Below are 114,015 nucleotides of genomic sequence, written 5' to 3'. Positions count from 1 at the left end.
GTCCCGACGGCTTGGCCGCGTTCCTGCTGAACGGATCGGCGGCCGTCGAGGATCCTTATCAGTATCTGGCGGACCTGTTCGGCTGGGACGCCGACGAGCTGCGGTGGGCCAAGCGCAACGCCGCCCTGCTGATGGCCGGCCCGCCGGAGGAGGACCGCTTCGAGATCGAGTTCGTGCTCAAGCTGGTCGACGTGTTCGCGGTCGCCGGCCTGTTCGACGCGGGGCCGTCCACGATCTACACCGACGTCTGGTCCCGCGCCTTCGGCATGACTCCGGCCCCCGAGGCCGCCAACACCGCCCTGGCCGGCCTGCTCGAACGGACGTGCAGCCCAGCCGACTGGGTCACCCTGTCGGGCCAGATCCACGACGAGCTGAACCTGCTCAAGCGCGACGCCCTCGCCCCGTCGGCGATCATCCGGCTGGACGGCTTCAGGTCCACCCGCGACCTGTACGAGAAGTACCTGATCGACGTGGACATGGGCGGCACCGGCCGGACCTCCCGTGTCAGGGAGGCCATCGCGGCCACGCAGCTCTTCGTGCACCGCTACCTCCTCGACCTGGAGGAGGTCCCACTCCCGCCGGGCCGCGACGAGGACGAGGTGAGACGGCGGCTGAAGACCTGGTGGGGGTGGCTGAAGAACTACCGGCTCTGGGAGGCCAACCGGAAGGTCTTCCTCTATCCCGAGAACTACCTGCGCCCCGAGCTGCGCTCCGACAAGACACCCGCGTTCGAGGCGCTGGAGAGCGACCTGCTGCAGGGCGAGATCACACCGGAGACCGTACAACGGGTCTACAAGAGATATCTGGACGAGTACACGGAGGTCTCCAGGCTGGCGATCGCCGGCGGGTACGTCTACCCCGAGGACGGGGCCGACGAGGGCACCCGGCGTCTGGTCCTGTTCGGCCGGACGCGGACCGAGCCGCGCCGCTACTACTACCGGGGCGCGGAGTTCAGGGACGGCGTGCACCTCTCCGCCACCTGGGAGCCGTGGCTCAAGGTGGACGTCCAGATCGACGCCGACCGGGTCTATCCCGTGCACGCCTTCGGCCGCGTGTTCGTGTTCTGGACGGTCGTGGAGACGGTCCCGGTCGTGGTCACGTCCAACACGACCATCGATGCCACGAGGACCGGCGACACCCAGAACGTCAAGACCCCGCCGCCGCTGTACCGCGTCAAGATCTACTACTCCTTCCTCAACCTGAACGGGGAATGGGGGACCGCGCAGCTGCTGGCCGCCGACGACGCCCAGGAGAAGCAGATCACCGGCGTCCGGCTCTATGTGCAGGCGTCGCGGACCGTCCCCGGCGGGCCGGGCGGCCCGCACGACTCGATCATCGTCACCTGCTCCGACGCCGTCGGGGTCAGGTCGGCGTTCGCGCTCACCCCCGAGCTGTACGCGGTCAAGGCGGAAGGCGTGGCGGAACCCCCGCGCGCCGTGCGGCTGGACAAGATCTTCGCCGAGCCCGACTCCAGCCCCGTGGACGAGCCCGGCGCTGTCCGGTTCAACATGCCGGCCGGGACCCAGGACCGGCCGTGGCTGAGCGTCGACCACAAGGGCGGCAGCTTCCTGTGCCGGCCGGTGACCGCGCCGAGCGGGGCAGAGCCGCTGCTCCCGCTGGACGGCAACCCGGACGGGCTGCCGAGGTGGAAGCGGATCGACGCCGCGTTCGAGCTGCCCGATGGCAGGCGATGCTTCTTCGACAACGCGGGCAAGCGCTTCAAGCTCGGCACCGAGAAGCTGGCCCCCATCAAGGAGCGGTGGGGGATCATCGGCACCGGCCTGCTCAGGTCCGGCGTCGTCGACGCCGTCCTCGTCCGAGGCGGACACACCTACGTCTTCTCCGGCGCCGAGTATTACCGCTATTCGGGCCGGCCGTTCGGGCCGCCCGACACCGGGTACCCGAAGCAGCTCGACACCAACCCCGACGACCTGCCGCGATGGGCCAAGGTGAACGCCGCGTTCACGCTCGACGGCACCGAGTACTTCCTCTCCTTCGCGCGGAACGAGTACGTCGACTCCACGAACCTGCGCGATGTGAAGCGGATCAACACTCGCTGGGAGCTGCCCAAGGGCACTGTGGCGGACTCGGCCTTCGTCCACCGCGACCGCCTCTACGTCTTCGCGGGTGACACGTACATCCGCTTCAGCGGCGCGAACACCGCCGACGAACCGCGGCCGCTGCGCGAGAACACCGAGGGCCTGCCCCAGAGCGGCCCTGTCGGCGCGGCGTTCTCCTACGAGGAGCGCGGCTACTTCTTCGACAACACGGCGGGCACCTACCTCGCCCCGGACGGCCGGAGCCACCCGACCAGGGAGCTGGGCCGCCTACCCACGGCCATAGGCACGACCGAGTCCGTCGACGCCGCGTACGTGGACGGCGGCAGGCTCTACCTGACCAGCGGCCTGGAGCTGGTCCGCTACACGCTCCCCAAGGACGGAACCGTCCCCGACTACATCGACGACGGCTACCCCAAGAAGCTGAAGAGCCAGATCAAGGCCGTGATCGAGCGTAACCGGCAGCGCTATGTCCTCGGCACGAGCGAGTACGCGCTCCTGGAGGCCGGGCAGGAGCCGACGGGACAGCTGGCGTACCGGCCGGTTCCCGGCAACTGGGGCGGTCTGCCCGAAGGCTTCCAGACCGGGTTCACCGGCGTGCTCGACGGGGCCAAGCTCTACCTGTTCCTCGGCGCCGACTACGTCGTCTATCCGTCGGAGCCGACGGCCCAGCGGCCGTACGAGTTCGCCGGGCTGCCGCACGAGATCGTGCGGCTGACCTCCAGCACGGCCTACCGGCTGAACAAGGAGCTGCTGACCGGTGGCGTGGCGGCGCTGCTGGCCCCCGAGACGCAGGAGACGGACGAACTGCCCGCGTTCAGCGTCGAGAAGTCCGACGCGACCACGATCAAGGTCCAGCCGCAGGTGGCCGGGACACCGTCCAGCTCGCACCTCGACTTCCAGAGCGCCAACGGCATCTACTACTGGGAGATCTTCTTCCACGCCCCGCTGCTCATCGCGCAGGCGCTGAACAACGCCCAGCGCTTCGAGGACGCGCGGATCTGGTACGAGTACGTCTTCGACCCGACGGAGCGGGTGAGGTACTGGCGGTTCCTGCCGTTCCTGGCGGTCGACCTGCGGGCACTGGTCGGCAGTTGCCGCGCCGACCTGGCTGAGCTGGGCGACGACGGCTCGGCCGTCGCGGCCGCTCTCGAACCGATCCTCGCCCGGCTGGCGGCGCTGGCCCCGGCGTTCGAGCAGGCCGGCGAGCTCTCGCAGGAGGACAAGGACTTCCTGGCCGGCCTCGCGGACACCGAGCTTAAGGACACGGGGCTGAAGGACATCGAGACCACGCTGCAGGCCATGCGGGGGACCTCCGGCCTGCTGGAGCGGATCGCCATGATCGGCTGGCTCCGGCGGCAGTACGACCTCATGGGCGATCGCGGGAAGCTGATCACGGCGTACATGGACGATCCGTTCGACCCGCACGCGATCGCGGAGCTGCGCCCGTCCGCCTACCGCCGGGCCGTGGTGATGGCCTACATCGACAACCTGCTCGACTGGGGTGACCTGCTCTTCCGCCAGTACACGGCGGAGAGCGTCGACGAGGCCAGGATGCTCTACATCTTCGCCTACGACCTGCTGGGGGAGCGGCCGGACGTCCTCGGCCCGCGCCCGCTGTCGGCCGCCGTGACCTACGAGGACCTGCGCCGCCTCCCGCCGGCGGAGCTGGACGAGCTGGACGACGAGCTGAAGGCGCTGACCGCCGGGGGAGCGCTGCTGGAGGGGCCCGGGGAGGTGCACAAGAGCGTCGCGAGCCCGTACTTCTACGTGCCCGAGAACAGCGTCTTCTTCGAGTACTGGACCCGCGTCGAGGACCGGCTGCGGAAGATCCGGCAGTCGCTCGACATCATGGGCGTCAGCCTGCCGCTGCCGCTGTTCGAGCCGCCGGCCGACGTCATGGCGCTGGTCCGCGGTGCCGCCTCCGGAGCCTCGCTCGACCGGCTCACGCAGGGGATGGCGGCGCCGGTCCCGCACTACCGCTTCGCCTTCGTGTTCAGGAAGGCCCAGGACCTCGCCGACAAGGTACGGCAGTTCGGCAACGACCTGCTCAACGTGCTGGAGCGGCGCGACGTGGAGGAGCTCGCCCTGCTGCAGAACCGGCAGGAGGGCACGATCCTCGCCCTGACGCGCGGCATCAAGGAGGCGCAGATCAAGGTCGCCGAGGAGAACCTGGCCGAGCTGGAGGCGAGCAGGGACGGCGCGACGGCGCGGGTCAAGCACTACGAGAAGCTGATCGCCGACGGCCTCTCCCCGCTCCAGGTCGAGCAGCTGAGCCGGATGAAGAGCGGCTCCGACGCCCACTTCGTCGCGGGCGGCCTGAAGATCGCCGCCTCGATCGCCCTGGGCGTGCCGCAGGCACTGCTCGGGCCGTTCATCTTCGGTACGGGCTTCGGCGGCGAGCAGATCGGAAACGCCCTCGACAAGGTGGCCGACGTCTCCTCCACGCTTGCCGAGGGCTACAGCACGCTCGGCGAGCTGATCGGCGTACGGTCGGAGCAGGAGCGCACGGCGCAGGACTGGGATCTCCAGCTCAACATGGCCAAGAGCGACGTGACCCAGCTCGGCCACCAGCTGACCAGCGCCCAGCACCAGCTGACGATCGCCCAGCGGGAGCTCGCCGTCGTCACGCAGGACATCGCCAACCTGGAGGCGGTGGCCGCGTTCATGAAGGACAAGTTCGCGGGCGCCGAGCTCTACCACTGGATGGCCGGGCGGATGTCCGGGCTGTTCTTCCAGACCTACAACCTGGCGTACGAGATGGCGCGGTCCGCCGAGCGGGCCTACCAGTTCGAGCGGGGCGACACCAACGGCGAGGGTGGCTACATCCAGCCGATGTACTGGGAGAGCCGGCGCAACGGCCTGCTCGCCGGCGACAGCCTCGGCCTCGACCTGGAACGGCTGGGCAAGGCGTACGTCGACACCGACAGCCGCGGGATGGAGATCACCAAGAAGGTCTCGCTGCTGGGCCTGGACCCGCTCGCCCTGCTGGCCCTGCGCGGCGAGGGGCGCTGCGAGTTCGCGCTGACGGAGGCACTGTTCGACCGGGACTTCCCCGGGCACTTCCGGCGCCGGATCCGGACGCTGTCGGTCTCCTTCCTGGGCGCGGACGGGCCGCTCGGCGTCTACGCGACGCTGACGCAGCTCGACAGCAAGACCGTCCTGGCGGCCGACCCGAAGGCGGTCAAGTTCCTGCTCGACCCGAAGGGCGCGCCGCCCGGCACGCTGCGCCCGGACTGGCGCTCCGGCCAGCAGATCGCGCTGTCGGACATCGAGGAGTACAAGGAGAACAACGGGCTGTTCGAGCTGCGCCTGGACGACGACCGTTACCTGCCGTTCGAGGGCACGGGGGCGGTCTCGCGGTGGCGGCTGCAGCTCTCGGGCCCGGCTCCGGCCGGCCTGAGCGACGTGGTCGTCACCGTCAAGTACAGCGCGGACCAGGGCGGGGAGGTCTTCGCCAACGCGGTCAAGGGCATGCTCAAGCCGTACCCGTCGGCCCGCTACTTCGACGTGGCGGGCGAGTTCGCCGACGAGTGGGCCCAGTTCCAGGAGGGCGAGGACGACCAGCTCGTCCTGCCGTTCACGCCGGACCGGTTCCCCGCCATGAGCGGGCGGCAGATCACCGGCGTCTACCCCAGGTACGAGCTGGCCGGGCGCGGTTCGGTGCGCTTCCTGCTCAACGGCGACAAGAGGCTCGCGCTCAACGACGGCAACCTCCTGCGCACCCCCGGTCTCAGCGTCGGCGGGAACCCGTGGGTGCTGGTCCTGGAGGGTGACAAGGCGGCTCTGACCAACCTCGGCCTGGTGCTCACGTACCGGGCGAGCGTTCAGTAGGGGAGCCGGACATGTCGCTATGGAGCAGGCTCAAGAAGGCCACCACCAGGAAGAAGACGCGTAAGTCCCCGCCGGCCGACACCGCGAAGGGGCTGGCCGGCACGGTCGTGCTGACCAAGCCCAAGCGGTCGGACTCGCTGGTCGACCTGTCGGCCCCGGCCCCGCCGCCCAAGGCGCCGGTGAACCCGCCGTCGGACCGGGACTTCCTGGAGAACGCCTACAAGAGGTACTACGCCAACGGGGTCCGTACCCCGATGGCCGACCGGCGTAAGCGCCTGTACTCCTTCATGGGCAAGGGGGAGACCGGCTACCTGGCGCAGGCGGTCACGGACGACGAGTTCGACACGTTCACAGCCAACAATCCCGACTACAGGGTGTCCAGCCAGAACGGGAAGCCCCTGGGGGAGGCGCTGGCAGCAGGCGGCTATTTCCACGTCAGTAACCAGGCCTACATAACGAGACCGCTGGACAACCGGGCGCGGCGCATCATCGTCAACGTGAAGACGCAGGAAGCCGGGCTCAAGGTGGCCAAGGCCCTGACACCGCTCTTCAGGGACAACGACGTCTCGCCGTACTTCAGGAAGTTCAAGATCTACCTGTCGAGGACGGCGGCCGCGAAGAAGAGGGTGAAGTACGACAAGCTCGTCATCTATTACCTGACCTCCGACGCGGACGTGAACGGGTCGGACCTGGTCGGGGACCGCATCGCCGACACCATCACCCAGGTGGTGCGGCCGGACGAACTGGACGACGCGTTCGCCCCGTTCTACAAGACGCGCACTCCGGGGGTCGCCTGGGCGGAGGAGCCGAAGTACTTCCTGAAGCAGGCAGGCAGCTTCACCAGCAACCGCCGCGACATCATCGCGGAGGTCATAGCCGACCACGACAAGGTGGACAACGCAGAGGACTTCATCAACCTGGTGAACGCGGCCTTCACGGCCAAGGGCGTGAACCCGGCCGCGCCGCACACCCACCTCGTCAAGACGCCCTGACCCCCGGAGACCGTCGATGCCGAAGAACACGCTCAAGAAAAAGAAGAAGAAGAACAAACGTCGCACCACTCCGGGCGTTCCCGGTGCCTCGACAGGCGTCGTCAAGTCGGTGAGCAAGACCAAGCGCGCGGCGCTCTCGAATGTCGGCTCCCAGCCGGCGCGGTCGGCCTCGGCGCCGGCCCGCCGCCCGAGCGACGCCGTCATCAACCGGAACTTCCTCGCCAAGGCCTACCGGGAGTACTACAACAGCGCCGGCCGCAGACGCCCCCAGAACGTGGTCAAGCGCGTGTACTCCTTCATGGGTGAGGGCCCGCCCGGCTACCTGAACACGCCGATCGGCAGCCGGGACTTCCAAAGTCTGCTCGACGACCAGAGACAGGGCGGCTATGAGGTGGCGGCCCAGAACTCGGCGGACAACTGGAAGGAGCTGCGGGACGGCGACTACTTCCACCTGACCAACGAGGCCTTCCCGTTGCCGCGCGCGCAGAAGACGCAAACCCTGACAAATCGCGCTCGGCGCCTCATCGTCAACGTGAAGGACCAGGCGGCCGCGCTGAAGGCGGTCCGCGGTCTCGTCCCGTTGTTCAGGAACGCCGACGTCGGTCCGTTCTTCAGGTCGTTCAAGGTGTTCCTGTCCAGCAGGGCGGACACCAAGAAATCCGTCAAATACGACAAGCTGGTCGTCTATTACGCGCTCAAGGACCCGAATGGCGCCGACGACGTCGGTAACCAGCTCGTCTCGGCCATCGAGACGGCCGTCCCCGAAGGGGACCGGGACTCGGCGTTCGCCCCCTTCTACTCCTTCCTCACCCCCGGAGTCGCCTGGGCGGAGGAGCCGAAGTACTACGTCCAGAAATTAGACAACAGCTTCACCGAGACCCGGGCGAACGTCATCGATGACGTCATAAAGAACAACGACGCGGTGCCCAATGAGGCCGCGTTCGCCACACTGGTGGACAACGCGTTCCAGCGTGAGCACATAGATCCCGTGAAGCCGCACCGGCACGTCGTGGCCAAGGTGCCCTGAGGCCGCTGGTCGCCGCCCGCCGGGCGGCGACTTGAGGCTCTGTTGCCGACAGCTAATCTCCTCATAGACGACCATGAGGAAAAGTGATTAGATGACTTGATATGTCCGAGGTAACGCGGCCCAGCCTTTCCGACGCTCTGACCGAGCGCATGCTGGAGCTCATCCGTGCAGGTGGGCACCGGCCGGGCGACAGGCTGCCCTCGACGCGGGAGCTCTCCCAGCGCTTCGCCGTCACCACCCCGACGCTGCGTGAGGCGCTGCGCAGGCTCGAGGCCACCGGGGCCATCGAGATGCGGCACGGATCCGGCATCTACGTCGGAGCCGACATCGAGCGGCTCGTGCTCCCCAACCCCAACATGCGGGAGATGCACGGCGCCCAGCTGCTCGAGTTGCTCGGCGCGCGCATCGTCATCGAGCCGCCGCTGGCCGCGATGGCCGCCGCACGCGCGACCGGCGAGGAGCTGGTCGCGCTCCAGCGCGTGCTGGAGGCCGCCGCCAGGCACCTGCGCGGTCAGGACGCCGAGCTGCACGACACCAACATGACCTTCCACCGGGCGACGGCCCGGCTGGCGGGCAACAGCGTGCTGCACGAGGTGGTCGACTCGCTGCTGACCGTCCACGGTCCCGAGCAGCGGGAGATCCTGCAGATCTTCGACGACCGGCGCCGTGACTACGACGAGCACCTGGCGATCCTGGAGGCCATTGAGGCGCGTGACGCCGCAGCGGCCGAGGAGCGGATGCGGGCTCACCTGGTGGACGTCAAGACCGTAATAGAGCAGAGGCTGCAACACCCCCCCAAATGAAACAAGGAGGCCGGGGCATGATCCGGTCACGCGTTGTCACGCTCGGCGTGGCAGCTCTCTTTCTCGCCGCCTGTGGCGGCAATACCGAGGCGCCGCAGAAGAAGTCCGAACTGTCGCTCTACAACGACAAGGGCGCCTGGAGCAAATACTTCGACGAGATGGGCGCTCTGTCGAAGCAGCAGATCAGCTTAGGCATGAAGCCGGTCGGCTACACCGATTCGGCCCAGTACCAGGCGTTCATCAAGGCGTCGTTCCGTACGAACGTCAAACCCGATCTCTTCACCTGGCAGACCGGCGGGATGCTGGAGGAGATCGTCAAGCAGAAGCAGGTGGCCGACACCTCGGCCATCTGGCAGGAGGCCATCAAGGCCGGCGACCTGTCACAGGACCTGGCCCCCTATTACACGGTGGACGGCAAGCAGTACTGCGTGCCGATGAACGTCGCCTACTGGGGCATGTTCTACAACAAGAAGGTCTTCGACAAGTACGGCCTGCAGCCCCCCACCACCTGGGACGAGCTGGTCAAGGCGGCCGAGACCCTGAAGAAGAACAACGTCAAGGCCTTCTACCACACCAGCGTGCTGTTCTCCTTCGTCTGGTTCGAGCAGCTCATGGCCGGCATGGACCCCGACCTGTACGACCGGCTCTCCACGGGCAAGGCCAAGTACACGGACCCGGGCGTGGTCCAGGTGATGGAGAAGTGGAAGCAGCTCATCGACGCCGGATATTTCATCAATCCCGGCGATAAAACCGACCCGGGCGACGTGCTGAAGAACGGCAAGGCGGCGATGGTCTCCTTCGGCACCTGGTTCAACACCAGCATGACCCAGCGGGACCTCAAGGCCGGCACCGACTACGGCTTCTTCGCGATCCCGAACGTGAACGCCTCGCTCCCCAAGACCTCGATGATCTTCGAGAGCGGCCCGCTCTGCTCGCTGACCAAGGCGGCCGACCCCGAGGCCGGCCAGAAGTACCTCAAGTGGTGGACCACGCAGCCCGCCCAGGACAAGTGGGCCACGACCCGCGGCGACGTCAGCGCCAACCCCAAGGTGACGATCAAGGACGAGGCACTCGGCCAGGTCACCAAGGACGCGGGCGGCGGCAAGTACCGCCTGGTCAACCGCTACTTCGAAGCCACACCACCGCCGATCCTGACGGCCGCGCTCGACGGCTTCAGCAAGTTCGTGACCGAGCCCGGCACGTACAAGGAAGTGCTGGAGACCATCCAGAAGGCCGCTGACGAGTACTGGAGTACGCACCAGTGAGTCGGCGAGGGAGCGCCGTCGTCTGGAGGAGGAGCGCCGGGAGCGTAGCGACCAGAGCGACGGGGGAAGACGGCGGCATTTGGCGACCGAGCCCGCCGAACGGAGTGAGGCCATGAGCACGCGCGCGCCCATACTTGGCCGTTTTCGGTACGGCTATGTCGCTCCTGCCGCTCTGCTGGTCGCCGGGCTGCTCTACGTGCCTTTCCTGTGGACGGCGTACCTGAGCTTCACCAAATACGACGGCCTCGCGCCACCCGAGTGGGTCGGCCTGCGTAACTTCGGCAAGCTGCTCGACGACCCCGCCCTCCTCACCGCCTTAGGCAACACGCTCATCTGGGTGGTCGGCACGATGGCGCTGCCGGTCGGGCTCGGCCTGCTGGTGGCGGTGCTGTCGTACGACCTCAAGGGCGGCGTCTGGTACCGGGTGCCGTTCATGCTGCCCTACGCGCTCAGCGGCGCCGGGCTGGCCATGGTCTGGAGCCCGATCCTGTCGCACGACGGCATCGCGAACATCCTGCTCGGCGTCGACACCGCCTTCCTGCAGAAGGCGCCGCACAACACGATCGCCATGCTGCTGGTCTGGACCTGGCAGCAGCTCGGCGTCAACACGCTGCTGTTCGTGGTGGGGCTGCAGTCCATCCCCAAGGCGCCGATCGAGGCCGCGCGGATCGACGGGGCCTCGGGGTGGACGCTGTTCCGGCATGTCATCTGGCCGCTGATGGCGCCCCTCACCGCGGTCGTGGTGGGGCTGGCGCTGGTGGCGAGCCTGAAGACGTTCGACATCGTCTGGGTGCTGACGCAGGGTGGCCCTGGGCGCAACTCCGAGACGCTCGCGGTGACCATGTACAAGGACACGTTCGTGGCCAGCGACTACGGCTACGGCGCCTCGGTCGCGGTGATGCTCACCGTGGTCACGGGGCTGGCGTCTTTCCTCTACCTCAGGAGGCAGGTGCGATGATCCGGCGTGCCGTACTCATCGTGCTCGGCCTGATCTGGCTGGGCCCGACCTACCTGCTGCTCGTCAACGCCGCGCGGCCCGCGGCGTCGTACGACCCGTCGAAGGCGTGGCAGCCGTCCGGCAGCTTCGCGCTGTTCGACAACATCTCCCGGGCCCTCGACAGCGCGAACCTGTCGGACAGCCTGGCCAGCACCGCGCTCTACAGCGTCGTGTCACCCATGCTCGGCGTGCTCATCGGGGCGCTGGCCGGCTACACGATCGTGGTGCTCCGGCTGCGGCACGGCTTCTGGTGGTTCCTGCTCATCTTCGGCGGCACGATCTTCCCGTCGCAGATGCTGCTGGTGCCGCTGTTCGTGGGTTACAGCGACCTCGGCCTGTACGACACCAGGGGCGGCCTGCTCCTGGTCTACACGGCGGTCAACGTGCCGTTGGCCGCTTTCGTGCTGCGTAACTTCTACAGTGGAGTGGCGTTCTCGATCTTCGAGGCGGCCCGCATGGACGGCGCCACCACCTGGCGGATCTTCTGGCGCATCTACCTGCCGCTGTCGGTCAGCGCGCTGGCGGCCGTGTTCATCCTCGAGTTCACCTTCATCTGGAACGACCTCATCTTCGGCCTGACGCTCACGCAGACCGAGGACGTACGGCCGGTGATGACCGCGCTGGCCGGGCTGATGACCGACGTCTACGCGGGCACCCCGGTGCCCGTGGGCCTCGCGGCGGGGCTCATGGTCTCGCTGCCGACGGTCCTGCTGTTCCTCGCCACCCAGCGGCTGTTCGCCCGTGGCCTGTCTCTAGGGAGTGTTTGATGACCAGCCGGTTGCTGCAGCGGAGCCTCGGCTCGCCGGACTATGACGGGATCAGGCAGGCGCTGCGCAACGACACCTCGACCGCGGTGATCGGCGTGCGCGGCGTGGAGGTGCGCGTCGCGGTGCTGCCGCTGTTCACCCACGACGGCCGGCAGGCGGTCAGGGTGACGAGCACCGTGCCGTTGACGCACGTGCTGGTGGGCGAGGACAGCGCCTCCGGCACCGACGTCACGCTGCTCGTGCCCGAGGTGACCGCGCCCCGCGTGCTGACCCTGGAGTCGCGCGACGACGCCGGGCTCATCGGCTCCGCGGAGATCACGATCACCCCGCAGCGCAAGTGGAGCGTGTTCGTCGTCCACCACTCGCACCTCGACATCGGCTACACCGACCCGCAGGGCACGGTGCTCCGCCACCACCTCGACTACCTCGACGCGGCACTCCGGCTGGCCGAGGAGACCGCCTCCTGGCCGGACGACGCCCGGTTCAGGTGGTCGGTCGAGTCGTCGATGCCGGCGCTGAAGTGGCTCGACGCCCGGCCCGCCGACCAGGTCGCCAAGTTCGCCGCGCTGGCCCGCGCCGGCGTCATCGAGGTGACCGCGCTGCCCTTCCAGCTGCACACCGAAGCCTGCTCGACCGAGGAGCTCTACCGGCAGCTCCGCTTCACCACGCGGCTCCAGGAGAAGTACGGCTTCGCCACCAAGTCGGCCATGCACACCGACGTGCCGGGCGCGGTCGTCGGCGTGATCGACGCGCTGAACGCCGCCGGGGTGCGCTACCTCGCCGCGGCGCACAACTGGGCCGGGCGGTCCGTGCCGTACCTGCACGGGGGCGACAAGCTGACCCGGCCGTTCCGGTGGCGGGCGCCGAGCGGCAAGGAGGTGATCGTCTGGTTCACCGACACCCCCCACGGCATGGCGTACATGGAGGGCAACACGGTCGGGCTCACCGACTCCTACGAGCTGGCCGACGACCTGCTGCCGCGCTACCTGTCGGCGCTGGCCTCGCGCGGCTACCCCTATGGGCCCGGTACGTTCGGCTGGCAGGGGCCTGACGCGCCGCGCGAGCCGTACGAGCTGGATGTGCTGCACCTGCGGGTCCAGGGCGCGCACGCCGACAACGCGGGACCCTCGATCGTGCCCGCCTCCATCGCGCGCAGGTGGAACGAGCAGTGGGCCTTCCCCCGGCTGCGGTCCGCGGTCAACAGCGACTTCTTCGAGCACGTGGAAGAGCGCTACCACGACCGCCTGGCCGTGCACGAGGGCGACTGGACCGACTGGTGGGCCGACGGGCTCGGCTCCGGCGCGCGGCCCCTCGGATACGTACGGCGGGCGCAGTCCGCGCTGCGCATCGCCGAGACGCTGCACACGATCGCCGGCGCCGACGCGACCGAGCAGATCGACGAGGCCTACGACAAGGTGGCGCTGTTCAACGAGCACACCTGGGGCGCGGCCAACCCCTGGGAGGACGCCGAGGAGGCGGGCGACTCGGGTGGCCTGCAGTGGACCCGCAAGTCGTCGGGCGCCTACGACGCCCAGGACGACGCGGCCGACCTGCTGCACGCCGCCGTCCGCCGGTTCGGCGCGGCGCTCTCCGACGGCAGTGTGCTTTCGGGCGGCGGCGCGCTCTCCGACGGCGGTGCGGCCGATCCGTCAGCGCTCGCGTCCTTCGCCGTCTTCAACCCCGGGACGGCGAGCAGGACCGACGTCGTCCGCGCGTTCCTGCCCCGGGACGTGGTCCCGGCGGACGTGCCGATCGCGCTCGTGGACGCGCGCAGCGGCGAGACGATCCCGCACCACGAGGAGTTCGTGGACCCGGCCGACTGGCCGACCCGGCCGATCGGGCGGCACCTGCACGCCGTGGTGCCGGAGGTCCCCGGCTACGGCTACGCGCGGATCGACGTCGTCAGGGGTGAGGTCCGAGCGGCCGAGCCGGTCGAGCTCGACCTGGGCGGGGTGATCGAGAACGAGTTCTACCGGGTCGGCTACGACGTCCGCGAAGGCGTCATCCGCTCGATCTTCGACAAGGCGGCCGGGCGGGAGCTGGTCAACGACAGTGCCGCCGCCGGGTTCGGCCAGTACGTCTACGACCGCTACGCCACCGCCCCGCACTTCAACCACCTGTCCGGGCACGTCGGGGCGCACGACCGCACCCTGCTCGGCGACCGGGCGATCGGCAGGAACGCCACCATCGTCAAGGCGCAGCGGACCGCCGTGGGCGAGAAGCTGGTCGTCGAGCTGCAGGGCAAGGGCGTCGACTGGCTGCGCACCACGATCGAGCTGCACAACGGCGTGGCCCGGCTCGACCTGACCTACCAGCTGGCCAAGCAGGGCACGCCCGCCAAGGAGGCCGTCTTCCTGGCCTTCCCGTTCGCCTCGGGCCCCGCGACGGCCTGGGAGCTGACCGGCGGCGTCGGCGGGCCGGACGTGCCGCGGGTGCCGGGCTCGGCCGAGTACATGCTGCCGATCAGGCATTGGATCGCCTTCGAGGATCCCGAGCTGACCGTCGCCTGGGCCACGCTGGAGGCGCCGCTGGTGCAGCTGGGCACCATCCACATGCCGTACGCGCCGTTCCCGCCGACGCTGGACGAGGAGCCGGGCACGGTCTACTCCTGGGCGCTGAACAACATCTGGGACACCAACTTCCCCGCCCAGCAGCAGGGGGAGACCACGTTCCGCTACTCGATCATGTCGGCCCCGGGGGTCGAGGGCAGGCGGCTGGGCGCGCGGGCGGCGGCCGGGCTGACGGACCAGTTCGTCGGAGCGCTGCTCACCAGCTCGCCCGACGCGGTCAAGTCGTTCGTCTCGGTCGACCACCCCGACGTGCTGGTCACCTCGCTCGGGCAGAACGGCGACAACGAGATCGTGGTCCGGCTGCAGTCGCTGGCCGCCGAGCCGGTCGAGGCGACGGTCCGGCTGCCGGGGCTGCGCCGCGCTCTGGTGAGCGCCGGTCTGGAGCGGGAGCTGCGGCCCTTGGAGGTCTCGGCGGAGTCGGTCTCAACGGAATCGGTCTCATCGGAATCGGTCTCATCGGAATCGGTCTCATCGGAATCGGTCTCATCGGAATCGGTCTCATCGGAATCGGTCAAGGTACGGCTGCCCGCGTGCGGTGTGGCCGCTATTTGGGGGACGTGCGAGTGAAGATCGTTGACATCCGGGCCACCACGGTCGCCGTTCCGCTGGAGGCGCCCCTCCGGCACAGCAACGGCGCCCACTGGGGTCGGTTCGTCCGCACGATCGTCGAGGTCGAGGCCGACAACGGGCTGATCGGCCTGGGGGAGATGGGCGGGGGCGGGGAGAGCGCCGAGGCGGCGTTCCGGGCGCTCATGCCGTACCTGAAGGGCCACGATCCGTTCCAGCTGGAGGCGCTGCGGTTCAAGATCGCCAACCCGACCGCGTCGCTCTACAACAACCGCACCCAGCTCCTGGCGGCCATCGAGTTCGCCTGTATCGACCTGATCGGGCAGCATCTCGCAGTGCCCGCGAGCGACCTGCTCGGCGGGCGGCTGCGCGACTCCGTGCCGTTCGCCTCCTACCTGTTCTTCCGCTACGCGGCGGCGGGATACGCCGAGGTACGCACGCCGGACCAGCTCGTCGAGCACACCAGGCAGCTCAAGGCGGCCCACGGGTTCACCGTGCACAAGCTCAAGGGCGGGGTGTTCCCGCCCGACTTCGAGCTGGAGTGCTACCGGGCGCTGGCGGACGCCTTCCCCGACGACCGGCTCCGTTACGACCCGAACGCGGTCCTGTCGGTGGCCGAGGGGCTGCGGTTCGGGCGGGCCATCGAGGGACTGAACAACGAATACCTGGAGGACCCGGTCTGGGGACTCGAAGGGCTCAGGGCCATCCGCGAGCAGGTCCGGGTGCCGCTGGCGACGAACACCGTCGTCGTCAACTTCGAGCAGCTCGCCTCCAACGTGCTGCGCCGGGCCGCCGACGTGGTCCTGCTGGACACCACGTTCTGGGGCGGGATCCGGCCGTGCGTCAAGGCGGCCGGGGTGTGCGAGACCTTCCAGCTCGGGGTGGCCGTGCACTCCTCCGGCGAGCTGGGCATCCAGCTGGCGACCATGCTGCATCTCGGCGCGGTCCTGCCCAACCTCACGTACGCGGCCGACGCCCACTACCACCAGCTCCGCGACGACGTGATCGAGGGCGGCAAGCTGTCCTACGCCGACGGGGCCATAGCGGTGCCGACCGGGCCGGGGCTGGGCGTCCGGCTGGACAAGGACCGGGTCGCCCGCTATGCCGAGCTCTACCAGGAGCTGGGCGGATACCCCTACGACCGGGACCCGGGGCGGCCCGGCTGGTACGCCCAGGTGCCGAACGAACGCTTCGCCGACCCGACCGTATCCCTGGAAGTCAGTACATAGGAAAAGAATCGTCCTTGTTCGCGTGAGTCTGCTTCTCCTGCGCCGAGGCCCTGAATCAGGGTGGGGTTGCTCACGCGAACAAGGAGGCAACGTGCGGCTCAGCACCAGTGTCGTCGTGGCGGCCCTCTGCGCCGTGGTCGTCCCGGCCGTGAGCGCGTCCGCGACACCGAGCGGCACGTGCGCCGGTGGCCGGGTCTGCTTCTACGCGGGCACCGACTACAACCGGGGGACCGAGGACTACTGGCGCGACTTCGTCGCCGACGACTCCGACCTGAGCGACGACACCTGGCTCGACCGTGACCACGGCACCACCCGGCACAGCATGGCCGACGAGACGAGCTCGTTCCGGAACCAGATCGGCTGCGGCACCACGCTGTGGCAGCACCCCTACTTCACCGGGGCGCACAGCACGTTCATCGCGAACGAGACCGACGGCTACTTCGCCGACGACAGCGTCAGCTCCGTCGACATCTGGTGTCGCTGACCGTGGGCGGCGGAGCCGGGTTCCGGAGCGGGCGACCGGAGACCGGCCGCCGTGGAGCGCTGCCATCCCCACCCGCCGCCCTCTGGGCTGGCGCGTCGTTGCTGCTCGTCGTCACGGCCTGCGCGGCCGCGCCGCGCCCGGACGAGCCCTCCGTTCCCTCGGTGGCGTCGGTGGCCGATCTCGTGCTCCCGTTCGACGCCTACAAGCCCACCCCGGAGCAGCGCGTCCTGCTGGCCAACGCCCAGGCCCGGCTGGTCGCGCGGTGCATGCGCCGCCACGGCGTCTCGGCCGCCCCGCCCATGGTCGCGGTGGCCGCCGTCAGGGCCGGCGATCCGGGCAACACCCGCCGCTACGGCGTCGCCGACCCGGCACAGGCCGCGCTCACCGGCTACCACCTGTCCCGCTTGGACTCACACGCCAGACCACCTCAGTGGGAGGCCAACCTCTCTAAAACCGCCAGAACCCACTTGTACGGGGAGACCGCCGACTCCGGCTGCATGAGCCGCGCCGCGGCCGTCCTGACCCGAGGCGCGGAGCCGGCCGACTGGCCCTGGCTCGCCGTCCAGGACGCCGAGACCCTGGAGAAGGCCGCCACGGACCCGGCCGTCGTCCAGGCCGCCACCCGCTGGCGAGCCTGCATGGTCAAGGCCGGATACGCCTATCCCACCGCCGAGGCCGCGATCGCCGACGCCCGCTGGAACCTTGACCACCCCAGGGTCACCGCCGAGGAGAAGCGCACCGCCACGGCCGACACCAGGTGCAAGTGGGAGTCGGGGCTGGTGGCGGCCTGGTTCGCCGCCGACTCCGCCCTTCAGCGGAAGGTGGTCGCCGGCAACCCGGACCGCTTCGCCGCCCTCCGCGCCAACCTCGGCAGCCGCCTGGCGCGCGCGTCCAAGGTCTTCCAGGAGACCGACTGACCGCTGACGCCGTCAACCGGTCGCTAACCGAGGTCGGCGATGAGCTCGTCGAGCTGGCGCAGGGCGGCGTCCCGGCGTCCGGGGACGTCGAAGTAGGGGTCGTCGGGGGTGGGCAGCGACGACGCCAGCCCCCAGCCACGGCCGCGTGCCCAGGTGGCGTCGTCGACGTCGAGTGCCGCCCGGAACGCCCCCCGCGCCTCGGCGGACAGGAACGTCCACGCGGGCACCAGATCGCACGCCGGATCACCCACGGCCAGCGTCCCGAAGTCGATGACGGCGCTCAACCTGCCGTCGACGGCCAGCAGGTTGCCCGGCGCCAGGTCACCGTGGATCCACACCGGCGGACCGTCCCACGCGGGCGCCGACAGCGCGGCCTCCCACACGGCCGTCACCGCGCCGACGTCGATCAGGCCGCGCAACGCCTCGATCTTGGGACGTACGCGGGCCTCGACGGCTACGGAGTCCCGCTCGTCACCCATGGGCACCCCTCGGAACGCGTTGCTCCACTCGGGCCCCGGCCCGCCGGTGGCGTCGATCTTCTGCAGCGCCGCGACGAACCCGGCGAGCTCGCGCGCGGTCCGTACGGGATCGGCGAGCCGCTCGATGATCACGGTCTCACCCGGCAGCCACCGGTAGACCGACCAGGGAAAGGGGTAGCCCTCGCCGGGAGCGCCCTTGGCGAGCGGCTCGGAGATCGGCAGTGGCAGGTGCGGGGCGAGCCGGGGCAGCCACCGATGCTCGCGTTCGACCTGCCCGACCCAGCGGGGATAGCGCGGCAGCCGTACGGACATGTCCGCGCCCAGCCGGAACGTCGCGTTGTCCATCCCGGACACCTTGATCGGCGAGACGGGCAGCTCCGCCCATTGCGGGAACTGCGCCGCGAGCAACCGGCCGACCAGGGCCGCGTCAATGGATACGCCTGTGGACACGCACTCTCCCCGCCATGGACAACGAGGCCTCATCCCACCGGCCCAGAACCCCGCCTGTCCACCGAATTTCGGGTCATCTCGCCCGGTCAGCGCCTGGCGGTCGGGCCAGCCGTTGTACCGCGCGCACCACGCTGGCGCGACGCCGGGCGTGCTCTGTCGCATCGTCGTCGTCGGCACCGGTGAGCATGCGGGCGAGTTGGGGCGTCGAGACCCACCATGCGGACAGCCCGATGACCATGAACGCCAGATGATCAGGGTCGAGGTCGTCGTCGAGGATCCCGGCGCGCTGGGCGGCGGCGTAGGCCCGCGTCTTGTCCTGGTAGAAGGCGGAGCGCTGCGCCTCGTCGGCCACGGGGCCACCGGCCAGGCCCTCCCACAGCAGCAGGCGGACGAGATGGGGATGCGCCACGTGGTAGTCGAAGTTGCGCCCGACGAACTCGCCGATGTTCTCGAAGTCGCCCGGGGGTGGCCCCAGCGTCTCGGCGAGTTTCTTGAGCTCGTCGGTGAGCACCGTCTCGAACAGGGCCTGCTTGTCGCCGAAGTACTTGTACAGGCGTTCCTTGTTGATCCCGGCCCGCTCGGCGATGCGGGCCATGGTCGTGCCGTCCGGCCCGTGCTCGGCGAACTCGACCGTCGCCGCTTCCTTGAGCCGCCGCCGCGTCCCCTCGGTGTCCCACGCCATGGCGACATCCTAGCGCCACCCCATCTACAACGTTGCGGTTGGAATTCTCTGCCGCTAGCATCAAAAAGCAACCGCAACGTTGGAGATGCATTTCAGATGAAAGGTACGGACATGGCAGGCAGCCTTCCCGGTGGGACTCTCACGCTCGCGGACGACCTCACCATCACCCGCATGGGCTACGGCGCCATGCAGCTGGCCGGGCCCGGGGTCTTCGGCCCGCCCAAGGACCGCGACGCGGCCATCGCGGTGTTGCGCGAGGCCGTCGAGCAGGGCATCACCCACATCGACACCAGCGACTTCTACGGGCCCTTCGTCGTCAACGAGATCATCAAGGAGGCCCTGCACCCCTACCCGGCGGACCTGCACATCGTCACCAAGGTCGGCGCCCGCCGCGGCGCGGACGGCAGCTGGAATCACGCACTGGAGCCTGAGGACCTCAAGGCCCAGGTCCACGAGAACCTCCAGCGTCTCGGCCTGGACGCCCTCGACGTCGTCAACCTGCGCCTGGCCGCAGAAGGCACCGGAGAGGAGTCGCTCGCGGAGCCGTTCGGCGCCCTGGCCGAGCTGCAACGGGAAGGTCTGATCCGCCACCTCGGCATCAGTGACGCCTCCGCGGCCCAGCTCACCGAGGCGCAGGCCATCGCACCCGTCGTCACCGTGCAGAACCTCTACAACCTCGCCAACCGGCAGGACGACGCTCTCGTCGACCGATGCGCGGCCGAGAACATCGCCTACGCCGCTTTCTTCCCCCTGGGCGGCTTCACCCCGCTCCAGTCCGAAACGCTCACGAACGTGGCCGCCCGCCTGGACGCCTCGCCGCAGCAGGTCGCGCTGGCCTGGCTGCTGCGGCGCTCGCCCACGACCGTTCTCATCCCCGGGACCTCGTCCGTGGCCCACCTCCGCGAGAACATCGCCGCGGCGAGCCTGGTCCTCCCGGCCGACGCGATCGAGGAGCTCGACGCCATCGGCGGCTGAGGACTTGCCAGAATTACTCGCTTGAGTTAAAAATTACTCATGCAAGTAAGAAGGGAAGATTCCGTCACGACCTCCGCCCGTCGGGCGCAGATCGTGGCGGCCACGATCGAGACGATCGCCGACCTGGGCTACCACCAGGCGTCCTTCGCCCGCATCGCGGAGCGGGCCGGGCTCAGCAGTACGCGGCTGATCTCGTACCACTTCGACGGCAAAGACGACCTGATGGGCCAGGTGATTGTCACGATCTACGAGGGGATCGCCACGTTCATGACCGAGCGGGTCAGCGCCCAGACCAGCCCCGGCGCGGCGCTCGACACGTACATCCGCTCGCTGATCGGGTTCATCCGGGACCACCGCCGTGAGATGCGCGCGGCCACCGAGATCTTCCTGAACTTCCGGCCGGAGAAGGGGACCACCGCGCAGGAGGCGGCCATGGACCCGGCCTCGCTGGGGCACATCGAGCGGTTGCTGTTCTGGGGGCAGGAGTCGGGCGAGTTCCGCCGGTTCAACACCCGCGTGATGGCGATGGCCGTCCAGCGGGCCATGGACGGCCTGCCGTTCCTGCTGGAGGGCGACCCCGGCGCGGACCTCGACGTGTACGCGGACGAGCTGGTCGAGCTCTTCCGCCTGGCGACACGGGCCACCCCGTGAGCCCTCGCGCCAAGGCGTTGCTGCTCGTCCTCGTCGACATGGCCCTGCCCATCGGCCTCTATTACGTACTGCGCGCGATGGACGTGAGCTATCACTCCGCGCTGCTGATCAGCTCCCTGCTCCCCGGCCTGAGCGTGGTCGCCAGCCTGGTGCGCCGCCGCCGGCCCGACGGGCTCGGCCTGTTCATGACGGCCATGATGGTCGGCAGCGCGGCCGTCTCCCTGCTCGTCCACGACCCCCGCTTCCTGCTGGCCAAGGACGGCTGGATCACCGCCATCTCGGGCCTGTGGTTCCTGGCCAGCGTCCGAGGCCGGCAGCCGCTGGCGTTCGCCTTCACCCGCTTCGTCCTGGAAGGCCGCATCGGTCCCCTCAAGGACGGCGATGGCTCGGGCCGCGAGTCCTGGGACGTCCTGTGGGAGCGGCTGCCCGCCTTTCGCCGGATCTGGCGGGTGGCGACGGTCATCTGGGGCATCGGCCTGCTGACCGACGCCGCCGTCCGCGTGACCATGGCCTACACCCTGCCGCCCGACGTCGTCCCCGGCCTGGGCGGTCTGCAGTACGGCGTCTTCATGGTGCTGATGCAGGTCGTGATGGTCTGCTACCTCGTCCCCACCGGCCTGTACAACCGCTGGTCCCCGCTTTACTTACCGCTCAAGGAGACCCCCGCGTGACCACCCCCCGCAGCCTGGCCGTGCTCGAACGCGTCACCAAACGGCCGCGCGCGATCTGGACCTGGATCGCCGCCGTGTTCCTCGTCCTGTCCCTGGCCGGCCCGCTCACGATGGGCACCACCGGCGCGGCCAAGGCGTCACTGGCCGCGCTGCACGTGGTCACCGCGGCCGTCCTCATCGTCCTCCTACCGCGCCGACGCACGCGCTAGGCCTGCTCGGGCAGCGCCGCCGGGTTCCGGGCGAGCAGCCCGCCGTCCACCCGGTGCTCGGCCCCGGTGATGAACGACGAGCGCGGCCCGGCCAGGAACGCCACCAGCTCCGCCACCTCCTCCGGCCTGCCCACCCGGCCGAGGGGGTGCGCCCGGCCCCACTGCGCCACCTGCTCCTCCTGCGACAGTTCGCCGCGCCACAGGTCGGCGGCCCAGCGCAGCATCGGTGTGTCGACCGAGCCGGGGCAGACCACGTTCACCCGGATGCCGTCGGCCGCGTGGTCGAGCGCCATCGCCCTGGTCAGGCCGTTCAGCGCGGCCTTGCTGGCGGTGTAGGCGGCCACCTGCGCCTGCGAGGCGAACGCCTGCACCGACGACATCACCACGATCGAGCCGCCGCCGCGCGCCCGCATCCTGGGGATGGCGGCCTTGCAGGCCAGGTAGACGCCCTTGAGGTTGATGTCGAGCACCTCGTCCCAGACGTCCTCCGGCGTGTCCTCGACCGTGCCGTAACGCTGCACGCCCGCGCACGTCACCACGATGTCGAGCCCGCCGTACCTGGCCACGGCCAGGTCGACCAGGTCCCGCATGTCGCCCGCCCGCCGTACGTCCGCGACCCGCCCGGTCACGTGCTCGCTGTCGAGCTCCGCCTCCTTGTCGGCCCCGCAGAACACCACGGACGCCCCGCCGTCGGCCAGCCGGTCGACCACCGCCCGCCCGATGCCCATCGAACCGCCCGTCACCAGAGCGACCTTGCCGTCGAACTCACTCACGCCAATACCTCCGCGCGCAACCTCAGCACCTTCGTCTCGTGCGGGCCCAGGGTGAGGGCCGTGCCGTTCGCCACCGCCTCGGCCAGCCCGTTGGTGGGCATGCTGGAGAACGGTTCGAGCCCGACCGTGTAAGCCCGTCCCCACCAGGGATAGTCGGTGGTCGCACCGACCTCCTGCCACATCCACAGGTACGGCAGGAGTGTCGCATCCCACTCCACCCGCATACCTATATCCCCGGAAATCTCGTACCAGCCCTCGGTAAATCCGGTCAGGTAGACGATCTCGCTCGGCGACCCGGGCTCCGGCACCACGCTCAGATCCGTCTCGCCGCCGCCGTCGGCGGGCACCACGGGCCACTTCCACGGGCCGCCCGCCTTGACCCGGCGGCCGTGGGCGTCGATGGCGCTCTCGTGCGGGATGACCGTCACGCCCGCCGGCAGCCGTACGCGGGCGCCCGGCTTGAGGAACGGCCGGCCGTACACGATGTGCTGCCCCCACATGGCGTGCAGCTCGACGCCGGACTCGTTGGTCGCGCGCCCCTCGATCTCCAGCGCGGCCGTCCCCGCCGCCAGCCGGAACGTCTTCTCCATCCGGTACGGCAGGCGCCGGGTGCGCACGCTGAGCCGTACCGCGACCTCCTGTTCGGAGTCGGCCACGACCTCGGCCTGCCACGGGAGCCCGGCGACCTCCCCGTGCTGCGCCAGCCGGGCGCCGCGGTATTCGCTGGGCGCGCCGCCGCTGGGGAAGATCTCCTGCCAGCCGCCCTCGTAGTGGTCGATGAACTGGGCGACGTCGTCGGCGGCGCCCTGGAGGTGATCGTGCGGGTTGCGCAGCCCCTGCGGCGAGAGCCAGACGAAGTCAGTGTCGGTTGGCTTGTGCAGAAATTCGACGACATCGCCGCCCTTGTCGGGCACGACGGTCACGCGGAGCCGTTCGTTCTCCAGCACGACCGCCCGCAGCCCGTCGATCACGACGTGCCGCAGGCGGGCCGCCCAGTTCCGTTTGATCACCCGAAACTCACGTCGATGAAGCGCGGCCGGTAGATCGAGGAGTCCCGGTAGTGGTCGGTGTTGACGAAGCTGTTGACGTTGTAGGAGACGACCAGCCCCTTGCCCGCCACGTCGGGGTGCGCGTGGGCGTTGTAGGTGAAGATGTTCCCGTTGGTCTCGGGGGTGGTGTAGACGGCCTGCTTGCCGGTGAACGGGCCGGTCGGCGAGCACGAGGTGTAGGCCACGATGTGCGAGCTCAGGACCTCAGTCGTGTCATGGGTGATCAGTACGTATCCGTTGCCCACCTTGGTGACGCTGTACTCGTTGGCCACGCCGCTCATGATCCGGGCCGAGTCGGCCTCGTTCGGCGACCAGGTGCCGTCGGCTTTGAGGTACTCCCACTGTCCGAGCAGGCTCTGGCCGAGCACCCTGGCGATGTGCATGTACTTGGGCGAGCCGAGATCCTCCACCCCGTAAACGTAGGTGTAGCCGCCGTCCTTGAGAATTCCGGAGGCCCAGGACACGCCGGCCGACGACGGCAGGTCGGTCACGCTGATCGGCTGGTCGAGCCGGCTCTGCGCGAACCTGGCCACCACGTTCCGGTGCCAGCGCCAGTCCCACGCGCCGGTGCCGTAGCGCTCGTACTCCTGGTAGGTCACCTCCACGATGCCGCCCGCCAGGGTGGCGTCGCCGGCCCAGTACCAGTGGTTCTGGTCGCGCGGCGGCATCACCGCGGTCGGCTTCTGGGTGGTGCCGGCGTGGATCGTGGAGAGCCTGCCGTCGCGCTCCACGGCGAAGGAGTTGTTCAGGAAGACGGTCGTGCCGCCCTCTTCGACCACCGGCGGGCGGCTGCCGTCGGGGTTGATCTTGCCCAGGAAGGTGTCGGAGAAGACCCACACCTCTTTTCCGCTGGGCAGCTTCAGCGAGTACGTGCCGTCGGCGCCGGTCCAGTCGTCCAGGCGGCTGTTGTCGTTGCCGTACGCGGTGAACAGGCTGGTCAGCCTCGCGTCCACGGACGCGCCCCGCACCGTCGGCCCGCACGTCGCGCGGGTGGTGGCTTGCTGCGTGGTGGCGGCGGAGACGGACGGCACCGGCTTGGGCGGTGCGGCCAGCGCCTGCTGGGGCACGGCCGCGAGGCTCAGCAATCCGATGGCGAGGGGGATGAGGGCGGACCGGAATCGCGTCATCACACGTCCTAAGGGAGGGGGGTTCCCTACAGTTCTAGTCATTTGATCACTTCATGTCCAGAGGCTCACCGGGGGCTGATCCAAATGTTGTGGAAGCCGTGGTTTCCGGGGTTTGCGGGGTTTCGTGGCCTTCTTGTGGCCTTCTCATTGCATGACGCGAGGATGATCGGGTAACCCGCTCCCATGTCCTACGCGCGCTACGAGGGATGGCTGCTGGCCGGGCGCTACCGGTTGCTGTCCGAGCTGGGCCAGGGCGGCATGGGCAGGGTCTGGCGGGCTCATGACGAGCTCCTGGACCGCCAGGTCGCGGTCAAAGAGGTCACGATCGTCGGACCGCAGCACGAGGAGCTGCTCGCCCGGACGATGCGGGAGGCCCGCATCGCCGCCCGGCTGAGCCATCCGCACATAGCGGCCATGTACGACGTGGTGCTGGCAGACGAGCGCCCGTGGATCGTCATGCAGCTCATCCCCGCCCGCAGCCTCGCCCAGGTGATCGCCGAGCAGGGCCCCCTCCCCGTGCCCACCGTCACCCGCATCGGCCTGGAACTCCTGGACGCCCTGCGCGCCGCGCACGCCGCCGGGGTCCTGCATCGTGACATCAAGCCCGGCAACATCCTGCTCACCGACGACGAACACGCGGTCCTGACCGACTTCGGCCTGGCCACCACCGTGGACGACGAGTCCCAGGTCAGCCGGACGAGCATGGTCGTCGGCACACCCGCCTACATCGCCCCCGAACGGGCCGGCGGCGCCCCGTCCACACCGCAGGCCGACCTGTGGTCCCTGGGCGCCACCTTGTACACGGCCGTCGAGGGCCACTCACCCTTCGGCCGCAGCACCGAGACGGCCACGCTGACCGCGATACTGACCAGCAGTGCCTATCCGTTCAGCCTGGCCGGACCGCTCGCTCCGGCCATCGCCGGTCTGCTGGACAAGGATCCCGCCCAGCGCAGCGACCTGGCCCGCGCCCACGAACAACTCCTGCGAGTGGCCGCCCAGCCGGAGCCTGCGGCCCCCTCTCACTTTGCGGGCCGCGATGCGTACATGCCAGATGAGCCCCACCACCCGCACCCGGCCGCGAACCCGCACCCGGACGCGGACCCAGACTCGGACGCGGACCCGGACCCGGACCGGCGCTCGCACCTGGACCCGCACCGGGATCGGTGCTCCCACCCCCACCCGCGCCTCCGCTTGGGCGCGCGCTCACACAGGCGCTCGCTGAAGACGGCGCGAGGGCTGGTGCGATGGTCGGCGGCGACGCCACGGTCAGCGACGATGCCCCGGTTAGGGACGGTGTCACTGTCAGGATCGATGCCGGGATGGGCGGCGATGCCGCAGTCGGGCGTGGTGTGGCGGTCCGGCATGGTACGGCGGTCCAGCGTGGTGCGGCGGTCAGGTGTGGTCCGGCAGTCGGAAGCAGCGCGGCGCGCGGCGGCGATGCGGCGGTCGGAGGCGGTGCGGCGGCTGTTAACCGAGCGCTGGCGCGAGACGGCCCTGATCGCCGCCTTGATCGCCAGCGTGATCGCCACCGGCTCCTGGTGGAACACCGTTCCCAGTAGCCCCGCGCAAAGCACCCCCGCTCAAAGCACCCCCGCCGACATCGCAACCGCCCTGGCCCTCGACCTGACCAGCATCCCGCAGCAGGTCCACGCCGTGTCCCGCAAACGACTCACGGAGACGTCCGACGGCCGCGAACGAGCCGATATCCGCCCCAACCCAGCCCCGGAGACCTCCTCCGGCAAGTCCGCCACCGCGCTGAAGAAGGCCAAGAAAGCAGCTCAGCAGGCGGCGAAGAAGGCGGCGAAGAAGGCAGCCAAGCAGGCGGCCAAGCTCGGCAAAACCCACGGCAACAAGCATTAGCCGCCCCGTCGGCTGACTCCACGATGATGACCTCGACGTCTTGGGGCGGGTGGTCCCGGCTGGTTCGCGTGTCGAGCGGCCCACGAGCCGTAGATGTACGCCTCGTCGATACCGGAGATGGGCCGTATGTGGTCGATACAGCTCATGCCGTCACCTCCGAAGAGCCCAGACGTCCCGTGCGAAGCGTCGCCAAGCCGGGAGAGGAAAAGGAGGTGCTGTTCGGAGCTCTCGGTAGGTACCCTGCGCGGGGGAATTGCGAAGGGAATCGCCGTGGCGCACGTCGAAGTAGGACATCTGACATACGTACTGCCCGACGGGCGGCCGTTGCTCAACGACGTGTCCTTCCGGATCGGCGAAGGCGTCAAGGCCGCCCTGGTCGGGCCCAACGGGGCCGGCAAGACCACGTTGATGCGGCTCGTCGCCGGGGACCTGCAGCCGGTGGCGGGCAGTGTGGCCAGCTCCGGTGGGCTGGGGGTGATGCGGCAGTTCATCGGCAGCGTGCGTGACGGGAGTACGGTGCACGACCTGCTGCTCAGCGTCGCTCCGCCGGCCGTGCGGGAGGCGGCCGAGCGGCTGGAGCGGGCTGAGCTCGTGATGATGGAGCGCGACGACGAGAAGGCGCAGATGCGCTACGCGCAGGCCATCACCGACTACACCGACGCCGGTGGCTACGACATCGAGGTGCTCTGGGACACGTGTACAGTGGCCGCGCTCGGCGTGCCGTACGACAACGTGAAATATCGGGATGTGGCGACGTTGTCCGGCGGCGAGCAGAAGCGGCTGGTGCTCGAAGCGCTGCTCCGCGGGCCGGACCAGACGCTGCTGCTCGACGAGCCCGACAACTACCTCGACGTGCCGGGCAAGGAATGGCTGGAGCAGGCACTCAGGGAGACCCCCAAGACGGTCCTGCTGGTCAGCCACGACCGGCAGTTGCTGGCCAACGCGGCCGACCGGATCGTCACCGTCGAGTCCGGAAATATCTGGATCCATGGTGGTGGGTTCGCTACGTACGCGGAGGCCCGCAAGGCCCGCAACGAGCGCCTCGACGAGCTGCGCAGGCGCTGGGACGAGGAGCACGCCAAGCTCAAGGCCCTGGTCAACATGCTGAAGAACAAGGCCAGATACAACGACGGCATGGCCGCTCCCTATCACGCGGCCCAGACGCGGCTCCGCAGGTTCGAGGAGGCGGGCCCGCCCGAAGAGACGCCCAGCGACCAGAACATCAGCATGCGCCTCAAAGGCGGCCGCACCGGCAAGCGCGCGGTCATCTGCGAGGGGCTGGAGCTGACCGGCCTGATGCGGCCGTTCGACCTGGAGGTCTGGTACGCCGAGCGCATCGCGGTGCTCGGCTCCAACGGCTCGGGCAAGTCCCACTTCCTGCGGCTGCTCGCGGGCGAGCAGATCGGCCACTCCGGTGTCGCCAGGCTCGGCGCCCGCGTGGTCCCCGGCCACTTCGCCCAGACGCACGCCCGGCCCGACCTGCTGGGTCGCTCGCCGGTGGAGATCGTCATGTCCGAGCACGCCCGGCTGAAGAACGAGGCCATGAAGGCCCTGGCCCGCTACGAGCTGGCCGGACAGATCGCCGAGCAGCGGTTCGACACGCTCTCGGGCGGTCAGCAGGCGCGGCTGCAGATCCTGCTGCTGGAGCTGTCCGGCGCGACGCTGCTGCTGCTCGACGAGCCGACCGACAACCTCGACCTGGCCAGCGCCGAAGCGCTCCAAGCGGGTCTGGACGCGTTCGCGGGCACGGTGGTGGCGGTCACGCACGACCGCTGGTTCGCGGCGGATTTCGATCGCTTCCTGGTGTTCGGCGCGGACGGGACGGTTTACGAGTCTTCCGAACCGGTCTGGGATGAGGCCAGGGTCGTCCGCCCCCGCTGATCGCGGTCAAGAGTGCGTTAAAGAGTTGGTACGGCAGGCGCGTGTCCCGTCCCTGCCGCGCCCATAGACCGGCTATCACGGCAAAGTGATCCCGCGTAGCCGAACCGTCAGCCTCCTCGCACTCGGGGCGATCTGCCTAGCCGGGTGCTCCAGCGAGGAACCGTCCCAACAGCAGCTCAAGCCCCTCGTCCTCAAGGAGCAGGTGTCGAACGTCGTCAAGTCGTCCGACGGCTACGCCGTGAACTGGGCAGGAATCCTCACCAACGCCAACCCGTGGCACTTCGGCGAGCACGTGGTGGCGACGGTCGTCGGGCGTGACGCCGCCGGCACCGAGGTGGTCCGGATGGACCAGTCGCTCGACGCCGTGCCGCCGGGCGGGTCGCTGGCCTTCACCGGCCAGGTCAACGCGCCGCAGAAACCGGCCAAGGTGACCATCGACTATCGCCCCGCCCAGTGGCGGCCCGCCGCCCGCATCGCGTCGGCGTTCAAGGAGTTTCCCGTTTCGCGGGTGCAGACGCTCCGACAAAAGGACCGTTCTTATCTTATTACCGGCTATGTCGACAATCCCTATCAGCTTCCCGCCAGCAGCCTGGTGGTGAACGTGTTGCTGCGCGACAAGGCGGGCAAACTGCTCGGCGGCGGCAGTACGTTCATCGATGATGTGAAGGCGGGCAGTCCACCGCGTTTCATCCTGACCGTGAGCGGCCTTCCCACGGGCAGCGTGGTGGCCAAGACCGATGTGACCGCCCGGACCTGGGGCTCGACCGGCCGGCCCTTCGAGGACCTGGCGCTGGGCGGCGCGGTGCCGCTGCACACGATCAAGCCGACCACCGAGCCGTTCACGGTGGACCGCGGCAGCCAGGCCGTGTCCGAGCACCAGCAGTGAATTGCTCATCAAATATCAATCAAATAAGCCGATAAATCGGGCGGAGCGGCCATTCACCACCTGGCGGCCGAGCGCAACGGTTTTCTTCATCGGAGTGTTGCCGGCAAGGGCTTCATTCCCACAGAAGCAGTGGAACTACTAGTTACTAATCCATTACCTTCTGTCATATGAATGACCGCGCCCTGGTCGAGTCACTCCGCGCCCGTGACCCGGGTGCCCTCGCCGCGCTCTACGACGCCTACGCCGAGGGCATCCACAGATACTGCTGGTCCCTTCTCCTCAGCTCCGACGGCGCCCAGGTGGCGCTCCGCGACACGATGATCGCGGCGGAGGCGCACGCCGGCTCCCTGGCGGATCCCGGCCGCCTGCGTCCATGGCTGTACGCCCTGGCCCGCGCCGAATGCCTGCGACGGCGGATGGCCGAGCCACCCAACGCCGACGAAGCACTGGCGCAGGCTCCACCCCCGGACAATCCGGCCGACGCCGACCTGCGCGTCGTGGCCTGGAACGCGATCCAGAGCCTGTCCCACGACGACCGTGAGGTCCTGGAGCTGTCGGCCAGGCACGAACTGCCCACCCCGGAGCTCGCGGTGGTGCTGGGGGTCGCGGCGCGCCATGTCGAGGCGGCCCAGGAGGAGGCCCGCGAACGACTGCGCGACGCGATCACGGCGGAGCTCCTGGCCAGGAAGAGCACCTACGACTGCGCGGCACGGGCCGGCATCCTCACGGGCTTCTCCGGCAGGCTGACGCCCGAGATGCGCGCGCGGCTGGTCGGGCACCTCTCGGGCTGTCTGACCTGCTCCCCCCACCGCACGCGCCAGGTGTCGGCGGCCAAGGTCTTCGAGTTGCTGCCCCGGATCCCGCTGCCGGAGTCGCTCGCGGTCAGGGTGATGAGCTGCTTCGCCGACCCCGAACTCCAGCCCTACCGCCGCTACGTGGCCCGGCGCTCGGGGGCGCTCGACGCCGCCGGGTTTCCCGTTGCCCCGCGGAAGAACGCTCGAAGGTGGCCTCAGGCGCTGGCTGGCGCGATGGCGGCGGTCGCGACCGTGGTGGCGATAGTGCTGATCTTCCAGCAGTTCGACCAGGTAGAGGGCGGGCTGCCGGGCATCGCGTCCGCCGCCTTCCCCGCACCGGGTGAGCCGCCAGGCATCAGGCTGCCCTGGCAGCCCGAGCCCCAGGACCCGCGGATCAGCGTCGAACCCATCCTGGACAGCACGGCCACCGTCCCGCTGGGCGCCCTGCCCCCGACGACGACGCCGTCAACGACCCCCGTGCCGACCGTCGGCTCCCCGGCGAGCCGCGACCCGTCCAAGGACCCCGAGACGCCCGAGCCCCAGCCCGACCAGCTCACCCCCACCCCCGACCACCAGTCCGCCGAGCCCGCGCCGGACCCGGACGAGCACCCGGGCAGGGGGCCGGACAAGCAGCCCGGCAGACACCCGCACAAGCACCCCCGCACACCCCGCCCCACCGACGTCCCGACGCCCGCCGCGACACCGACCCAGACACCCGTCGCCCCGCCGACCGTCACGCCGGGACAGACACCGGCGCAGACGCCCGCCCAGACACCGGCCCAGACGCCGACCGCGACGCCGCCCACCACCGTCCCGGCCGGCTGAGGCCACTGCATGGAGGCGTACCAGCTGCGCGAGGACCCTCAACTGGGCTGTCGGGTCTGCCCCCTGCCGGTCAGCGAGGAGCGGGCCGAGCTGATGGCCAGGAGCCATCACGTCGCCTGGCCCACCTGGCTCGACCAGGGCCCCCGCATGCTCCGCGACGTCCTCGAACTCTGCCGCCTGCGCACCGCACGCGGCCTGGCCGTTCTGTCCTGGCTCTCCGGTGGCGAGCCGCCCGGCGGCCCGCCCGCCGAGCTCGGCTGGCTCTGGTCCTCGCGCCGCCTGACCGGTCAGCGCCAGGAGCGCCTGTACGCGGCTGCGGCCGCGGTGCCGGAGCCCGTACTCGGCCTCGTGCTCGCCAACTGGACCTGGGCCCTCGGCACCTGCCACGGCGGCCGGGTCGCCGCCCCCTACCTGGCGGGCACCGCCTACCCCGGCGACGGCTCGGTGGCCGCCGCCGCCACGATGACCCTTTACCAGACCTTCGACCGCCATCCGGAGTCCCGTCCGGCCATCGCGGCGGCCTGGGCCGCGGCTCGGGCGGGCGCCGACTGGTGCCGGGCGGCCGAGCTGCACGCCGCCTACGGGACGCAGACGCCGGTCTTCACCTATCCCCGGGGCACGAGCCCGGTCCCGGCGGGCGTCCGGCCGTGGATAGAACGCCTGTTCCGCCTGCGTTGACGATGTTACGAAAGTGACCAGGATTACACAGAGTGACGGGCGGGAACTGTGTGCACTATGCATGCCATCAGAGCCGGCCTCATGGCAGTCTGCCTGGTCGTCACCCTGTGCCCGCCGGCCGACGCGGCTCCCGGGCCGTCCCGCCGGAAGGTGATGCAGGCCCGTCACGCCGTACAGGATCGGACGCGGCGACTCGGCACCGCGAGCGCGCGGCTCGCCGAGGCCCAGTCACGGCTCGACAACCTGGCGGCGGGCGCGGAGCAGCTGGTGGAGGCGTACAACGGGGAGCTGGTCCACCTCGAACGCGCCCGGCGCGCCCGCGACCAGGCGCAGGCCCGGCTGGCGCTGGCCGACGCCGAGGTGGAGAAGGCCCGCGCGCCCGTCGCGCTGCTCGCGGCGCAGAGCTACAGCGGGATCGACATGATCTCGCCGATGATCGGCATGATGACCGACACCGGCGACATCGACGGCTTCCTGCACCGGGCGAGCGTCCTGGAGCAGCTCAGCGGCGAGCAGAGCGCGGTGCTCGACCGGATGCGCGACGCCCAGGAGGTCTCCGCCATCCTGCGGAGCGCGGCCGCCGAGGCGTACGCCGAGCACGAGGCCGTGTCCGAGCGCGCCAGGCAGGCGAAGGTCGCCGCGGAGGCGGCCGTCGCCGCGCAGAAGCGTGAGACCAGAGGGCTGGAGGCCGAGCGCGTCACGTGGCAGCGGCGGGTCGACGCCGCCCGCACCCACGCGCACCTGCTGGCCAGGCGGCGGGAGGCGGCGCTGGCGCAGGCCCGCCTCAGCCATGGGCTGCTCGCGTCCGGGTCGCTCATGGGCGACGTCGCGGCCAACTGGGCGCTGACCCAGCTCGGCAAGCCGTACGTGTGGGCGGCCGACGGCCCGGACAGCTTCGACTGCTCGGGCCTGACCATGCGCGCCTGGGAGCAGGCGGGCGTCGGCATCGACCACTGGACCGGCACGCAGTGGACCTCGGGCCCGCACGTGCCGCTCGACCAGTTGCGCCGCGGCGACCTGCTGTTCTTCGGCTACGTCACCAGCGACCCGAGCACGATCCACCACGTCGGCATGTACGTGGGCGACGGGCTGATGGTGCACGCGCCACAGACCGGCGACGTCGTGCGAGTCGCCTCAATGTGGCGAGGAGACCTGGTGGGTGCTACCAGGCCTCAGTGACCGCGACTGAGCCGCGATCCGAAGGATCGCCATCTACACAGCTCAGCTGTGGCCCTCGTCCTTGGCGCGCTGGAAGGAGCGCTTGATCTCGACCTCGGCCTCCATCCGGCCCACCCAGTTGGCACCCTCGACGGACTTGCCGGGCTCCAGGTCCTTGTAGACCTCGAAGAAGTGCTGGATCTCCAGCCGGTCGAACTCCGGCACGTGATGAATGTCGCGAATGTGCTCCATCCGCGGGTCGGTGGCGGGCACGCACAGGACCTTGTCGTCGCCACCCTTCTCGTCCGTCATCCGGAACATCCCCACCGCGCGGCAGCTGATGTAGCAGCCCGGGAAGGTCGGCTCCTGAAGCAGCACCAACGCGTCGAGCGGGTCGCCGTCCTCGCCGAGGGTGTGCTCGATGAAGCCGTAGTCGGCGGGGTACTGCGTAGAGGTGAACAGCAGCCGGTCAAGCCTGATGCGACCGGTTTCATGGTCCACTTCATACTTGTTCCGTTGTCCCTTGGGAATCTCAACGACAACGTCGAACTCCACCGCGGTTCCTCCGCTCACGCCGAGTGGGCGTTAATGTCTCGTAGGCGAACACCAGGAGAGAGGTCAGGCGACGTGGCGCGGCACGAGCGGTGGGTGATGCTGACCACTCTCGCCATGCTCCAGGTGCTGACCATCGTCATCGGCATCTATGCGATGACCAACGACTTCAGCCTGGGCGCGCTGACGAGGGGATCGTCACCGACCGAGCCGACACCGTCTCCTGAAGGGTCTCCCCCCGTCTCCGTGGTCACCGCAGGGCCGGTGCTGGCCCAACTCCAGGTGAGGGCCGGAGACGGACCTCTCACTACTAAGCGTACTTTGACCCGGCAGCTCACCAGCGCCCTGGGTGACGAAGCGCTGGGCGATCGGGTGGGCGCCGTGGTCATCGACGCCGCCACCGGCGAGCAGGTATTCGCCGCCAACCCCGACGTCGGCATCACTCCCGCCTCCACCACAAAGTTGGTCACCTGCACGGCCGCGCTGGCCGCTCTCGGCCCCGACACCCGCCTGTCCACCCGGGTGACGCAGGGACCGGCGGCCAACTCGATCGTGCTGGTGGGCGGAGGGGATCCGACGCTCGCCGGGCCGTCGGCCAAGTCGCTGGCCTACCCCAAGCAGGCGTCGCTCGCCACGCTCGCCTCGCGTACCGCCGCCGCGCTGAAGGCCAAGGGCGTCACCAAGGTCACGCTCTCCTATGACGCCTCCCTGTTCACCGGTTCCCCGCTGGCGCCCGGATGGAAGCCGGGCTACGTGCCCGACGGCGAGGTGGCGCCGGTCTACGCGCTGGCGATCGACGAGGGGCGGCGCGACCCCGCCGCGAGGCAGCCGCGCGTGTCCAACCCGCCGCAGTACGCCGCCGCCGCGTTCGCCCGGCTCCTGACCAAGTACGGCGTGAGCGTCGCCAAGTCCGTACGACCGGGCAAGGCGCCCGCGGGGGCCGCTGAGCTCGGCCGGGTCGACTCGGCACCGCTCTATTCGCTGGTCGAGCACACGCTGACGTTCAGCGACAACGACCTGGCCGAGGCGCTGGCCAGGCATGTCGCCATCAAGGAAGGCCAGCAGGCGTCCTTCGAGGGCGCGACCAAGGCCGTGGTCGGGGTGCTGCAGCGGCTCGGCGCGGCCAAGGGCGTACAGGTCTTTGACGGCAGCGGCCTGTCCGCGCGCAACCGCATCAGCGCCGACGCGATGGCCCGGGTCATCGCGATCGCCTCCGCCGCGGCCCACCCCGACCTGCACCCGATCGCCTCCGGCATGCCGATCGCCGGGTTCTCCGGCACCCTGGGCAACGGCAGGCGCTTCACCAGCGGCGACAGCAAGGGCCAGGTCGGCCTCGTCCGCGCCAAGACCGGCACCCTCAACAACGTCAACACGCTGGCCGGCATGGCCACCACCAAGGAAGGGCGCCTGGTCACCTTCGCCTTCCTGGCCGACCGCGTGCCGAGCACCGCCGAGCCGGTACTGGACAGACTCGCGGCAATCGTCGCGCGTTCCTAACAGTGTTCATGGCGATCCTTCGGATCGCGGCTCAGTCGCTGGGATCCGGTGTCTTGCGATCGTCGTTCGGTCGCTTCGCTCCCTCTCTCCTCACTCCAGACACCGGCGCTTCTTCGCGGGCCGGACAAGAACCACGTACGGTGGACGGTATGCAGGTGATCGACTGGGATCTGGCCGTCACGACCGGCACGCGCCTGGTGCGCCCCGGTCCTCAGGTGAGCCGGGAGGAGGCCAGGCAGGCCGTCACCGAGCTCCGCGCGCTGTCACGTGAGGCCGAGGGGCACGTACGCGAGTTCACCAAGATTCACACGGAGACCGCGCCGCAGGCGGCGACCATCGTCGACCGCCCCGGCTGGATCAAGGCCAACGTCGAGGGCTTCCGCGTGGTGCTCGAACCGCTCACCGAGCGGGTCGCCTCCGGAGCCAACCCGCCGCCGGCGATCGTCACGGCCGTGGGCTCCCGCATCACCGGCGTCGAGGTGGGCGCGGTGCTCGCCTTCCTCGCCTCGCGGGTGCTCGGCCAATATGAGCTGTTCCTGCCCCCGGACCCGACGGGCCGCGAGCCGGCGGGGCGTCTGACGCTCGTCGCGCCCAACATCGTGCACGCCGAGCGCGAGATGAACGTCGACCCGCACGACTTCCGCCTCTGGGTGTGCCTGCATGAGGAGACGCACCGCGTGCAGTTCACCGGGGTGCCGTGGTTGCGCGAATACATCCGCTCGCAGATGACCGAGTTCCTGCTGGCCTCCGACCTCGACCTGGGCACGCTGCTGGAGCGGCTGCGCACCGCCGCCGACACGGTGGCCGACGTGGTGCGCGGCGGCGAGGGCAACCTCATCGACGCCATCCAGTCGCCCGGCCAGAAGGAGATCCTCGACCGCCTCACGGCCGTGATGACGTTGGTCGAAGGGCACGGCGACTACGTCATGGACGCCGTCGGCCCTTCGGTGGTGCCGTCGGTGGCCGACATCCGCGCCAAGTTCGCCCATCGCCGCGAGGGCGGCTCGCGCCTCGACCGCACGGTCCGGCGGCTGCTGGGCATCGAGGTCAAGATGAAGCAGTACGCCGAGGGCTCGGCCTTCGTCCGCGCGGTGGTGGACCAGGTCGGCATGGACGGCTTCAACCGCGTCTGGACCTCTCCCGAGACCCTGCCGACGACACCCGAGATCACCGACCCCGGCGCCTGGGTACGCCGCGTCATCGGCAGCAACGCCCTGCCCGCCTGACTCGTCATGGGCCCGCACCCGGCCGTCGCCGACGTCCGAAGGGCCGTCCGGGAGGCGCTGGCCGACGTCGGTGACGGCGCGCTCGTGCTGGCGGCGTGCAGCGGGGGAGCCGACTCCCTCGCACTCGCCGCCGCGCTCGGCTTCGTCGCGCCGCGCGCGGGCCTGAAGGCCGGGCTGCTGACGGTGGACCACCAGCTCCAGGAGGGCTCCGCGGCACGCGCCGAGACGGTGGCCGCGCTGGCCCCGGCCCTGGGCCTGGACCATGCCGAGATCCTCACCGTCGATGTCGGTACGTCCGGCGGCCCGGAGGCGGCGGCCCGAGACGCCCGCTACGCCGCGCTCGCCGAGGCGGCCGACCGGCTCCAGGCCGCGACCGTGCTGCTCGGCCACACCAGGGACGACCAGGCCGAGACCGTGCTGCTCGGATTGGCCAGGGGGAGCGGGCTCAGATCGCTGTCCGGCATGGCCCCGGTGACCGGCCGCTACCGCAGGCCGCTGCTGTCCCTCTCCCGTGCCACCACCGTCGCCGCGTGCGCGGCGCTCGGCCTGAGCCCTTGGGACGATCCGCACAACGAGGATCCCCGCTACACCCGCGTCCGGGTACGGACCAGGGTCCTCCCGCTGCTGGAGTCGGAGCTGGGGCCCGGCGTGGCCGAGGCGCTCGCCAGGACCGCCGATCTCGCCCGGGACGACGCCGACGCCCTTGACGAATGGGCCGACACGGCCTATCAGAATTGCGCTCTAAGCGATATCACCGGTTCGGTGACGCTGTCCGTACCCGAGCTGGAACGCCTCCCAGGCGCCGTCAGGCGGCGGGTCCTGCGGCGGGCGGCCATCGCGGCGGGAACGCCGTCCGGAGCCCTCTCCGCGACGCACGTGCGTGCCGTCGACCGGCTCATCACGGCGTGGCGCGGGCAGAAGGCCGTGGATCTACCCGGGGGTCTGGCCGCTGTGCGGCGGTATGACACCCTGATACTCGCCATCAGTCCCATCCCGTAAGGAACCACAGGTGGATGCTGCCGATATGGGCAAGGACCTCGAGAAAGTCCTGATTCCTCAGGACGAGCTCCAGGCCAAGGTCAAAGAGCTTGCCGGGCGGATCGACGCCGACTACGCGGGCACGGAGCTCCTGCTCGTGGGCGTGCTGAAGGGCGCGGTCATGGTGATGGCCGACCTGGCCAGGGCGTTGCACGTGCCCGTCCAGATGGACTGGATGGCCGTGTCGTCCTATGGCGCGGGCACCAAGTCGTCCGGCGTCGTGCGGGTGCTGAAGGACCTCGACACCGACATCATGGGCCGCCACGTGCTGATCGTCGAGGACATCATCGACTCGGGGCTGACCCTCCACTGGCTGCTGGAAAACCTCAAGTCGCGCAACCCGGCCTCGCTGGAGATCTGCGCCGCGCTGCGCAAGCCCGACGCGGTCAAGGTGCCGATCGACGTGAAGTACGTCGGCTTCGACATCCCCAACGAGTTCGTCATCGGCTACGGGCTCGACTACGCGGAGCGTTACCGCAATCTCCCCTTCATCGGCACCTTGGCTCCCCATGTTTACAAGTAGCCGCCGGGAACACCGCGCCACCTGACGTACGTTGGTAGGGCAAGACCGGTGTAGCGGGCGGTCCCTCCGCTCGCTTACCCGGTGTACCTTCTGACTCCGGGAGGGTGACCAAGCGTCCCCTTCGGGTAGTCAGAAGTCGCGGCGTCGGATGCCGCGGCCCCGGGAATTCCCGGGGTTCCAGGCCATGGTCAGGAAGGGACGGGCCCGCAAGGGGTTCCGCATCGGATGGATCTCAAGCGATTTACACGTGGGCCACTGCTGTGGATCCTGGGCATCGTCGTGCTGCTCCTGCTCGTCACCCAGCTCTGGAGCGGCGGCGGCAACTTCAAGCAGGCCGACACGTCCACAGTCCTCCAGCAGATTCGCACCGGCAATGTAAGCAACGCCAAGATCGTCGACAAGGATCAGCGCATCGAGCTGACGCTGATCAAGCCGATCACGGTCAGGCCGGGTGACACGGCGACCAACATGATCCAGTCTGACTGGGTCGCCGGCTACGGGCCGAAGCTGACCGAAGAGCTGCAGGCGCAGGTTCAGGCGGGCACGACCAAGAGCTTCACCACCGAGGTGCCCCAGGAGAACTTCCTGGTCAGCATCCTGGTGAGCTTCCTGCCGATCGTCTTCATCGTCCTCATCTTCCTGTTCATCATGAACCAGATGCAGGGCGGCGGCTCGCGGGTGATGAGCTTCGGCAAGTCCAAGGCGAAGCTGATCACCAAGGACACCCCCAAGACCACCTTCTCCGACGTCGCGGGCGCCGACGAGGCCATCGAGGAGCTCCAGGAGATCAAGGAGTTCCTGCAGGCCCCGGCCAAGTTCCAGGCGATCGGGGCGAAGATCCCCAAGGGCGTGCTGCTGTACGGCCCGCCCGGCACCGGCAAGACGCTGCTCGCCCGCGCGGTCGCGGGTGAGGCGGGCGTGCCGTTCTACTCGATCTCCGGCTCCGACTTCGTCGAGATGTTCGTCGGCGTCGGCGCCTCGCGTGTCCGCGACCTGTTCGAGCAGGCCAAGGCCAACGCACCGGCGATCATCTTCATCGACGAGATCGACGCCGTCGGCCGGCACCGCGGCGCGGGCCTGGGCGGCGGCCACGACGAGCGCGAGCAGACGCTCAACCAGCTGCTCGTCGAGATGGACGGCTTCGACGTCAAGGGCGGCGTGATCCTCATCGCCGCGACGAACCGGCCCGACATCCTCGACCCGGCGCTGCTGCGTCCGGGCCGATTCGACCGCCAGGTCACCGTCGACCGCCCCGACCTGGAGGGCCGTAAGGGCATCCTCAGGGTCCACGGTCGCGGCAAGCCGTTCGAGCCGGCGGTCGACCTCGACGTCATCGCCCGTCGCACGCCCGGCTTCACCGGCGCCGACCTGGCCAACGTGATCAACGAGGCGGCGCTGCTCACCGCGCGCGCCGACAAGAAGCTGATCTCGATGGACATCCTCGAGGAGTCGATCGACCGCGTCATGGCAGGACCCGAGCGCAAGTCGCGGGTCATGTCCGACAAGGAAAAGAAGATGATCGCCTACCACGAGGGCGGTCACGCGCTGGTGGCGCACGCGCTGCCCAACTCCGACCCGGTCCACAAGATCACGATCCTGTCCCGTGGCCGCGCCCTGGGTTACACCATGACGCTGCCGATGGAGGACAAGTTCCTGGCCACCAGGTCCGAGATGATGGACCAGCTCGCCATGCTGATCGGCGGTCGCGCGGCGGAGGAGCTCGTCTTCCACGAGCCCACCACCGGCGCCTCCAACGACATCGAGAAGGCCACGGCGGTCGCCCGCCGCATGGTGACCGAATACGGCATGAGCGAGCAGCTCGGCGCCCGTAAGTTCGGCTCCGGCCAGGCCGAGGTCTTCCTGGGCCGCGAGATGGGCCACGAGCGCGACTACTCCGAGAAGATCGCTTCGACGATCGACGAGGAGGTCCGCCGGATGATCGAGACGGCGCACGACCAGGCGTGGGACATCCTGGTCGAATACCGCGACGTGCTCGACAACCTGGTGCTGCAGCTCATGGAGAAGGAGACGCTCTCCCGCGACCAGGTGCTGGAGGTCTTCGCCCCGGTCGTGGTCAAGGAGCACCGCCCGTCCTACGCGGGTTACGGCAAGCGGCTCCCCTCGGACCGCCCGCCGATCCTGACCCCGAAGGAGCAGTCGGCCAACGGCTCGCTCGCCGCCGCCAGTCACCAGGACGCCCTGCCCTCTGGAGACGGTGCGTGAGTTCGCAAGACGTAGACCTGGGCCGGATCGAGAAGGCCGTCCGCGAGATCCTCTACGCCATCGGCGAGGATCCCGACCGTGACGGCCTGCTCGACACCCCCTCGCGGGTGGCCCGGGCCTACGCCGAGCAGTTCTCCGGCCTCGGACAGACGCCGGAGGACGTGCTCAACAAGGTCTTCGACGTCGACCACGACGAGATGGTCCTTGTCAGGGACATCGAGGTCTACTCCACCTGCGAGCACCACCTGGTGCCCTTCCACGGGGTGGCCCACGTGGGCTACATCCCCAACGAGCGCGGCCAGGTGACCGGGCTGTCCAAGCTGGCCCGCCTGGTGGACGTCTTCGCCCGCCGCCCGCAGGTGCAGGAGCGGATGACCTCGCAGATCGCCGACGCGCTGATGCGCGTGCTGGAGCCGCGCGGGGTGATCGTGGTGGTGGAGTGCGAGCACCTCTGCATGACCATGCGCGGCGTCCGCAAGCCGGGCGCGAAGACGGTGACCTCGGCGGTGCGCGGCGATTTCCGTACGAGCGACAAGACCCGCGCCGAGGCGATGGCGCTGATCCTGCACCGATAAGCACCAGTGGGCCTATGGCGCTGACCCTGCACCGATAAGCACCCGTCAGCGAGCCTATGGCACTGATCGGATTGTTATTTGCGTGTGGGCACCCTCCACAGACCCCATCAACCACGACCGCCTAGGCTTGGGGCATGGTTGTCGGAGCAGAGGCGCGGTGCCTCGTCATGGGCGTGGTCAATGTCACGCCGGACTCGTTCTCCGACGGGGGCCTGTGGTTCGACGAGGCGGCCGCGATCCGGCACGGGCTGGAGCTGGTCGGTGAGGGGGCCGACATCGTCGACGTGGGCGGCGAGTCCACCCGCCCCGGCGCCGCCAGAGTGCCGCTCGACGAGGAGCTGGCCCGCGTCGTGCCGGTGATCAGGGCGCTCAGCGCCGAGGGAGTGGCGGTCAGCGTCGACACCATGCGGGCCGAGGTCGCCAAGGCGGCGGTGGAGGCGGGGGCGAGGCTGGTCAACGACGTGAGCGGCGGCCTGGCCGATCCCGAGATGCCGCGCGTGGTGGCCGCCACCGGCGTCGACTACGTGGTGATGCACTGGCGCGGCCACAGCCATGACATGGACCGCCGGGCCGTCTACGACGACGTCGTGACCGAGGTGCGCGAGGAGCTCGCCAAGCGGGTCGGCCTGGTGCTGGCCGAGGGCGTGTCCGAGAAGCAGATCGTGCTCGACCCCGGGCTGGGCTTCGCGAAGAACCCCGCGCACAACTGGGAGCTGCTCGCCGGAATGGGGGAGCTGGCCGAGCTCGGCTATCCGCTGCTGATCGGGGCCTCGCGCAAGCGGTTCCTGGGGCGGCTGCTGGCCGACGCCGACGGCACGCCGCGCCCGTTCAGCGGCAGTGACGACGCCACGGTGGCCGTGACGGCGCTGGCCGCGCACGCCGGCGCCTGGTGCGTACGAGTGCACGAAGTAGGTCCCAATGCCGATGCCGTGCGCGTGGCCGCCGCATGGAAGAGACCCGGAGCCAACACATGAGTGTCGACACCGCCGCGATCGAGACGGTCAACCAGGACTTCTATCTCGCGATCGAGGACGCCAACCTCGACAAGATGACCGAGATCTGGGCGGAGGACTCCGCCGACGAGCAGGTCAGCTGCGTACACCCGGGCTGGACCCTGCTCTCGGGGCGCTCCGAGGTGCTGCGCTCCTGGGCGCTCATCATGGCCAACACCACCTACATCCAGTTCGTGCTGACCGACGTCAACACCACCGTGCTGGGTGACGTGGCCGTGCTCACCTGCGTCGAGAACATCCTCACCGCCGGCGAGGAGGGCGAGTCCAGCTTCGCCGCCGGCAAGGTGGTGGCCAGTAACGTCTACGTGCGCACGGCGCAGGGCTGGCGGCTGTGGATGCACCACGGTTCGCCGGTGCTCCAGGGTGACGACGACGAGGAGGAAGGCGAGCTTGAGGTCTGACCGCATCGCGCTGAAGGGCCTGCGGGCCCGGGGCCGGCACGGTGTGCTGGCGGCCGAGCGTGAGCTGGGGCAGGAGTTCGTGGTCGACGCGACGCTGTTCCTCGACACCGCCCCCGCCGCCGCCTCCGACGACCTCGGCAAGACGGTCCACTACGGAGAGCTCGCCCAGGCGCTGGTCGCCGTCGTGGAAGGCGAGCCGGTCGAGCTGATCGAGACGCTCGCGCAGCGCCTCGCCGACGTGTGCCTGGCCGCCGGCCTGGTGGAGTCGGTCGAGGTGAGTGTGCACAAGCCCGCGGCACCGATCCCGCTGCCGTTCGACGACGTGATCGTCACCATCCAACGGAGTCGCGAATGAACGTGGTGAGCGAGGGGAGTAGCACGTGAACGTCGTACTGTCTCTCGGTAGCAATCTCGGGCGGCGCTTCCAGACGTTGCAGGACGCCATCGACACGCTGTTCGACGCGCCAGGGCTGGAGTTCGTTGCGAGCTCGCCCGTCTATGAGACCGACCCGGTCGGCGGTCCCGCCGGGCAGCGCCCCTACCTCAACGCGATCGTCCTCGCCGAGACCACGCTCCAGCCGCAGGCGCTGCTGGAGCGGGCGCAGGGCGTCGAGAACGCCTTCGGGCGGGAGCGCAAGGAACGCTGGGGCCCGCGCACGCTCGACATCGACCTGATCGTCGTGGGTGACACGGTCTCCGACGACCCCGACCTGACGCTGCCGCACCCGCTCGCGCACGAGCGGGCCTTCGTCCTGGTCCCGTGGGCGGACGTGGACCCCGACGGCGTGCTGCCCGGCCAGGGTCAGGTCGCCGACCTGCTCACGGACCTCGACCAGAGCGGCGTACGGCTGCGTGCGGACCTCAAGCTCCAGAGTCCGGATTGAGGCCCACTCGCCCCGGCCTGCTGGTCGGCATCGTCGTCGTCGTGGCGTTGATCGCCTGGATGGTGGTCAGGGAGTTCTACGCCGACCTGCCCATCGTGCCGTGGACCGCCATCCCCACCGTCCTGCTGCTGGCCCTCGGGGAGGCCTACAGCGGCTGGGTGACGAAGGCCCGGATCGACCGCAAACCTGACACCAAGCCGGTCGAGCCTCTGGCGGTGGCCCGGCTCGCGGCGCTGGGCAAGGCGTCGGCTTACGTGGGTGCGGTGTTCGCGGGCATCTTCGGTGGGTTCGTCCTGCACACGGTCCAGCTGTTCACCAGGGAGACGCCGCGGTTCGAGTTCTTCATCGCGGTGGGCTCGCTGCTGGCGTTCGTGGTGCTGATCTGCGCCGCCCTCTTCCTGGAGCACGCCTGCCGCATCCCTAAGGACCCGGAGGATCAGCGGCCCAGGTAGATGGCGCCGCGAATCACCAGGCGTTCGCTTCCGCAGTAGCCAGGAACCCGATGTCGGCCGTCATGGCCTCAAGCCGGCGGCCATGGTCAACTCTTGTCCGGCACTTGTTCGGCAGGAGCCCGCTTGCGGCCGAAGAGGTAGATGACCGGGAGGGTGCAGACCAGCGGGCCCAGGATGGCGAGCGGGCGTTCCAGCCACCATCTGAGGTCCGGTGGCACCTCGCCGCCGAGCGTGCCGAAGAACCACCACAGCAGCCCCAGCGCGATCGCCATGCCCGTGGTGTGGAAGAGGAACAGCGGCAGCGCGTAGCGGTTGATGGTGCCGTTGACCCGGCGCCACCCGGGCTTCTCCAGGACGCGCTCCATCGACGGCCGCAGCACCTCCACCAGGCCGATCTGGAACAGCAGCAGCGCCACGATGACGAAGGTGGGCGGCGCCATGTTCGACCACTTGTCACCGGGCACCCCGACCATCGAGCCCGGGTAGATGCCTGAGTAGACCAGGCCGAACAGGGCGAACAGCCCGGTCCACAGGACCCCGACGTCATAGCGCCTGGGCAGGATGACGATCCGGTCGTAGAAGAAGCCGGCCTCGTGGGCCAGCCCCCAGACGATGATCATGTTCAGCCAGCCGACCCACTCGATGCCGTACCGGAAGCGGACCACGTCGATCACCAGGGCGGCGCCGCCCAGCCAGATGAGCGCCAGCACGTCGTAGTGGCGGTGCAGCCACAACGCCACGGGCAGCAGCGCGATCAGCACCAGGTAGACGCCGAGGAACCAGAGCGGGCTGAGCACGAGCAGCACCACCCGCCACATCCACTCGACGTGGAACACCCAGGTCACGACCGCGCCGATGGTGACCCACACGCCCACCAGCACGAGCGCGGGGGCGGCCAGCGCGCGGATGCGCCGCCAGACGAACCGGCCGATGCCGGTGCCGCGGGCCTGGGCGCGGCTCCACGACAGCAGGTGGACGTGGCCGCCGACGTAGAAGAAGAGCGGCAGCACCTGAAGCAGCCAGGTGAGTATCCACAGCCCCGAGGTGAAGCCGAGCGGGCTGGTCGGTTCGGGACCCTCGGGTTTCCACTGCAGGATGGTGAACGCCCAGTGCCACACCACCACCACGATCAGACTGAGAGCGCGCAGCCAGTCGACATATTTGTCCCGCTGCGGAGTCGCGACGCCGGTCACTTGTCGATGTCACCCACGACGAAGAACATCGAGCCGAGGATCGCCACCATGTCCGCCACCAGGTGCCCCGGCAGCATCTCCCTGAGCACCTGGATGTTGCTGTAAGACGCGGAGCGCAGCTTGAGCCGCCATGGAGTCTTGTCCCCCTTGGACACGAGGTAGTAGCCGTTGATGCCGAGCGGGTTCTCGGTCCAGGCGTACGTGTGGCCCTCCGGCACCTTCAGGACCTTGGGCAGCCGCTGGTTGATGGGACCCGGCGGCAGCGAGCGCAGCCGTTCGACGCACGCGTCGGTCAGGTCAAGCGAGACCCTGAGCTGGTCGAGCAGGATCTCGAAGCGGGCGTGGCAGTCGCCCGCGCCGCGCGTGACCACCTTCACCGGCAGCTCGGGATAGGCCAGGTACGGCTGGTCGCGCCGCAGGTCGAGGTCGACACCGGAGGCACGGGCGATGGGGCCGCTCACGCCGTACTGCAGGATCTGCTCGCGGGACAGGACACCGACGCCCTTGGTACGGGCCAGGAAGATCTCGTTGTTCAGGATCAGGTTCTCGATGTCGGGCACGCGGCGCCGGGTCTCGGCGACGGTCTCCGAAACCCGGTCCAGCCAGCCGTACGGCAGGTCCTCCTTCAGCCCGCCGACCCGGTTGAACATGTAGTGCATCCGGCCGCCGGAGATCTCCTCCATCACGGCCTGGATACGCTCGCGCTCGTTGAAGGCGTAGAAGATGGGGGTGATCGCGCCCAGCTCCAGCGGGTACGAGCCGAGGAACATCAGGTGGCTCAGCACCCGGTTGAGCTCGGCCAGCAGCGTGCGCGCCCACACGGCCCGGATCGGCACCTCCATGCCCAGCATGCGCTCGGCGGCCAGGACCACGCCCAGCTCGTTGGCGAACCCCGCCAGCCAGTCGTGCCGGTTGGCCAGCATGATGATCTGCCGGTAGTCGCGGACCTCGAACAGCTTCTCCGCGCCCCGGTGCATGTAGCCGATGATCGGCTCGGCCGTGGCGATGCGCTCGCCGTCGAGGGTGAGCCGCAGCCTGAGCACCCCGTGCGTCGACGGGTGCTGTGGGCCGATGTTGAGGATCATGTCCTCGGTGGCCAGCTCTTTCGCCCCGACGCCGATCCCGACCACGCGTTCCGTCATATGGCAATGCTGCCACCGGCAGTCGTGGTGATCCAGCACAGGAAGGGGTCAAGGAACCCTAAAACGGTGCATTCCGCCTATCGGGCAGGGGAGGAACACCTGGAACGGGGGGAGAAAACCGTGCAAAGAATTCTTTTCGATCTTGCTGCCCTGATCTCGCGGGTGGCGATCGGCGTGATCTTCGTGACCCACGGGTGGCAGAAGATGCAGATCGGGGTGCCGGTCACGGCCGCCGCCTTCAACCACATGGGAATACCGCTGCCGCAGCTCTCGGCCGGGTTCGCCATCCTCGTCGAGACCATCGGAGGGGTCCTGCTCATCATCGGCTTGCTGGTCCGGCTGGCGGCCCTCGGGCTGGTGGTCGACATGCTGGGCGCGATCATCTTCGTCCACGGCGCCCATGGCGTCTTCGTGCAGAACGGCGGCTGGGAACTCGCCGGTGCGCTGGCAGTGGCCTGCCTGCTGCTCGTGGCGGTGGGCGGCGGCCGGATCGGCATCGACGGCATCCTGCACGGCAGCTACCGGCGGCGCGCCGAGCGTCGCGCGGCCGAGCAGGATCTCGCCGGCCACGCTCCGGCCACCTCCATCAGGCCGGAGGCACCATCCGAGTCGGACACCGCTCCCAGGCCGGTGCAACCGGCCGCCCGGGACGGTGACATGCGGAACATCGACGAGATCATCGCCGACGAGCCGTCACGCGGACGCTCGCCGAGCGCTTGACCTCAGCGCGTCGCGCGGACGTTCGCCGTCGCGTGACCTCAGCGCGTCGCGTGGACGTTCGCCGTCGCTTGACCTCAGCGGGCGGCGAGGTCGCGGAGCGCCTCGATGAGGCGGTCCACATGCTCCTCCGTGGTGCCGATGCCGATCGAGGCGCGGACCGCGGACGCCGTGTCGTCCTCGCAGCCGCCGTCCGCGGTGCCGAGCAGGTGCCGGACGAACGGGTGCGCGCAGAACTTGCCGTCACGCACCCCGATCCCGTACTCGCCCGACAGCACCTCGGCCACCTCGCGCGCCGAGTGCCCGTCCACGACGAACGAGACGATGCCCACGCGCGGCTGGTCCGGCCCCCAGAGCGACAGCTCGCGCACGCCCTCGATCGCGGCCAGTCCGGACCGGAGCCGGGTGATGAGCCGCTCCTCCTCGCGCACCAGCGCGGTCCAGCCGGTCGCGCTGAGCGCGTCGCAGGCGGCGGCCACGGCGATGGCGCCCAGCACGTTCGGGGTGCCCGCCTCGTGACGCGGTTCGGCGTCCTCGTGCCACTCGATGTCCTCGTCGACGGAGCGCACGGCGCCGCCGCCCTTGAGGTACGGCTCGCCGGCCGAGAGCCAGTCACGGCGGCCGACCAGCACTCCGGCCCCGAAAGGCGCGTAGAGCTTGTGCCCGGAGAAGGCGACGTAGTCGAGGTCGAGCGCGGTCAGGTTGAGCCGCCGGTGCGGCACCAGCTGGGCGGCGTCCACGAGGATCCGGGCGCCGTGGCGGTGCGCGATGTGCGCCAGGGCGGCGATCGGCCAGAGCTCGCCGGTGACGTTCGAGGCGGCGGTGACCACGAGCAGCTTGGGGCCGTCGATCCCGGCCAGCGCCTCGTCGGCCGCGCGGACGGCTTCGCCGGGGAAGGCGGGCGGCGCCAGCCGTACGGACTGCTTCCAGGGCAGCAGCGAGGCGTGGTGCTCGGTGTCGAAGACGACCGCGGTCGTGCCCTCGGGCAGGCAGCGGGCCAGCAGGTTCGTCGCGTCGGTGGTGTTGCGGGTGAAGATCACGGCGTCGTCGGGGCGGGCGCCGACGAAGGCTCTGACCGTGTGGCGGGCCTGCTCGTAGCGGGCGGTGGTGAGCTGGGAGGCGTAGCCCGCGCCGCGGTGCACGCTGGAGTAGGCCGGGAGCGCGGCGGTGACGGCCGCACTGACCGGCTCCAGACAGGGGGCGCTCGCCGCGTAGTCGAGGTTGGCGTACGTCACCAGCCTGCCGCCCTTGACCGGCACTTCCAGATCGGCGCCCAGCACGGCGGGGATCGGACGGGCGCGCTCGGCGGCCGGCGCCTCGGTGGCCTGGGCGGGCAGGGAGCTGAAGATCGTCAACGTGGACACGGCGAACCTCCTGGGGCCATCGGACCCCCGGAACACCCAGCGAGCCCGCGCTTGCCCGCCACACCTCGTGGCGGACCAGGTCTTCACCCGGGGCACCCCGCCGCGGACGCGAGGGTTGCCGGCCAGCAAGCCGGGGCTGTGCGCTGGCACTCATGACCTACACCCGCACTATAACCGACACCCCGCCATCAATCGCAACCGCGAACTTATGTGGCCTCTGCCTCGTTGGTAACGGAAACCCCTGCTGTGAGGAGTACTAATGCTGGACTGGGTGGCCGACCCTCAGATCTGGATCGGGTTCTTCACCCTGGTCGCACTAGAGATCGTCCTTGGTATCGACAACATCATCTTCATCTCCATCCTGGCCGGGAAGCTGCCGCCGGAGCAGCGCGACAGGGCCCGGGTCATGGGCCTGGGCGCGGCGCTGATCAGCCGGCTGCTCCTGCTGCTGGCGCTGTCGTGGGTGGTCCGGCTGACCACGCCGCTGTTCGAGGTCTTCGGACACGGGATATCAGGACGTGACCTGATCCTGCTGCTGGGCGGCCTGTTCCTGCTGGCCAAGAGCGTCACCGAGATCGGGCACAGCATGGAGCTGAAGGAGGAGGGCGGCAAGGGACGGGCCGTCACGTCGTTCGCCTCGGTGATCGTGCAGATCATGGTGCTGGACGTGGTGTTCTCGCTCGACTCGGTGATCACCGCCGTGGGCATGGTGGACGAGCTCGGCGTGATGGTCGCCGCGGTGATCGTGGCGGTGCTGGTCATGCTGTTCGCGTCCGGGCCGATCAGCAGGTTCGTGGACCAGCATCCGAGCATCAAGATGCTGGCTCTGGCGTTCCTGGTGCTGATCGGGGTGGTGCTCATCGCCGAGGGGCTCGGCCAGCACATCTCCAAGGGCTACATCTACTTCGCGATGGCCTTCTCGGTGATCGTGGAGCTGCTCAACATCCGGATGCGGAGCAGGCACGCCAAGCAAGCATCCTCATAAGATGAAAAAGTGCGCTTCGATCCCTGGAATCCGGATTTTGTCGCCTACCCCTATGGCGCGTACGCGGAGCTGAGGAGTGACGCCCCCGTCAGCTACTTCGAGCCGACGGGACAGTGGCTGATCTCCCGGCACGCGGACGTCAACGCGCTGCTCAGAGACCGGCGACTGGGCCGCTCCTACCTTCACGTGGCGACGCACGAGGAGTTCGGCAGGCCGGAGGAGCCGGCGTTCCAGGAGCCGTTCTGGCGGGTGACCAGGGCCGGCATGCTCGACGTCGAGCCGCCGGTGCACACCCGGCTGCGCCGGCTGGTCTCCAAGGCGTTCACCCCGCGCATGGTCGAGTCGCTGCGCCCCCGGGTCAGGGCCATCGCCGAGGGGCTGGTCGGCGCGTTCGTCGAGAAGGGCGGCGGCGACCTGATCGCCGAGGTGGCCGAGCCGCTGCCGGTGACCGTCATCGCGGAGATGCTCGGCGTGCCCGAGGCGGACCGGCACCTGCTGCGCCCCTGGTCGGCCGACATCTGCCGGATGTACGAGCTGAACCCGAGCCTGGAGTCGCAGCACGTGGCCGCCAAGGCGGCGACGGAGTTCGCCGCCTACCTCGCGGACCTGGCCCGCGAGCGCGCCGTCCGGCCGGGCGACGACCTGATCAGCGCGCTCGCGGCGATCGAGGAGCTCACCGAGGACGAGCTGATCGGCACCTGCGTGCTGCTGCTCAACGCCGGTCACGAGGCGACCGTGAACGTGACGGGCAACGGCTGGTGGTCCCTGTTCAGGAACCCCGCCGAGCTGGTACGCCTGCGCGAGGACCGGAGCCTGCTGCCCACGGCCGTCGAGGAGCTGATGCGCTGGGACACGCCGCTGCAGATGTTCGAGCGGTGGGTGCTGGAGGACATCGAGGTGCACGGGGTCGAGATCCCGCGCGGGGCCGAGGTCGCGCTGCTGTTCGGCTCGGCCAACCGCGACGAGGCGGTGTTCGCCGACCCTGACCGGCTCGATGTGGGACGGCCGGACAACCCGCACATCTCCTTCGGGGCGGGGATCCACTTCTGCCTGGGAGCGCCGCTGGCCCGCATCGAGCTGATCGAGTCGTTCGGCGCCCTGCTGGAGCGGGCGCCGAAACTGGAGCTCACCGGCGAGCCGGAGTGGAAGCCGGGCTACGTCATCCGCGGCCTGAAGTCCCTCGACCTGACGACGGGCTGACGCGGCCACCATGACCGCCCGCCGAGTATCCGCCCTCCGGGAGGGGGTTCCTTAAAGGACCCCAGCCACAATGGACCGGCCACTTCCGCTCCCCCGGAGGGGGTATTCCTCCCCAGGGACCCCCGCCACGACGGACCGGCCACTTCCGCTCCCCCGGAGGGGCATTCCTCCCCAGAGACCCCCGCCACGACAGACCGTCACAGAGACCGAGACGGTCGTGGGACGGACCATCGCCGGTGGGTCACCGGCGGTCCTGGACGAGCCAGCCGAAGCCGCCGAGGCCCCTCGGGTCGATCAGCTCGCCCTCCTCCGAGGCGCGGGCCAGGGCCCGGAGATAGGCCGTCGGATCGGCATGGGCGAGGTCGATGGGCGGACGCGTGCCGGTGACCCCCAGAACCCTTAGCGCATCGCGCTGTGTGGACAAGCCTGTGGATATCGCACCGGCCCGCCGACCGGCCTCGGCGCACGCGTCGAGCGCCACGTGCGCGGTGATGTCGCAGGTACCGTCGGGGATCGGCGCCACGACCGCGCCATCGCGGTAGCCGGTGAGTGTGCCATGGCACGGACGGTTATCCACAGGGTGTGCATAATCGATGGCCACCGCGCGACCCCTCTTGAGCCGGGTCACCACGGCCGCCCAGGCGGCGTCGCGAGGGCACCCGATCTCCCCTCGGAAGCCGATGCGGCTCAGCGACGGCCACCACCGGTCGAGCCAGGCGCGGTCGGTGTCAGGCACGGGATCGCCCAGCCGTTCCTCACCCGTCTCGGTGTCGACCAGAACCAGCCGCGGCCCGTCGGCCGTCTGCTCGGCCACGTCGAGCGGGACGTTGTCCAGCCACTCGTTGGCGATCGCCAGCCCGGTGATGACGGAGGGGATCCGAGGGCGCCAGTCGATGCTCTTGGGCAGGTCGTCGGGTCTGGGCGAGAGGTCGACGGCGGTGATGTTGAGCCTGGCGCGCAGCCCGGCATCGGCGGCGTCGAGCACGCGGGCGACCAGGGCGCCCTCTCCGGCGCCTATATCGACCAGGTCGATGCTGTCCGGGGAGCCGAGCTCGGCGTCGACCTGGGTGAGCAGGGTCAGAACCGCGTCGGCGAAGGCGGCCGAGGCGCTGACCGACGTACGGAAGTGGCCCGAAGGGCGCTCGCGCAGGTAGAAACCGTCCTCGCCGTACAGCGCGTGCTGCATCGCGGCGCGCCAGGTGAGCCACATGCCCTGGACTATCTCATGAAGTAAGCCCCCCCCAAGGGCTCTACGCGGGCGTCGGGTCGACAACTCGGCGCCCGCCACCACGAGATGAAACCCCTCTCCTCATCTCTTCCGACAGGGGGTGCATGTTTTGTGTGCCCTTGTCCCTTTTGTGGGTAACTCAACATGCGGCAAAAGCCTGGTCACGTACCTAGTCGTGGACGGCCGTTACTCTGGGCGGCAGTGCCATCAGGGTCGACAGGGGTGGGACGTCATGGACGCAGGGGATCGGCCGGCGCGGCTGGCCGTGGGCGTGCTGGGCGCGGGCAAGGTGGGTTCGGTGCTGGGTGCCGCACTGGCGCAGGCCGGGCACCATGTGGTCGCCGCCAGCGGTGTCTCCGACGCCTCGCACCGGTGGGCGGCGGAGCGGCTCGGCGTGCAGCCGACCCGGCCCGAGGAGGTCGTCAGGACGGCTGAGCTGATCCTGCTCACCGTGCCCGACGACGCGCTGCCCGATCTGGTCAACGGTCTGGCGTCGACCGGCGCGGACCTGCAGGGCAAGCTGCTCGTGCACACCAGCGGCGCCTACGGGCTTTCGGTGCTGGAGCCGGCCGCCAGGGCGGGCGCGCTGCCGCTCGCGCTCCATCCGGTGATGACGTTCACCGGGAGGGACGACGACCTCAACCGCATCACCGGCATCTCGTTCGGCGTGACCGCGCCCGACATGCTCAGGCCCATCGCCGAGGCCCTGGTCATCGAGATGGGCGGCGAGCCGGTCTGGATCGCCGACGCCGACCGTGCCCTCTACCACGCGGCCCTGGCCGGGGCGGCCAACCACATGGTCACGCTCATCGCCGAGTCGCAGGAGCTCCTGCGAGGCATCGGCGTGGAGCATCCGGGCATCATGCTCGGCCCGCTGCTCGGCGCGGCGCTCGACAACGTGCTGCGGCTCGGCATCGCCGGGCTGACCGGTCCCGTGGTACGGGGCGACGCGGGCACCGTGCGCAAGCATGTCGACGCGCTGATCCTGGCGGCCCCCGAGGCGGCCGACGCCTACATCGCCCTCGCTAGGCTCACGGCGGACCGCGCGCTCGCCGCGGGGCTGCTGAAGCCCGAAGAGGCCGAGCGCCTGCTCGACGCGCTCGGAGGCAACATATGGACCTGATCGTCGCCAAGAACCGCACCGACCTGGTCAAAGCGCGCGGCGAGGGGAGCATCGCGCTGGTGCCCACCATGGGTGCGCTGCACGAGGGTCACCGCTCCCTGATCCGCGAGGCCCGCGTCCGCGCCGACCACGTCGTGGTCAGCATCTTCGTCAATCCTCTGCAATTTTCGCCAAACGAGGATTTTTCCCGCTATCCACGGACGTTCGACGCGGACCTGGAGGCGTGCCGGGCCGAAGGCGTGGACGTCGTCTTCGCCCCGTCCGCCGATGACATGTATCCCCCTGGCCGCCAGGTCAGCGTCCAGTCGGGCGAGATGGGCACGATCGTCGAGGGCGCCGTCCGGCCCGGCCACTTCGACGGGGTGCTCACGGTCGTGCTCAAGCTGTTCAACCTCGTCCAGCCCGACGTGGCGGTCTTCGGGCAGAAGGACGCCCAGCAGCTCGCCATGATCCGCAGGATGGTCACCGATCTCGACCTGCCGATCGACATCGTCGGTGCGCCGACCGTCCGCGAGCCCGACGGCCTGGCGCTGTCGAGCCGCAACCGCTACCTGTCCGCCGACGAGCGGCAGGTCGCCCTCACGCTCTCCAGGGCCCTGCGGGCGGGCGCGGCGGAGGCAGTCTCGGCCACGGCCCTTAAGGAGGGGGCGGAGCCTGTCCCGGCCACGGCCCTTCCGGAGGGGGCGGAGCCTGTTCCGGCCAGGATCCGCGCGGCGGCGCTGGCCGTACTCGAGGACGCGGCTCCGCGGCTGGCGCTCGACTATCTGGTGCTCGTCGATCCGGCCACGTTCGCCGAAGTGAGCGAGTCATACCGGGGGGAGGCGGTGCTGGCGGTGGCCGCCAAGGTCGGCACCACCCGGCTGATCGACAATGCCGTCCTGTCGCTCGATCCGAGCTGACAGAGGGCCACTTCCAGCCGGCTTCGGCCGACGCGCTCGGCCGGGGTGGGGTCTCGCCGCGGCCACTCGCGTGCCTGGAGTACTGAGCCACCCCTGGGAATCACCATCCCCATGCGTGGGTTATCGTCATGTTGACGAAATCGCCTCTATGAGGAGACTCCATGAGCGCACCGGCGATTCCCCTCCGACTGACGGCCCCCGATCCCGGCTGGATCGCCGAGGCGGACCTGGTCGTCGTAGGCTCCGGCATCGCCGGGCTGACCGTGGCCCTGCGCTATGCCGAGCTGGATCCCGCGGCCAAGGTCCTCGTCGTCACCAAGGACGTGCTCTCGTCCGGATCGACCCGGTGGGCCCAGGGCGGGATCGCGGCCGTGCTCGATCCGCACGACAGTCCCGAGGAGCATCTGAACGACACGCTGATCGCCGGAGTGGGCCTGTGCGACGTGCGGGCCGTACGGACGCTGGTGACCGAGGGGCCGGGCGCGCTGCGGCGGCTGATGGAGCGCGGCGCCCGGTTCGACCGGACCCCCGACGGCGAGCTCCAGCTCACCCGGGAAGGCGGTCACCGGCGTGACAGGATCGTGCACGCGGGCGGCGACGCCACCGGAGCCGAGGTGCAGCGGGCGCTGGTCGAGGCGGTCAGGGCGGGCGCGGTGGAGGTCATCGAGCACGCGCTGGTCCTCGACCTGCTGACGGACGCGCGCGGCCGGGCCAGGGGCGTGACGCTGCACGTCATGGGCGAGGGCGCCCGCGACGGCGTGGGCGCCGTGCACGCGCGGGCGGTCGTGCTGGCCACCGGCGGCATGGGTCAGGTGTACGCGTCCACCACGAATCCCGTCGTCTCCACCGGCGACGGCGTCGCGCTCGCGCTCAGGGCGGGGGCCGTGGTGCGCGACATCGAGTTCGTCCAGTTCCATCCCACAGTCCTGTGGCTCGGCGAGGAGTCGACCGGGCAGCAGCCGCTGATCTCCGAGGCGGTCAGGGGCGAGGGCGCCTTCCTGATCGACCACGAGGGCCGCGCATTCATGAGCGGAGTGCACGAGCTGGCCGACCTGGCGCCGCGCGACGTCGTCGCCAAGGCGATCACGCGGACGATGCGCGAGAGCGGGCAGAGCCACGTCTTCCTCGACGGCCGCCACTTCGGCGCGGACCGGTGGAAGACCCGCTTCCCCACGATCTACGCGGTCTGCCGCGAGCACGGCATCGACCCGGCCACCGAGCCCATCCCCGTCGCCCCGGCCGCCCACTACGCCAGCGGCGGGGTCAGGACCGATCTGCACGGCCGTACCTCCATCGAGGGCCTCTACGCGTGCGGCGAGGTCGCGTGCACGGGCGTGCACGGCGCGAACAGGCTCGCGTCCAACTCGCTGCTAGAGGGCCTGGTCTTCGCCGAGCGCATCGCCGCGGACATCCACGCGGTGAGCGGGGCCGAGGAGCCGGCGTCGGTACGGCCGGGGCCGGGCGAGGTGGTCGCGAGCCGGGCGGCCACGGGTCTGGCCGACCCGCGGATCCGCGGCAAGGTCCAGGCCCGCATGAGCGGGGGAGCGAGCGTCCTGCGCAGCCGCGAGTCGCTCGCGGAGACGGCGCGGGCCCTCCGCGACGCCCGGTGGACCCCGGTCCAGGTGCCGCCCTGCACGGAGTCGTGGGAGGCCACGAACCTGCTGACCGTCGCCACCGTGCTGGTGGGCGCGGCCCGGGCCCGGTTGGAGACCCGCGGCTCGCACTGGCGCGAGGACTTCCCCGAGCGGGACGACAATGACTGGCTGGGCCACCTGGACGTGACCCTGACCGAGGAGGGGCCCCAGATGACGTACACGCCGCAGGGCGACACCACGCCGCCGCGGGTGGCGCAGGAGCTCGCCGCCGCCGGGCTGGATCCGGCGGAGATCGACGCGCTGATCGACCGGGCCCTCGCCGAGGACCTGCAGGAGGCGGGCGACGTGACGAGCCTGGCCACCATTCCGGCGGAGCAGCGCGCGGTCGCGGACGTGGTGGCCCGCAGGGACGGCATCGTCGCCGGGCTGGCCGTGGCCGAGGCGGTGTTCGTCCGGCTGGGCGCGGCCCGTGCGGAGCGGCGGGCCAAGGACGGCGAGCACGTCCGGGCGGGCGACGTACTGATGACCGTGGAGGGCCCGGTCAGGGGGCTGCTGACGGCGGAGCGCACCGCGCTCAACCTGCTCACGCACCTGTCCGGCATCGCGACGCTGACCGGCAGGTGGGTCGAGGCGGTCAGCGGCACCCGGGCGCGGGTGCGTGACAGCCGCAAGACGCTGCCCGGGCTGCGGGCGCTGGAGAAGTACGCGGTGCGCTGCGGCGGTGGCGTCAACCACCGGATGTCCCTGTCGGACGCGGCGCTGATCAAGGACAACCACGTGGTGGCCGCCGGCGGCGTGGCCGAGGCGTTCCGCGCGGTGAGAGAGCGCTATCCGGACCTGCCGATCGAGGTGGAGGTGGACCGGATTGACCAGCTCGGTCCGGTGCTCGAAGAAGGCGCCGAGGAGATCCTTCTCGACAACTTCACGGTCGAGGAGACCGCCCAAGCCGTCCACATCGTGAGAAATCGGGCGAAGCTTGAGGCGAGTGGAGGGTTGACCTTGGAATCGGCCCGCGCTGTGGCCGAAACTGGCGTTGACTACCTTGCGGTGGGAGCGCTCACGCACTCGGCGCCGGCCCTCGACATCGCACTGGATCTACGGGGGTAATCGATGCTGCTCACGATCGACGTCGGCAACACGCACACGGTGCTCGGCCTGTTCGAGGGCGAGGAAGTCATCGAGCACTGGCGGCTGGCCACGGACGCCCGCCGCACAGCCGACGAGATCGCGGTCGTGCTCCAAGGGCTGCTCGCCCAGTCTCCATTGCTCAAGGGAGCCGATGTCAGCGGCATCGCGATCTGCTCGACCGTGCCGAGCGTGCTCAACGAGATGCGCGAGATGTGCCGCCGCTACTACGGCGACGTGACCGCGGTGATCGTGGAGCCGGGCATACGTACCGGTGTGCCCGTCCGCATGGACAACCCCAAGGAGGTCGGCAGCGACCGCATCGTCAACGCGCTGGCGGCCATCGACCAGTACGGCGGCCCCTGCGTCATCGTCGATTTCGGCACCGCGACCTCGTTCGACGCGGTGTCGGCCAAGGGCGAGTACATCGGCGCGGTCACCGCGCCCGGCATCGAGATCTCCGTCGACGCCCTGGCGGCGGCGGGCGCCCAGCTGCACAAGGTGGAGCTGGTCAGGCCGCGCTCGGTCATCGCCAAGAACACCGTCGAGGCGCTCCAGGCCGGCATCATCTACGGCTTCGCGGGCCAGGTCGACGGCATCGTCGAGCGGATGACGGCCGAGCTGGCCGACGACCCCGACGAGGTGACCGTGGTGGCCACCGGCGGGCACGCGGCGCTGGTGGTGGGCGAGTCGCGCTCGATCGACGTGCACGAGCCGTGGCTGACGCTGATCGGCCTGCGGCTGATCTACAACAGGAACACGGCATGAACAAGCGGCCCCCCGCTCGGGTGAGGGGGCCGCTTGCGTTCGTGGACCGTCTCTACCTGGCCGGTTACTCGGAGTCGCCGGTGTACAGGTCGCTCCAGCTGCCGCAGTTGCGCGGGTAGGAGCCGTGGAGGCCGATCTGGCAGACCTTCACGCGGAGGCTGGAGACGTCGTCGCTGTCGAAGGAGAAGCGCTTGAAGGCCGGGTAGCCGCAGTACTTCTTGGTGTAGACCGTCGACCAGTTGTCGTCGAAGTCGCTGGTCTGGAACTTCACGTACGCGCACTTGCCGCCCTCGTCGTAGCTGCGGTGGTCCAGGTCCCAGAGCTTGCCCTTGACGGTGATCGTGTTCGACTCGTGGTCGTCGTCGTCCCAGTCCACACTGACCCAGCCGGAGGCCTTGGCCTGGTAGTGCTGCGAGTAGACCGGACCCCAGGAGTCGGAGTCCGCGGTGCTGGCGCTGGCGGCCGACGGCAGCGCTAAGGCCAGCGCGCTCGTGGCGGCGACGGCGGCGAGGCCGGTCGCGAGCTTCTTCATCATGATCTCTCCTTGAGCTCCCCCTGGGCCGGCGCCTTGCCGGTTCCCCCCTGAGCTCGATGTGTCATTGGTACGGGAGAGTTCTTGCAGCCACCCTGCAGAGAGGTGACGAGCCCTTGCAGTTCGCCATATCCCCTACTCTTTGATGCTGTGAGCGACGAACTTCCCGAGCAGATGCGCATCCGGAGGGAGAAGCTCGACCGCCTTCGCAGTGAGGGCGTCGATCCTTACCCGGTGACCTTTCCCCGCACGGCGACCAACGCCGAGGTCAGGGAGAAATACCAGGCCCTCGGCCCGGACACCGCGACCGGCGACAAGGTCGGTGTCGCGGGCCGTGTCATGCTCAACCGCGTGGGCGGCAAGCTCTGCTTCGCCACACTCCGCGACGGCAGCGGTGACCTGCAGGTGATGATCTCGCTCGACAAGGTCGGCGAGGAGTCCCTGGCGGCCTGGAAGCGCGACGTCGACCTGGGCGACCACGTGGGCGTGGAGGGCGAGGTCATCACCTCCCGCCGCGGCGAGCTGTCGATCCTGGCCGACCGCTGGCAGATCACCGCCAAGTGCCTGCGCCCGCTGCCGGAGAAGCACGTCGGCCTCACCGACCCCGAGGCCCGCGTACGCCAGCGCTACGTCGACCTCATCGTCAATGACGAGGCCCGGGAGATGGCCCGCATCCGCAGCGCCACGGTGCGCGCGGTGCGCGACTTCTGGCACGAGGAGGGCTACCTCGAGGTCGAGACGCCCATGCTGCAGCCGATCCACGGCGGCGCGGCGGCCCGGCCGTTCAAGACCCACATCAACGCGTACAACATGGAGCTCTACCTTCGCATCGCGATCGAGCTCTACCTGAAGCGGCTCGTGGTCGGCGGCATCGAGAAGGTCTTCGAGATCAACCGCAACTTCCGCAACGAGGGCGCGGACTCCACGCACAACCCCGAGTTCACGATGATCGAGGCGTACGGCACCTACCTCGACTACAACGACATGGCCGACCTGACCCAGCGGATGTACCAGAAGGCCGTCGTGGCCGCGCTGGGCACCTCTGTGGTCGTCCACGACGGCGTCGAGGTGGACCTGGGCATCCCGGAGTGGCCGCGCGTCACGCTGTACGGGGCGGTGTCCGAGGCGCTCGGTGAAGAGATCACCACCGACACCCCGCTGGAGCAGGTCCGGAAATTCGCCGACGGGCGCGACATCCACTGGGACCCGAAGTGGGGCCAGGGCAAGCTCGTCCAGGAGATCTTCGAGGCCCTCGTCGAGCACACGCTCATCCAGCCGACGTTCGTCATGGACTACCCGCTGGAGACCTCCCCGCTGACCCGCCAGCACCGCGACAACCCGCTGCTGACCGAGAAGTGGGACCTCATCGGGTTCGGCACCGAGCTGGGCACCGCCTACTCCGAGCTCGTCGACCCGGTCGAGCAGCGCCGGCGCCTGGTGGAGCAGTCACTGCTGGCCGCCGGGGGCGACCCGGAGGCCATGCAGCTCGACGAGGACTTCCTGCAGGCGCTTGAGTACGCCATGCCGCCCACGGGTGGCATGGGAGCCGGGATCGACCGGATGATCATGGCCTTCACCGGCAAGAGCATCCGGGAAACGATCTTGTTCCCGCTGGTCAAGCCGACCAACTGACCCGCCTGTCGTCGAAGGTCGGCCCGGCTCCCAAGCCGGGCCGCACCGGTCCGGTTCGCGCCGGGCGCGTACGGACGCTCGGGTTGACAGCGGTCCGATCTCCTGCGGCGAGTAGGAGAACGCGGGACCAGTTCCATCATGCCGGTCGGGGCGCCGAGCGGCCCATCTCTCGGCCGCCCGCGCCGGGCCGCGATGAGCGGCGCCTGCCTCCGAAGCCTGAACCGTTCATACTCCTTGGCGCGCGCTGCCGCCCCGGCCGCAAGCAGCCACATTTTCGATATTTCGCATATTGGATGCGAAGAACATTCGCGTTTTACGGGTGGTGGCCCAGCAGGTCCGTGTTGCTCGCCGGGAGCCGTTGTAAGGACGGCTGTGATCCCTCATCGGGCCCCGAAGTGTGCCGACATATGGCAAGTACTTCACCTACAGCGGATCATGTCAATGGCGATGGTCAGAGGGCAGTATTGGCTGGCTTGACGACCTTTCCAGAATGCGTTTACCGTCTGCGAGACGAGCTGCAGCCCTGCTCGGACATAGACGTCTCGAGTTCTGCTGTTGGGGGGAGGGCTCCCGATGTATGTGCTCACTGAAGGCGTCGAGCTTAGCCACGCGGATCTGGCGTTGCTGGCGGAGCTTGCCAAGGGGGTCACGGTTGATCGGGTTGGCAGGCGACTGGATATCAGCGGGCGCACGGTACGCCGAAGGCTACGGGGTATCTGCGACCGCATCGGAGTCGCCACCGCGATCGAGGCCGTGGCCTGGGCCGCCCGCCGCCAGCTCATCTGACCGCTCGACCGGCCCAGCCGCCAGGGCCCCGGCTCCGGCTGTCAGAGTGCTTGTCGTGGTGCCTGGAGGTCAGTCGGCGATGCGTACGGCGCCCGCGAACGGACGGCGGGCGATGGACGCGATGCGTACGACGTCGCCGGTCTGCGGCGCGTGGACCATCATGCCGCCGCCGATGTAGATGCCGACGTGGTGCAGGTCGCCATAGAAGAAGACCAGGTCGCCGGCGCGCAGCTCCTCCTTGGAGATGTGCCGCCCGGCCGTCCACTGGTCGCCCGTGTAGTGCGGCAGTGAGATCCCCACCCGCTGGTAGGCCGCCATCACGAGGCCGGAGCAGTCGTAGGAGGTCGGCCCCTCGGCGCCCCAGACGTACGGCTTGAGCTGCTGCGTGAGCGCCCACCTGGCGGCCGTGGCCGCCTTGCCGGCGCCGATGACCGGCAGGTCGACCCGCGTGGCCCGGGTGCCGGGACGGCCCGCCTCGCCGATCGCGCGCTTGAAGAGGCTGCTCTCGACCTTGGCGACGAGCTTGGTGATCTTGTCGCGCTTGGTGCCGAGGCTCGCGACGATCTTCTCTACCTCGTCGATGCGCGTCTTGGCGCTGGCCCTGGCCTGCTCGGCGGCCTGCCTGGCCGTGGTCACCTGGTTGACCTCGAAGCCCTGCTGCTGCTCCAGCGCGTAGGTGGTGGCCGCCCGGTCGAGGAAGCTCTCGGGGTCCTCGGAGGTGGCGAAGTTCAGGGCCTGGCCGAAGCCGCCGTTGATGTAGGCGTTCTGGCCCAGCATCGCGGCCTTGGCGCGCTTGGCGGCCAGATCGGCCTCACTGGTGGACAGCGTCTTCTGCGCAGCCTCAGCCGACTTCTTGGCGGTCTTGAGCTTCTCCCGCTGGCCGTTGAACTCCTCGCTGAGCGTCTCGATCTGGGTGTGGAGCTCCTCGGCCTGCTTGGACAGGTCCTTCAGCGAGGGCTTGGGATCGGCGACGGCGGAGCCGACGGGGACAGCGAAGAGGAGGGTGGCGACGGTCGCCACGATGACACCCAACCGGGTGGGGACCTTCCGGAGCTCCGGAGGGCGAGCGTGAGCGCCCGCCGGCTTCCCCTCGCGATCGCGGGTGTGCTTCACCAACCAGCTCCTCTCATCGGCGCCTACCGGGTTAGCTGACGGGTTCGGGCCGGAGCAGCCCTACCGAACGACTCGCTCGGATTCACCCCATGGGTGGTGGCGGCGGGATGAGGTCGCCACCGGCGGGTCCCCGGCTCCCCTTGCGGGGATTGGGCGCGTCTCCACGCTGGCTCGCGTGGGTGACATCGTCGCTGGACACTAGTGCACTCCGGGTTCGTGCTCAACCAGAACTGCCAAGTCTGTAGAGGTTTCGCAACCGAAGGGTCACGAGGGGATCTCGTGCTTGGCGGTACTGCACAAACTTTATGTCCTTTTTGCACCAAGTTCGTCAAGCCATGGAAGCCTAAGAGCCAAGGGATCCCTCATCGTGCTCGATCAACCACGAGATGTCATGAGATGGGAGAGACGTCAGAGTTAGGGGGAGGCCGTAATCGGATCTGTACGCTGGAGACCCATGGAGCAGGTCGCCGAAGTGACAGTCCCGGACACGGAAGTCGTCGTCCGGCGTGCCCGCACGCCGGATGTCAGGACGATCCGTCGCCTGGTCGACACTTACGCGGGCGCCGGATCCCGGCTTCTGGAGAAGGCCACCGTCACGCTGTACGAGGACGTGCAGGAGTTCTGGATCGCCGAGCGCGGCGGCCAAGTGGTCGGCTGCGGCGCGCTGCACGTGCTTTGGGAGGATCTCGCGGAGATTCGCACGGTGGCCGTCGATCCGGAGTACCTGGGCCTCGGAATCGGGCACCGGATCGTCTCTTCCTTGATCAAAACGGCCCGGGAACTCGGCCTGCGCCGGGTTTTCTGTCTGACTTTTGAGGTGGACTTTTTCGCGAGGCATGGATTCCGCCCCGTACAGGGCACCCCGGTCTCACCCGAGGTCTATGCGGAGCTGCTGGCCTCGTACGACGAGGGTGTCGCCGAGTTCCTCGACCTCGAACACGTCAAGCCCAACACCCTGGGGAACACCCGCATGCTTCTCCACCTGACATCGGGTGACGCGGACCTTGACTAATGGGAAAGGTGATTGTTGATACCTATGTCGATACGTTGGGCAGCACAGGCATGTGTCCTGACACGTGCCACATGCGCACTCGAAGCGAGGTGACACGGTGAGCACCGGACAGCCGCCGTATCCACAGGACGAATCCGGCGAGAACTCTGCGCCTGGCGGGACTGAATACGGACATCACAACGCGGGCCGTCCCTATGGCGAGCCCGACCCGGATGCGACGGTCGTTGGCTACCGGGCGGATGACGCCTACGGTCAGCAACCCAACTACGGGCAGCAGCCGAACTACGGCCAACAGCCGCAGTACGGCCAGCAGCAGCAGCCTGGCTACGGCCAGCAGCCGCAGCAACCGCAGTACGGCCAACAGCCGCAGTACGGGCAGCAGCCCGGCTACGGCCAGCAACCCGAATACGGCCAACAGCCCGGATACGGTCAACAGCAGGCTTCGGGTCAGCAACCCGAGTACGGCCAGCCCAACTACGGTCAGCAGCCGCAATCGCAACCCGGTTACGGCCAGCAACCGCAATCCCAGCCTGGTTACGGCCAGCAGCCCGGTTACGGGCAGCAGCAGCCGTCCCAGCCGGGCTATGGTCAGCAGCCGCAATCGCAACCCGGTTACGGCCAGCAGCCCAGTTACGGGCAGCAGCCGCCGTCGGGCCAGCAGCCCGGCTACGGCCAGCAGCCCGGCTACGGTCAGCAACCTGGTTATGGGCAGCAGCAGCCGTCCCAGCCGGGCTATGGCCAGCAGCAGCCGTCGCAACCCGGCTACGGCCAGCAGCAGTACGGTCAGCCGGACTACGGTCAGCAGCAACAGCAGTACGGCCAGCAGCCCGCCTACGGGCAGCAGCAGTACGGCCAGCAGCCAGGCTACGGTCAGCCGCAGCCACACGGCGTGCAACCGCCAGGCGCCCCGGCCCCGCTCGCCGAGTGGTGGCAGCGGCTCGTGGCGAGGATCATCGACGGTGTCATCTTCGGCATCGCGAACTGGGTGATCGGTCTCGTTTTCGGGGCCATCCTGCTCGCCGGCTACAACTCCGCGACCGGCACGACGACCGGCCTGCTGGGGGCGACCGCCTACGGCATTGTGGTGGCCATCGTGATGACGGCGGTGTACGTCGCCTACGAGTTCTTCATGACCAAGATGAGCGGCCAGACGGTCGGCAAGATGGTCATGGGGATCAAGATCGTGCCGACGGGCACCATGCTGCCTCCGGGCGGCCTGCCGAACGACGTGGCGCTCAAGCGGGCCGGTGGCACCTGGGGTGGATACATTCTCGGCATCATCCCGTTCGTCGGGTCGCTGCTCGGCGGGATCGTCGTCGCGCTGAACGGTGCCTCCCAGCTCTGGGACAAGCCGCTGCAGCAGACGTTCGCCGACAAGTTCAGCAACACGGTGGTAGTGAAGATCAAGTAGTCTTCGCGGACGCGAAACAGAGGCTGGCCACCGGTCAGCCTCTGTTTTGTATGTGCGGGCGGTACCAAAATGGGTAGCGGTCGGTTCGCCGAAGGGGCGAGGTGGGTTATGGCCGGGTTGCCGCCGTGGAGTGACGCAGTCCCCGCGGAATGGTGGGAACGCCTGGCCGCCCGGCTCATTGAAGCCCTCGTCTTCGGTGTCTTCTATTACATTCTGTTCATGGTGCTGTGGGGCGCCTTCCGAACTGTCGGGCTGCTGGAGGTGTTCGACAGCCGGTTGCCCGGCGTGTTCGCCTGGCTGCTCGGCGGGCTGGGATATACGGTCTATGACTGGGCCGCGCATTCCATGAGCGGCCGTACGTTCGGCAAGGCGATCATGAGGATTCGCCTGGAGCAGCCGGGCGGCCTTCGGCGCGGTGCTCTGCTGAAACGAGCCCTGGTCTATCCGGGAGCGGCGATGGTCATGGGCATTCCGGTGCTCAATGTGCTGGCCGGAATCTTCGTCTTCGGCGTCGGGATCCTCATCTTGATCGACAAGCCGCTGCAGCGTGGGCCGCACGACAGGCTCGCCGGAACGCGGGTGATCAAAGATCTTCGCTGAGCCTTGTGAGCCTGGACGGAAGTCTTTCCGCAAAATTTTCGCTTGATCCGGTAAGGAGCCTGGAGAGACTGGCATTAGGCTATGGGACGTCCGGGTTGCCGGATGTTGGCGCCTGTGGCACAGGGACGGCATCCATGTACCACTATGGTCAGGTGCGGGCGGTTGTCCACCTCGTGAGGCATGAGGGGCGCTCATGCCCAGGCCGCTTGTGGATAAAGCGCCCATCGAAACCCCCGTCCGCTGTGGAGGCGAGGACGAATGCAGGCCCTTACCGACGTATTGTCAGCGCTGATCCCGCCGGTGGTGGTGGGCGCCGCCTTCATCTTTGGCGTAGTGAAGTTGGTCCGATCCGAGGCCGCTGGACGCCGTCCAAACCGCCAGGATCAGGCCGAGAACCACAACTGAGCCGCGGGTCAGCAGAATCCTTGTAGCGCTGAATTGTCTCCGCGCCTTTCCGGGTATATGTTTGCCCTGGCGAATGAAACAATGCTCCGCGAAAGGATTGCGTAGATGGCCAAGCAGATCCAGGAGATTCTCATCGATGACCTCGATGGGGGCGAGGCCAATGAGACGGTCAGCTTCGCTATTGACGGCTCCTCCTATGAGATTGACCTGAGCGACCTTAACGCCAAGAAGCTGAGGGACGCGCTCACGCCTTTCGTACAGCACGCTCGTCGGTCCGGTGCCGTGACCGCGCGTCGGCGCGGTCGTGGCGGGCAGCGTGCGATGAGCCGCGAGAAGAGCTCGGAGATCCGGCAGTGGGCCAAGGCTCACGGTCTGCCGGTGAGCGAGCGTGGCCGAATCGCCTCTACCGTGGTGGAGAAGTACGAACAAGCTCACTAGAGAGCCATCTCCTGACCATGCGCTTATGCCGCTCGCCTAAGAACCCCGGCGAACGCCATAAGCGCATGATCATTTGCGGCTGCTTCTCAAATGCTGGACGTTCGTGACGGCGATCTTCTAATCGCCCATATGTGATCATTTTGGGCTGCCCGCTCGGTCGATTCCGGGCGGTTTTCTGACGTGGTGCGTTCCAGCCCCGGTGTGGGCTCCCCGGTGCCACGACGGCCCGCGTCCGTAACCGCGACGGCCCGGATCGGTAACCTCGCTGACCGGATGGGCGATTTCGCGGCCTGCGGGCGCCGTACCGGGATCGAGATTTCGCCGCCTGCGGGCGCCCGTGCCCCGCGAGAGATTTCGCGGCCTGCGGGCCCCGTACCACGATCGATTGGCCGCGGGCGCGCTTCCTTACATAGGATGTTTGCGTATGGCTCAGGATGAGGCATCGGCGATGCGCGGGCGAGCCCTCTCCCCGGCACCGGCCGCAAGCTCATCCCTGTTGATCTGCCGGCGCCGTGGCGGCCAATTCCAGGCGCTTCACGGAAGCGTCCTAAACATCGTTCGCTTGCGGCGTATCGGGAACACGTAACCCCCGATCGGTAGTTGGATAGAGGGTGAACGCCCTGCTCCCGGGGAACGTCTCTGCTATAGAGCGTGTCAGTGGCAGTGGGCACGGTTCGCCGAGCCAGGGCTAGCATGCGGGATGACGGGACCGGATTTACCGGCCTGACTGACCGCTCTGTGAGGAGCGACGAGATGTTCGAGAGGTTCACCGACCGAGCAAGGCGGGTTGTCGTCTTGGCCCAAGAAGAGGCCAGGATGCTCAACCACAACTACATCGGCACTGAGCACATTCTTCTTGGTTTGATCCATGAAGGTGAGGGCGTAGCCGCCAAGGCTCTGGAGAGCCTGGGCATCAGCCTTGAAGGAGTGCGTCAGCAGGTCGAGGAGATCATCGGCCAGGGCCAGTCGGCTCCGTCGGGGCACATTCCGTTCACCCCGCGGGCCAAGAAGGTTCTTGAGCTGTCGCTCCGTGAGGCTTTGCAGCTGGGTCACAACTACATCGGCACCGAGCACATCCTGCTCGGGCTCATCCGTGAGGGTGAGGGTGTGGCCGCCCAGGTGCTGGTCAAGCTTGGAGCCGATCTCAACCGTGTCAGGCAGCAGGTCATCCAGTTGCTCCACGGTTACCAGGGCAAGGAGCCGGCCGCCGCGGGCGGTCCGCAGGAGTCGGCCCCGTCGACCTCCCTGGTGCTCGACCAGTTCGGCCGCAACCTGACCCAGGCCGCCCGCGAGGGCAAGCTGGATCCGGTCATCGGCCGTGAGAAGGAGATCGAGCGGGTCATGCAGGTCCTCTCCCGGAGGACCAAGAACAACCCGGTTCTGATCGGCGAGCCCGGCGTCGGCAAGACCGCCGTCGTCGAGGGCCTGTCACAGAAGATCGTCAGGGGCGAGGTGCCCGAGACGCTGAAGGACAAGCAGCTCTACACCCTTGACCTCGGCGCTCTGGTGGCGGGCTCGCGCTACCGCGGCGACTTCGAAGAGCGCCTGAAGAAGGTGCTCAAGGAGATCCGCACGCGCGGCGACATCATCCTGTTCATCGACGAGCTGCACACGCTCGTCGGCGCGGGCGCGGCCGAGGGCGCGATCGACGCGGCCAGCATCCTCAAGCCGATGCTGGCGCGTGGCGAGCTGCAGACCATCGGTGCCACGACCCTCGACGAATACCGCAAATACCTGGAGAAGGACGCCGCTCTGGAGCGGCGCTTCCAGCCGATCCAGGTGGCCGAGCCCTCGCTCAGCCACACGATCGAGATCCTCAAGGGTCTGCGCGACCGCTACGAGGCCCACCACCGGGTGTCCATCACCGATGGCGCGCTGGTGGCCGCCGCGCAGCTGGCCGATCGCTACATCAGCGACCGCTACCTGCCCGACAAGGCGATCGACCTCATCGACGAGGCCGGTTCGCGGATGCGCATCCGCCGGATGACCGCTCCGCCGGACCTGCGCGAATACGACGAGAAGATCGCCAACGTCCGCAGGGACAAGGAGTCCGCGATCGACGCGCAGGACTTCGAGAAGGCGGCGGCGCTCCGTGACCAGGAGAAGCAGCTCCAGCTCAAGCGCGAGCGGCGCGAGAAGGAGTGGAAGGCCGGCGACATGGACGTCGTGGCCGAGGTCACCGAGGAGCTCATCGCCGAGGTCCTGGCGACGGCTACCGGCATCCCGGTCTTCAAGCTGACCGAGGAGGAGTCGCAGCGCCTGCTCCGCATGGAGGACGAGCTGCACAAGCGGATCATCGGCCAGGACGACGCCATCAAGGGCCTGTCCAGGTCGATCCGGCGCACCCGCGCCGGGCTGAAGGACCCGCGCCGTCCCGGTGGCTCGTTCATCTTCGCCGGCCCGTCCGGTGTCGGTAAGACCGAGCTGTCCAAGGCGCTGGCGGAGTTCCTCTTCGGCGACGAAGACGCGCTGATCAGCCTGGACATGTCGGAGTTCATGGAGAAGCACACCGTCTCCCGGCTGTTCGGCTCGCCTCCCGGCTACGTCGGCTACGAGGAGGGCGGCCAGCTCACCGAGAAGGTGCGGCGCAAGCCGTTCTCCGTGGTCCTGTTCGACGAGATCGAGAAGGCCCACCCCGACATCTTCAACTCGCTGCTGCAGATCCTGGAAGACGGTCGCCTGACCGACGCCCAAGGCCGGGTGGTCGACTTCAAGAACACGGTCATCATCATGACCACCAACCTCGGCACCCGCGACATCTCCAAGGGCATCGGGGTCGGGTTCGCCAAGTCCAACGACGCCGACTCCAACTACGAGCGGATGAAGGCCAAGGTCCAGGAGGAGCTCAAGCAGCACTTCCGGCCCGAGTTCCTCAACCGTGTCGACGACATCGTGGTCTTCCACCAGCTGACGCCGGCGGAGATCATCCTGATCGTGGACCTGATGCTCGCTCAGGTCGACGCTCGGATGAAGGACCGCGACATGGGGCTCGACGTCTCGCCCGAGGCCAAGCAGCTGCTGGCCGACCGCGGTTACGACCCGGTCATGGGTGCCCGGCCGCTGCGCCGGACCATCCAGCGCGAGCTCGAGGACTCGCTGTCGGAGAAGATCCTGTACGGCGAGCTCCGTCCGGGGCAGATCGTCAAGGTCACGATCGAGGGCGAAGGCGACGACGCGAAGTTCATCTTCACCGGTGAGGACGCGTCGACCAGCCAGGTTCCCGACTCGGCCGCGGCGATCGCTGCGCCGATCAAGAACTGACGGCGCCCCAGTTCGACCCGGTAACCCCCGTGTGAGAGATCACACGGGGGTTCCGTCGTTTTCTGCGTCGTTGCCGAATTTTTGGAAACCTGGGTACAACGCCACCGGGAGTAGTACTACACTGCGTAGAGCAATGCCAAGTCTCATTCAAGTCGTCCCCAAGGCGGCGTTTTCAGGGTGAGGGCTGCTCCCTGGGGAGTACTAGGGAATCAACTCAGGGCGGACGCGTGCGCCCCCCGGCAGCAGGCATGCTCGACAGGTCCGCATGATCCCCAAGGCGGGCGACGGGAACGACCATGCAAGCCGTGGAGGATTCAATGCGTCTGCGTCACGATGACGGAACGCTGGTTCACCTCGCCTACAACGCAGGCGTACACCCCGCGGAGGACCTGGAGAACCTGATCGCCCACCTGACCCGCTACGCGGTGCCGGTGCGCAAGCGGCTCGGGGTCGAGCGCATGGGCGTCGGGCTGTGGCTCTCGCCCGGCGTGGCCGACCACCTCACGGCCGACCGTATCGAGCTCGTACGGCTGCGCAGGTCGCTGGAGGAGCGCGGCCTGGAGGTGGTGAGCCTCAACGGCACCGGCGGACGCAACCTGGAGGTGCCCGGCCCCGACTGGGCCAAGCCGGAGCGCTACCGCTACACGATGGCGCTGGCCAAGATCCTCGCGTTCCTGCTGCCCGACGACGTACGCTTCGGCAGCATCTCCACCATCCCGATCGGCTGGCGCCACGACTGGCCCGCCGACCTGCACGCCATCGCCACCCGGCGGCTCGAACGGCTGGCCAGGGAGCTGCGCGGCATCTACAGCGTCACCGGCAAGACCATCCGTGTCGGCTTCGAGCCCTGGCCCGGTTGCGTGCTGGAGACGACGGAGCAGGCTCTGGAGCGGGTGTGCGGGATCGACTCCGAGCACCTGGGCGTCTGCCTCGACGCCTGCCACCTGGCCTGCGGCGACGAGGAGCCCGGCGCGGCCCTGCGGGGGCTGGCCGCCGCGGGCGCGCCGGTGGTCAAGCTGGGGCACGTGCACAACCACACGGGGGATACGCCCAGCACGGGCGCGGTGCTGTACGACACGATGGCGGCGATGCTGTCGGGGGCCGTGAGCGGGAGCGCGCACATCGAGGTCGAGACGCACAACCTGGCGGTGCCGGGCCGCGCCAAGGGGCCGGGCGCGCTGGTGTCCCTGCTGGCCGAGCAGCTCGACTGGGCCCGCACCAGCCTGACCGGGTTGGGCCTGCAACTCGCCGCGTAGCCCCGGCGTACCTCGGTCCGCTGGCCGCGTGGCCCTGGTCACGGCTCGGTTCGCTGGCCCCGTAGGCCCGACTGCACCTCGGTTCGCTGGCCGCGTCTCCGCAGGTGAGCTGCGGTCTGCATGCCGGGCCCCATATGCCCTGGTTCGTGGCGCTGAGGGGACCGTTGCCAGAGGCGCCCCCCGCCTCCGTAGCCCGGTGGTCCGATCCTCTCCCGGCCGGCTGGGGCCGGATGAGCCGGTCAGGAGTGGGGCAGGCGGTAGGTGCCGTCGTCGAGGTGCTCGGCGAGGCCGTCCGTGATGAGGCCGTCCAGGGCGCGCTCCCGCTGCACCGGGTCGTCCCACACCACGTCGAGCGCTGCCTTGGGCACCGGGCCGTGAGCGGCTCGCAGCACGGCCAGCAGGCGGCCGCGGCACTGCCGGTCCGTCCCCGCGTACGTCTGGCCCTTACGGGCGGGCCCGGCGTGTGGTGGTTTGCCGGCCAGGCGCCAGGCGCACACCTGGGCGATGGGGCAGTCGGCGCAGCGGGGCGTGCGGGCCGTACAGACCAAAGCGCCGAGCTCCATGACGGCCACGCCCCAGCGGGCGGCGCCGAGTTCGGGCAGGAGGGTCTCGGCCAGGCGGCGTTCGGCGGCGGAGGTGGCCGTCGGCGGGTACTCCTCGGCCCGTACCGCCCTCGCGAACACCCGCCGGACGTTGGTGTCGAGGACCGCGTGCCGCCCGCCGTACGCGAAGCTGGCGACCGCGGCGGCGGTGTATTCGCCGATGCCGGGCAGTGCCAGCAGAGCCGCGTGATCTGACGGCACCTCGCCGCCGTGCTCCTCGGTGATGGCCCGCGCGCACGCGTGCAGCCGCAGCGCCCGGCGCGGGTAGCCGAGCCTGCCCCAGTGGCGTACGGCCTCGCCGGGGAGTTCGGCCGCCAGGGCCTTGGGGGTGGGCCAGCGGTCCATCCACTCGTGCCAGATGGGCAGGACGCGGACGACCGGGGTCTGCTGCAGCATGATCTCGCTGACGAGCACACCCCAGGGTGTCGCGTCGGGGGTACGCCACGGGAGGTCTCGGGCGTTGTCCTCGTACCACTCCAGAACGGGGACGTGTAGGAGGTTCGGCTCAACCACGCGCCCTAGGCTATGCCGAGATGGCGACCAGCGGCGTGTCGTCACCCTCCGTGGCCAATGGATTACCATGCTGTGAGTATGGATCCGGATACGATGGGTGACGGCAGCGGAGACGTCTACTGGCGACGGCGCATGAGCGTGCTGGTAGCGGTTCTCGTCGTGGTGGCGGTTGTCGCTTGGGCGTGTTCCAGCGGGGGGAGTGGGCCACAGCGTCCCTCCAACGCGCAGACCTCCGCGAGCGTGTCGCCCTCGACGGATCCGCTGCTCGACGGCCTGCGCACGCTCACCATGGGCACGGCCACCCCCACGGCGTCGGCGTCGGTGGCGCCCACACCGAGCCCCAGCAAGGTCACGCTCACGCCCATGACCCGGCCCAAGCGGCCCGGTGAGCCCTGCACCGAGGCCGACCTGGTGCTCAGCATGCAGGGCAAGCAGGACGTCTACCCGGCGGGCGTCCAGCCCAATTTCCTCATCACCCTGGTCAACACCGGTCCCGTCATGTGCTCGGCCGACGTGGGTCCGCGCTCCATGGAGGTGCGCATCACCTCCGGAGAGGACCGGATCTGGTCGACCTCCGACTGCGTCAGCGGCGAGGCGACCGAGATCAAGCAGTTGCAGCGCGGGGTTCCGTGGGTGCGTTCGCTCAACTGGAACCGGCGCCGCTCCAGCAGCGACTGCCGTACCGACCCGCCGGCCGCCCTGCCGGGTACCTACGTGGCCGTGGTGCGCATGGGCAAGCTCAAAAGCCCGATGGGCGTCTTCCACCTCCGCTGAGCAGGCCCCGGCCGAGCACGGCCCGCACGGCGAGCGCTCCAGGCACGTCAGACGCAGGGAGGTTGCGTTCTGGGCGTGTCAGTCGTACGGAGGTTGCGTTCTGGGCGCGTCAGACGTAGGGACGTTGCGTTGTTCTGGGGGCGTCTGATGTCGCGCTTCAGGGGTGTGTCAGACGTAGCGCTCCAGGATGGAGGACTCCGCGAGGCGGGAGAGCCCCTCGCGGACGCTGCGCGCCCGGGACTCGCCGACGCCGCCCACCGCCTGGAGGTCGTCGATGCTGGCCGCCAGCAGCTTCTGCAGCCCGCCGAAGTGGTTGACCAGCCGATCGACCACGGTGGCGGGCAGGCGGGGCACCTTGGCCAGGAGGCGGAACCCGCGCGGGCTGACCGGGCTGTCGAGCGTCTCGTCGCCACTGTGGCCCAGCACGTGGGAGACCGTCGAGAGGTCGAGCAGCTCCTCGCCCGAGAGCTGGTCGAGGTCGTGCATGGCCTCCGCGAGGCGCCGGTGCCGACGGCCGGCGGGGGCCGGGAGGTAGTCGCGGACGACCAGCTCGCGCTCCGAGTCGACGCCCGCCACCAGCTCGTCGAGCTGCAGCGACAGGAGCCGGCCGTCGGTGCCGAGCTCGACCACGTAGCCCTTGATCTCGTCGGAGATGCGCCGGACCATCTCCAGGCGCTGGGCGACGGCGGCCACGTCACGGACCGTCACCAGGTCTTCGATCTCCAGGGCCGACAGCGTGCCGGAGACCTCGTCGAGGCGGTGCTTGTAGCGTTCGAGCGTGGCCAGGGCCTGGTTGGCCTTGGACAGGATGGCCGCCGACTCCTCCAGCACGTAGCGGATGCCGTCGAGATAGAGGGCGATGATCCGCATCGACTTGCTGATCGCGATGATCGGCAGGCCGGTCTGGCGGGCGACCCGCTGCGCGGTGCGGTGGCGGGTGCCCGACTCGTCGGTCGGGATGCCCGGGTCGGGCACCAGGTGCACGGCGGCGCGGACGATCCGCTGGCCGTTGCCCACCACGATCGCGCCGTCCATCTTAGCCAGCTCGCGCAGCCGCGTGGCGGAGAACTCGACGTCGAGCTCGAATCCGCCGCTGGACACCTCTTCGACCACTTTGTTGTAGCCGAGCACGATCAGGCCGCCGGTCTGACCGCGCAGGATCCGCTCCAAGCCGTCGCGCAGTGGTGTGCCCGGGGCCACAGAGGCCAGGGCTTCGCGACGGCGGTCGTCGAGACTCCTGTCGTTTGGCACCTGACCCCCGTGTCGAATAGTCAAGCCAAGCTTAGCCGCGCTATGTGACGTGCGTGAGTGCGTCCCAGACGTTCTCCACCTCGACCACCTCGAAGCCGGCCGCGAACGCCACCGGTCCGACGGGCACCAGCGACCGCTGTCCGTCCCGCTTCCCGTCGCGCCGGCCGGTGCCTTGGTCGAGGGAGCCGGCGGGCACCAGCCCGCGCTTGAACCCCAGCCTGGCGGCCTCGCTCAGCCGCCGCCGTACGTCCTTCACCGGGCGCAGCTCGCCGGACAGCCCGACCTCGCCCATGGCCACCAGACCGGCCGGCAGCGGCTTGTCGCCGGCCGCGCTGGCCACCGCCAGCATCACCGACAGGTCGATGGCCGGGTCGGCCAGCTTGATGCCGCCGACGGTCGCGGTGAACACGTCGCAGCCGCCCAGCTTGGCGTTGAGCCGGCGTTCGAGTACGGCCAGGATCATCTGCACCCGATAGGTGTCGAGCCCCGATGAGCTGCGTCTGGGCTGCTGCGCCTCGGTCCGGGCGACCAGGGCCTGCACCTCGGCCGGCAGCGGCCGGGTGCCCTCGACCGTGACGGTCACGCAGGTGCCCGGCACCGGCTGGCTGCGCCGCGAGACGAACAGCCCGCTCGGGTCGGTGATGCCCTCGATGCCGCGCTCGTGCAGGTCGAAGCAGCCGACCTCCTCGGTGGGGCCGAACCGGTTCTTGATCGCGCGGACCATCCGCAGCCGGGAGTGGCGGTCGCCCTCGAAGTTGAGCACGACGTCGACCAGGTGCTCAAGGGTGCGCGGACCGGCGATCGAGCCTTCCTTGGTGACGTGGCCGACGAGCACGGTGGCCATGTTGCGCTCCTTGGCCAGCCGTACGAGATTGGCGGCCACCTCCCGCACCTGCGTCACCCCGCCCGGCACGCCGGTGGCCTGCGCGGAGCCGACCGTCTGCACCGAGTCGACGACGAGCAGCTTGGGCTGGACCTTGTCGACGTGCGCGACGAGGGCCGACAGCTCGGTCTCCGCCGCGAGGTAGAGATGGTCGCGGATGGCACCGATGCGGTCGGCCCGCAGGCGCACCTGGGCCGCCGACTCCTCGCCGGTCACGTACAGCACGGTGTCGCGCTCGGCGATGCGGGCGGCCGCCTCCAGCAGCAGCGTCGACTTGCCGATGCCGGGCTCGCCGGCCAGCAGCACCACCGCGCCGGGCACCAGGCCGCCGCCGAGAACCCGGTCGAGCTCGCTCACCCCGGTCGTGCGCGCGGCCGCCATCTCGGCCTTGACCTGGCCGATCGGTATCGCCGGCGCGGTCGTCGCGCCGGCCTGGACGACGTGCACCCCGGCGCGCGCGCCCTCTTCGTCGACCGTGCCCCACGCCTGGCACTCGCCGCACCGGCCCACCCACTTCGTGGTGCGCCACCCGCACTCGGCACAGCGGTATCCGGGCTTCTGCGCAGACTTGACCATGCGGAGCAGGCTAGCGGGCCGCGCCGACAATCTTCACGAGATACGGGCGGTCCTTCGCAAGGTACGGGCGTTCAGGTCAGGCCCAGTTCGGCCTCGATCATGCGCTTCGGCTTGGCCCCGACGACCTGCTTGACCGGCTCCCCGTTCTCGAACAGCAGCATCGTGGGCAGCCCCATGACGCCGTAGCGGGCCGAGATCTCTGGGTTCTCGTCGCTGTTGAGCTTGCCGATGGTCAGGCCGTGCTCGGCCTCGATCTCCGCGAGTACGGGGGCGACCATGCGGCATGGCCCGCACCATTCGGCCCAGAAGTCGACGAGCACCGGCTGGTCGCTCTTGAGCACCTTCTCCTCGAAGTTCGCGGTGTTCAGCTCGATCATTTCTCTCCTCTTAGAACGCAACCAGGGCACGCCGCGCCGAGCTGGGCGGCGACCTCGGCGCGGCGGGCGAGCAGGACGCGGATCTCGTCGTCGATCTGGGCCAGCTTGCGCTGGTAGACGGCGACCGACTCGCTGCAGGAGCCACCCGTGCTGTGGCCGGAGCGCAGGCAGTCGACGAAGGGCCGGGTGTCCTCCAGCGTGAATCCCACGGACAACAGCGCCCGGATCTCGGACACCAGCTTGATGTCCTCCTCCGCGTAGTCGCGGTAGCCGTTGGACCCGCGCCTGGCCCTGAGCAGACCGTGCTCCTCGTAGTAGCGGAGTGATCGGGTGCTCACCCCGGTCCGTTCGGCCAGCTCTCCGATGCGCATGCCTCCACGGTAAACGTTGACACTGACGTCAATGTCAAGCGCCTCTTGGTGCGGTCACCACGACGGTTCTCCAGGTGGGTTCGTCCCACGACCGTTTCGATTCGTGTGACGGTCCGTGGTGGTTGGTGTCCTTTGGAGGGATACCCCTTTCCAGGGGCGGGTGAGAGCGGTCTGTGGTGGCTGGGGTCCGTGTGGAGGAACGACCGCTCCGAGCGCGGAAGAAGGCGGTCCAGGTGGCAGGGGCCTCATGGGGACCCCACTTCCGGGGAGCGGAAGTAAACGGTCATCGGTGGCTGCGGTCGCTGGGGAGGGACATGCGCTTCGGGGAAGCGGATGAGGGCGGTCCGTGGTGGCTGAGCCCCTGTGGAGAGCCGCCCTCTTGGGGGCCTGGAAGAGGGCGGTCCGTGGTGACAGGGACCTGTGGGGGATCCCCTCCCAGGGGCGGAAGGAGACGGTCTGGGGGCGGGATCCCCGCGGAGGGCGACCCCCTGCGGAGGGCCACCCCTGCAGAGGGCCGCACCCTGTGGAGGGCCGCCCGCTCCGAGGGCGGGAGGGGGCCGTCTGTGATGGCAGGGGCCTTGAGGGACCCCCGGAGGGAGCGGAAGAGCGGAGGCCCGGCGGACGGTCGTGGGTGCCGCACTAATCAGTACGAGCGCCAGCGCAGCACGTTCGGGTAGGGGAGGTCGAGGCCGGGGGTCTCGGCGATCGCCTGGGCGGCCACCTCGGGCGTGAACTCGATGCGCAGCACCGCCTCCAGGTCGGCCCGGCGGGAGAAGGCCATTCGCAGGTCGAGTGGCTGGCGCCGCCACCCGTGGAGGTCCCAGAAGGACTCCACCGTCCTGGCGGAGTAGGTGGGCACCGTGCGCTGGAACCACCTGCCGAAGGCCCCACGGGTGGCGTCCAGGTCGATGACGAAGGCCGTGCCGCCGCGCCGTACGACCCGGGAGAGCTCCCGTAAGCCGGGCTCGCAGCCGGGGCCGAAGAAGTAGGCCCACCGCGCCACCGCGACGTCCACGGACGCGTCGGGCACGGGCAGGGCCTGCGCGGTGGCGGCGTGGATCTCGACGGAGGGCAGCCCGGCGCAGCGGCGGCGGGCGAGCGCGACCAGGTCGCCATGGGGCTCGACGCCGATCACCTTCGCCGCCTCGGCCGCGAAGGTCGGTAGGTGGTAGCCGGTGCCGCAGCCGATGTCGAGCACCGTGGCGCCGTCCCAGGAGCGCAGGGCGCGCATCGCCGCGTTGGCGGCGCCCTCGGGGTCGACGGCGCGATTCTCCAGCTCGTAGACCTGGGGAGAGTTCCAGATGTTGGGGCTGGGGATGGCGCCTTTGGCGATCCGTGGCATGGTCCAACCGTAGGGCTCGCGCGCCAGATCGGCGTCACCGGCTTAGGCTGGCAACGTGGCTGACGTCATCCGAGTGCCCAGTGCGAAGATCGCATTGTCCACCGCTTCGGTATATCCAGAACGCACCCCCGACGCGTTCGAGCTGGCCGCGCGCCTGGGTTACGACGGGGTCGAGATCATGGTCGGCGCCGATCCCGTGAGCCAGGACATCGACGTGATCGAGCGGCTCTCGGAGCATTACGAACTCCCGGTGCTGGCCATCCACGCCCCCTGCCTGCTCGTCACGCAACGCGTCTGGGGCCGCGACCCCTGGGCCAAGCTGGTCAAGGCCCAGAAGGCGGCCGAACGGCTGGGCGCCTCGACGGTCGTGGTGCACCCGCCGTTCCGCTGGCAGCGCGAATACGCGCGTGACTTCGAGACCGGGCTGGCCCGCATGCGTGAGGAGACCGGAGTCACGTTCGCCGTGGAGAACATGTTCCCGCTCAAGGCCAGGGGCAACGACGTGGTCCCCTACTCACCCGACTGGAACCCGACCGACTACGACTTCCCGCACGTCACGCTCGACCTGTCGCACACGGCCGTCTCCGGCACCGACGCCATGGAGATGGCCACCAAGCTCGGCGACCGTCTCGCGCACCTGCACCTGGCCGACGGCCTCGGCGTGACGAACAAGGACGAGCACCTCGTACCCGGCAGGGGCAACCAGCCGTGCGCGCCCATGCTGGAACGGCTGGCCAAGTCCGGCTACGGCGGCCTGGTGGTGCTGGAGATCAACACCCGCAAGGCCGCCAGCCGTACGGAGCGGATCGACGACCTGGCCGAGGCACTCGCCTTCGCCCGCCTCTACCTGGCGGCCGCCCGATGAGCGTCGGACCGATGAGGAAACTGGGCAAGGTGTTCGACAGCGTCGCCGACGCCTACGACGCGGCCCGGCCGGCGTACCCCGACGAGATGTACCACGCGCTGTCGGAGGTGTCCGGCGTCGAGTTCGCCGGCGCGACGGCGGTGGACGTGGGCGCGGGCACCGGCATCCTGACGCGCGCGCTGCGGGCCCGCGGCTCGCGGGTGATCGCGGTGGACGCGGGCGCGGCAATGCTGGCCCGCCTGCACTCGAAGGTCGAGGACGGCGGCACGGTCGCGGTGCTGGCCGATGGCAACGCGCTGCCGCTGACGGACGGGGTGGCCGATCTGGTGACCTACGCCCAGTCCTGGCACTGGCTCGACCCGGTGATCTCGATCGCCGAGGCCAGGCGGGTGCTGCGGCCCGAGGGGGCCATCGCGGGCTGCTGGAACTTCGCCCACGCCGCCCAGGCCGACTGGCTGGCCGCCTATGAGGTGCGGCTGGCGGAGGCGTGCCCGACCTACTGGGGCCAGGCGCTGGAGGAGTGGTCCGTGCCGCCCATCGCCGCTGCCCTGGACGTGGTCGAGGAGCGCTGGATCGCCTGGACCCGGCTGATCGGCATCGAGGACTTCCTGCTGGATCTCCGCTCGCATTCCTACATGGCGGCGCTGTCCCCGGAGGCCGCCGACGAGCTCGTCGCGCGCCAGCGGGTGGAGCTGCGCAAGGTCTTTCCAGAGGGCGTGATGCACGTGCCAATGCGCGTCTACCTGGCCGTGGGCCGATGACGATCAAGACAGCGGCATGAACGCTGCCAAGAGGCCGGGGCGGCGGCCGGGGTCGGCGGATACGCGGGGGGAGATTCTGGCCGCGGCCCGGCGTGTCTTCGCCGAGAAGGGGTTCGACAAGGCGACCGTGCGCGGCATCGCCAGGGAGGCCAAGGTCGATCCCGCCCTGGTGCACCACTACTTCGACACCAAGGAAGGCATGTTCGCGGCGGCGATGCGGCTGCCGGTCACTCCCGAACAGGTCGTGCCGTTGCTGCTCGACGGGCCGCGCGAGGAGATCGGGGAGCGGCTCGTCCGGCTGCTCCTGACGGTGACGGGTCAGCCCGAGACGCGCGAGCCGATGATCGCGCTGATCCGGTCGGCCATGACGAACCAGCAGGCCGAGATGATGTTCCGGGAATTCATCACCAACGCCCTGCTCTTCCGGGTCGCCGACCGGCTCGAGGTGCCGCCCCTGCGGATCGAGGCCGCCTTCGGGCAGATGTTCGGCATCGTCATGGGCCGTTACGTGCTCAAGCTGGAGCCGCTGGCGAGCGCCGATCCCGAGGAACTGGTCGAACTGCTGGCCCCGACGATACAGCGCTACTTGACGGGGTAGAGCATTGTTCTGGGCGCGCCGCCGGCCATAAGGTTACTAGTCGGTAGGATTCCGGAAGTGCCTGGCCGGTGACGTAACCGTACGCTGGCAGCCAACGTCGTCAGTGGGAGGTCCCGTGCTCTGGGTGGCCATCATCGGGCTCGTCATGACCGTCCTGGCGGTCGCCGTGGCGGGCCGCAGGACATTGTTCCTGTACAAACTCGCCACGGTGGGCCCGCCCGCGCCCGAACGGATCGAGTATGCGAAGACGCACGCCGGCGATGAGCTGAAGGCTCAGCTGGTGGAGGTGTTCGGGCAGAAGAAGCTGCTCAAGTGGACGCCGTCCGGCGTGGCGCACTTCTTCGTGATGTGGGCGTTCTTCATCCTGTTGACCGTCTACATCGAGGCGTACGGCGCCATCATCCAGGGCGCGATCACCGGCGAGCCCGACTTCCACATCCCGCTCATCGGCACCTGGGCGGTGCTCGGCTTCCTGCAGGACTTCATCGCGGTGGCCTGCCTGCTCGGCCTGGTCGCCTTCGCGGCCATCCGGATCAAGAACTCACCGAAGACGCTCGGCCGCAAGTCCCGCTTCTCCGGCTCCCACCTCGGGGGCGCCTGGCTCGTCCTGTTCATGATCTTCAACATCATCTGGACGCTGTTCCTGGCCCGTGGCGCGGCGGCGGCCAACGGCAACTTCCCCTACTCCTCGGGCGCCTTCGCGTCGCTGGCCCTGGGCAAGATCCTGCCGGCCAGCTCGCTGCTGGAGGAGATCGCGCTGCTGCTGCACATCGGCTTCATGCTGGTGTTCCTGGTCATCGTGGTGCACAGCAAGCACCTGCACATCTTCACGGCGCCGCTGAACGTGCTGTTCTCGCGCCGCCCCGACGGCCTGGGCGCCGCGATCGAGCTGCGCGTCGACGGCAAGCCCGTGGACTTCGAGGACGAGGACCTGGACCCCGAGCGGCTCGGCCGGGGCAAGATCGGCGACACCACCTGGAAGGGCTTCCTCGACTTCTACAGCTGCACCGAGTGCGGCCGCTGCCAGTCGCAGTGCCCCGCGTGGAACACCGACAAGCCGCTGTCGCCGAAGATGCTCATCCTCGACCAGCGCGACCACGCCTTCAAGGTGGCCCCCTACCTGATGGCCGCCTCCACCGAGCACGCCGACACCGACGTGCTGGCGCTGCTGAACAAGCCGCTGGTCGGCGAAGAAGGCGTGATTCACCCCGACGTCCTGTGGTCCTGTACGAACTGCGGCGCCTGCGTCGAGCAGTGCCCGGTCGACATCGAGCACATCGACCACATCCTCGACATGCGCCGCTACCAGGTGATGGTGGAGTCGTCGTTCCCGTCGGAGGCGGGGGTGATGGTCAAGAACCTGGAGAACAAGGGCAACCCCTGGGGCATGTCCGAGATGAAGCGGGCCGACTGGATCTCCGAGCTGGACTTCGAGGTCGAGCTGGTCGAGGACAAGATGCCCGAGGACGCCGAATACCTGTTCTGGGTCGGCTGCGCCGGCGCGCTCGAGGACCGGGCCAAGAAGACCACCAAGGCCGTCGCGGAGCTGCTGCACATCGCGGGCGTGAAGTTCGCCGTGCTCGGCCCGATGGAGGCGTGCACCGGCGACCCGGCCCGCCGCCTGGGCATGGAATACCTGTTCAACATGCTCGCCCAGCAGAACATCGAGACCCTCAACGAGGCGGGCGTCAAGAAGATCGTCGCCACCTGCCCCCACTGCTTCAACACCCTGGCCAATGAATATCCGCAGCTCGGCGGCACCTACGAGGTCGTACACCACACGCAACTGCTGGCCAAGCTGGTCGACGAGGGACTGCTCACCCCGATCACGCCGATCGAGGAGAAGATCACCTACCACGACCCGTGCTTCCTCGGCCGCCACAACAAGGTCTACTCCCAGCCCCGCGACATCATGTCGAAGGTGCCCGGCGTACAGACGCAGGAGATGCACCGGCACAAGGATCGCGGTTTCTGCTGCGGCGCCGGCGGCGCCCGGATGTGGATGGAAGAGCGCATCGGCAAGCGCATCAACACCGAGCGGGTCGACGAGGCGCTGACCACCAATCCTGACACCGTCTCCACCGCCTGCCCGTTCTGCATGGTGATGCTCGGCGACGCCATCAACGAGAAGAAGAACACCGGCGAGGCGAAGGAGTCCCTCGAGGTCGTGGACGTGGCCCAGCTCCTGATCAAATCGGTTAAAAGCGGCTCCTGACGGGGGAATGTCGGACTCCTCTACAGCGCTTGTAGAGGAGTTCTGCACGTCAGGGGGCCCAAGTGCGGGAAAACTGCCATCCACATAACGGGAAAATCACGGTAACCTCAACGTCGCATGGCTTCATTCGACGGGGAGGGGGCTCGTGATGCGCGTCGTCGTCACAGACGCGGAAGTCACGCTCGCCGACGTGCTCTCCCTGCGACTCGCGATCGAGGAACCGCTGAGGGAAGGCACAGAGCTCGTGCTCAGGCACCGGACGACGGGGGTCGAGCGGGACGTGTTGCTCGGCACGCCGGGGGCCAGGACGCGGGAGGCCAGCCTGGCGGTGTCGCTGGCGCCGCTGATGCTCAGCCCCGGGCGCTGGGACGCCTACCTGCGCCGCGACGGCAAACGCTCGCGGCTGCGCAGCATCGACCCGGGCTTCTCGCTCGACCACCTCGACGCCTACGCCCTGTGCAAGCGGACCCTCGCCTATCGCTCCTATCGCACCCGTAACGGGTTCCTGGCGCTGAAGATAGCCGACGCCGAGCCCGCGGCGGAGGTGCGCTCGATCTGGTTCAGGGAGGGCCGGTTCGAGGTGATGGGCCTGCTCGCCTACACCGGTCTCGAGGACGACGACTCGCGCCACGAGGCCAGGCTGGCGCTCCAGCGCGAGCAGCCCGCCGAGACGACCATCCGCACGGTGGCGACCGTGCAGGGAGTGCGCTTCCACGCCGCGTTCTCCCTGGTCGACGTCGTTGAGGCCGATCCGGAGTCCTCGGGCGTCTGGGAGCCGTCGCTGGAGGTCGAAGGGGTGCCGACGCCCATGGCCCTGGGCGCCCGGCTCGACGACATCGACGGCAAGCGCCGCCGGCTGCACTACCCGTCCGCCAGGGTCGACGGAGTGGCCGTCCGCCCGGCCTACACCGCCGAGGACGAGCTGCGGATCGAGGTGGGCCGGTGAAGGTCAGCATCGTCGTCTCGTCCGCGTACTCCATGCGCGGCGAGGTGCGCTCCACCCTCAACCTCGCCACCGCCCTGGCCGACCGCCAACACGACGTCGAGGTGATCAGCCTCAGGCGGCACAAGGACAAGCCGTTCTTCCCCGTCAGCCCGAAAGTGGCGCTGCGCGCCGTGGTCGACGTCCGGCCCGGTGTCAGGCACCTGCTGCCCAGGGGGCAGGTGCGCACCGAGGTGGCGCTATGGCGGGTGCTGCGCGGCCTCAAGACCGACGTCCTCATCACCACCCGGCCGGGGTTGAGCGTCCAGGCGGCCAGGCACGCGCCACGGGAGACGCTCAAGCTCGCCCGGGAGTGGACGAACCCGGCGATACCCGGGCCCGTCAAACGCTTCTATCCGCGTCTCGACGCCGTCGTCACGGCCACGGAGAGCGCGCAGGAGGAGTGGGGCAGCCTGCTGGGCGAGGAGACGCCCGTACACGCCGTGCCGGACGCGCTGCCCGACGGCCCGTGGCCGCGCTCGCGGATGGACAACCGCATCGTCGCGGCGGGCGGCAGCTGGGAGCCCGTCAAGGCGTACGACAGGCTGATCCGGGCGTTCGCCACCGTCGCCGACAAGCGGCCGGACTGGCAGCTGCGACTGTACGGCGGAGGCCCCGAGGAGCGGCGGCTGCGCGCGCTCGTCCGAGAGCTCGACCTGCACAACCACGTCTACTTCATGGGCGTCACGCCGGACCTGGCGGGCGAGTTCGCCAAGGCGTCGATCGTGGCCAACACCTCCAGCACCGCCGATCTCGGCATGACCGTGCTGGAGGCCATGGGCTGCGGGGTGCCGGTGGTGGCCTTCGACGGCGCCAGGGGGCCGAACGAGTTCGTGGCCACCGGCTACAACGGGGTGCTGGTGCCGGCCGCCGACGACGGGCTGGAGCTGTTCGCGGCCGCGCTGCTCGCGCTGATCGACGACGAGCGCCGGCGCCGCTCGCTCGCCGCGGGCGCATTGGAGACGGCTATTCGGCACGAAGCGGCTGGAGTGGGCGAACAGTGGGAGAAACTGATCAGCGACCTCCGCTGAGCGATTCCGCTTCCGGGTACCTTAGGAGCATGCACGGGTACAGCGGAGACAAGCAGGCATATCTGACGCGGCTCAGGCGCATCGAAGGGCAGATCAGGGGCCTGCAGAGGATGGTCGACGACGACGCCTACTGCATCGATGTGCTGACCCAGGTGTCCGCGGCGACGCGGGCGCTGCAGGCGGTGGCTCTCGGGCTGCTCGAGGAGCACATCTCGCACTGCGTGGCCGACGCCATCAACACCGGTGGGCCCGAGGCGGAGGCGAAGGTCAAAGAGGCGTCAGCGGCGATCGCGCGTCTCGTCCGTTCGTAGGAGGCGGCGGGCTCAACTGACTAGTCATGTTGTGCCGTGGCGAACCATCCCTGAAAACGACCGTCCCGGACCCCACGGGATCCGGGACTAGGTCATTAGTGATGGTCTTCAGCGGCTCGCCGAAGTCCGCAATCCGAGCGCGTCGTCGAGCTCGTCCAAGGTCAGCCGCCGCTCGCTGATAGCGACGGCGGTGAGCACCTCGGCGTAGAGCGCAATCTCGTCCAACGCGACACGGTCGTGGACCCGAGAGTCCAGGTCGTCGTGCCCCACCGCGTCGTCCTTCCTTCCGCAGCCCACACCCTCTACGAGGTTACGGCGGGGGCCCTTCCGGCGACATGGCCCATCGGAGTCATTCCTTTCAACGCCACCTGGGCCCCACGGGGATCATTTCCCCAATCAGAGATCACAATTCAGCTAATGGTGCGTTGCTTCTAGTCTTAGAACGATATGGGTGGGGTTAGAGTGAAATAGCGTATTAGTGGGTTAGAAGTGCATGTCGTCGCGTTCGGGGATCAAGCGGTGGACGAGCGCCGCCGCTCCCGCGAACCCGCGCTCCGGCACCCGTGCCCCCGTGACCCGGCCCCACGCCAGCCCGACGGCGTACGCGGCCCCCAGCACGGCCGCCGCGGCCGCCCGATCGGGCGGCTCGACACCGGATCCAGCCGCCCGCGGCTCCTCCCGCACGGGCGCCGACTGCCGCTCCACCTCAGAGGCCCGCGGCACGGCGAAGCCCGGCGCGCCCGTTCCAGGGAGAGCGTGGGCCCCCGTCTCGGGTAGTGCGCCCGTGCCGGGCACGGCATGGGCTCCCGTTTCGGGTATGGCGTGTGCGCCCGTGCCGGGCAGGGCGTGAGCTCCTGTCTCCGGTATGGCGTGTGCGCCCGTGCCGGGCAGGGCGTGGACCCCCGTCTCGGGTACGGCGTGTGCGCCCGTCCTCGGCACAGCCGCGTAGGCGCCCGTCTCCGGCGGCCCGGCGCGCCACGGATAGGGCAACGGCGCCCGCGTGGGGAAGCCCTCGGGCTGGGTGGTCTCCGCCGCCGAGGTGCTCGTCAGCCCCGCCCGGGCGAGCTCCTCGTACGCCCGCCGCAACCGGTGGTCCAGATACCCGGGAAGCAGCCCCCGCGAGTCGGAGAGGTCCGCCAGGAAGGCCGCCGCCGCCCGGGACGGCTCGGTGGTGAAGTCCAGCGCCTCCAGCAGGTCGTAGACGGTGTGGCGGAAGTGCGTCTCCGGGTCGGTCTCCACCAGCGCCGCCCGGCCCAGCCGCTCCGGCAACCGGTCGAGCCACGCCTGCCGTACCGTGTGGTCGTCGCGCAGGGCCGCGCGGTCGTCGAGGTGCGGCTGCCGGAGCGTGGGCTCCACCATCGTGAGCAGCGCCAGCGCGCGCGGCCTGAAGCGGGGGTCGGACAGCAGGATCTGGGCCGTGTCCGCGATCGTGGCGGCCAGCCGGAGCGCGGCGCGGGAGTGCCCGGCGCGCAGCCGCTCGGAGATGAGCGTGACGAGGTCGAGCAGCGGCGGCGCGGGCAGCCAGCGCACCCACTCGTCACCGGGCAGCGGCCGCCGCAGGTATTCGCCGAAGGCCGTGATGAGCCGCTCGTTGCCGTCGAAGGCGGGCGCGTACGCGCACCACATGATCGTCCCCCAGATCGCGGCGACCGTGCTCGGCACGTCTCTGGCGAAGATCGCGTCGAAGGCGCTCAACGGATAGTCGCGCTCCGACCGGCGTTCCTCGGCCCGCAGCAGCAGCCGGATCTGATCGGTGAGCCCGGTGGGCACGTCGGGACCGACGAAGGCCTGGGTGGAGCCCGGCTCGGCGGCGAAGTCCGGGCCACGGGGGATCACCCGGACGGGCAGCACCGCGGCGGGGTGCCGGGCGTCGCGCGTACGAGCGTCCCTGGGCGGCGGCGACAGGTGCCAGCGGCCGTCGGCGGGGTCGTGCAGATACCAGCGCGCGTGCGCCCCGAACAGCCACCGGTCCCCTTCGGGCGTCACCAGGGCTCTGGCCGCTATCACCTGGGCGCGAACGGGCACGGGAAGCCCGGGCCAGCGCGGGTCCGCGACCATCGCGCGGACCGCCGCCTCGACGGCGGTGAACGCATTCCAGGAGCGCACGGCGGCCATCGTACTGGTCTGATGTGAATCAACAACGGGCTTTACCCGGCAGAATGTCCGCTATGAGGGCAACGCTGGTGGGGGTTCTGTCGGTCTTGGGGGTTCTCGCCGGGTGCGGTACGGCCACTTCGGTGCAGCCGTCCCCCACCGGCCCCGGCGTCCTGACCCTGAAGGAGGCCTTACCCCCCAAGCCCGGCGGAGAAGTGGGTTCGGCGTCGGACGAGTTCGACGCCGCCAAGAATCTGTCGGTGTGGAGCAAGCTGAGCGACACCGAAAAGGACCTCGATCGGATCGCCAAGCTCGATGTCAGTACGACCGCCAAGGGCTCGCTGTACTTGGAGCCCAAGGTTTCCGCCTGGTTCGACGGCTTCCGCGGCCCGTTCGTCTACCAGGAGCTCGCCGGGGACATCGTCATGCACGCGCGGCTCAAGGTGGAGGGCAAGAAGGGCGCCACGCCCACGCAGAAGTTCTCGCTCGGTGGCCTGATGGCCAGGGTGCCCGATTCGTCCGGCAACGCGAACTGGGTGTCGGTGACCACCGGCACGGCCGACACGAGCGGCCAGCTGGAGATGACGTACACCAAGAACGGCAGTTCCGCGCCGAAGGAGGTCAAGATCAAAACCGGCTGGGTGGAGTTCGTCCTGGCCAGGGTCGGGACCGCCGCGGTGGCCCTGTACAAGGAGGACGGCGGCGCCTGGAAGGTCGGCCAGCGGTGGCCGGCGAACCTTCCCGAGGTGCTGCAGTGGGGCATGACCGCCTACACCGACTGGAACAGCTACAACACCCTCAAGAAGGATGCCGCCAAGGGCAACGCCCAGCAGGTCAAGGGCACGCCCGACGTCAAGATGACCGTCGACTTCGTCCGGTTCCTCCGGCCCGAGCTGCCCGACTACGCGGACGCGCTCAACACCGCCTCGGTGCCGGACGACGTCCTGATCAAAGTGGTGACGCCGTCCGGTGCCTGAGTGCCTTGGCCTGGTAGTTGTCCGGCGTGCGGGCGAAGCTCGCGCGGTCGTCGTCGGTGAGCTCGCGCACGATCTTCCCCGGCACTCCGGCGACCAGCACCCCGGCCGGGATCTTCTTGCCCGGCCCGATCAGGGCGCCGGCCGCGACCAGGGTGCCCGCGCCGACGCGGGCGCCGCCGAGCACGATCGCGCCGATGCCGATCAGCGCACCGGCTTCGACATGGGCGCCGTGCACCATGGCCTTGTGGCCGAGACTGACCCGGTGCTCCAGGACCGCCGGCTCGCCTGGGTCAGAATGGAGGCAGCACAGATCCTGTACGTTGCACTCCTCGCCGATCTCTATCCGCTCGTCGTCACCCCGGAGAACGGAGCCGTACCAGATGCTGGACGCCCGGCCCACCCGAACCCTGCCCACCACGACGGCGCCCGGCGCGATGTACGCCTCGGGATGAATGTCCGGGACTGCCCCGTTGTCCAATGCTGCGATGTACACCCGTCACATCGTAATTCCCGCCCCAGGTCTGGTGTTCCGGTTGCGGACGTGGGCAGATGGCAGGAAAGTCGATTCCTGACGTCTCGACGTCAGACCCTTACAAGCCGCCGGTTTCCCCCGCCTCACGCAAACCCTTAGGTAACCCCCATGACAAACCAGCACGAGAGCATTCCCGATCTGATGCAAGAGGACACCTTCGAAGTCGTGATGCGCGGCTACAACCGCCGTCAGGTGCACGACTACATGATCCGTACCCGTAACCAAGTCCGAGATCTGGAAGAGCGGCTGGCGCGGGCGATCGACCAGGCCGAACAGGGCCGGGTCGAGCTGGCGGAGGCCAGGCGGCGCATGGTGGAGGCGCCGCAGAGCTACGAGGATCTCAGCCCCAGGCTGGCGCAGATCCTCCGGCTGGGCGAGGAGGAGGCCGCCGCCAAGAAGGAGGACGCGGAGGCCGAGGCCATCAGCGTGCGTGACGCCGCCAAGTCGGAGGCCGACCGGCTGGTCTCCTCGGCGCGTGAGACGTCGGACAACATGCTCACCTCCGCCCAGTCGGAGGCCGAGCGGCGCGTGGGCGAGGCGACGGCGGCCGCCGAGCGCATGCTGGCCCAGGCGGGTGCCGACGCCGAGGAGAAGCTGACCAGCGCCCGCACCGAAGCCGAGGACACCCTGCGCGAGGCGCGGGCCGAGGCCGACAGCGTGCTCACCTCCGCCAAGCAGGAGGCCGAGCAGCTCGTCGCGTCCGCGACCGCGGAGGCCGAGCGGACGCTCGCGAACGCTCGCGCCGAGGCCGAGTCGACGCTGGCGTCGGCGCAGCAGCGGGCCGAGTCGCTCGACGAGCACGCGGGGCGGCGCGTCGAATACCTGAGCAACACGCACACCGAGGTCGTACGGAGGCTGACCGAGATCAGCTCCGTGCTCGGCGACCTCATGCAGACCGAGGGCAAGGCGGGTCCGCTCGTCATCGAGCCGCCCACCGCGCCCGAGCCCGCCGCTCTGGAGGCCGCCTCCCAGGAGGACCCTGAGGCGACCCACCAGATCGACCAGGTCGACCAGGTGCAGGAGGTCCAGGAGCCGGAGCACATGCCGACGCCGCAGGACGATGTGCGGGTCATCGTCGAGGACAGCCCGGCCGAGCGGACGGCGGAGGTCGAGCGGCCCGTCTCGGACGACACGGACGTCGACATCATCGGCCGCCTCTCGGACGTCCGCCGCTAGCCGCGGGACACCCCTTCGGGGGAGCGGAAGAACGGGCGACCGGCGAACTCGAAGAGCCCCGCCACATGGCGGGGCCCTGTTTCACGTCCCACGGGCGGAAGCCTCCGCCCCCGATCGGGTCGGAGGCTTCCGCGATCGTGGCCCTTATGGGGGCCCGGTGCCGGGGCCGCCGAGTCGCTGGACCCGGCACCGGGCTGCTCGCGAGCGTCCGCGGCGCACCGCTGGAGCGGTCCGTCGCCACGCTGTCACGGAGGCGCCGGACCGGCTCGCGGCTCGTGCGCGCCGGCCCTGCTCTCCTGGTCCCGGAGTTGCTCGCGCAGGCTCTCCGGGTCGTCGGCGTCGATGGTCATCGCACACCCGGCCTCGCGCTGCGCTGCGCTGAGCGGGTGATGTCGCGTGGCCCACCAACGGCCGGCGTCGCTCCGCCAGATGGTCCAGAGCGCGAACTCCCGGGCGATGTCGGCTAGATGCCGATCAAAGGACATCTGATCATCCCTCCGGGACCCGCGCAGGTTCCATCTCCTTGAAGCCTGCGTCACATCTCTAGAGAAGGCAATGATCGCAAGGGACAGGTCAACCTATCGCTTGACATTTCTGCTTGACCTAGGCGTCGAAGTCGTACTGAAGTACGTACGCCGCCGAGTCCAGCACCATCTCGTTGAGCTCGACGGGCTGGCCGTTCGCGGTGTAGGCGGTCCGGGTGATCACGATCACCGGTGTGCCGCCGGGCAGGTCGAGCAGCCCGGTCTCGCGCGGTCCCGGCATCCTGGCGCGCACTTCCTCGGTGAAGTGGGCGGGTGGCAGGCCGAGATCGCGCAGCCGCGCGTACACGCCGCCCGGCCCCGTGTCGGGGGCGGTGATGGCGCTGCCCTCGACCAGGCCGGCGGGGAAGTACGAGGTGGCCAGCTGCACGGGCCGGGCGTCGACCGAGTAGCGGCGCCGCCGTACCCACACCTCGCCGCTTTCGAGGACGCCCGCGACCTCCTCGCGCGCCCGCTCGCGCGCCACCTCCACCTCGTCCACGGTGAAGGGCCGGCCGCGCGTGTCGGCGTCCCAGATGGTGCGGCCCTGACCCCATTGCTCACGGGAGAGCCGGCGTGAGCCGTGCCGGCGTATCGGTTTGAACAGTCGCACGTAGACCCCCGAGCCTCGCTTCGGTACCGCCAGCCCCTCGTTGATCAGTACGGCGAGCGCCTGCCTGGCGGTGGCGCGGGCGATCCCGTAGTCGGCCATGAGCGTGTTCTCGCCCGGTAGCCGATCCCCGTCGCGCAGTTCGCCGGACAGGATCCGGGAGCGGAGACCGTCGGCGATGCGTCGATAGATCGGGGGTTCGTGGGATACCGGGACTTCAGACACGTTCGACCACCCTCTGTCACCAACCCGTTTGGCGTCTCCAGAGAACTTGCCCCGTCTTGTCCACGATCGCACAGATAAGGGGGATGGTCGCGAGCTTCTTTTGAGCGCATCATGCCCATGTGTTGAAGTCAGCGGGGTTTCAGCGGGCCGTTATCTTGGAACGGTCCCGGCCGCTACTCGGCTCGCCCACCAGCGGCGAGTAATCAGCGCGGCGAGCGCGGCTCCCGCGGTGTTGACGATCACGTCGTCGATGGAGGAGAGGCGGCCCAGCCGCAGGCCGTACTGGAGGGCCTCCACGGTGCTCGAGGCGACGGCCGCGACGGCGGCGACGCGGGCCGTCGACGCCAGCCGCGCGGTGCGTACGGGCAGCAGCGCGCCGAGCGCCGCGAAACCAGCAGATTGCCTCCCACCTGCACCAACACCGTCTCCCAAGGGGCGCTGAGCACGTCGGCGAGGTCCCTGAACGGCACGAGGCTGACTCCGCTCTGACCGCCCGCCGGGGTGAGGATCATCCACACCCAGGGGGCGGTTCCGACGGCGATCCCGATGTCGGCCAGGGCGGTGCGCACGGGTGCCGGATGGCCCGCTCGGGCGCGGTGACGGGCGAGGAGCAAGATTGCCAGGACGGCCACGGGGAGCGCAAAGGTACCAGCAATAATGACGGTTCCCCACAAATCCCACGTCCGAGCCATTGGACCATGATGGCGGCCGTCCCGAGGTACGGGAAGCTGTCCTTCCGGATAGGTGCCTACGGGCGCCTGGGGGAGGTGCCTACGGGCGCGCGGGCAGGTGGTCGGCGAGGAAGGCGAGCGCGACCTGCCAAGCCCGCGCCGCGGGCTCCGGCTGGTGGAACATCGGCGACTCGCTGTTGTGGAAGGCGTGCCCGGCCTCCTCCTCGACGTGCATGAGCACGTTGGCCCGGCCCGCCGCCACCTGCTCGACCGTGGCCACCTGGTCGCGCGGAATGTACGGATCGCTGCCGCCGAACACCAGCAGCAGGGGCGAGCCGATGCGCTCCATCAGCCCGGCCGCCTCGGGCACGGCCGAGCCGTAGAAGGACAGCACGGCGTCGAGCTCCGTCTGGGTGGCCAGCATGAAGGCGAGCGAGCCGCCCAGGCAGAACCCGAGCGCCCCGCAACCGCCGCTCACCTCGGGCAGCTCGCGCAGCAGCGCGAGCGTGAGCGCGCAGTCGGCCACGGCCTGCGGGACGTCGAAGCGCCCGGCCAGTTCGATCGAGGCGGCCGTGCCCTCGGGGGTGTGCTCGCCGATCCAGTTGGGCCGCAGCCGCCAGAACAGGTCGGGCGCGGCCACCACGTAGCCGAGACCGGCCAGCTCCTCCGCCACCTTCACGATGTACGGCCCCACGCCGTAGATCTCCTGGATGAGCAGGATGCCGGGCCCGCTGCCGCTGTCGGGCAGCCAGACGTGGACGTCGAAGGAGCCGTCGTGGGCCTTGATGCGTTCTGTGCGCTTCTGCATGGAGTCAAGCATGTCGATCGGCGGGCGATCGTGCAGCAGGACGGGCCGGTGTGGCACAGATCGGCTATGTACGGCATGGCGCGTGGAGCCGCCGGGGGAGACGATGCTAGAGACATTCCACGGCTTACCCAAGGAGCAGCCTGATGCAGGACGAATGGTCAGAGGCGGTAGACGCCCGTGCCCACGCGGCCGACCGGTTGGCCGAGGCCGTGCGCTCGGGCAAGCCGTGCGCGCCCGTCAGGGACATGGTCAGCACCGCCGCCGAGGCCTATGCCGTGCAGGAGATCAACACGCGGCGGGCGCTGGACGCGGGTCGGCGGCTGGTCGGCAGGAAGGTCGGCGTCACCAACCCGCTGATGCAGAAGCAGTTCGGCATCGACGAGCCAGACTTCGGCATGCTCTTCGCGGATATGTCGTACCTCGATGGGCTGCCCATCCCGGTGGAGCGCTTCCTGCAGCCGCGGGCCGAGGCGGAGGTCGCGCTGGTGTTCGGCCGCGACCTGGTCGGCGGGCCGTTCACGGCGGCCGAGGTGATCAGGGCGGTGGAGTTCGCGCTGGTCGCCATCGAGATCGCGGACTCCCGCATCGCCGACTGGGACATCACGCTGGCCGACACGGTCGCCGACAACGCCTCCGCGGGCGCGTACGTGCTGGGCAACACGCCGGTCTCGCTGATGGGCCTGGACCTGCGGGGGGCCGCGATGACGATGACGCGCGGCGGCAAGGAGGTCTCGACCGGCTCGGGCGCCGCCTGCCTGGGCCATCCGCTCAACGCGGCCACATGGCTGGCGAGCCGGGTCGGCCGTACCGACCACCCGCTGCGGGCCGGAGACGTGGTGCTGACCGGCTCGCTCGGGCCCATCGTGCCGGTCGGGCCGGGTGACGACTTCGAGGCGCACGTCGACGGCCTGGGGTCGGTCCGCGCGGTGTTCTCCTCGTGAAGCCGCGCGTCTGGCGCCTCGTGCGGCCGAGCGCGCTGCCGGGTCCTTCCCGGCCCGGGGCCTGAGGGAGTGCCGGTGCGCGGGCCACTGCTCGGGCTGGTGGTGCTGATGGTGGCGGGCTGCGGTGTCTCGCCCACGCTGGAGACGGAGCCGGATGCCACGCTCAAGGTCGGCGCGATCATCTCGCAGACCGGGGTCTACGCCGTGCTCGGCGACGACATGGAGGCGGCCATGCGCCTCTACCTGGAGCAGCACGGCGGCAAACTGGGCGGCAGACCGGCCGCGCTGGTCGTCGCCGACGACGCGGGCAACCCGGAGAAGGGGCAGCAGCAGGCCAGATCGCTCATCGCGCGCGAGCGGGTGAGCGTGATCACCGGTCTGCTCGCCTCGCCTGTCGCGGTGGCGGTGGTCAAGGAGGCGGCCGGCACGCCGGTGGTGATCGCGAACGCCGGCGCCGACGAGCTGGGCGGGCCCGGCGTCTTCCGGGTGTCGTTCACCAACCACGCGCACGGCTACGCGGCGGGCCGGTACGCCGCCGAGCGGTACGGCAAGGCGGGGGTCGTGCTGATGGCCTCCGACTACTCGGGGGGCACCGAGACGCTCGACGGCTTCACCGAGGGCTACGGGGTCAAGCCGCTCAAGCGCATCCTCACCCCGTACGGCAAGAGCGAGGACCTGGCGCCCTACCTCAAGCGCATCCCGCCGGACGCCAAGCTCCTGTACGCCTTCTACGCGGGCGGCGAGGCGGTCACGTTCGCCAAGACCTTCAAGCAGCTCGACTACGACACCAAGATCGATCTGCTGGCCTGCCAGAACCTCGCCGACGAGGACGTGCTCGAAGCCATCGGGGCCGACGCCGAGGGGATGACCAGCGTCGGACTCTACTCACCGGCGCTCACCACGCCGGAGAACGCCGCGTTCGTGGCCATCTGGAAGGCCAAGACGGGCCGCAACCCGTCGGCCGTGGCGCTGCAGAGCTGGGACGCCATGCGGCTCATCGACCGGGCGGCCGCGCTGGGCGGCGACCTGTCCACGGCGCTCGGCCGGGTGGGCGACCTGGCGAGCCCGCGGGGCGCGTTCCGGCTCGACCCCACGACGCACAATCCCGTGCAGAACTGGTACGTCCGTCAGTACCAGAATGGCGTTAACCGGGTAATCGCCACGATTCCCCCAGAAAGGAAGTAATCGCGTGCTGGATCGCGACCGCTGCCTCGCCCTGGACGCCGAGGATCCGCTGCGGGACTTCAGGGACGAGTTCGTGCTGCCCGAGGGCGTCGTCTACCTGGTGGGCAACTCGCTCGGCGCGCTGCCCCGCCGTACCTCCGAACGGGTGCGGCAGGCGGTCGAGGACGAGTGGGGCGGGCACCTCGTCGGCGGGTGGAACCACGCCGGTTGGTACGCCCAGCCGCTGACCACGGGCGACCGGCTGGCCCCGCTCATCGGCGCGGGCCCCGGCCAGGTCGTGGTGGGCAACACCACCTCGATCGCCATCTATCAGGCGGTCGCGGCCGCGGCGCGACTCCGGCCCGACCGGCGGGTGATCGTCTCCGACGTACGGAACTTCCCCACCGACCACTACATGGTCCAGGGGCTGGCCAGGACGCTGGGCGGCTACGAGGTCCGCGACTTCGCCGAGGGACGGTTCGACGACGCGGCCGTGGTGCTGCTGTCCGAGGTCGACTACCGCACCGGCGCCCGCCACGACGTGCCGGCGGTGACCGCGCGGGTGCAGGCGGCGGGGGCGCTGATGGTGTGGGACGTGTGCCACAGCGTCGGCGCCATGGAGGTGGACATCTCGATGGCGGATTTCGGGGTCGGCTGCACGTACAAGTACCTCAACGCCGGTCCCGGCGCGCCCGCGTTCCTCTACGTGAACCCGCGTCACCAGGCCACCGCCGAGAACGTCCTGTCCGGCTGGCACGGCCACGCGGAGCCGTTCGCGTTCGAGCGGGACTTCCGGCCGGCCGAGGGGATCAGGAGGTTCGCGGTCGGCACCCCGCACGTGCTCTCGTTCGCGGCGCTGGAGGCGGCGCTCGACGTGTGGGAGCGGGTGCCGATGCGCCAGGTCCGGGCCAAGAGCGTCGCGCTGACCTCACTCTTCATCGACCTGGTCGGGGACGCTCTGGAGCCGGCCTCGCCGCGCGAGGCGGCCGAGCGGGGCAGCCAGGTCAGCCTCTATCACCCCGACGGCTACCCGGTGATGCGCGCGCTCATCGACCGGGGCGTGCACGGCGACTTCCGCGCGCCCGACATCCTCCGCTTCGGCTTCGCGCCGCTGTACACCCGGTTCGTGGACGTGTACGACGCCGCCGCCGTGCTGGCCGAGGTGCTGGACAAGGAGCTCTGGCGGGAGGAGAGGTACGCCCAGCGGCTGGCGGTCACCTGAGCGACCGAGTGTCTCCCTCTTGGGAGTGAGGCGGAAGATCGCCTGCGTCGGCGATCCGGCCGAAGCTCGTGATCGACAGGATTGAGGCAGTCGAATGACCGCCTCTCACCTGGAGATATCCATGAAGCGCACCTATGCCGCCGCTCTCGTCCTCGCCCTCTCGGTCGCCGCCACCACCCAGGCCGCCCACGCCTTCACGGGTACGCGGGTCGTGGCGGAAGCGGGGGTGCCGCCCATCAACGCGATGGCGTTGCAGAAGAGCATCGAGGGCCTGCCCGCCGCCGACGCCACCGCCGCGGACGTGCGGGTGAGCGGTTCGGCAGGCTCGTGGCGGGGCGTGTCCGGCGTGACGGACCTGCGGACGAAGCAGCCCGCCAAGGCCGGGGCCCGGTTCCGGGCGGGCAGCGTCACCAAGACCTTCACGGTGTCGGTGGTGCTCCAGCTCGTCGCCGAGGGCAGGCTGTCGCTCGACGGCACGGTCCAGGAGTACCTGCCCGGCCTGCTGCCCGCCGACTACCCGCCGGTCAAGGTCGGCCAGCTGCTCAACCACACCAGCGGGTTGCCCGCGCCCAAGGTGAGCGATGACTTCGCCGACATCTACGCCACCCGGTTCGAGAAGTGGACGCCCGAGGAGTACGTCGCCAAGGCGGTGGAGAACCCGATCGAGTTCACGCCCGGCAGCCGGCAGCACTACCTGAACACCAACACCTTCGTCGCCGGCCTGCTCATCGAGAAGATCACCGGGCGTTCCTACGAGCACGAGGTGACGACCAGGATCCTGCGGCCCGTCGGCATGACCGACAGCTACCTGCCGGGCACCTCGGTCCGCATCCGCGGCCGGCACAACCAGGGCTACCAGACCGTGCCCCAGGGCTTTCCCGACGCGATCAAGTACGGCGCGGGCTATGTGGTGAACATGACCACCACCAGCGTCACCTCGACCTGGGCCTCGGGCGACCTCATCTCCACCACCACGGACCTGGAGAAGTTCGTCAAGGCGCTGTTCAGCGGCAAGGTCGTGCCCGCCGCACAGCTGGAGCCGATGTTCACGGTGCCGCCGGTGAAGGCGTACGGCGGCAAGGGCGACGCCGTCTACACCTCGGGCCTGGCCAGGATGGAGCTGCCCGGCGGCCTCGTGGCGTACGGCAAGACCGGCGCCAGGTGGGGCAGCGCGGCCGGCATCGGCGCCACCCGCGACCTGAGCCGCACGCTCGTCTACTCGGTCAACTCCACCGACGCCAAGAGCTCCGGCCAGAATGAGCGCGCCCTGGCCATCGCCTTGGCCGCCTTCGCGAAGTGAGCCGGGTGAGGTGAACGCGGGTGAGGTGAACGCGGGTGATCAGGTCTCGCCGTCGAGCACCTTGATCGCCCGCTTCGGCGCGATCGCCCGGTAGCTCTCCTCGACCCAGTCGAGCAGCACCTCGGTCTCGGGCAGCTCGGCCAGGAACGGCACCGACACCCACCCGGACTTGCCCAGCCCGTAGCCGCTGGGCGCGGCCCCCTCGACGGTCAGCGCGTGGCCCCGCGCCTCGGACAGCAGCTTCACGGTGAACGACGGGTCCCACTTCTCGGTCTGCTCGTCCATGCCGAGGAAGACGAACACCTTCTTGTTGACCTTGACCACCGTCTCGCCCCACGGATGATCCTCGTGGGTCTCCGGCAGCCCGAGCGCGAAGACCCGCAGTCGCTCCCGTACGTCCTGCCAGTCATCCATGCCTACGGACGCTACCCAACGCGCCGGAACTCGGCCAGCTTGGCGTCGATCCGGTCCCTGATCAGGTCGCGGGCCCGCATGCGCGGCACGCCCGACATGAGCAGCCGGTCGTAGTCGGTGTCGAGGTGGCGGATCGAGGCCACCACGGCCAGCGTGATCGCGTTCTCGTCGAGCGCCCTGGCCGCCGCCGTACGCCCGACCCGGCCGCTGCCGCGCTGACCGGCGTGGGCGGCCACCTCCTGGGCCCGCGCGGGCGGGCAGCCGGGGAAGAGCCTGGCGATCTCGGCCGCCATCCGCGCCTGGTATTCGACGTCCTGGTCCGCCCGGCGCTCCCGGTCGCGCTCGCGGCGACGCAGCCGCACCTCCTCGTCGGCCAGGCACCGCTCCTCCGCCGCCGTCCTCGCGTGCTCCTCGACCAGCAGCCCCTGGCGCTGGTAGACCTTGCGCCGCCGGTTGAACTGGACGACCACCGCCGACAGGCCGCTCTCCTGCTTCGCCCGGCGGCTCAGGGCCGCGTTGCCCGACGGCAGGAAGACCAGATGGTCCATGTCAGCGCAGGTCAGGCAGTGGGGCTCCTCCTCTTCCATGATCAGATAAGGGCCCGTGTCGCCGCAGGTCGCGCACGTCCAGGCGTCGAGCGGGGCCACCACCACCAGGTCGGGCGCCTTGCTCTGCCGCTCGGTGAGCTGCCGCACCCGGGCCTCGCTGAGGTCGGGGGAGAGCCAGTGGACGCGGAACGCCTCCTGCCCGTGGCCGGCGGTGAAGCGCAGCTCGCGGCGGTCGCGGCTGCCGGAGACATAGGGGGTCTCCACCGGCCGCAGCCCCTTGGCGGTCGCCCAGTCCTTCAGCAGCGCGGCGGCCGTGACCAGCCGGTCGTCGTCGACGGGGGCGAGCTCGGCCAGCGTGGCCGCGCGGCCCTGCCGCCAGGTGTCGACGTGCCGTGACTGCACCCAGCGCAGGCCGGTCACCACGTCGATGAAGGTCACGTATTTGCGGTGGGCCAGCGCGATCTCGGCGGCGTCCGCGACCCTGCGGGCCAGACTCGGCTTGCTCATCGCTCCAGTCTCCCGCGCCTTTGCCGGGAGATGGCCCGCTCGGACGCATTCCTCGTGCCGGTCGAGGTAAGTAGTCAGGCGGATCAGGATATGGGGGGAATCGTGCGCTTGTGCTGCCTCTGGCTCGCCGTGCTCGTGCTCCTCACCGCGTGCGGGCCGATCGGGCAGGGCCCGCTGCCGGTCGTGACGGGAGCCTTCGGCGCCAGGCCGGTCGTCATGATCCCTGACGGCGAGCCGGATCCCCAGCCGCGGGTGACGGTGCTGTCGGCGGGCAGCGGGCGGCGGACCATGCCGGGAGACGTGGTGCTGGCGGACGTCGAGGTCCGCCGGTGGACGGGCAACCGGCCGTACGCGAACACGTACGACGCCCATCAGCCCGCCCGGGTCGTCTTCGACGGGCAGCATGTGCCGGACTCCTGGCGCGAGGCGCTCATCGGCCGGCCGGCGGGCAGCCGGGTCATGCTCGTCGGCCCCGCGGCCCTCTCGTACGGCCCCGGGCCGCCGCTCGGCGGGACGCGCCCGGCCGAGACGCTGGTGCTGGTCTTCGACATCCTGGGCGGCTACCCGCCGGACGCGCGCCTCGTCGGGCGAACCCTGCCGGACGTGCCCGACGACCGCGTACCCCGCGTCCTCATCGGCGGCTCCGGCCCCTCGGTGCGGGCGGGCGCGAAGGTCATCGTCCAGTACCTCGCGGTGGAGTGGCCAGGCCGCCGGGTCGTCGACTCGTCGTACCTGCGCGGCGGCCCCAGCGCCTTCACGCTCGGGCCGGAGGCACCACCCGGCTGGGTGGCCGGTCTGGCCGGTCAGCGCGTGGGCGCCCGCGTCGCCTTCCCCGCCGAGGCGGGCCGTCCCCTGCTGTACGTCGTCGACATCCTCGACGTGCTCGAACCCACGTGACTCCCAAATAAAACGGCCCTGACACCGGAGGGGATGTCAGGGCCGTCGCACTTCAGCCGAGGGGGATCAGCTGCAGTGCTCGGAAGGGCTTTCGTAGGTCGCCGTGCCGACCGAGCCGCCCCACTTCACGCACTTGTCATCCGCGGCCGCCCTGACGGGACCCGCGTAGTAGGTGAAGCTGCCCGAGTCGGTGACCTTCGCCTTGCCGGCCACCTGCAGGAAGGCGCTGGCCGCGCTGGCCTTGCCGAGCGAGGTCTTCTTCAGCGTGGCGACGCAGTTGTTGGCGTTGGTGCTGTTGTAGAGCAGGTAGACCGTGCCCGAGGTGCCGAGGGCCTGCGAGTCGATCACCTTGTAGCCGGTGCCGCAGACCTTCTCCGCCGTGTACGGGTTGGTGCCGCCGCCGGAGCCGCCACCGACGTAGCTCATGTACTTGTTCCAGTCCCAGTGCGAACCGGGGTCGGTGTGGTCGGAGCCGGGCACCTCGACGTGGCCGATGATGTGGCTGCGGTCCTTCGGAATGCCGTACCGGTCGGCGATGTTGCGGGTCAGCGCGGCCGACGAGCGGTACATCTGGTCGGTGAACCACGAGGCGTCGTTGATGTAGCCCTCGTGCTCGATGCCGACCGACCGATGGTTGTAGGAGCTGACACCGGCGTGGAAGGCGCGGTTCTTCTCCCGCACCATCTGCGTGATCTGACCGTCGGACGAGCGCACCACGTAGTGGGCCGACACCTTGGCGGCGGAGTTCTGGAACCACGAGATCGTGCCCGCGTACGAGCCCTGGGTCACGTGGATGATGATCCGGTCGATCTTCTCGTCGGTCGGCCGGTTGGACACGGCGTAGTTCGACGAGCTGGCCGCGGCCCACAGGGCGCCGGGGTAGTCGGTGGCGGCCGCGAGCGTGCGCGGGTCCGCGTCGTCGTACTTGCCGCGGTCCGGCTCCACGACCTTCGCGGTGACCTTCACGCCTGCGGTGTTGACGCCATTGGCCAGCACCTCGTAGACGGCGTCGGCGTAGATCCGCGCGGTGCTCTCGTTGGCCGCGCCGCCGTACGCGGCGACCGCCTCGTACCACTTGGCGGGGTCCTTGCGCTCGGCCGCGGTCAGGCCGAGCTTGTCGGCCTTGGCCCGCAGTACGGCGGCGCCACCGAGCACGTTGGCCGCGTCGTCGGTCTTGAGCTTCGCCGCGGTCTGGGACGTGATCTTGGCCGCGTCCTCCAGAGCGTGCGAGGAGGGGTTGCTGACCAGGTGCATCACGCCGTAGCCGCCGCTGGCGCTGGGCTCGCCGCCGTGGCCGTCAAGGTGCGTCTCGGCGTAGCCGAGCGCGACCAGCAGGTCACGTGGCACCTCGTAGGCGGAGGCGGCCTTGTCGAAGGCGGCCGGGAGGGTGACTGCGGTCGCCTGGGCGGAGGTCGCCTGGGCGGTGCCCACCAGGGCCGCCTGCTGGGCGCCCACGACGAGCACACCGGCCAACAGAAGCTTCTTCATCATGATTCAAGACCCGCAATGCTTGGAGGGACTGTTGTATGCGCTGACGCCGGCCTTGCCGCCCACTTGCCGGCCGCCGCGGCGGTCACCGGCCCCGCGTAGCGGGCGAAGTCGCCGGACCTCGGGATCAGGGTCGGCGGCTGCCGCCGACACCGTCCCGAGGCTGAATAACTGTGCGAAGCTCGCGACCGCGAGCCTCCTGAGACTCAAGTGATGATCCTTTCGAATGGGATCTCTGGGACCAGGGTCGGCATTCGGCGCACAAGAATCGTCCAGAACCGATACAAAAGGTGGTCAGGCCTCTAAAGAGGAGCTGATGCACCATGTCGGTCACCTTTCATGTACTTGGGCCGTTGGAAGTCCGATCGTCGGGACGGTCCGTACGGATCTCCGGCAAGAAGCCGAGGATCCTGCTAGCCACGCTGTTGCTGGAGAGCGGCCGTATCGTCGGCGCCGACCAGCTGGTCGAGGTGCTCTGGCCCGATCGGCCGCCACGCTCCGCACAGGCGAACTTACGCACGTATGTCAGCTCCTTACGGACGGACCTCGGTGCCGAGTACCTGCGCGGCGACGGCTCCGGCTACGCCATCGACGTACCGGACGGCGCGCTGGACCTGCTCGCGTTCGAGGAGCTGGTCGCGCAGGCCCGTTTCGCCGACGCGCTCGCGCTCTGGCGCGGGGCGCCGCTGGCCGACCTGCCGGGCAGCCCGCTCTGGGACCGCCGCCTCGAACCGCTCAACGAAGTACGGCTGCGCGCCGCCGAAGAGCTGATCGGCCAGCGGATCGAGAGCGGCGATCACGCCGGGGCGATCACCCAGCTGCGCGGGCTGCTGGTGGAGCACCCCTACCGGGAAGACCTGTGGAGCCGTCTCGTCCTGGCGCTGAACCGGGCCGGCCGCAAGGCCGAGGCGCTGCGGGCCTACGCCACGATCCGCGCCCAGCTGGTCGACGAGCTCGGCGTGGAGCCGGGCGCCGACCTGCGGCGCGCCCACGAGTCGATCCTGGCCGACGAGGCCCCGCCGGTCGCGCCCCGGCAGCTGCCGCCGGATCTGCCCGACTTCACCGGCCGGGCCGACGAGCTGGCCCTGCTGACCAGGCCCTTCTCCATCGCGGTCGTCTCCGGTTCGCCGGGGGCCGGGAAGTCGGCGCTGGCCGTACATGCCGCCCATGGCCTGCGGGACGCCTTCCCCGGCGGGCAGCTCTATCTGGAACTCGACGGCAGAGAGCCGGCCGACCTGCTGGCCGAGGCGCTCCGGGCGCTCGGCGTGGACGCGCCGCCGCCGACGATCCACGAGCGCTCGGCGCTGTTCCGGTCGATGCTCTCCAAGCAGCCGATGCTCGTACTGCTCGACGACGCGCTCGACGCCGCCCAGGTACGGCCGCTGCTGCCCGGGAACGACTGCGCCGTCATCGTGACCAGCCGGCGCCGGATCACGGAGTTACCCGGCTCGATCCAGGTCGACCTCGGAGAGCTGTCCGCGCACGACGCGCTGACGCTGCTCGGCAGGATCATCGGCACGGATCGGGTGTCCCGCGAGCATGAGGCGGCCCTCGCGATCGTGGAGGCGTGCGGACGCCTGCCGGTGGCCGTGCGGAGCGCCGGATCGCGGCTGGCGGCCCGGCCGGGCTGGTCGCTCTCGGTGCTTAGGCAGCGGCTGGACGACGACCGGCTGAGCGAGCTGAAAGAGGTGCGGGTCTGCCTCGACCGCAGTTACCGCCACCTGCCCGACGACGCCGCCCGTACGCTGGGCACGCTCGGCCTCCTGGGCGCGGTGGCCCAGCCCGGCTGGGTGATCGACGCCGCACTCGACAGGCACCGCGCCGACGACGTCACCGACCTGCTGGTGGACGTCAACCTGCTGGAGCTGGTCGGCACCGACCCGGTGGGCCAGCCGCGTTACCGGGTGCCCGATCTGATCCGCCGCCACGCGCTCGAACGCGGCTCCGACCGTACCGGCCTGACCAGGGTGCTCGCCGCCTGGACCGCGACCACCGAGCACGCCATGGCCCGGCTGCCCACCACCGTCTTCAGCCTCACCGCCGCCAGGGCGCCGCGCTGGCGGCTGCCCGAGCAGACGCTCGACCGCCTGACCTCCGACCCGCTGGGGTGGTTCGAGGCTGAGCACGAGACGCTGGTCGGGGCCGTGAGCGTCGCCGCGGAGGCCGGTCTGGCCGAGTCGGCCTGGGGGCTGGCCGCCGCGATGGTCCCCTACTTGGACCTGCACTGCCATCTCGACACGTGGGAGCGTACCCACACCGTCGCCCTCGGTGCCGCCCGCGCGTCCGGCGACACGTACGGAGAGGCCGCCATGCTGCGCGGCCTGGCCCAGGTCTCTCTCTACCAGGACCGGTACGAGGAGGCCGTCGAGGACTTCACCCGATCCCGCCGGCTCTTCCACGACATCGGCGACCTGCGGGCGGAGGCGACCTCGATCTGCGGGCTCGGGGCGGTGAGCCAGTTCAGGGGCAGGCACGCCCAGTCGCTCGGGCACTTCAAGCGCGCCCTGGCCATGTTCCTGGCGGCGGACGACCCGCACGGCGAGGCGTTCGCCAGGCAGGCCATCGGCCGGGTCTGCCTCAAGTCGGGCGACCTGGCCCTGGCGTCGGAATCCCTGGGCCAGGCCATGCGGCTGGCTCAGGAGCTCGGCGACGCCCACCGCGAGGGCTGCGTCTGCCTGCAGATGGGCAACCTGCACAAGGCCATGTCCTTCCACCGGCACGCGCTCGACATCTTCGAGTCACTCGGAGACCGGCACTGCGGCGCGTACGCCCTCCAGAGCCTCGCCGGGCTGCAGGCGGCCCGTGGGGAGTGGGCACCGGCCTCCGCGGGGCTTGAGCGGTCACTGGAGATCTTCCAGGCACTCGGAGACCGGAGCGGGGAGGCGTCGAGCACGCAGATGCTGGGCGAGGTGCACCACTCGGCCGGGCGCACCGGGCTGGCACTCGACTATCTCAACCACGCCACCGTGCTGCGCCGCAGCCTGCCCGCCTAGGCCCGCGGGTCGAGGTCCGCGCGGATCACGCTGTACATCACGCCGTCGTGCCACTCACCTGCGCGAAAGCCGCCTCCGCGCAGGACGCCCTCCCTGGTGAACCCGGCCTTCTCCAGGGAGCGCTGCTCGGCCAGGTTGCTCACCTCGGTCGACGCCTGGACCCGGTTGACCGGCGAATGGTCGAACAGGTAGCGCACCAGGAGCCGCTGGGCCCGCGTGCCGTGGCCCTTGCCGCGAAACTCGGGCGCCACGATGAGCCCCATCTCCCAGCAGTAGGAGATGCTGGAGGTCATCTGCTTGCTCCAGGACATCAAACCAACGCGGTGCTCGCCCTCGGCGATCAGCAGCATGCCGCCGTCGTCGTTGAGCATCCCGTTGTCCTCCCAGCGCCGGCGGAGGCGGTGGGGATCCTGCCAGCCGTACCACTGATGGAGGCCCGTGCTCTCCTGGTCGTTGAACAGCCGGTTGAGGAAGGGCAGATCGCTCTCGGTCACGGGACGAAGCTCACTCGTCATGATCCAGACACTATGCGACGGACAAATCGCTTGAGGCGAGATCGCTGCGGCATTCCAGCCAGCGCCTCAAGAGACTCGGCCGCGCTCGGGCGCTTGGCGGGAGAGTGGTCCAGCATCCTGCGCACCACGTCGGGAACCTCAGGACCCTGGGTGTCGGCGCTGGTCGGCAGCTCGCCGGTGAGCAGCTGGTAGGCGATCACCCCGGCCGCGTAGACGTCGGAGGCGGCCGTCATCATCTCGGGCCGCTCGTGGCACTCCGGGGCCACGTAGTGGGCGTCGAGCACGTTGCCCAGCTCATGGGCGACCGTGTAGTTGCGCGCCCCGGGCTTGGCGTAGTCGAACCCCGTCAGCACCGCGTGCCCGTCGGTCACCAGCACGCAGGCCGGGGTCAGCGCCCGGTGGATGACGCCGTGGGCGTGCGCGTGGGCCAGGCCGCGCAGCATGTCCTGGATCACGCCGAGCCGTACGCCGGTGCCCAGGCGCAGGTGCAGCGCCTCGCCGTGCACGTCGTCGAGCACCAGCACGAACCGGCTCTCGTCGTCGATGGCGAAGAAGTCACGCGAGCGCACCACGCACGGGTGCGGCGGAATGCGGGCCAGCGTCTGGTAGGCGTTGGCGATCCGCTGCCGCTCGGCCGCCCGCGACGCCTGGTCGGCCAGCGGGTCGGCCTGGTAGACCCGGAGCAGCACGGTCTCACTGCCCGGCAGCGTCGCGTTGAAGGCCCGGTATTCGGTCACCTTCGCGTCGCCGCCGAGCTGCTCCTCGACCTCCCAGTTGCCGAACCTGGGCGGCGCGGTGCTGCGGCGTACGGTCTGGTTGAGCGAGTCGAGTATCCCGGTGAGGTACGGCTTGATGCGGTGACTGCACCCGCGCCTGACCCGCGAGACGTCGCTCAGCGTGTCCAGCAGCCCGTCGAGGGTGGTGACGTTGACCGCGTCGCGCCCGGCCGGATCGACGAGCTCGGCATCGGGCGAGGTGAGGACCACGAGGCTGTCGACGTAGACGCGCTCCAGCCGTGTGTCCTTGGAGACCAGCAGCCCCTTCAGCGCCTTCGCGATGCCTCGCAGCTTCGTCACGGGAGAGCCGAACGCCTCCCTGCGCGGGGGAAACCAGCGCGTGCCCGACACCTCGATCCGGCCACGGGTGCCCTTGACGTCGACGACGACCAGCGAGTGGCCGGTCAGCACGAGCAGGTCCACCTCGAAGACGTCCTCGCCGCGCGGGAGCTCGACGTTGTGCAGCAACAGCCAGTCGGCGGGCGCGTAGTCGCGCAGGAATGAGATCACCCTACGCTCGGCGTCGTTGACCGGACGTCCCCCTCCGACGATCTCTGCCATGGGCTAATCCTCCCACGTTCCAGCGTTGACAACATGCTGTCAAAATGACAGCATGTTGTCATGAAGCGCATCGTTCACCACGCCGTTTACGACACGCTCGCCGACTGGGAGACCGGTCACCTGACCGCCCACCTCCGAAACGGGCGTTACCAGCGTGACCCGGGGGGCTTCGAGGTCGTCACGGTCGGCCCCGGCACCGAGGCGATCACCACGATGGGCGGCGCGCGTGTCACCCCGGACCTCGCGCTCGACCAGCTCTCCCCGGCCGACAGCGCGCTGCTGATCCTGCCCGGCGCCTACCTGTGGGACCTGGGCGACGAGCTCGCGCCGTTCGCCCGCATGGCCAGGGAGTTCCTCGACGCGGGCGTCCCGGTGGCGGCGATCTGCGGTGCCACCGGGGGGCTCGCCCGCGAGGGGCTGCTCGACGACCGTGACCACACCAGTGCCGCCGTGCACTATCTGGAGGCGCAGGACGGCTATGCCGGCTCGGGCCGCTACATCGAGGCCGACGCGGTCACGGGCGGCGACCTCATCACGGCGGGGCCCACGGAGCCGGTGGCGTTCGCCCGCGAGGCCTTCCGCCGCCTCGACGTCTACGAGCCGAAGGTCCTCGACGCCTGGTTCAGACTGTTCGCCAAGAGCGACGCGTCGGCCTTCGAGGTGCTGATGGCGGCATGAGCGAGGCGAGTGGGCCGCTCTCGGCCACCTTTGAGGCGCTGATGGCGGCATGAGCGAGGCGAGCGAGCTGCTGGCGGCGACCGCGCTGACCGCCTTCCGGCTCAACGGCCAGTTCATGGAGGTCGCCGAGGGGCTGGCCAGGCCCGTGGGGCTGACGGCGGCCTGGTGGCAGGTGCTCGGCGCGATCGTGCACGACCCGCTGCCCGTCGCCGGCATCGCCAGGGTGATGGGCATGACCCGCCAGGGCGTGCAGCGGATCGCCGACCTGATGGTCGAGAAGGGGCTCGCCGAATACCAGCCCAATCCCGCGCACCGCAGGGCCAAGCTGCTGCGGCTGACGCCGGACGGGCGGGCGGCGATCGGCCAGATCGTCCCAGGCCACCAGGACCTCGCCGACCGGCTGCTGGCCGAGCTGGGGCCTGCGGCGACGCGCGAAAGCCTGGAGGCGCTCCAGCGGCTCTCCGCCGCCCTGGAGCGACTGAGCGAACCGCCGCGCGCGTAGCCGTCTTGGGACGGTTCAGCGGGCCGTGGCCAGGATGACGCCGGAGCCGTGCGCCAGCTCGACCGCCGCGTCGCCGACGCGCGGGTCGACGAACTCCGGCCAGCCCTGAGCGGCGAGCCCGGCCCGTTCGGGGTCGCTCTCGATCGTCGTCACCGTGACGTCGGTCCTCGGCCCGAGCCCGCTGACCAGCCACCCGACCCGCGCGCCTAGCCCGGTGCCGATCTCCAGGATCCGGCCACCTTCCGGCACCCGGGCGGCCAGCACGGCGAGCAACTGCCCGACGTCCGGATCGCAGGAGTAGTCGAACCCGACCTCTTCCGCCCGCTCATGGGCCACCCGCACGAGCTCCGGCAGATCAGCATTCATGGCCATTTTCTACAGCACCCGCCCCCCGCAGCTTTGCCATGGACGTATCGCACCCGTCGCCACGGTGTTCAGCACGACGAGCCCCCACACCTCGCCGAGCAACGCGACCGAGGCGATGACGTGAACGACGAGTACGCCCTTGCGTACCCGCGGCTGTGCGACCCGATGCGTTATCCCGACCACCGTTCACCTCCGGATTCGCGGACTCCGGGCCATCCTGACCGGTGGATTCGTCCCGGACGTCCTACCACGGGCGGCGACCGCGTTACTCCGTTCGGCGTAGTGGTGCCAAGCCCGGGGTGATCCTTGCTAAACCGGCCCGCGCGATAAGCCAATCATTCTCGATGCGCGGATAAATGAAACTCGTTTGACCGCGTACGACGCAAGCGCATATGCCCTTCACCGGCCGGTGGGAGGGGAAAATGGAATACCAAGAAAACGAGGTAACTCCTTGACCGCGAGCAGGCGTTTTGGGTTGCGACATCGATCGGCTGCCGCGATTGTTATTGGCGGCACCTTCACAGCCCTGCACAAACGACTAAGGCGCCGGGAATTCCGCGCCCATCAAACGGAGGAAACAAACATGATCCGTCGCATTCTCGCCGGTGCAGCCATCGCGGGCGCCGCTCTCGGTTTCTGCGTCTCTGCGGCTTCGGCCGACGTCGGCCCGAACCCCTACAACGGCGGTCCGTCCCTGCTGAGCCAGCTCAGCACCCTGGACGACCTCACCGCGGTGAGCGACACGGCCAAGTACACCAACGTTCCGGTCACCGCGAACCTGCAGGACGTCAACGTCAACCTGCTGAACAACCACTGACACCGATCGCCGTACAGGCGGGAGGGTCCGCTCCCGGCTCCACGAGCACATGCCGTAGGGCTGCCGGCCGCACCTTCCGCCGGATCGACACTTGTGCGATCCGCCTGAACCATCTCCGTGGATACTCGCGAGGCCACGGAATCCGCTCGGATGCGCACCGAGACGGAACGCCGAGCGGCCCGGGTCACGATCGCGATCACGACCCGGGTCGCGAGGTGCTCCCCTTCCGCCCGCCCTTAGCGGAATGGCCCCGCCTGCCGCCGGAATGCCCGTGCCTGGCGGACTGCTCGCGCCTAGCGGAACGCGCGCCCTCGGAAGGCCCGCTGATGGGATGCGCGCTACTCGACTGCGTGCTGTCGGGACGGACGGTTCCGGGCCGGACCACCCCCATGAAATGCGGCTTGTTCAGCGGGTCGAGGCGGACGACCTCCCCGGTGAACGGAGCGTCGACGATTCGCGTGCCGTCCACGGCCAGCCCCACGTGCTCTGGTCCCTGGCGTCGCGGTTTGCTGTCGTAGAAGACGAGGTCCCCCGGCGCGACCTGGTTCTTGGGCACCCTGGCCCCTGACCGCCACTGCTCGTGCGTCGTCGTGCCGATCGACACGCCCGCGCTCGCCCAGGCGTACTCCGTGAGGCCCGAGCAGTCGAAGCCCTTGGTCTTCTTGCCGTGTCCGATGCCGTAGCCGGGGCCCTGGGGTCCGCCGCCGCCCCACGAATAGGGGACGCCGAGCATGCCCAGCGCGGCCCGCACAGCGACGCCACCTGCCGCCTCGCGGCCGGCTGTCGTACGGCCGGTCGCCGCTGGCTGGGCGCAGCGCCTGGTGCCCTTCTCGCATGTCTGCCGGACGCCGGCCGTGGCGGTGCCGACGTCCGGCGTCGCGAGCGAGCCGCAGGCCAGGACCGTCAGCAGCAGAGCCCGTTTCACGTTCACTCCAACGAGCGTTCCTCGCTCCCTTTGGGGATAAAACACCCTTTAGCCAGGCGGGGCCCACATATGGCTACAAGCTGAAGTTTGTCCACACGGTGATACACCGATAAATACGGACTGATCGGACATTTAGTGCTAATGGTGATCAAGTGCTAAGGGATTTGAATAGGAAGCTCAGCTCGGGAGTAGTGGTTATCGGAGCTGAGTTTGCCGCACCGTTGTTTGTGCAGGTGTGTTGACAATTCCTTTGTCGCGGCAATTATTCGGCTGCGTGAATGGGCTGATCAATTTCCCCGATGGGCGCTCCAGCGCTGTGTGATTGCGTCCGCCGGGCGTTTCTGGATCAGCCGCGACGCGCCGGGTCATCGGCTCGGCGCTCCAGGCTGTCGCGCAGTCGCCGCTGGTGCGTGTCTCAGGGGCGACGGTAGATCCGGCGGCCGGATTGTTCATGACTTCGCTGTAATACCACCATATTTTCGTGCATATCAGGTGGTGAAACATACTTCGTGTAATGTGAGACCGGGTTCGTGTCGACGACAACCCCCATGCGTGAGGTCTGATTGGGGGGTGCGATGACCGTGAACGGCGAGGCGGCCGAAACGTCGGAGCGCCTGCTGTACGAGGACGGCCAGCTGCGCATCTCCCAGCGGGCCAGGTGCGAGGTTCCGGCGCTGGCGCTGCGTGGCGAGGTCGACATCACCAACAGCTGCGCCCTCGCCCGGACCCTGGCCGCCGCCCGCGAGGGCGAGACGCACATCATCGTCGACACCGGCGAGCTCACCTTCGTCGATCTGTCGGGCCTGCGCGTGCTGGCCATGCCGATGCTCGACCCCGCCGACCGCTGGATACGCCTGCGTAACCTCACGCCGTTCCAGCGACATATCCTGAAGCTGCTGGGCTGGTCCTGAAAAACCAGGGCGTCAGACGATCATGGCCGCCGAGGTACCCAGGCCCGTCGGGCCGCCCAGTCGCCACTCCGGCGGCCGGTGGTGGCGGCGTAGCGACGCCTCGTCATAGCGACGGCAGTCGCGGTGCCACCTGAGGATGCCCGCCAGCCAGTCGCGCAGCTCCGCCACGTAGCCGTTCACGGCCGCGCGCGCCTCCTCGTCCAGCCGGTGGTCGTCGTACATGACCGGGAACTCGTGCGCGAAGACGTGCTCGAACTCCTTCATCCGGGAGGTCATCAGGTCGGAGACGATGCCGAGCGCCGCCGGGTAGTCGCAGTCGAAGAAGTTCTGGACGACCAGCACGCAGTTGTGCAGCTCACCCTCGAACTCGACCTCCTTCTGGTACGAGAAGACGTCGTTGAGCAGGCCGGCGTAGTCGGAGGCCGCGTTCCTCAGCGAGATCATCGGCCCGGCCCGATGGATCTCCTCCGGGATCTCCTCCTCGCGGGCCAGGCGGCACAGGCTCATGGTCAGGTCGGCGCCGAAGGTCATCCGCCGCATCTCGATGTAGTCGACGGGGTCGGGCATCCGGTTCAGCAGCTGGTTGTCCAGTTCCCACAGCCAGGACGCGCACATGTCCTCGATGGCCGCGCGGAACCCGCGCCGAGCGGTCATGCTCATAGGCCCCGCAGTACGGGCCCAGAGATCGGACAGGCCACGCTCCAGCGCGGTCACCGGCGCCGGGGGAGCCGAGCCGTCGAGCGGCATGAAGGCGCCGAACCGGTCGACGGTGGCGCGGGCGGCGGCCAGGTTGCGGGATCGGCCGAAGACGACGGGGAAGTAGTCGTCGCCGTACGTTCCCCACGCCAGCCAGGCCGAGGCCAGGTCCAGCTCCTCCAGCGTCCCATCGGGATGGAGCCCGGAGGCGCACAGCGCCAGGTCGTAGTCGACGATCTTCTCCTCGTCCCATACGGCCGAGCCGGTGACGCCCGGCTGCGCTTCGAGTATCCCCATCGCGCGCGCCCAGGCGACCAGGTTCAGGCGGGCGGCCTCCAGGTGGGGCGAGCCGCCGACCTTGAACGGCATGTAGAGGTCGGGGATCCGCGACGGGCCGACGGGCGTGTGCGGGACGTGGGTGAAGCTGCGGATCCGCTTCGCGCCGAGCAGATTGACGATCGAGGTCGTACCCAGCGGCCTGCGGGTCGCGCGCTCGTTCATGTAGCGGCTGGAGGCCATGTGCCACTCGTGGCCGCCCGACTGCCAGTCCTGCAGCCCCTTGACGTAGGCCAGCACGCCCGCGCAGGAGAGTGGGTCGAGACCCTGCTCGACGAAGAGCGGGCCCAGCTCGGTGAACACCGTGTGCTCGAACTGCTGCAGCCGCGAGGTGAGCAGGTCGTTGACCGCGTCGGCGGCCTCCTGCGTGGTGCAGCCGAGGAACTTCTCCAGCACGAGGACGCCGTTGCTCAGCTCGCCCTCGTCCTGGGTCTCCCGCTGGTAGGAGAACAGGTCGTTACGCAGGTGCACCGCGTCGGCGAAGGCGTCACGCAGCACCCGCATCGGCCGGGAGCCGGCGATGCGCGCCGGGACCTCGGCTCCCACGGCGTGCTCGACCAGCCCGGCCGACCATGGCGCCCCGCCGACCTTGCGCCGCATCTCGATGTACTCGATCGGATTGGGCACCCGGCCCGCGTTGATGTTGGACAGCTCCCAGAGCGACTCGTTCAGCAGGTTGCGGGTGCTCTCGGCGAAGCGCTCCCGCCAGGCGAGCGACCGGGCGGGGACCGTACGGGCCCACAGGTCGGCCAGCCCCGCCTCGACCGGGTTGGTCGGCTCCGGCATCGCGCACGACAGGTCCATCGGCATGAAGGCGGGCAGCCGGTCCAGGTAGCGCTTGCCGCCCTCACGGTCGTGGCCGCGCTTGAAGGCCTCCAGGAAGTGGTCGTCGAAGAAGAAGACCCAGACGTACCAGTCGGTGATCAGCGAGAGCTCGGCGCCGTCGCAGTCGGGATGGGTGTAGCCGCACAGCAGGGCGTAGTCGTGGGCGTCGAGGTCGGCCTGCTCCCAGATGCCCGAGCCCTCCAGCATGCCCATGCCGCGTGCCCACTGCCTGGACTGCGTGCGTGCCTCCTCGACGTGGGGGTTGAGGCGGGCCGGATACGGCACGTAGAAGTCCGGCAGCTCGAATGGCTGGGCCATCCCCTGCCCATCGACGGAACGCGTCATCAGCCCATCACCTCGACGTTCTCGAGCATGCCCAGCGCGTCGGGCAGCAGGACCGCGGCCGAGTAATAGGCACTGACCAGGTACGACATGATCCCCTTCCCGTCGACGCCGGCCAGACGGACGCTGAGCCCCGGCTGGTACTCATCCGGGATGCCGGTCTGGTGCAGGCCGACGACCCCTGAGTCCTCCTCGCCGGTCCTGAACGCGAAGATCGAGGTGGTGCCCTCGCGGCTGATCGGGATCTTGTCACAGGGCAGGATCGGCACCCCGCGCCAGGCCGTCAGCCTGCTGCCGTCGAGCTGGACGGGGTCGGGGTAGACCCCGCGCGCGTTGCACTGTCGGCCGAAGGCGGCGATGGCGCGGGGATGGGCGAGGTAATAACGGGTCTTCTTCCTGCGGCTGAGCAGTTCGTCGAGATCGTCGGGCGTAGGCGGGCCGCCGTACGTGGAGATCCGCTGCCGGGCATCGACGTTGTGCAGCAGCCCGAAGTCCCGGTTGGTGACCAGTTCGTGCTCCTGGCGTTCGCGTAGTGCCTCGATGCTCAGCCGGAGTTGCTGGTCGAGCTGGTTCATCGGCTGGTTGTACAGGTCGGAGACCCTGCTGTGGACCCGGAGGACGGTCTGGGCGACGCTCAGTTCGTACTCGCGGGGGCTGAGTTCGTAGTCGACGAACGTGCCGGGCAGCACGGGCTCGCCGTTGTGTCCGGAGGCCAGCTCGATCGCCGCCTCGCCGTGCTTGTTCTGCGGCCGGGCCCGCCGGGCCTGATGCGCCTCGATCTGCGCGCGCAACGTCGGCGAGACCGGCATCAGCGCGCGGATCACCACCCAGGGCAGGACCAGCACCGTGCAGGCGGTGGCGGCCCTGAGCGTGTACGCCCACCGGTCCTCCCGGCCGGGTAGATCGTGGCCCGTGTGATCGCCGTCCGCCAGCGTCTCCCGCAGGACGCTGGTGCCGTACGGGCCGGTCTGCAGCTTGTCGGCCTTGCCGTGCGCGAGGAGCAGGAGGACGTCGGCCGGGCGGCCCTCCTGCACGATCGTCTCGCCCCGCGCGTATTCCCGCTGCTCGAACTCTCCCGCCAGGGTGTCGAGCAGCGGGTCGCCGTCGAACCCGTGCAGCAGCGGCAGCTCGGTCAGGCTGGGCGGGATCACCCGCGTCATGGCGCCGGCGCGGGCGAAGCTGACCCGGCCGCCGCCGACCTGATAGGTGAGCCGGCGGTTCACCCGGTAGGTGCCGGCTGCGGTCTGTACCCACGGAAGCGCCCGCAGCAGCCAGCGTGAAGAGATCTCCCGCATCTGCGGGGCAGTCTTGGTCGTGGTGGCGAGCCGGCGTGCCGCCTCCGTGCCCAGGCTCTGCCTTGAGTCCCGCTGGTCCAATTCCGTCAACCGAAACACCGCCAATCATTGGGCCGGGTGAACCGATCCGCGCTCAGCTGCCGAGTGCGACGTCTTCGAGGATGCCGAGCGCGTCGGGCACGAGTACGGCCGCGGAGAAATAGGCAGTGACCAGATAGGAGATGACGGCTTTCTCATTGATGTTCATGAAACGCACCGACAGGCTGGGCTGGTATTCGTCGGGGATGCCGGTCTGGTGCAGGCCGACAACACCCTGGTTCTCGTGCCCGGTGCGCATGAGCAAGATGGAGGTCGTCCGGGCGCCGGTGATCGGGATCTTGTTGCACGGGAAGATCGGCACCCCGCGCCAGGCCGGGATGCGGTGCCCGTTGACCTCGCTGGCCTGCGGATAGATGCCGCGCTTGCTGCACTCCCTGCCGATGGCCGCGATGGCCTGCGGGTGCGCGAGGAAGAAGGCGGGCTCCTTCCAGACCGTGGCCAGCAGGTCGTCGAGATCGTCGGGCGTGGGAGCGCCGCCGCGGGTGCGGATGCGCTGACTGAGATCGGCGTTGTGCAGCAGCCCGAAGTCGCGGCTGTTGATCAGCTCGTGCTCCTGGCGTTCGCGTAGTGCCTCGACGGTCAGCCGGAGTTGCTGGTCGAGCTGGTTCATCGGCTGGTTGTACAGGTCGGAGACCCTGCTGTGGACCCGGAGGACGGTCTGGGCGACGCTCAGTTCGTACTCGCGGGGGCTGAGTTCGTAGTCGACGAACGTGCCGGGCAGCACGGGCTCGCCGTTGTGTCCGGAGGCCAGCTCGATCGCCGCCTCGCCGTAGGCGTTCTGGGCCCGTCCTTCCACGTCCCGCGTGCTGCGCAGGTGGGCGCGGAGCGCGGGGGACCGGTCGAGGACCGCCTGAAGGTTCTGCCGCGAGAGCGTGAGCACGGTGCAGGCGGTCTTGGCCTTCGCCGTGAACGCCCACTGGCCCGGCTCGCCCAGCAGTTCCTCGCCGAAGTGGTCACCGTCGGCCAGCACGCCGAGGTTCTGCTCGTCGTCGTACGCGCCGCGGCCGGTCTTGGCCACCCGGCCATGGGCGATCAGGACCAGCTGGTCGAGGGGAGCGCCCTCGCGGACGATCTCCTCTCCCGGCTCGTACTCGCGCTGGCTGAACCCGTCGGCGAGAGACTGCAGGACCTCGCCGTCGCTGAAACCGCGCAGCTGATGCAGCTCGGTGAGCTCCGCCGGGATGACGCGCACGTCCGCGCCACTGGTGGTGAACGTGATGCGACCGTCGCCCAGGGTGTAGGTCAGCCGGCGGTTGACCCGGAAGACGCCACCGGAGGTCTGCACCCACGGCAACAGCTTGAGCAGCCAGCGGGAGGTGATCTCCTGCATCTGCGGGGCGGTCTTCGTGGTCGTCGCCAGGTTCTTGGCGGCATCGGTGCTGAGGCTGAGCTGCTGGCCGTTGGCCTCGGTCGACTCGGTCGTTTCGGTCATCGTGCACCACCAATCTTTAGAGGGTTTGCTAGCCGGGGTCTCGAGAGGAGCGGAGTTCCGTGAGGGAGCGGAGTTCGGGGGGAAGAGAGAAGACCAGGGTCTCCTCGGTCAGCGTCACCGGCTCCACGTCGGCGTAGCCGCGGGCGGCCAGCCAGGCCAGTATCGTCGACGAAGATCGCGCCCCGGCCGCTGAGGTCGTCGACCACATAGGTGTTGTGCACGATCTGTTTGCGCACGTAGACGGGCGGTCCGTAGCGTCTGAGGGTCTCCTCGACGGTGTCGATGGCACGTTCCACGCCCGCGCAATAGCCGCGCGGAGCCGCCAGAAGTACTCGTCCCATGATGTTCGCTCCTACCGGTCCCGGTGCGCGAGCTGGCCGGCCAGCACGGCCAGCGCGTCGCGCGCCTCGGAAGTGATGGGCGCCGACTCCAGCGCCTTGGCGGCCTCGCGTACCCGCTCGTCGATCATGTCCTCGACCTCGGCCAGCGCGCCGGTGTCGAGCAGGATCTCGCGCAGCTCCGCCGCCCGCTCCTCCGTCAGCTCCTGGTTGCCGTGCCAGCTGCGCAGGTAGGAGAGCTGCGCGGGCGTCGCCCGGCGCAGGGCATGTGCGAACAGGACCGTCTGCTTGCCCTCGCGCATGTCGTCGAGCGCCGACTTGCCGGTGTCGGCCGAGGAGCCGAACGTGCCGAGCACGTCGTCGCGGAGCTGGAACGCCTCGCCGATCGGCAGGCCGAAGCGCGAGTAGGAGTCGAGCAGGTCGGGATCCGCGCCGGCCAGGGCGCCGCCGATCTGCAGGGGGCGCTCGACGGTGTACTTGGCGGTCTTGAAGCGGATCACCGTCAGCGCCGCCGACACCGAGGCCCCCGCTCGGAGCTGGCCGAGGATGTCGAGGTATTGGCCGCTGATGACCTCGGTGCGCATGGCGTCGAACACGTGATGGGCGCCGTGCAGCCGGGCCGGCTCCACACCGCACGACGACAGCAGCGCGTCCGACCAGGCCAGGCTGAGCGCGCCGAGCAGGATCCCGCCCGCCTGGCCGAACGCCTCGGCGCCCGGCCCCTCGTGCAGGTCGGCCAGGCTGCGGTGGATCGTCGCGCGGCCCCGGCGCATATCGCTGCCGTCCATGATGTCGTCGTGGATGAGCAGCCCGGCGTGGCAGAGCTCGAGCGCGGCCGCCGCGCTGATGATCTCCTCGCAGTCGTCGCCACCGGCCCCCCGCCACCCCCAGTAGCACAGCTGCGGGCGGATCCGCTTGCCGCCGCTGAGGATGAAGCTCGTGAGCAGCTCGTACGCCGCGGCCACGTCCGGATCGGACACAGGCGCGCGCCAGTCGTCCAGGAATCCATTGAGCCGTTTATCGATGCGAGGTCCCACGGGGTCTTGCCATCCGCCGACCGCCATGCTGATGGGCTCCTTCTGTAAAGCGTCCGCCACCAATAGTTACTCATCGAATACGGAGAGTGTAAAGTGCCTTTTTGCTGGCTCTCGGATCCACGGGAGGTGCCCCGATCCGCCCGCTCATCGGGTGAGTTGACCGACCCTGGAAACCGCCTGCGTAGCACGAAGGGAGCT

Annotated in this window: 105 protein-coding genes, 1 pseudogene and 2 riboswitches (1 of these 108 only partly in view); of the genes and pseudogenes, 67 read left to right on the top strand and 39 right to left on the bottom strand. The window is 69.5% G+C overall.

The features are described from left to right. The 11 genes from LDL49_RS23570 to LDL49_RS23520 all read left to right on the top strand — a co-directional run. Positions 1–5,891, top strand: the final stretch of a protein-coding gene (locus LDL49_RS23570) for a hemopexin repeat-containing protein (RefSeq protein ID WP_225293374.1). The gene continues 7,156 nt to the left of window position 1, outside the view; only the last 5,891 of its 13,047 coding nucleotides appear in the window; its start codon lies off the left edge, out of view; its stop codon occupies positions 5,889–5,891. 11 nt (positions 5,892–5,902) lie between these two features. Next, on the top strand, positions 5,903–6,883 hold the full coding sequence (locus LDL49_RS23565) for a T3SS effector HopA1 family protein (protein WP_225293373.1): 981 nt from the start codon (positions 5,903–5,905) through the stop codon (positions 6,881–6,883). 16 nt (positions 6,884–6,899) lie between these two features. Further along, on the top strand, positions 6,900–7,910 hold the full coding sequence (locus LDL49_RS23560) for a T3SS effector HopA1 family protein (RefSeq protein ID WP_225293371.1): 1,011 nt from the start codon (positions 6,900–6,902) through the stop codon (positions 7,908–7,910). 101 nt (positions 7,911–8,011) lie between these two features. After that, a complete protein-coding gene (locus LDL49_RS23555; RefSeq protein WP_225293369.1) occupies positions 8,012–8,713 on the top strand; it encodes a FadR/GntR family transcriptional regulator in 702 nt (233 codons plus the stop codon). Between the two features lie 17 nt (positions 8,714–8,730). Then, positions 8,731–9,978, top strand: a complete 1,248-nt coding sequence (locus LDL49_RS23550) for an ABC transporter substrate-binding protein (protein WP_225293367.1) — start codon at positions 8,731–8,733, stop codon at positions 9,976–9,978. 112 nt (positions 9,979–10,090) lie between these two features. Next, on the top strand, positions 10,091–10,936 hold the full coding sequence (locus tag LDL49_RS23545; protein WP_225293365.1) for a carbohydrate ABC transporter permease: 846 nt from the start codon (positions 10,091–10,093) through the stop codon (positions 10,934–10,936). Next, entirely contained in the window at positions 10,933–11,742 is an 810-nt protein-coding gene (locus tag LDL49_RS23540; protein ID WP_225293363.1) for a carbohydrate ABC transporter permease, read from the top strand. Before LDL49_RS23545 ends, LDL49_RS23540 begins: the two co-directional genes overlap by 4 nt. Continuing rightward, complete coding sequence (locus tag LDL49_RS23535; protein WP_225293361.1) at positions 11,742–14,879, top strand: glycoside hydrolase family 38 N-terminal domain-containing protein; 3,138 nt, start codon at positions 11,742–11,744, stop codon at positions 14,877–14,879. Before LDL49_RS23540 ends, LDL49_RS23535 begins: the two co-directional genes overlap by 1 nt. Continuing rightward, positions 14,876–16,108: an enolase C-terminal domain-like protein gene (locus LDL49_RS23530; protein WP_225293360.1), complete on the top strand. Its 1,233-nt coding sequence runs from the start codon at positions 14,876–14,878 to the stop codon at positions 16,106–16,108. The genes LDL49_RS23535 and LDL49_RS23530 overlap by 4 nt, the downstream gene beginning before the upstream one ends. 91 nt (positions 16,109–16,199) lie before the next feature. Beyond that, the gene (locus LDL49_RS23525) at positions 16,200–16,592 is read left to right on the top strand and encodes a peptidase inhibitor family I36 protein (RefSeq protein ID WP_225293357.1); all 393 of its coding nucleotides are present in this window, start codon (positions 16,200–16,202) and stop codon (positions 16,590–16,592) included. Continuing rightward, positions 16,583–17,509, top strand: a complete 927-nt coding sequence (locus LDL49_RS23520) for a hypothetical protein (RefSeq protein WP_225293355.1) — start codon at positions 16,583–16,585, stop codon at positions 17,507–17,509. The genes LDL49_RS23525 and LDL49_RS23520 overlap by 10 nt, the downstream gene beginning before the upstream one ends. A 23-nt stretch (positions 17,510–17,532) precedes the next feature. Here the strand turns inward: LDL49_RS23520 and LDL49_RS23515 are convergent, their stop codons facing one another. Together LDL49_RS23515 and LDL49_RS23510 are read right to left on the bottom strand one after the other, a co-directional pair. Further along, positions 17,533–18,438: an aminoglycoside phosphotransferase family protein gene (locus tag LDL49_RS23515; RefSeq protein WP_225293353.1), complete on the bottom strand. Its 906-nt coding sequence runs from the start codon at positions 18,436–18,438 to the stop codon at positions 17,533–17,535. 73 nt (positions 18,439–18,511) lie between these two features. Then, positions 18,512–19,120, bottom strand: a complete 609-nt coding sequence (locus LDL49_RS23510; protein WP_225293351.1) for a TetR/AcrR family transcriptional regulator — start codon at positions 19,118–19,120, stop codon at positions 18,512–18,514. A 111-nt stretch (positions 19,121–19,231) separates the two neighbouring features. On the opposite strand from LDL49_RS23510, the gene LDL49_RS23505 reads away from it, so the two are divergent. The 4 genes from LDL49_RS23505 to LDL49_RS23490 are packed head-to-tail and all read left to right on the top strand — an operon-like array spanning position 19,232 to position 21,626. Continuing rightward, positions 19,232–20,095, top strand: coding sequence for an oxidoreductase (locus LDL49_RS23505; RefSeq protein WP_225293349.1), 864 nt, complete (start codon positions 19,232–19,234; stop codon positions 20,093–20,095). Between the two features lie 39 nt (positions 20,096–20,134). Beyond that, a complete protein-coding gene (locus tag LDL49_RS23500; RefSeq protein WP_225293347.1) occupies positions 20,135–20,746 on the top strand; it encodes a TetR/AcrR family transcriptional regulator in 612 nt (203 codons plus the stop codon). After that, positions 20,743–21,417, top strand: a complete 675-nt coding sequence (locus tag LDL49_RS23495) for a VC0807 family protein (RefSeq protein ID WP_225293345.1) — start codon at positions 20,743–20,745, stop codon at positions 21,415–21,417. Before LDL49_RS23500 ends, LDL49_RS23495 begins: the two co-directional genes overlap by 4 nt. Further along, the gene (locus tag LDL49_RS23490) at positions 21,414–21,626 is read left to right on the top strand and encodes a DUF6069 family protein (RefSeq protein ID WP_225293344.1); all 213 of its coding nucleotides are present in this window, start codon (positions 21,414–21,416) and stop codon (positions 21,624–21,626) included. The genes LDL49_RS23495 and LDL49_RS23490 overlap by 4 nt, the downstream gene beginning before the upstream one ends. Here the strand turns inward: LDL49_RS23490 and LDL49_RS23485 are convergent. Genes LDL49_RS23485 through LDL49_RS23475 form a run of 3 tightly spaced genes read right to left on the bottom strand, consistent with a single transcriptional unit; the run spans position 21,623 to position 24,575 of the window. After that, entirely contained in the window at positions 21,623–22,399 is a 777-nt protein-coding gene (locus tag LDL49_RS23485) for an SDR family NAD(P)-dependent oxidoreductase (RefSeq protein WP_225293341.1), read from the bottom strand. The two genes, LDL49_RS23490 and LDL49_RS23485, sit on opposite strands and share 4 nt — an antisense overlap. Further along, a complete protein-coding gene (locus LDL49_RS23480) occupies positions 22,396–23,409 on the bottom strand; it encodes a DUF4432 family protein (RefSeq protein ID WP_225293340.1) in 1,014 nt (337 codons plus the stop codon). The genes LDL49_RS23485 and LDL49_RS23480 overlap by 4 nt, the downstream gene beginning before the upstream one ends. Further along, the gene (locus LDL49_RS23475; protein ID WP_225293337.1) at positions 23,406–24,575 is read right to left on the bottom strand and encodes a DUF5005 domain-containing protein; all 1,170 of its coding nucleotides are present in this window, start codon (positions 24,573–24,575) and stop codon (positions 23,406–23,408) included. Before LDL49_RS23475 ends, LDL49_RS23480 begins: the two co-directional genes overlap by 4 nt. 183 nt (positions 24,576–24,758) lie before the next feature. Here LDL49_RS23475 and LDL49_RS57060 point away from each other — a divergent pair, with 183 nt between their 5' ends. The 6 genes from LDL49_RS57060 (at position 24,759) to LDL49_RS23445 (ending at position 32,678) form a co-directional block, all read left to right on the top strand. Then, complete coding sequence (locus LDL49_RS57060; RefSeq protein WP_263655393.1) at positions 24,759–26,435, top strand: serine/threonine-protein kinase; 1,677 nt, start codon at positions 24,759–24,761, stop codon at positions 26,433–26,435. 270 nt (positions 26,436–26,705) lie between these two features. Next, on the top strand, positions 26,706–28,316 hold the full coding sequence (locus tag LDL49_RS23465; protein WP_225293335.1) for an ABC-F family ATP-binding cassette domain-containing protein: 1,611 nt from the start codon (positions 26,706–26,708) through the stop codon (positions 28,314–28,316). An 85-nt stretch (positions 28,317–28,401) separates the two neighbouring features. Then, positions 28,402–29,202: a hypothetical protein gene (locus LDL49_RS23460; RefSeq protein WP_225293333.1), complete on the top strand. Its 801-nt coding sequence runs from the start codon at positions 28,402–28,404 to the stop codon at positions 29,200–29,202. 167 nt (positions 29,203–29,369) lie between these two features. After that, positions 29,370–30,821, top strand: a complete 1,452-nt coding sequence (locus tag LDL49_RS23455) for an RNA polymerase sigma factor (RefSeq protein ID WP_225293331.1) — start codon at positions 29,370–29,372, stop codon at positions 30,819–30,821. A 9-nt stretch (positions 30,822–30,830) separates the two neighbouring features. Next, positions 30,831–31,499 (top strand): hypothetical protein, encoded by a 669-nt coding sequence (locus LDL49_RS23450; RefSeq protein ID WP_225293329.1) that lies wholly within the window; start codon positions 30,831–30,833, stop codon positions 31,497–31,499. A 57-nt stretch (positions 31,500–31,556) separates the two neighbouring features. Continuing rightward, positions 31,557–32,678: a C40 family peptidase gene (locus tag LDL49_RS23445; protein ID WP_225293327.1), complete on the top strand. Its 1,122-nt coding sequence runs from the start codon at positions 31,557–31,559 to the stop codon at positions 32,676–32,678. Between the two features lie 42 nt (positions 32,679–32,720). Here LDL49_RS23445 and LDL49_RS23440 read toward each other — a convergent pair whose 3' ends face one another. Continuing rightward, complete coding sequence (locus tag LDL49_RS23440; RefSeq protein ID WP_225293326.1) at positions 32,721–33,212, bottom strand: inorganic diphosphatase; 492 nt, start codon at positions 33,210–33,212, stop codon at positions 32,721–32,723. 72 nt (positions 33,213–33,284) lie between these two features. Between LDL49_RS23440 and dacB the strand changes: the two genes are divergently transcribed. The 11 genes from dacB (at position 33,285) to LDL49_RS23385 (ending at position 43,041) form a co-directional block, all read left to right on the top strand. Further along, the gene (gene dacB / locus LDL49_RS23435) at positions 33,285–34,706 is read left to right on the top strand and encodes a D-alanyl-D-alanine carboxypeptidase/D-alanyl-D-alanine endopeptidase (RefSeq protein WP_225293324.1); all 1,422 of its coding nucleotides are present in this window, start codon (positions 33,285–33,287) and stop codon (positions 34,704–34,706) included. Between the two features lie 149 nt (positions 34,707–34,855). After that, positions 34,856–35,932 (top strand): Rv3626c family coenzyme F420 biosynthesis-associated protein, encoded by a 1,077-nt coding sequence (locus LDL49_RS23430; protein ID WP_225293322.1) that lies wholly within the window; start codon positions 34,856–34,858, stop codon positions 35,930–35,932. A 6-nt stretch (positions 35,933–35,938) separates the two neighbouring features. Continuing rightward, complete coding sequence (gene tilS / locus LDL49_RS23425) at positions 35,939–36,931, top strand: tRNA lysidine(34) synthetase TilS (RefSeq protein WP_225293320.1); 993 nt, start codon at positions 35,939–35,941, stop codon at positions 36,929–36,931. Positions 36,932–36,941: 10 nt separating this feature from the next. Beyond that, positions 36,942–37,493: a hypoxanthine phosphoribosyltransferase gene (gene hpt, locus LDL49_RS23420; RefSeq protein ID WP_225293318.1), complete on the top strand. Its 552-nt coding sequence runs from the start codon at positions 36,942–36,944 to the stop codon at positions 37,491–37,493. A 225-nt stretch (positions 37,494–37,718) separates the two neighbouring features. Next, positions 37,719–39,716, top strand: coding sequence for an ATP-dependent zinc metalloprotease FtsH (gene ftsH / locus LDL49_RS23415; RefSeq protein WP_225293317.1), 1,998 nt, complete (start codon positions 37,719–37,721; stop codon positions 39,714–39,716). Further along, positions 39,713–40,291, top strand: a complete 579-nt coding sequence (gene folE / locus LDL49_RS23410) for a GTP cyclohydrolase I FolE (RefSeq protein WP_225293315.1) — start codon at positions 39,713–39,715, stop codon at positions 40,289–40,291. Before ftsH ends, folE begins: the two co-directional genes overlap by 4 nt. Positions 40,292–40,425: 134 nt before the next feature. Continuing rightward, the gene (folP, locus tag LDL49_RS23405) at positions 40,426–41,265 is read left to right on the top strand and encodes a dihydropteroate synthase (RefSeq protein WP_443689882.1); all 840 of its coding nucleotides are present in this window, start codon (positions 40,426–40,428) and stop codon (positions 41,263–41,265) included. After that, positions 41,262–41,705 carry a nuclear transport factor 2 family protein gene (locus tag LDL49_RS23400; protein WP_214641971.1) on the top strand — a complete coding sequence of 148 codons (444 nt, stop codon included), beginning with the start codon at positions 41,262–41,264 and terminating at the stop codon, positions 41,703–41,705. The genes folP and LDL49_RS23400 overlap by 4 nt, the downstream gene beginning before the upstream one ends. Further along, positions 41,695–42,060: a dihydroneopterin aldolase gene (gene folB / locus LDL49_RS23395; RefSeq protein ID WP_225293313.1), complete on the top strand. Its 366-nt coding sequence runs from the start codon at positions 41,695–41,697 to the stop codon at positions 42,058–42,060. The genes LDL49_RS23400 and folB overlap by 11 nt, the downstream gene beginning before the upstream one ends. Positions 42,061–42,085: 25 nt before the next feature. Next, the gene (gene folK / locus LDL49_RS23390) at positions 42,086–42,589 is read left to right on the top strand and encodes a 2-amino-4-hydroxy-6-hydroxymethyldihydropteridine diphosphokinase (RefSeq protein WP_225293311.1); all 504 of its coding nucleotides are present in this window, start codon (positions 42,086–42,088) and stop codon (positions 42,587–42,589) included. Further along, positions 42,586–43,041 carry a DUF3180 domain-containing protein gene (locus tag LDL49_RS23385; protein WP_225293309.1) on the top strand — a complete coding sequence of 152 codons (456 nt, stop codon included), beginning with the start codon at positions 42,586–42,588 and terminating at the stop codon, positions 43,039–43,041. Before folK ends, LDL49_RS23385 begins: the two co-directional genes overlap by 4 nt. Before the next feature lie 86 nt (positions 43,042–43,127). Here the strand turns inward: LDL49_RS23385 and LDL49_RS23380 are convergent, their stop codons facing one another. Next, positions 43,128–44,234 carry an acyltransferase family protein gene (locus LDL49_RS23380; RefSeq protein ID WP_225293307.1) on the bottom strand — a complete coding sequence of 369 codons (1,107 nt, stop codon included), beginning with the start codon at positions 44,232–44,234 and terminating at the stop codon, positions 43,128–43,130. Continuing rightward, entirely contained in the window at positions 44,231–45,376 is a 1,146-nt protein-coding gene (locus tag LDL49_RS23375) for an NADH-quinone oxidoreductase subunit D (RefSeq protein ID WP_225293305.1), read from the bottom strand. Before LDL49_RS23375 ends, LDL49_RS23380 begins: the two co-directional genes overlap by 4 nt. Positions 45,377–45,496: 120 nt before the next feature. On the opposite strand from LDL49_RS23375, the gene LDL49_RS23370 reads away from it, so the two are divergent. Next, the gene (locus tag LDL49_RS23370; RefSeq protein WP_225293303.1) at positions 45,497–46,096 is read left to right on the top strand and encodes a DoxX family protein; all 600 of its coding nucleotides are present in this window, start codon (positions 45,497–45,499) and stop codon (positions 46,094–46,096) included. A gap of 74 nt (positions 46,097–46,170) precedes the next feature. Here LDL49_RS23370 and LDL49_RS23365 read toward each other — a convergent pair whose 3' ends face one another. Beyond that, positions 46,171–47,457 carry an aminotransferase class V-fold PLP-dependent enzyme gene (locus LDL49_RS23365; protein ID WP_372470401.1) on the bottom strand — a complete coding sequence of 429 codons (1,287 nt, stop codon included), beginning with the start codon at positions 47,455–47,457 and terminating at the stop codon, positions 46,171–46,173. Between the two features lie 42 nt (positions 47,458–47,499). Next, a riboswitch (SAM riboswitch) is annotated at positions 47,500–47,615 on the bottom strand. Positions 47,616–47,716: 101 nt separating this feature from the next. Between LDL49_RS23365 and LDL49_RS23360 the strand changes: the two genes are divergently transcribed. Then, positions 47,717–48,442 (top strand): TerC family protein, encoded by a 726-nt coding sequence (locus LDL49_RS23360; protein ID WP_225293301.1) that lies wholly within the window; start codon positions 47,717–47,719, stop codon positions 48,440–48,442. 9 nt (positions 48,443–48,451) lie between these two features. After that, positions 48,452–49,642 carry a cytochrome P450 gene (locus LDL49_RS23355; protein ID WP_225293299.1) on the top strand — a complete coding sequence of 397 codons (1,191 nt, stop codon included), beginning with the start codon at positions 48,452–48,454 and terminating at the stop codon, positions 49,640–49,642. A 241-nt stretch (positions 49,643–49,883) separates the two neighbouring features. Here the strand turns inward: LDL49_RS23355 and LDL49_RS23350 are convergent, their stop codons facing one another. Continuing rightward, positions 49,884–50,852, bottom strand: coding sequence for an SAM-dependent methyltransferase (locus LDL49_RS23350; RefSeq protein ID WP_225293297.1), 969 nt, complete (start codon positions 50,850–50,852; stop codon positions 49,884–49,886). A gap of 193 nt (positions 50,853–51,045) precedes the next feature. Here LDL49_RS23350 and LDL49_RS23345 point away from each other — a divergent pair, with 193 nt between their 5' ends. From LDL49_RS23345 to LDL49_RS23330, 4 genes are all read left to right on the top strand, one after another. Beyond that, positions 51,046–51,993, top strand: coding sequence for a Rossmann-like and DUF2520 domain-containing protein (locus LDL49_RS23345; protein ID WP_504854014.1), 948 nt, complete (start codon positions 51,046–51,048; stop codon positions 51,991–51,993). Next, a complete protein-coding gene (gene panC, locus LDL49_RS23340) occupies positions 51,984–52,892 on the top strand; it encodes a pantoate--beta-alanine ligase (protein ID WP_225293294.1) in 909 nt (302 codons plus the stop codon). The genes LDL49_RS23345 and panC overlap by 10 nt, the downstream gene beginning before the upstream one ends. 161 nt (positions 52,893–53,053) lie before the next feature. Next, positions 53,054–55,594 (top strand): L-aspartate oxidase, encoded by a 2,541-nt coding sequence (locus LDL49_RS23335; RefSeq protein WP_225293292.1) that lies wholly within the window; start codon positions 53,054–53,056, stop codon positions 55,592–55,594. A gap of 3 nt (positions 55,595–55,597) precedes the next feature. Beyond that, positions 55,598–56,380 (top strand): type III pantothenate kinase, encoded by a 783-nt coding sequence (locus LDL49_RS23330; protein ID WP_225293290.1) that lies wholly within the window; start codon positions 55,598–55,600, stop codon positions 56,378–56,380. A 64-nt stretch (positions 56,381–56,444) separates the two neighbouring features. Here the strand turns inward: LDL49_RS23330 and LDL49_RS23325 are convergent, their stop codons facing one another. Continuing rightward, positions 56,445–56,915 (bottom strand): hypothetical protein, encoded by a 471-nt coding sequence (locus LDL49_RS23325; RefSeq protein ID WP_225293289.1) that lies wholly within the window; start codon positions 56,913–56,915, stop codon positions 56,445–56,447. 147 nt (positions 56,916–57,062) lie between these two features. Here LDL49_RS23325 and lysX point away from each other — a divergent pair, with 147 nt between their 5' ends. Together lysX and LDL49_RS23315 are read left to right on the top strand one after the other, a co-directional pair. Then, positions 57,063–58,544: a bifunctional lysylphosphatidylglycerol synthetase/lysine--tRNA ligase LysX gene (gene lysX / locus LDL49_RS23320; RefSeq protein ID WP_225293287.1), complete on the top strand. Its 1,482-nt coding sequence runs from the start codon at positions 57,063–57,065 to the stop codon at positions 58,542–58,544. Positions 58,545–59,117: 573 nt separating this feature from the next. Next, positions 59,118–59,330 (top strand): LuxR C-terminal-related transcriptional regulator, encoded by a 213-nt coding sequence (locus tag LDL49_RS23315; protein WP_214641953.1) that lies wholly within the window; start codon positions 59,118–59,120, stop codon positions 59,328–59,330. A 69-nt stretch (positions 59,331–59,399) separates the two neighbouring features. Here LDL49_RS23315 and LDL49_RS23310 read toward each other — a convergent pair whose 3' ends face one another. Further along, complete coding sequence (locus tag LDL49_RS23310; protein WP_225293285.1) at positions 59,400–60,350, bottom strand: C40 family peptidase; 951 nt, start codon at positions 60,348–60,350, stop codon at positions 59,400–59,402. A 98-nt stretch (positions 60,351–60,448) separates the two neighbouring features. Then, positions 60,449–60,609: riboswitch (cyclic di-AMP (ydaO/yuaA leader) on the bottom strand. Between the two features lie 288 nt (positions 60,610–60,897). Here LDL49_RS23310 and LDL49_RS23305 point away from each other — a divergent pair. After that, positions 60,898–61,455, top strand: coding sequence for an amino-acid N-acetyltransferase (locus tag LDL49_RS23305; RefSeq protein WP_225293283.1), 558 nt, complete (start codon positions 60,898–60,900; stop codon positions 61,453–61,455). A gap of 22 nt (positions 61,456–61,477) precedes the next feature. Here the strand turns inward: LDL49_RS23305 and LDL49_RS23300 are convergent, their stop codons facing one another. Further along, the gene (locus LDL49_RS23300) at positions 61,478–62,350 is read right to left on the bottom strand and encodes a hypothetical protein (RefSeq protein ID WP_225293281.1); all 873 of its coding nucleotides are present in this window, start codon (positions 62,348–62,350) and stop codon (positions 61,478–61,480) included. Between LDL49_RS23300 and LDL49_RS23295 the strand changes: the two genes are divergently transcribed. The 5 genes from LDL49_RS23295 to LDL49_RS23275 all read left to right on the top strand — a co-directional run bounded on the left by LDL49_RS23295 (position 62,345) and on the right by LDL49_RS23275 (position 68,826). After that, positions 62,345–62,866, top strand: a complete 522-nt coding sequence (locus LDL49_RS23295; RefSeq protein ID WP_225293279.1) for an RDD family protein — start codon at positions 62,345–62,347, stop codon at positions 62,864–62,866. The two genes, LDL49_RS23300 and LDL49_RS23295, sit on opposite strands and share 6 nt — an antisense overlap. 108 nt (positions 62,867–62,974) lie before the next feature. Beyond that, positions 62,975–63,466: an RDD family protein gene (locus LDL49_RS23290; RefSeq protein ID WP_225293278.1), complete on the top strand. Its 492-nt coding sequence runs from the start codon at positions 62,975–62,977 to the stop codon at positions 63,464–63,466. A gap of 510 nt (positions 63,467–63,976) precedes the next feature. Further along, the gene (locus LDL49_RS23285) at positions 63,977–64,309 is read left to right on the top strand and encodes a histone-like nucleoid-structuring protein Lsr2 (RefSeq protein ID WP_225293276.1); all 333 of its coding nucleotides are present in this window, start codon (positions 63,977–63,979) and stop codon (positions 64,307–64,309) included. A gap of 753 nt (positions 64,310–65,062) precedes the next feature. Continuing rightward, positions 65,063–67,570: an ATP-dependent Clp protease ATP-binding subunit gene (locus LDL49_RS23280; RefSeq protein ID WP_225293275.1), complete on the top strand. Its 2,508-nt coding sequence runs from the start codon at positions 65,063–65,065 to the stop codon at positions 67,568–67,570. Between the two features lie 317 nt (positions 67,571–67,887). Then, the gene (locus LDL49_RS23275; protein WP_225293273.1) at positions 67,888–68,826 is read left to right on the top strand and encodes a sugar phosphate isomerase/epimerase family protein; all 939 of its coding nucleotides are present in this window, start codon (positions 67,888–67,890) and stop codon (positions 68,824–68,826) included. A gap of 239 nt (positions 68,827–69,065) precedes the next feature. On the opposite strand, the gene LDL49_RS23270 is transcribed toward LDL49_RS23275, so the two are convergent. Further along, a complete protein-coding gene (locus LDL49_RS23270; protein WP_225293271.1) occupies positions 69,066–69,941 on the bottom strand; it encodes an iron-sulfur binding domain-containing protein in 876 nt (291 codons plus the stop codon). 78 nt (positions 69,942–70,019) lie between these two features. On the opposite strand from LDL49_RS23270, the gene LDL49_RS23265 reads away from it, so the two are divergent. Then, complete coding sequence (locus LDL49_RS23265; RefSeq protein ID WP_225293269.1) at positions 70,020–70,715, top strand: hypothetical protein; 696 nt, start codon at positions 70,020–70,022, stop codon at positions 70,713–70,715. Positions 70,716–70,883: 168 nt separating this feature from the next. Here the strand turns inward: LDL49_RS23265 and disA are convergent, their stop codons facing one another. The 5 genes from disA to LDL49_RS23240 form a co-directional block, all read right to left on the bottom strand. Beyond that, the gene (gene disA / locus LDL49_RS23260; protein ID WP_225293267.1) at positions 70,884–71,966 is read right to left on the bottom strand and encodes a DNA integrity scanning diadenylate cyclase DisA; all 1,083 of its coding nucleotides are present in this window, start codon (positions 71,964–71,966) and stop codon (positions 70,884–70,886) included. Positions 71,967–72,006: 40 nt separating this feature from the next. Beyond that, positions 72,007–73,425, bottom strand: coding sequence for a DNA repair protein RadA (gene radA, locus LDL49_RS23255; protein WP_225293265.1), 1,419 nt, complete (start codon positions 73,423–73,425; stop codon positions 72,007–72,009). Between the two features lie 71 nt (positions 73,426–73,496). Next, positions 73,497–73,802, bottom strand: coding sequence for a thioredoxin (trxA, locus tag LDL49_RS23250; RefSeq protein WP_225293263.1), 306 nt, complete (start codon positions 73,800–73,802; stop codon positions 73,497–73,499). Next, on the bottom strand, positions 73,799–74,173 hold the full coding sequence (locus LDL49_RS23245) for a MerR family transcriptional regulator (RefSeq protein WP_225293261.1): 375 nt from the start codon (positions 74,171–74,173) through the stop codon (positions 73,799–73,801). Before LDL49_RS23245 ends, trxA begins: the two co-directional genes overlap by 4 nt. Before the next feature lie 643 nt (positions 74,174–74,816). After that, positions 74,817–75,515: a class I SAM-dependent methyltransferase gene (locus tag LDL49_RS23240; protein WP_225293259.1), complete on the bottom strand. Its 699-nt coding sequence runs from the start codon at positions 75,513–75,515 to the stop codon at positions 74,817–74,819. A 55-nt stretch (positions 75,516–75,570) separates the two neighbouring features. Here LDL49_RS23240 and LDL49_RS23235 point away from each other — a divergent pair, with 55 nt between their 5' ends. The 7 genes from LDL49_RS23235 (at position 75,571) to LDL49_RS23205 (ending at position 82,278) form a co-directional block, all read left to right on the top strand. Beyond that, positions 75,571–76,380, top strand: coding sequence for a sugar phosphate isomerase/epimerase family protein (locus LDL49_RS23235; RefSeq protein WP_225293257.1), 810 nt, complete (start codon positions 75,571–75,573; stop codon positions 76,378–76,380). An 11-nt stretch (positions 76,381–76,391) separates the two neighbouring features. Continuing rightward, complete coding sequence (locus LDL49_RS23230; protein WP_225293255.1) at positions 76,392–77,141, top strand: class I SAM-dependent methyltransferase; 750 nt, start codon at positions 76,392–76,394, stop codon at positions 77,139–77,141. A 16-nt stretch (positions 77,142–77,157) separates the two neighbouring features. Beyond that, the gene (locus LDL49_RS23225; protein WP_225293254.1) at positions 77,158–77,739 is read left to right on the top strand and encodes a TetR/AcrR family transcriptional regulator; all 582 of its coding nucleotides are present in this window, start codon (positions 77,158–77,160) and stop codon (positions 77,737–77,739) included. Positions 77,740–77,854: 115 nt separating this feature from the next. Next, positions 77,855–79,954, top strand: coding sequence for a (Fe-S)-binding protein (locus LDL49_RS23220; RefSeq protein ID WP_225293252.1), 2,100 nt, complete (start codon positions 77,855–77,857; stop codon positions 79,952–79,954). A gap of 148 nt (positions 79,955–80,102) precedes the next feature. Beyond that, complete coding sequence (locus LDL49_RS23215) at positions 80,103–80,900, top strand: hypothetical protein (protein WP_225293250.1); 798 nt, start codon at positions 80,103–80,105, stop codon at positions 80,898–80,900. Beyond that, positions 80,897–81,967, top strand: coding sequence for a glycosyltransferase (locus tag LDL49_RS23210; RefSeq protein ID WP_225293248.1), 1,071 nt, complete (start codon positions 80,897–80,899; stop codon positions 81,965–81,967). The genes LDL49_RS23215 and LDL49_RS23210 overlap by 4 nt, the downstream gene beginning before the upstream one ends. Before the next feature lie 29 nt (positions 81,968–81,996). Further along, complete coding sequence (locus LDL49_RS23205; RefSeq protein WP_080044376.1) at positions 81,997–82,278, top strand: metal-sensitive transcriptional regulator; 282 nt, start codon at positions 81,997–81,999, stop codon at positions 82,276–82,278. Positions 82,279–82,761: 483 nt separating this feature from the next. Here LDL49_RS23205 and LDL49_RS23200 read toward each other — a convergent pair whose 3' ends face one another. Beyond that, complete coding sequence (locus tag LDL49_RS23200) at positions 82,762–84,384, bottom strand: hypothetical protein (RefSeq protein ID WP_225293247.1); 1,623 nt, start codon at positions 84,382–84,384, stop codon at positions 82,762–82,764. Between the two features lie 62 nt (positions 84,385–84,446). Here LDL49_RS23200 and LDL49_RS23195 point away from each other — a divergent pair, with 62 nt between their 5' ends. Beyond that, positions 84,447–85,349 (top strand): DUF1349 domain-containing protein, encoded by a 903-nt coding sequence (locus tag LDL49_RS23195; protein WP_225293245.1) that lies wholly within the window; start codon positions 84,447–84,449, stop codon positions 85,347–85,349. On the opposite strand, the gene LDL49_RS23190 is transcribed toward LDL49_RS23195, so the two are convergent. Beyond that, entirely contained in the window at positions 85,321–85,842 is a 522-nt protein-coding gene (locus tag LDL49_RS23190; RefSeq protein WP_225293243.1) for a gamma carbonic anhydrase family protein, read from the bottom strand. The genes LDL49_RS23195 and LDL49_RS23190 overlap by 29 nt on opposite strands. 147 nt (positions 85,843–85,989) lie before the next feature. Between LDL49_RS23190 and LDL49_RS23185 the strand changes: the two genes are divergently transcribed. Further along, positions 85,990–87,057 carry a coiled-coil domain-containing protein gene (locus LDL49_RS23185; RefSeq protein WP_225293242.1) on the top strand — a complete coding sequence of 356 codons (1,068 nt, stop codon included), beginning with the start codon at positions 85,990–85,992 and terminating at the stop codon, positions 87,055–87,057. 245 nt (positions 87,058–87,302) lie between these two features. Here the strand turns inward: LDL49_RS23185 and LDL49_RS23180 are convergent, their stop codons facing one another. The 4 genes from LDL49_RS23180 to LDL49_RS23165 form a co-directional block, all read right to left on the bottom strand. Further along, positions 87,303–87,542 carry a hypothetical protein gene (locus LDL49_RS23180; protein WP_225293240.1) on the bottom strand — a complete coding sequence of 80 codons (240 nt, stop codon included), beginning with the start codon at positions 87,540–87,542 and terminating at the stop codon, positions 87,303–87,305. Positions 87,543–87,660: 118 nt separating this feature from the next. Next, the gene (locus LDL49_RS23175; protein WP_225293238.1) at positions 87,661–88,413 is read right to left on the bottom strand and encodes a GntR family transcriptional regulator; all 753 of its coding nucleotides are present in this window, start codon (positions 88,411–88,413) and stop codon (positions 87,661–87,663) included. Between the two features lie 150 nt (positions 88,414–88,563). Continuing rightward, the gene (locus LDL49_RS23170) at positions 88,564–88,845 is read right to left on the bottom strand and encodes a VanZ family protein (protein ID WP_225293236.1); all 282 of its coding nucleotides are present in this window, start codon (positions 88,843–88,845) and stop codon (positions 88,564–88,566) included. Between the two features lie 339 nt (positions 88,846–89,184). Then, positions 89,185–89,892 carry a dienelactone hydrolase family protein gene (locus LDL49_RS23165; protein ID WP_225293234.1) on the bottom strand — a complete coding sequence of 236 codons (708 nt, stop codon included), beginning with the start codon at positions 89,890–89,892 and terminating at the stop codon, positions 89,185–89,187. Positions 89,893–90,035: 143 nt separating this feature from the next. On the opposite strand from LDL49_RS23165, the gene LDL49_RS23160 reads away from it, so the two are divergent. From LDL49_RS23160 to LDL49_RS23145, 4 genes are all read left to right on the top strand, one after another. Further along, complete coding sequence (locus tag LDL49_RS23160; RefSeq protein ID WP_225293232.1) at positions 90,036–90,833, top strand: 2-keto-4-pentenoate hydratase; 798 nt, start codon at positions 90,036–90,038, stop codon at positions 90,831–90,833. 75 nt (positions 90,834–90,908) lie between these two features. Continuing rightward, positions 90,909–92,018: an ABC transporter substrate-binding protein gene (locus tag LDL49_RS23155; RefSeq protein ID WP_225293230.1), complete on the top strand. Its 1,110-nt coding sequence runs from the start codon at positions 90,909–90,911 to the stop codon at positions 92,016–92,018. 4 nt (positions 92,019–92,022) lie between these two features. Next, positions 92,023–93,219, top strand: a complete 1,197-nt coding sequence (kynU, locus tag LDL49_RS23150; protein WP_225293229.1) for a kynureninase — start codon at positions 92,023–92,025, stop codon at positions 93,217–93,219. Positions 93,220–93,340: 121 nt separating this feature from the next. Next, a complete protein-coding gene (locus LDL49_RS23145) occupies positions 93,341–94,519 on the top strand; it encodes a serine hydrolase domain-containing protein (RefSeq protein ID WP_225293227.1) in 1,179 nt (392 codons plus the stop codon). Positions 94,520–94,558: 39 nt separating this feature from the next. Here the strand turns inward: LDL49_RS23145 and LDL49_RS23140 are convergent, their stop codons facing one another. Next, a complete protein-coding gene (locus LDL49_RS23140; RefSeq protein WP_225293225.1) occupies positions 94,559–94,933 on the bottom strand; it encodes an MmcQ/YjbR family DNA-binding protein in 375 nt (124 codons plus the stop codon). Between the two features lie 11 nt (positions 94,934–94,944). Next, positions 94,945–95,988: a DUF2293 domain-containing protein gene (locus tag LDL49_RS23135; RefSeq protein WP_225293223.1), complete on the bottom strand. Its 1,044-nt coding sequence runs from the start codon at positions 95,986–95,988 to the stop codon at positions 94,945–94,947. Between the two features lie 90 nt (positions 95,989–96,078). Here LDL49_RS23135 and LDL49_RS23130 point away from each other — a divergent pair, with 90 nt between their 5' ends. Further along, positions 96,079–96,885, top strand: coding sequence for an FKBP-type peptidyl-prolyl cis-trans isomerase (locus LDL49_RS23130; protein ID WP_225293221.1), 807 nt, complete (start codon positions 96,079–96,081; stop codon positions 96,883–96,885). A gap of 66 nt (positions 96,886–96,951) precedes the next feature. Here LDL49_RS23130 and LDL49_RS23125 read toward each other — a convergent pair whose 3' ends face one another. Continuing rightward, positions 96,952–98,376 (bottom strand): N-acetylmuramoyl-L-alanine amidase, encoded by a 1,425-nt coding sequence (locus LDL49_RS23125; protein WP_225293219.1) that lies wholly within the window; start codon positions 98,374–98,376, stop codon positions 96,952–96,954. A gap of 350 nt (positions 98,377–98,726) precedes the next feature. Between LDL49_RS23125 and LDL49_RS23120 the strand changes: the two genes are divergently transcribed. Continuing rightward, positions 98,727–101,366, top strand: coding sequence for an AfsR/SARP family transcriptional regulator (locus tag LDL49_RS23120; protein WP_225293218.1), 2,640 nt, complete (start codon positions 98,727–98,729; stop codon positions 101,364–101,366). Here LDL49_RS23120 and LDL49_RS23115 read toward each other — a convergent pair. After that, on the bottom strand, positions 101,363–101,881 hold the full coding sequence (locus LDL49_RS23115; RefSeq protein ID WP_225293217.1) for a GNAT family N-acetyltransferase: 519 nt from the start codon (positions 101,879–101,881) through the stop codon (positions 101,363–101,365). The two genes, LDL49_RS23120 and LDL49_RS23115, sit on opposite strands and share 4 nt — an antisense overlap. Further along, on the bottom strand, positions 101,878–103,218 hold the full coding sequence (gene mads6, locus LDL49_RS23110) for a methylation-associated defense system protein kinase MAD6 (protein WP_225293216.1): 1,341 nt from the start codon (positions 103,216–103,218) through the stop codon (positions 101,878–101,880). Before mads6 ends, LDL49_RS23115 begins: the two co-directional genes overlap by 4 nt. 60 nt (positions 103,219–103,278) lie before the next feature. On the opposite strand from mads6, the gene LDL49_RS23105 reads away from it, so the two are divergent. Both LDL49_RS23105 and LDL49_RS23100 read left to right on the top strand, forming a co-directional pair. Next, positions 103,279–103,896: a DJ-1/PfpI family protein gene (locus tag LDL49_RS23105; protein WP_225293215.1), complete on the top strand. Its 618-nt coding sequence runs from the start codon at positions 103,279–103,281 to the stop codon at positions 103,894–103,896. Positions 103,897–103,945: 49 nt separating this feature from the next. Further along, positions 103,946–104,398, top strand: a complete 453-nt coding sequence (locus tag LDL49_RS23100) for a MarR family winged helix-turn-helix transcriptional regulator (RefSeq protein WP_225293214.1) — start codon at positions 103,946–103,948, stop codon at positions 104,396–104,398. 15 nt (positions 104,399–104,413) lie between these two features. Here LDL49_RS23100 and LDL49_RS23095 read toward each other — a convergent pair whose 3' ends face one another. Next, positions 104,414–104,764, bottom strand: coding sequence for an O-methyltransferase (locus tag LDL49_RS23095; protein ID WP_225293213.1), 351 nt, complete (start codon positions 104,762–104,764; stop codon positions 104,414–104,416). 9 nt (positions 104,765–104,773) lie between these two features. Then, positions 104,774–104,947, bottom strand: a complete 174-nt coding sequence (locus LDL49_RS23090; RefSeq protein WP_225293212.1) for a hypothetical protein — start codon at positions 104,945–104,947, stop codon at positions 104,774–104,776. A gap of 400 nt (positions 104,948–105,347) precedes the next feature. Between LDL49_RS23090 and LDL49_RS23085 the strand changes: the two genes are divergently transcribed. Beyond that, positions 105,348–105,581, top strand: a complete 234-nt coding sequence (locus LDL49_RS23085; RefSeq protein WP_225293211.1) for a hypothetical protein — start codon at positions 105,348–105,350, stop codon at positions 105,579–105,581. A 196-nt stretch (positions 105,582–105,777) separates the two neighbouring features. On the opposite strand, the gene LDL49_RS23080 is transcribed toward LDL49_RS23085, so the two are convergent. Continuing rightward, positions 105,778–106,506, bottom strand: coding sequence for a C40 family peptidase (locus LDL49_RS23080; RefSeq protein ID WP_225293210.1), 729 nt, complete (start codon positions 106,504–106,506; stop codon positions 105,778–105,780). A gap of 575 nt (positions 106,507–107,081) precedes the next feature. Here LDL49_RS23080 and LDL49_RS23075 point away from each other — a divergent pair. Next, positions 107,082–107,417, top strand: coding sequence for an STAS domain-containing protein (locus LDL49_RS23075; RefSeq protein ID WP_225293209.1), 336 nt, complete (start codon positions 107,082–107,084; stop codon positions 107,415–107,417). Between the two features lie 12 nt (positions 107,418–107,429). On the opposite strand, the gene LDL49_RS23070 is transcribed toward LDL49_RS23075, so the two are convergent. The 6 genes and pseudogenes from LDL49_RS23070 to LDL49_RS23045 form a co-directional block, all read right to left on the bottom strand. Further along, positions 107,430–109,619, bottom strand: coding sequence for a terpene synthase family protein (locus LDL49_RS23070; RefSeq protein ID WP_225293208.1), 2,190 nt, complete (start codon positions 109,617–109,619; stop codon positions 107,430–107,432). Continuing rightward, the gene (locus tag LDL49_RS23065) at positions 109,619–111,001 is read right to left on the bottom strand and encodes a family 2B encapsulin nanocompartment shell protein (protein ID WP_225293207.1); all 1,383 of its coding nucleotides are present in this window, start codon (positions 110,999–111,001) and stop codon (positions 109,619–109,621) included. Before LDL49_RS23065 ends, LDL49_RS23070 begins: the two co-directional genes overlap by 1 nt. 43 nt (positions 111,002–111,044) lie before the next feature. After that, positions 111,045–112,442: a family 2B encapsulin nanocompartment shell protein gene (locus LDL49_RS23060; protein ID WP_225293206.1), complete on the bottom strand. Its 1,398-nt coding sequence runs from the start codon at positions 112,440–112,442 to the stop codon at positions 111,045–111,047. A 28-nt stretch (positions 112,443–112,470) separates the two neighbouring features. Next, entirely contained in the window at positions 112,471–112,650 is a 180-nt protein-coding gene (locus tag LDL49_RS23055; protein ID WP_225293390.1) for a hypothetical protein, read from the bottom strand. Beyond that, positions 112,601–112,783: pseudogene (locus tag LDL49_RS23050) on the bottom strand (4-hydroxy-3-methylbut-2-enyl diphosphate reductase); the annotation flags it as partial. The gene LDL49_RS23055 and the pseudogene LDL49_RS23050, both read right to left, overlap by 50 nt. An 11-nt stretch (positions 112,784–112,794) precedes the next feature. Next, positions 112,795–113,844: a polyprenyl synthetase family protein gene (locus LDL49_RS23045; RefSeq protein WP_225293205.1), complete on the bottom strand. Its 1,050-nt coding sequence runs from the start codon at positions 113,842–113,844 to the stop codon at positions 112,795–112,797. Positions 113,845–114,015 lie beyond the last annotated feature (171 nt).

The sequence above is a fragment of the Nonomuraea aurantiaca genome (assembly GCF_020215705.1).
GTDB lineage: Bacteria > Actinomycetota > Actinomycetes > Streptosporangiales > Streptosporangiaceae > Nonomuraea > Nonomuraea aurantiaca.
Note: the sequence above shows the minus strand (reverse complement) of the source record. Positions and strands in the feature narration are given on the sequence as shown.

Coding starts and splice junctions, on each gene's coding strand:
- LDL49_RS23505 (WP_225293349.1), top strand. CDS start 19,232: ATGGCAGGCAGCCTTCCCGGTGGGACTCTCACGCTCGCGGACGACCTC.
- LDL49_RS23500 (WP_225293347.1), top strand. CDS start 20,135: ATGCAAGTAAGAAGGGAAGATTCCGTCACGACCTCCGCCCGTCGGGCG.
- LDL49_RS23100 (WP_225293214.1), top strand. CDS start 103,946: ATGAGCGAGGCGAGCGAGCTGCTGGCGGCGACCGCGCTGACCGCCTTC.
- LDL49_RS23060 (WP_225293206.1), bottom strand. CDS start 112,442: ATGACCGAAACGACCGAGTCGACCGAGGCCAACGGCCAGCAGCTCAGC.
- LDL49_RS23360 (WP_225293301.1), top strand. CDS start 47,717: ATGCTGGACTGGGTGGCCGACCCTCAGATCTGGATCGGGTTCTTCACC.
- LDL49_RS23185 (WP_225293242.1), top strand. CDS start 85,990: ATGACAAACCAGCACGAGAGCATTCCCGATCTGATGCAAGAGGACACC.
- LDL49_RS23550 (WP_225293367.1), top strand. CDS start 8,731: ATGATCCGGTCACGCGTTGTCACGCTCGGCGTGGCAGCTCTCTTTCTC.
- LDL49_RS23085 (WP_225293211.1), top strand. CDS start 105,348: ATGATCCGTCGCATTCTCGCCGGTGCAGCCATCGCGGGCGCCGCTCTC.
- LDL49_RS23555 (WP_225293369.1), top strand. CDS start 8,012: ATGTCCGAGGTAACGCGGCCCAGCCTTTCCGACGCTCTGACCGAGCGC.
- LDL49_RS23145 (WP_225293227.1), top strand. CDS start 93,341: ATGAAGCGCACCTATGCCGCCGCTCTCGTCCTCGCCCTCTCGGTCGCC.
- LDL49_RS23165 (WP_225293234.1), bottom strand. CDS start 89,892: ATGCAGAAGCGCACAGAACGCATCAAGGCCCACGACGGCTCCTTCGAC.
- LDL49_RS23375 (WP_225293305.1), bottom strand. CDS start 45,376: ATGACGGAACGCGTGGTCGGGATCGGCGTCGGGGCGAAAGAGCTGGCC.
- tilS (WP_225293320.1), top strand. CDS start 35,939: ATGGGCCCGCACCCGGCCGTCGCCGACGTCCGAAGGGCCGTCCGGGAG.
- LDL49_RS23290 (WP_225293278.1), top strand. CDS start 62,975: ATGGCCGGGTTGCCGCCGTGGAGTGACGCAGTCCCCGCGGAATGGTGG.
- LDL49_RS23070 (WP_225293208.1), bottom strand. CDS start 109,619: ATGACGCGTTCCGTCGATGGGCAGGGGATGGCCCAGCCATTCGAGCTG.
- LDL49_RS23535 (WP_225293361.1), top strand. CDS start 11,742: ATGACCAGCCGGTTGCTGCAGCGGAGCCTCGGCTCGCCGGACTATGAC.
- LDL49_RS23565 (WP_225293373.1), top strand. CDS start 5,903: ATGTCGCTATGGAGCAGGCTCAAGAAGGCCACCACCAGGAAGAAGACG.
- LDL49_RS23335 (WP_225293292.1), top strand. CDS start 53,054: ATGAGCGCACCGGCGATTCCCCTCCGACTGACGGCCCCCGATCCCGGC.
- LDL49_RS23540 (WP_225293363.1), top strand. CDS start 10,933: ATGATCCGGCGTGCCGTACTCATCGTGCTCGGCCTGATCTGGCTGGGC.
- folP (WP_443689882.1), top strand. CDS start 40,426: ATGGTTGTCGGAGCAGAGGCGCGGTGCCTCGTCATGGGCGTGGTCAAT.
- radA (WP_225293265.1), bottom strand. CDS start 73,425: ATGGTCAAGTCTGCGCAGAAGCCCGGATACCGCTGTGCCGAGTGCGGG.
- LDL49_RS23055 (WP_225293390.1), bottom strand. CDS start 112,650: ATGTGGTCGACGACCTCAGCGGCCGGGGCGCGATCTTCGTCGACGATA.
- LDL49_RS23430 (WP_225293322.1), top strand. CDS start 34,856: ATGCAGGTGATCGACTGGGATCTGGCCGTCACGACCGGCACGCGCCTG.
- LDL49_RS23180 (WP_225293240.1), bottom strand. CDS start 87,542: ATGTCCTTTGATCGGCATCTAGCCGACATCGCCCGGGAGTTCGCGCTC.
- LDL49_RS23105 (WP_225293215.1), top strand. CDS start 103,279: ATGAAGCGCATCGTTCACCACGCCGTTTACGACACGCTCGCCGACTGG.
- LDL49_RS23445 (WP_225293327.1), top strand. CDS start 31,557: ATGCATGCCATCAGAGCCGGCCTCATGGCAGTCTGCCTGGTCGTCACC.
- LDL49_RS23095 (WP_225293213.1), bottom strand. CDS start 104,764: ATGAATGCTGATCTGCCGGAGCTCGTGCGGGTGGCCCATGAGCGGGCG.
- LDL49_RS23075 (WP_225293209.1), top strand. CDS start 107,082: ATGACCGTGAACGGCGAGGCGGCCGAAACGTCGGAGCGCCTGCTGTAC.
- trxA (WP_225293263.1), bottom strand. CDS start 73,802: ATGATCGAGCTGAACACCGCGAACTTCGAGGAGAAGGTGCTCAAGAGC.
- LDL49_RS23455 (WP_225293331.1), top strand. CDS start 29,370: ATGAATGACCGCGCCCTGGTCGAGTCACTCCGCGCCCGTGACCCGGGT.
- LDL49_RS23560 (WP_225293371.1), top strand. CDS start 6,900: ATGCCGAAGAACACGCTCAAGAAAAAGAAGAAGAAGAACAAACGTCGC.
- LDL49_RS23135 (WP_225293223.1), bottom strand. CDS start 95,988: ATGAGCAAGCCGAGTCTGGCCCGCAGGGTCGCGGACGCCGCCGAGATC.
- LDL49_RS23160 (WP_225293232.1), top strand. CDS start 90,036: ATGCAGGACGAATGGTCAGAGGCGGTAGACGCCCGTGCCCACGCGGCC.
- LDL49_RS23115 (WP_225293217.1), bottom strand. CDS start 101,881: ATGACGAGTGAGCTTCGTCCCGTGACCGAGAGCGATCTGCCCTTCCTC.
- ftsH (WP_225293317.1), top strand. CDS start 37,719: ATGGATCTCAAGCGATTTACACGTGGGCCACTGCTGTGGATCCTGGGC.
- LDL49_RS23230 (WP_225293255.1), top strand. CDS start 76,392: ATGAGGAAACTGGGCAAGGTGTTCGACAGCGTCGCCGACGCCTACGAC.
- LDL49_RS23325 (WP_225293289.1), bottom strand. CDS start 56,915: ATGATGAAGAAGCTCGCGACCGGCCTCGCCGCCGTCGCCGCCACGAGC.
- LDL49_RS23265 (WP_225293269.1), top strand. CDS start 70,020: ATGGATCCGGATACGATGGGTGACGGCAGCGGAGACGTCTACTGGCGA.
- LDL49_RS23350 (WP_225293297.1), bottom strand. CDS start 50,852: ATGTGGCTCACCTGGCGCGCCGCGATGCAGCACGCGCTGTACGGCGAG.
- LDL49_RS23195 (WP_225293245.1), top strand. CDS start 84,447: ATGAGGGCAACGCTGGTGGGGGTTCTGTCGGTCTTGGGGGTTCTCGCC.
- LDL49_RS23225 (WP_225293254.1), top strand. CDS start 77,158: ATGAACGCTGCCAAGAGGCCGGGGCGGCGGCCGGGGTCGGCGGATACG.
- LDL49_RS23215 (WP_225293250.1), top strand. CDS start 80,103: ATGCGCGTCGTCGTCACAGACGCGGAAGTCACGCTCGCCGACGTGCTC.
- LDL49_RS23545 (WP_225293365.1), top strand. CDS start 10,091: ATGAGCACGCGCGCGCCCATACTTGGCCGTTTTCGGTACGGCTATGTC.
- LDL49_RS23245 (WP_225293261.1), bottom strand. CDS start 74,173: ATGCGCATCGGAGAGCTGGCCGAACGGACCGGGGTGAGCACCCGATCA.
- LDL49_RS23275 (WP_225293273.1), top strand. CDS start 67,888: ATGCGTCTGCGTCACGATGACGGAACGCTGGTTCACCTCGCCTACAAC.
- LDL49_RS23240 (WP_225293259.1), bottom strand. CDS start 75,515: ATGCCACGGATCGCCAAAGGCGCCATCCCCAGCCCCAACATCTGGAAC.
- LDL49_RS23205 (WP_080044376.1), top strand. CDS start 81,997: ATGCACGGGTACAGCGGAGACAAGCAGGCATATCTGACGCGGCTCAGG.
- mads6 (WP_225293216.1), bottom strand. CDS start 103,218: ATGGCAGAGATCGTCGGAGGGGGACGTCCGGTCAACGACGCCGAGCGT.
- LDL49_RS57060 (WP_263655393.1), top strand. CDS start 24,759: ATGTCCTACGCGCGCTACGAGGGATGGCTGCTGGCCGGGCGCTACCGG.
- LDL49_RS23510 (WP_225293351.1), bottom strand. CDS start 19,120: ATGGCGTGGGACACCGAGGGGACGCGGCGGCGGCTCAAGGAAGCGGCG.
- LDL49_RS23400 (WP_214641971.1), top strand. CDS start 41,262: ATGAGTGTCGACACCGCCGCGATCGAGACGGTCAACCAGGACTTCTAT.
- LDL49_RS23130 (WP_225293221.1), top strand. CDS start 96,079: ATGGGGGGAATCGTGCGCTTGTGCTGCCTCTGGCTCGCCGTGCTCGTG.
- LDL49_RS23305 (WP_225293283.1), top strand. CDS start 60,898: ATGGAGCAGGTCGCCGAAGTGACAGTCCCGGACACGGAAGTCGTCGTC.
- LDL49_RS23125 (WP_225293219.1), bottom strand. CDS start 98,376: ATGATGAAGAAGCTTCTGTTGGCCGGTGTGCTCGTCGTGGGCGCCCAG.
- LDL49_RS23285 (WP_225293276.1), top strand. CDS start 63,977: ATGGCCAAGCAGATCCAGGAGATTCTCATCGATGACCTCGATGGGGGC.
- LDL49_RS23315 (WP_214641953.1), top strand. CDS start 59,118: ATGTATGTGCTCACTGAAGGCGTCGAGCTTAGCCACGCGGATCTGGCG.
- LDL49_RS23330 (WP_225293290.1), top strand. CDS start 55,598: ATGCTGCTCACGATCGACGTCGGCAACACGCACACGGTGCTCGGCCTG.
- panC (WP_225293294.1), top strand. CDS start 51,984: ATGGACCTGATCGTCGCCAAGAACCGCACCGACCTGGTCAAAGCGCGC.
- LDL49_RS23450 (WP_225293329.1), top strand. CDS start 30,831: ATGGAGGCGTACCAGCTGCGCGAGGACCCTCAACTGGGCTGTCGGGTC.
- LDL49_RS23045 (WP_225293205.1), bottom strand. CDS start 113,844: ATGGCGGTCGGCGGATGGCAAGACCCCGTGGGACCTCGCATCGATAAA.
- LDL49_RS23280 (WP_225293275.1), top strand. CDS start 65,063: ATGTTCGAGAGGTTCACCGACCGAGCAAGGCGGGTTGTCGTCTTGGCC.
- LDL49_RS23475 (WP_225293337.1), bottom strand. CDS start 24,575: ATGACGCGATTCCGGTCCGCCCTCATCCCCCTCGCCATCGGATTGCTG.
- LDL49_RS23140 (WP_225293225.1), bottom strand. CDS start 94,933: ATGGATGACTGGCAGGACGTACGGGAGCGACTGCGGGTCTTCGCGCTC.